The organism is Emergencia sp. JLR.KK010 (genome assembly GCF_037018265.1).
Lineage (GTDB): Bacteria > Bacillota > Clostridia > Peptostreptococcales > Anaerovoracaceae > Senimuribacter > Senimuribacter intestinalis.
This window is the reverse complement of the sequence record NZ_CP143550.1, coordinates 1,208,418-1,319,292: the sequence shown is the minus strand read 5'-3', so window position 1 is coordinate 1,319,292 and position 110,875 is coordinate 1,208,418. Positions and strand designations below refer to the sequence as shown.

133 protein-coding genes and 1 riboswitch (2 of these 134 only partly in view) are annotated in these 110,875 nt (G+C 44.5%); of the genes, 26 read left to right on the top strand and 107 right to left on the bottom strand.

What is annotated here, in order from left to right; all coding sequences use genetic code 11:
• Positions 1–206: the beginning of a PucR family transcriptional regulator gene (locus V1225_RS06315; protein WP_161908659.1), read on the bottom strand. 1,300 nt of this gene lie to the left of the window's left edge; only the first 206 of its 1,506 coding nucleotides appear in the window; it begins with the start codon at positions 204–206; the stop codon falls past the left edge of the window.
• Positions 207–386: 180 nt separating this feature from the next.
• Here V1225_RS06315 and V1225_RS06310 point away from each other — a divergent pair, with 180 nt between their 5' ends.
• Genes V1225_RS06310 through V1225_RS06300 form a run of 3 tightly spaced genes read left to right on the top strand, consistent with a single transcriptional unit; the run spans position 387 to position 4,035 of the window.
• Positions 387–1,655, top strand: a complete 1,269-nt coding sequence (locus V1225_RS06310) for a cytosine permease (RefSeq protein WP_251630305.1) — start codon at positions 387–389, stop codon at positions 1,653–1,655.
• Positions 1,656–1,659: 4 nt separating this feature from the next.
• Positions 1,660–2,754, top strand: a complete 1,095-nt coding sequence (locus V1225_RS06305) for a DUF917 domain-containing protein (RefSeq protein ID WP_161908657.1) — start codon at positions 1,660–1,662, stop codon at positions 2,752–2,754.
• Positions 2,755–2,775: 21 nt separating this feature from the next.
• Positions 2,776–4,035: a Sapep family Mn(2+)-dependent dipeptidase gene (locus V1225_RS06300; protein WP_338547948.1), complete on the top strand. Its 1,260-nt coding sequence runs from the start codon at positions 2,776–2,778 to the stop codon at positions 4,033–4,035.
• A gap of 72 nt (positions 4,036–4,107) precedes the next feature.
• Here the strand turns inward: V1225_RS06300 and arcC are convergent, their stop codons facing one another.
• Genes arcC through nhaC form a run of 3 tightly spaced genes read right to left on the bottom strand, consistent with a single transcriptional unit; the run spans position 4,108 to position 7,356 of the window.
• The gene (gene arcC, locus V1225_RS06295) at positions 4,108–5,052 is read right to left on the bottom strand and encodes a carbamate kinase (protein ID WP_338547946.1); all 945 of its coding nucleotides are present in this window, start codon (positions 5,050–5,052) and stop codon (positions 4,108–4,110) included.
• A 34-nt stretch (positions 5,053–5,086) separates the two neighbouring features.
• Positions 5,087–5,905: a histidinol-phosphatase HisJ family protein gene (locus tag V1225_RS06290; RefSeq protein WP_338547944.1), complete on the bottom strand. Its 819-nt coding sequence runs from the start codon at positions 5,903–5,905 to the stop codon at positions 5,087–5,089.
• Positions 5,902–7,356 carry a Na+/H+ antiporter NhaC gene (gene nhaC, locus V1225_RS06285; RefSeq protein WP_338547942.1) on the bottom strand — a complete coding sequence of 485 codons (1,455 nt, stop codon included), beginning with the start codon at positions 7,354–7,356 and terminating at the stop codon, positions 5,902–5,904. The genes V1225_RS06290 and nhaC overlap by 4 nt, the downstream gene beginning before the upstream one ends.
• A gap of 386 nt (positions 7,357–7,742) precedes the next feature.
• On the opposite strand from nhaC, the gene V1225_RS06280 reads away from it, so the two are divergent.
• The 3 genes from V1225_RS06280 (at position 7,743) to V1225_RS06270 (ending at position 10,336) form a co-directional block, all read left to right on the top strand.
• A complete protein-coding gene (locus V1225_RS06280) occupies positions 7,743–8,735 on the top strand; it encodes an inorganic phosphate transporter (protein ID WP_338547940.1) in 993 nt (330 codons plus the stop codon).
• Positions 8,736–8,754: 19 nt separating this feature from the next.
• The gene (locus V1225_RS06275; RefSeq protein ID WP_338547938.1) at positions 8,755–9,381 is read left to right on the top strand and encodes a DUF47 family protein; all 627 of its coding nucleotides are present in this window, start codon (positions 8,755–8,757) and stop codon (positions 9,379–9,381) included.
• 262 nt (positions 9,382–9,643) lie between these two features.
• Entirely contained in the window at positions 9,644–10,336 is a 693-nt protein-coding gene (locus tag V1225_RS06270; protein WP_338547936.1) for a helix-turn-helix transcriptional regulator, read from the top strand.
• Between the two features lie 140 nt (positions 10,337–10,476).
• On the opposite strand, the gene V1225_RS06265 is transcribed toward V1225_RS06270, so the two are convergent.
• From V1225_RS06265 to V1225_RS06225, 9 genes are all read right to left on the bottom strand, one after another.
• On the bottom strand, positions 10,477–11,673 hold the full coding sequence (locus V1225_RS06265) for a glycine C-acetyltransferase (protein WP_338547934.1): 1,197 nt from the start codon (positions 11,671–11,673) through the stop codon (positions 10,477–10,479).
• 2 nt (positions 11,674–11,675) lie between these two features.
• Complete coding sequence (gene tdh / locus V1225_RS06260; protein ID WP_338547932.1) at positions 11,676–12,725, bottom strand: L-threonine 3-dehydrogenase; 1,050 nt, start codon at positions 12,723–12,725, stop codon at positions 11,676–11,678.
• Between the two features lie 235 nt (positions 12,726–12,960).
• The gene (locus tag V1225_RS06255) at positions 12,961–13,083 is read right to left on the bottom strand and encodes a type II toxin-antitoxin system mRNA interferase toxin, RelE/StbE family (protein ID WP_338547930.1); all 123 of its coding nucleotides are present in this window, start codon (positions 13,081–13,083) and stop codon (positions 12,961–12,963) included.
• A gap of 24 nt (positions 13,084–13,107) precedes the next feature.
• Positions 13,108–13,707: a flavodoxin domain-containing protein gene (locus V1225_RS06250; protein ID WP_338547928.1), complete on the bottom strand. Its 600-nt coding sequence runs from the start codon at positions 13,705–13,707 to the stop codon at positions 13,108–13,110.
• Between the two features lie 13 nt (positions 13,708–13,720).
• Positions 13,721–14,683, bottom strand: a complete 963-nt coding sequence (gene pfkA / locus V1225_RS06245; protein WP_338547925.1) for a 6-phosphofructokinase — start codon at positions 14,681–14,683, stop codon at positions 13,721–13,723.
• The gene (locus V1225_RS06240; RefSeq protein WP_161908640.1) at positions 14,680–18,234 is read right to left on the bottom strand and encodes a DNA polymerase III subunit alpha; all 3,555 of its coding nucleotides are present in this window, start codon (positions 18,232–18,234) and stop codon (positions 14,680–14,682) included. The genes pfkA and V1225_RS06240 overlap by 4 nt, the downstream gene beginning before the upstream one ends.
• A gap of 113 nt (positions 18,235–18,347) precedes the next feature.
• Positions 18,348–19,793: a PLP-dependent aminotransferase family protein gene (locus V1225_RS06235; RefSeq protein ID WP_338547922.1), complete on the bottom strand. Its 1,446-nt coding sequence runs from the start codon at positions 19,791–19,793 to the stop codon at positions 18,348–18,350.
• A gap of 273 nt (positions 19,794–20,066) precedes the next feature.
• The gene (locus V1225_RS06230; protein ID WP_160202926.1) at positions 20,067–21,032 is read right to left on the bottom strand and encodes a Fic family protein; all 966 of its coding nucleotides are present in this window, start codon (positions 21,030–21,032) and stop codon (positions 20,067–20,069) included.
• Positions 21,033–21,167: 135 nt separating this feature from the next.
• Positions 21,168–22,091: a DMT family transporter gene (locus tag V1225_RS06225; protein ID WP_160202925.1), complete on the bottom strand. Its 924-nt coding sequence runs from the start codon at positions 22,089–22,091 to the stop codon at positions 21,168–21,170.
• Between the two features lie 184 nt (positions 22,092–22,275).
• Here V1225_RS06225 and V1225_RS06220 point away from each other — a divergent pair, with 184 nt between their 5' ends.
• Entirely contained in the window at positions 22,276–22,887 is a 612-nt protein-coding gene (locus tag V1225_RS06220) for a LysE family transporter (protein WP_160202924.1), read from the top strand.
• A 733-nt stretch (positions 22,888–23,620) separates the two neighbouring features.
• The gene (locus V1225_RS06215; RefSeq protein ID WP_161908636.1) at positions 23,621–24,784 is read left to right on the top strand and encodes a cyclopropane-fatty-acyl-phospholipid synthase family protein; all 1,164 of its coding nucleotides are present in this window, start codon (positions 23,621–23,623) and stop codon (positions 24,782–24,784) included.
• Positions 24,785–24,880: 96 nt separating this feature from the next.
• On the opposite strand, the gene V1225_RS06210 is transcribed toward V1225_RS06215, so the two are convergent.
• The 3 genes from V1225_RS06210 to V1225_RS06200 form a co-directional block, all read right to left on the bottom strand.
• Positions 24,881–27,841 (bottom strand): DUF4430 domain-containing protein, encoded by a 2,961-nt coding sequence (locus V1225_RS06210; RefSeq protein ID WP_338547918.1) that lies wholly within the window; start codon positions 27,839–27,841, stop codon positions 24,881–24,883.
• 103 nt (positions 27,842–27,944) lie between these two features.
• Positions 27,945–28,147: riboswitch (cobalamin riboswitch) on the bottom strand.
• A gap of 396 nt (positions 28,148–28,543) precedes the next feature.
• The gene (locus V1225_RS06205; RefSeq protein ID WP_251632575.1) at positions 28,544–28,870 is read right to left on the bottom strand and encodes a hypothetical protein; all 327 of its coding nucleotides are present in this window, start codon (positions 28,868–28,870) and stop codon (positions 28,544–28,546) included.
• The gene (locus V1225_RS06200) at positions 28,867–30,180 is read right to left on the bottom strand and encodes an IS30 family transposase (RefSeq protein WP_338546425.1); all 1,314 of its coding nucleotides are present in this window, start codon (positions 30,178–30,180) and stop codon (positions 28,867–28,869) included. The genes V1225_RS06205 and V1225_RS06200 overlap by 4 nt, the downstream gene beginning before the upstream one ends.
• 235 nt (positions 30,181–30,415) lie before the next feature.
• Between V1225_RS06200 and V1225_RS06195 the strand changes: the two genes are divergently transcribed.
• A complete protein-coding gene (locus V1225_RS06195) occupies positions 30,416–30,901 on the top strand; it encodes an RNA polymerase sigma factor (RefSeq protein WP_338547916.1) in 486 nt (161 codons plus the stop codon).
• Positions 30,898–32,058, top strand: a complete 1,161-nt coding sequence (locus V1225_RS06190; RefSeq protein ID WP_338547915.1) for an anti sigma factor C-terminal domain-containing protein — start codon at positions 30,898–30,900, stop codon at positions 32,056–32,058. The genes V1225_RS06195 and V1225_RS06190 overlap by 4 nt, the downstream gene beginning before the upstream one ends.
• A gap of 47 nt (positions 32,059–32,105) precedes the next feature.
• Here V1225_RS06190 and V1225_RS06185 read toward each other — a convergent pair whose 3' ends face one another.
• Positions 32,106–32,435: a helix-turn-helix domain-containing protein gene (locus tag V1225_RS06185; RefSeq protein WP_338547914.1), complete on the bottom strand. Its 330-nt coding sequence runs from the start codon at positions 32,433–32,435 to the stop codon at positions 32,106–32,108.
• Positions 32,436–32,553: 118 nt separating this feature from the next.
• Here V1225_RS06185 and V1225_RS06180 point away from each other — a divergent pair, with 118 nt between their 5' ends.
• The gene (locus V1225_RS06180; protein WP_338547913.1) at positions 32,554–33,123 is read left to right on the top strand and encodes a flavin reductase; all 570 of its coding nucleotides are present in this window, start codon (positions 32,554–32,556) and stop codon (positions 33,121–33,123) included.
• A gap of 515 nt (positions 33,124–33,638) precedes the next feature.
• On the opposite strand, the gene V1225_RS06175 is transcribed toward V1225_RS06180, so the two are convergent.
• Positions 33,639–34,070 (bottom strand): aminopeptidase, encoded by a 432-nt coding sequence (locus tag V1225_RS06175; RefSeq protein WP_338548162.1) that lies wholly within the window; start codon positions 34,068–34,070, stop codon positions 33,639–33,641.
• Between the two features lie 30 nt (positions 34,071–34,100).
• Positions 34,101–34,487: an HI0074 family nucleotidyltransferase substrate-binding subunit gene (locus tag V1225_RS06170; RefSeq protein ID WP_161908976.1), complete on the bottom strand. Its 387-nt coding sequence runs from the start codon at positions 34,485–34,487 to the stop codon at positions 34,101–34,103.
• 83 nt (positions 34,488–34,570) lie between these two features.
• Between V1225_RS06170 and V1225_RS06165 the strand changes: the two genes are divergently transcribed.
• Entirely contained in the window at positions 34,571–34,909 is a 339-nt protein-coding gene (locus V1225_RS06165; protein WP_251616295.1) for a hypothetical protein, read from the top strand.
• 14 nt (positions 34,910–34,923) lie between these two features.
• On the opposite strand, the gene V1225_RS06160 is transcribed toward V1225_RS06165, so the two are convergent.
• Positions 34,924–36,222 carry an MATE family efflux transporter gene (locus V1225_RS06160; protein ID WP_338547910.1) on the bottom strand — a complete coding sequence of 433 codons (1,299 nt, stop codon included), beginning with the start codon at positions 36,220–36,222 and terminating at the stop codon, positions 34,924–34,926.
• Positions 36,223–36,401: 179 nt separating this feature from the next.
• On the opposite strand from V1225_RS06160, the gene V1225_RS06155 reads away from it, so the two are divergent.
• Positions 36,402–36,974: a TetR/AcrR family transcriptional regulator gene (locus tag V1225_RS06155; RefSeq protein ID WP_160202494.1), complete on the top strand. Its 573-nt coding sequence runs from the start codon at positions 36,402–36,404 to the stop codon at positions 36,972–36,974.
• Between the two features lie 118 nt (positions 36,975–37,092).
• Here the strand turns inward: V1225_RS06155 and V1225_RS06150 are convergent, their stop codons facing one another.
• The 14 genes from V1225_RS06150 to gltX form a co-directional block, all read right to left on the bottom strand.
• The gene (locus V1225_RS06150) at positions 37,093–37,536 is read right to left on the bottom strand and encodes a MarR family transcriptional regulator (protein WP_160202493.1); all 444 of its coding nucleotides are present in this window, start codon (positions 37,534–37,536) and stop codon (positions 37,093–37,095) included.
• A 78-nt stretch (positions 37,537–37,614) separates the two neighbouring features.
• On the bottom strand, positions 37,615–38,043 hold the full coding sequence (gene fabZ / locus V1225_RS06145) for a 3-hydroxyacyl-ACP dehydratase FabZ (RefSeq protein ID WP_338547907.1): 429 nt from the start codon (positions 38,041–38,043) through the stop codon (positions 37,615–37,617).
• The gene (gene fabF, locus V1225_RS06140; RefSeq protein WP_338547905.1) at positions 38,043–39,278 is read right to left on the bottom strand and encodes a beta-ketoacyl-ACP synthase II; all 1,236 of its coding nucleotides are present in this window, start codon (positions 39,276–39,278) and stop codon (positions 38,043–38,045) included. Before fabF ends, fabZ begins: the two co-directional genes overlap by 1 nt.
• Positions 39,279–39,291: 13 nt before the next feature.
• Complete coding sequence (gene fabG / locus V1225_RS06135) at positions 39,292–40,026, bottom strand: 3-oxoacyl-[acyl-carrier-protein] reductase (protein WP_350339728.1); 735 nt, start codon at positions 40,024–40,026, stop codon at positions 39,292–39,294.
• A 2-nt stretch (positions 40,027–40,028) separates the two neighbouring features.
• Positions 40,029–40,970 (bottom strand): ACP S-malonyltransferase, encoded by a 942-nt coding sequence (gene fabD, locus V1225_RS06130; protein WP_338547903.1) that lies wholly within the window; start codon positions 40,968–40,970, stop codon positions 40,029–40,031.
• Positions 40,967–41,998: a nitronate monooxygenase family protein gene (locus tag V1225_RS06125; protein ID WP_338547900.1), complete on the bottom strand. Its 1,032-nt coding sequence runs from the start codon at positions 41,996–41,998 to the stop codon at positions 40,967–40,969. The genes fabD and V1225_RS06125 overlap by 4 nt, the downstream gene beginning before the upstream one ends.
• Positions 41,982–42,893, bottom strand: coding sequence for a nitronate monooxygenase (locus V1225_RS06120; protein ID WP_338547898.1), 912 nt, complete (start codon positions 42,891–42,893; stop codon positions 41,982–41,984). The genes V1225_RS06125 and V1225_RS06120 overlap by 17 nt, the downstream gene beginning before the upstream one ends.
• 3 nt (positions 42,894–42,896) lie before the next feature.
• Entirely contained in the window at positions 42,897–43,832 is a 936-nt protein-coding gene (locus tag V1225_RS06115) for a beta-ketoacyl-ACP synthase 3 (protein WP_338547896.1), read from the bottom strand.
• Positions 43,814–44,632, bottom strand: a complete 819-nt coding sequence (locus V1225_RS06110) for an acetyl-CoA carboxylase carboxyltransferase subunit alpha (RefSeq protein ID WP_251616278.1) — start codon at positions 44,630–44,632, stop codon at positions 43,814–43,816. The genes V1225_RS06115 and V1225_RS06110 overlap by 19 nt, the downstream gene beginning before the upstream one ends.
• The gene (gene accD, locus V1225_RS06105) at positions 44,629–45,468 is read right to left on the bottom strand and encodes an acetyl-CoA carboxylase, carboxyltransferase subunit beta (RefSeq protein WP_338547893.1); all 840 of its coding nucleotides are present in this window, start codon (positions 45,466–45,468) and stop codon (positions 44,629–44,631) included. Before accD ends, V1225_RS06110 begins: the two co-directional genes overlap by 4 nt.
• Positions 45,455–46,843, bottom strand: coding sequence for an acetyl-CoA carboxylase biotin carboxylase subunit (gene accC, locus V1225_RS06100; RefSeq protein WP_338547891.1), 1,389 nt, complete (start codon positions 46,841–46,843; stop codon positions 45,455–45,457). The genes accD and accC overlap by 14 nt, the downstream gene beginning before the upstream one ends.
• On the bottom strand, positions 46,837–47,277 hold the full coding sequence (locus V1225_RS06095) for a biotin/lipoyl-containing protein (protein ID WP_338547889.1): 441 nt from the start codon (positions 47,275–47,277) through the stop codon (positions 46,837–46,839). Before V1225_RS06095 ends, accC begins: the two co-directional genes overlap by 7 nt.
• 2 nt (positions 47,278–47,279) lie before the next feature.
• The gene (gene acpP, locus V1225_RS06090; RefSeq protein ID WP_160202481.1) at positions 47,280–47,510 is read right to left on the bottom strand and encodes an acyl carrier protein; all 231 of its coding nucleotides are present in this window, start codon (positions 47,508–47,510) and stop codon (positions 47,280–47,282) included.
• Positions 47,511–47,767: 257 nt separating this feature from the next.
• Positions 47,768–49,423: a glutamate--tRNA ligase gene (gene gltX, locus V1225_RS06085; RefSeq protein ID WP_338547887.1), complete on the bottom strand. Its 1,656-nt coding sequence runs from the start codon at positions 49,421–49,423 to the stop codon at positions 47,768–47,770.
• A gap of 154 nt (positions 49,424–49,577) precedes the next feature.
• Between gltX and V1225_RS06080 the strand changes: the two genes are divergently transcribed.
• Entirely contained in the window at positions 49,578–50,996 is a 1,419-nt protein-coding gene (locus tag V1225_RS06080) for a spore germination protein (RefSeq protein WP_160202479.1), read from the top strand.
• A gap of 38 nt (positions 50,997–51,034) precedes the next feature.
• On the opposite strand, the gene V1225_RS06075 is transcribed toward V1225_RS06080, so the two are convergent.
• On the bottom strand, positions 51,035–51,460 hold the full coding sequence (locus tag V1225_RS06075; protein WP_160202478.1) for a PLDc N-terminal domain-containing protein: 426 nt from the start codon (positions 51,458–51,460) through the stop codon (positions 51,035–51,037).
• Positions 51,461–52,064: 604 nt separating this feature from the next.
• On the opposite strand from V1225_RS06075, the gene V1225_RS06070 reads away from it, so the two are divergent.
• Positions 52,065–52,256, top strand: coding sequence for a helix-turn-helix transcriptional regulator (locus V1225_RS06070; RefSeq protein WP_160202477.1), 192 nt, complete (start codon positions 52,065–52,067; stop codon positions 52,254–52,256).
• Positions 52,257–52,278: 22 nt separating this feature from the next.
• Here the strand turns inward: V1225_RS06070 and V1225_RS06065 are convergent, their stop codons facing one another.
• From V1225_RS06065 to V1225_RS05850, 44 genes are all read right to left on the bottom strand, one after another.
• Positions 52,279–52,590 carry a type II toxin-antitoxin system RelE/ParE family toxin gene (locus tag V1225_RS06065; protein ID WP_338547884.1) on the bottom strand — a complete coding sequence of 104 codons (312 nt, stop codon included), beginning with the start codon at positions 52,588–52,590 and terminating at the stop codon, positions 52,279–52,281.
• Positions 52,580–52,840, bottom strand: a complete 261-nt coding sequence (locus V1225_RS06060; protein WP_338547882.1) for a type II toxin-antitoxin system Phd/YefM family antitoxin — start codon at positions 52,838–52,840, stop codon at positions 52,580–52,582. The genes V1225_RS06065 and V1225_RS06060 overlap by 11 nt, the downstream gene beginning before the upstream one ends.
• 68 nt (positions 52,841–52,908) lie before the next feature.
• On the bottom strand, positions 52,909–53,481 hold the full coding sequence (locus V1225_RS06055; protein ID WP_338547880.1) for an N-acetylmuramoyl-L-alanine amidase: 573 nt from the start codon (positions 53,479–53,481) through the stop codon (positions 52,909–52,911).
• A gap of 338 nt (positions 53,482–53,819) precedes the next feature.
• The gene (locus tag V1225_RS06050) at positions 53,820–54,014 is read right to left on the bottom strand and encodes a holin (RefSeq protein ID WP_338547878.1); all 195 of its coding nucleotides are present in this window, start codon (positions 54,012–54,014) and stop codon (positions 53,820–53,822) included.
• An 11-nt stretch (positions 54,015–54,025) separates the two neighbouring features.
• On the bottom strand, positions 54,026–54,298 hold the full coding sequence (locus tag V1225_RS06045) for a hypothetical protein (RefSeq protein WP_338547876.1): 273 nt from the start codon (positions 54,296–54,298) through the stop codon (positions 54,026–54,028).
• Positions 54,299–54,308: 10 nt separating this feature from the next.
• A complete protein-coding gene (locus V1225_RS06040) occupies positions 54,309–54,719 on the bottom strand; it encodes a carbohydrate-binding protein (protein ID WP_338547874.1) in 411 nt (136 codons plus the stop codon).
• Positions 54,709–55,065: a hypothetical protein gene (locus tag V1225_RS06035; RefSeq protein ID WP_338547872.1), complete on the bottom strand. Its 357-nt coding sequence runs from the start codon at positions 55,063–55,065 to the stop codon at positions 54,709–54,711. The genes V1225_RS06040 and V1225_RS06035 overlap by 11 nt, the downstream gene beginning before the upstream one ends.
• A gap of 12 nt (positions 55,066–55,077) precedes the next feature.
• Complete coding sequence (locus V1225_RS06030) at positions 55,078–56,352, bottom strand: hypothetical protein (RefSeq protein ID WP_338547870.1); 1,275 nt, start codon at positions 56,350–56,352, stop codon at positions 55,078–55,080.
• Between the two features lie 2 nt (positions 56,353–56,354).
• Entirely contained in the window at positions 56,355–57,425 is a 1,071-nt protein-coding gene (locus tag V1225_RS06025) for a hypothetical protein (protein ID WP_338547868.1), read from the bottom strand.
• On the bottom strand, positions 57,425–57,982 hold the full coding sequence (locus tag V1225_RS06020; protein ID WP_338547866.1) for a putative phage tail protein: 558 nt from the start codon (positions 57,980–57,982) through the stop codon (positions 57,425–57,427). Before V1225_RS06020 ends, V1225_RS06025 begins: the two co-directional genes overlap by 1 nt.
• Positions 57,975–59,036, bottom strand: a complete 1,062-nt coding sequence (locus tag V1225_RS06015) for a baseplate J/gp47 family protein (protein ID WP_338547864.1) — start codon at positions 59,034–59,036, stop codon at positions 57,975–57,977. The genes V1225_RS06020 and V1225_RS06015 overlap by 8 nt, the downstream gene beginning before the upstream one ends.
• On the bottom strand, positions 59,029–59,451 hold the full coding sequence (locus tag V1225_RS06010; protein ID WP_160202464.1) for a DUF2634 domain-containing protein: 423 nt from the start codon (positions 59,449–59,451) through the stop codon (positions 59,029–59,031). The genes V1225_RS06015 and V1225_RS06010 overlap by 8 nt, the downstream gene beginning before the upstream one ends.
• On the bottom strand, positions 59,452–59,760 hold the full coding sequence (locus V1225_RS06005) for a DUF2577 domain-containing protein (protein WP_160202463.1): 309 nt from the start codon (positions 59,758–59,760) through the stop codon (positions 59,452–59,454).
• A 1-nt stretch (position 59,761) separates the two neighbouring features.
• The gene (locus tag V1225_RS06000) at positions 59,762–61,282 is read right to left on the bottom strand and encodes a CHAP domain-containing protein (RefSeq protein WP_160202462.1); all 1,521 of its coding nucleotides are present in this window, start codon (positions 61,280–61,282) and stop codon (positions 59,762–59,764) included.
• A 4-nt stretch (positions 61,283–61,286) separates the two neighbouring features.
• Positions 61,287–62,000: a LysM peptidoglycan-binding domain-containing protein gene (locus V1225_RS05995; RefSeq protein ID WP_251616233.1), complete on the bottom strand. Its 714-nt coding sequence runs from the start codon at positions 61,998–62,000 to the stop codon at positions 61,287–61,289.
• Positions 62,001–63,902, bottom strand: a complete 1,902-nt coding sequence (locus V1225_RS05990; protein WP_338547859.1) for a hypothetical protein — start codon at positions 63,900–63,902, stop codon at positions 62,001–62,003. It abuts the gene before it with no gap.
• A 230-nt stretch (positions 63,903–64,132) separates the two neighbouring features.
• Positions 64,133–64,564 carry a phage portal protein gene (locus V1225_RS05985; protein ID WP_338547857.1) on the bottom strand — a complete coding sequence of 144 codons (432 nt, stop codon included), beginning with the start codon at positions 64,562–64,564 and terminating at the stop codon, positions 64,133–64,135.
• A 15-nt stretch (positions 64,565–64,579) separates the two neighbouring features.
• Positions 64,580–65,056 (bottom strand): phage tail tube protein, encoded by a 477-nt coding sequence (locus V1225_RS05980; protein ID WP_338547855.1) that lies wholly within the window; start codon positions 65,054–65,056, stop codon positions 64,580–64,582.
• Positions 65,057–65,070: 14 nt separating this feature from the next.
• Entirely contained in the window at positions 65,071–66,378 is a 1,308-nt protein-coding gene (locus V1225_RS05975; protein WP_338547853.1) for a phage tail sheath family protein, read from the bottom strand.
• A complete protein-coding gene (locus V1225_RS05970; RefSeq protein ID WP_338547851.1) occupies positions 66,379–66,561 on the bottom strand; it encodes a hypothetical protein in 183 nt (60 codons plus the stop codon).
• A 4-nt stretch (positions 66,562–66,565) separates the two neighbouring features.
• Entirely contained in the window at positions 66,566–66,991 is a 426-nt protein-coding gene (locus V1225_RS05965) for a DUF6838 family protein (RefSeq protein WP_338547849.1), read from the bottom strand.
• Positions 66,988–67,422 carry an HK97 gp10 family phage protein gene (locus V1225_RS05960; protein ID WP_338547847.1) on the bottom strand — a complete coding sequence of 145 codons (435 nt, stop codon included), beginning with the start codon at positions 67,420–67,422 and terminating at the stop codon, positions 66,988–66,990. The genes V1225_RS05965 and V1225_RS05960 overlap by 4 nt, the downstream gene beginning before the upstream one ends.
• Entirely contained in the window at positions 67,422–67,796 is a 375-nt protein-coding gene (locus V1225_RS05955; protein WP_338547845.1) for a hypothetical protein, read from the bottom strand. The genes V1225_RS05960 and V1225_RS05955 overlap by 1 nt, the downstream gene beginning before the upstream one ends.
• Positions 67,772–68,167: a hypothetical protein gene (locus tag V1225_RS05950; RefSeq protein WP_338547843.1), complete on the bottom strand. Its 396-nt coding sequence runs from the start codon at positions 68,165–68,167 to the stop codon at positions 67,772–67,774. Before V1225_RS05950 ends, V1225_RS05955 begins: the two co-directional genes overlap by 25 nt.
• Positions 68,124–68,555, bottom strand: coding sequence for a hypothetical protein (locus V1225_RS05945; RefSeq protein ID WP_338547841.1), 432 nt, complete (start codon positions 68,553–68,555; stop codon positions 68,124–68,126). The genes V1225_RS05950 and V1225_RS05945 overlap by 44 nt, the downstream gene beginning before the upstream one ends.
• A 10-nt stretch (positions 68,556–68,565) precedes the next feature.
• A complete protein-coding gene (locus V1225_RS05940; RefSeq protein WP_338547839.1) occupies positions 68,566–69,444 on the bottom strand; it encodes a N4-gp56 family major capsid protein in 879 nt (292 codons plus the stop codon).
• 17 nt (positions 69,445–69,461) lie between these two features.
• Positions 69,462–70,064, bottom strand: a complete 603-nt coding sequence (locus V1225_RS05935; RefSeq protein ID WP_338547837.1) for a phage scaffolding protein — start codon at positions 70,062–70,064, stop codon at positions 69,462–69,464.
• Between the two features lie 152 nt (positions 70,065–70,216).
• Positions 70,217–70,561, bottom strand: a complete 345-nt coding sequence (locus V1225_RS05930; protein WP_251616216.1) for a YjcQ family protein — start codon at positions 70,559–70,561, stop codon at positions 70,217–70,219.
• Positions 70,548–70,772, bottom strand: a complete 225-nt coding sequence (locus tag V1225_RS05925) for a hypothetical protein (protein ID WP_338547835.1) — start codon at positions 70,770–70,772, stop codon at positions 70,548–70,550. Before V1225_RS05925 ends, V1225_RS05930 begins: the two co-directional genes overlap by 14 nt.
• On the bottom strand, positions 70,769–72,394 hold the full coding sequence (locus tag V1225_RS05920; RefSeq protein ID WP_338547833.1) for a minor capsid protein: 1,626 nt from the start codon (positions 72,392–72,394) through the stop codon (positions 70,769–70,771). Before V1225_RS05920 ends, V1225_RS05925 begins: the two co-directional genes overlap by 4 nt.
• A complete protein-coding gene (locus V1225_RS05915) occupies positions 72,384–73,838 on the bottom strand; it encodes a phage portal protein (protein ID WP_338547830.1) in 1,455 nt (484 codons plus the stop codon). The genes V1225_RS05920 and V1225_RS05915 overlap by 11 nt, the downstream gene beginning before the upstream one ends.
• A gap of 13 nt (positions 73,839–73,851) precedes the next feature.
• Positions 73,852–75,090 (bottom strand): PBSX family phage terminase large subunit, encoded by a 1,239-nt coding sequence (locus V1225_RS05910; RefSeq protein WP_338547828.1) that lies wholly within the window; start codon positions 75,088–75,090, stop codon positions 73,852–73,854.
• Positions 75,080–75,565: a terminase small subunit gene (locus tag V1225_RS05905; protein WP_338547826.1), complete on the bottom strand. Its 486-nt coding sequence runs from the start codon at positions 75,563–75,565 to the stop codon at positions 75,080–75,082. Before V1225_RS05905 ends, V1225_RS05910 begins: the two co-directional genes overlap by 11 nt.
• A 78-nt stretch (positions 75,566–75,643) precedes the next feature.
• Positions 75,644–76,462, bottom strand: a complete 819-nt coding sequence (locus V1225_RS05900) for a DUF4062 domain-containing protein (protein ID WP_338547824.1) — start codon at positions 76,460–76,462, stop codon at positions 75,644–75,646.
• 198 nt (positions 76,463–76,660) lie between these two features.
• Positions 76,661–77,107 carry a DUF1492 domain-containing protein gene (locus V1225_RS05895; protein WP_338547822.1) on the bottom strand — a complete coding sequence of 149 codons (447 nt, stop codon included), beginning with the start codon at positions 77,105–77,107 and terminating at the stop codon, positions 76,661–76,663.
• A gap of 84 nt (positions 77,108–77,191) precedes the next feature.
• On the bottom strand, positions 77,192–77,962 hold the full coding sequence (locus tag V1225_RS05890; RefSeq protein WP_338547821.1) for a hypothetical protein: 771 nt from the start codon (positions 77,960–77,962) through the stop codon (positions 77,192–77,194).
• 160 nt (positions 77,963–78,122) lie between these two features.
• Entirely contained in the window at positions 78,123–78,344 is a 222-nt protein-coding gene (locus V1225_RS05885) for a hypothetical protein (RefSeq protein ID WP_338547819.1), read from the bottom strand.
• A gap of 11 nt (positions 78,345–78,355) precedes the next feature.
• A complete protein-coding gene (locus V1225_RS05880; RefSeq protein ID WP_338547817.1) occupies positions 78,356–78,622 on the bottom strand; it encodes a hypothetical protein in 267 nt (88 codons plus the stop codon).
• A gap of 14 nt (positions 78,623–78,636) precedes the next feature.
• On the bottom strand, positions 78,637–79,080 hold the full coding sequence (locus V1225_RS05875; protein WP_338547815.1) for a single-stranded DNA-binding protein: 444 nt from the start codon (positions 79,078–79,080) through the stop codon (positions 78,637–78,639).
• A complete protein-coding gene (locus V1225_RS05870) occupies positions 79,077–79,268 on the bottom strand; it encodes a hypothetical protein (protein WP_338547813.1) in 192 nt (63 codons plus the stop codon). Before V1225_RS05870 ends, V1225_RS05875 begins: the two co-directional genes overlap by 4 nt.
• A gap of 2 nt (positions 79,269–79,270) precedes the next feature.
• Positions 79,271–79,447, bottom strand: coding sequence for a hypothetical protein (locus V1225_RS05865; RefSeq protein WP_338547811.1), 177 nt, complete (start codon positions 79,445–79,447; stop codon positions 79,271–79,273).
• The gene (locus V1225_RS05860; protein WP_338547809.1) at positions 79,444–79,722 is read right to left on the bottom strand and encodes a hypothetical protein; all 279 of its coding nucleotides are present in this window, start codon (positions 79,720–79,722) and stop codon (positions 79,444–79,446) included. The genes V1225_RS05865 and V1225_RS05860 overlap by 4 nt, the downstream gene beginning before the upstream one ends.
• A gap of 15 nt (positions 79,723–79,737) precedes the next feature.
• Positions 79,738–80,718 carry a DUF3102 domain-containing protein gene (locus tag V1225_RS05855; RefSeq protein WP_338547807.1) on the bottom strand — a complete coding sequence of 327 codons (981 nt, stop codon included), beginning with the start codon at positions 80,716–80,718 and terminating at the stop codon, positions 79,738–79,740.
• 26 nt (positions 80,719–80,744) lie between these two features.
• Positions 80,745–80,996, bottom strand: a complete 252-nt coding sequence (locus tag V1225_RS05850; protein WP_338547805.1) for a hypothetical protein — start codon at positions 80,994–80,996, stop codon at positions 80,745–80,747.
• 100 nt (positions 80,997–81,096) lie between these two features.
• Between V1225_RS05850 and V1225_RS05845 the strand changes: the two genes are divergently transcribed.
• Positions 81,097–81,330: a helix-turn-helix transcriptional regulator gene (locus tag V1225_RS05845; RefSeq protein WP_338547803.1), complete on the top strand. Its 234-nt coding sequence runs from the start codon at positions 81,097–81,099 to the stop codon at positions 81,328–81,330.
• Here V1225_RS05845 and V1225_RS14740 read toward each other — a convergent pair.
• The 11 genes from V1225_RS14740 to V1225_RS05795 form a co-directional block, all read right to left on the bottom strand.
• Positions 81,263–81,484, bottom strand: a complete 222-nt coding sequence (locus tag V1225_RS14740) for a helix-turn-helix transcriptional regulator (RefSeq protein ID WP_350339727.1) — start codon at positions 81,482–81,484, stop codon at positions 81,263–81,265. The two genes, V1225_RS05845 and V1225_RS14740, sit on opposite strands and share 68 nt — an antisense overlap.
• 4 nt (positions 81,485–81,488) lie before the next feature.
• Entirely contained in the window at positions 81,489–83,081 is a 1,593-nt protein-coding gene (locus V1225_RS05840; protein WP_338547801.1) for a PcfJ domain-containing protein, read from the bottom strand.
• 9 nt (positions 83,082–83,090) lie between these two features.
• A complete protein-coding gene (locus V1225_RS05835; protein WP_338547799.1) occupies positions 83,091–83,405 on the bottom strand; it encodes a Cas9 inhibitor AcrIIA9 family protein in 315 nt (104 codons plus the stop codon).
• A complete protein-coding gene (locus tag V1225_RS05830) occupies positions 83,386–83,727 on the bottom strand; it encodes a hypothetical protein (RefSeq protein WP_338547797.1) in 342 nt (113 codons plus the stop codon). Before V1225_RS05830 ends, V1225_RS05835 begins: the two co-directional genes overlap by 20 nt.
• A gap of 207 nt (positions 83,728–83,934) precedes the next feature.
• Positions 83,935–84,066, bottom strand: a complete 132-nt coding sequence (locus V1225_RS05825) for a hypothetical protein (protein ID WP_338547412.1) — start codon at positions 84,064–84,066, stop codon at positions 83,935–83,937.
• Positions 84,032–84,391 (bottom strand): hypothetical protein, encoded by a 360-nt coding sequence (locus tag V1225_RS05820; RefSeq protein ID WP_338547795.1) that lies wholly within the window; start codon positions 84,389–84,391, stop codon positions 84,032–84,034. The genes V1225_RS05825 and V1225_RS05820 overlap by 35 nt, the downstream gene beginning before the upstream one ends.
• Positions 84,388–84,780 carry a hypothetical protein gene (locus tag V1225_RS05815; protein ID WP_338547793.1) on the bottom strand — a complete coding sequence of 131 codons (393 nt, stop codon included), beginning with the start codon at positions 84,778–84,780 and terminating at the stop codon, positions 84,388–84,390. The genes V1225_RS05820 and V1225_RS05815 overlap by 4 nt, the downstream gene beginning before the upstream one ends.
• On the bottom strand, positions 84,777–85,142 hold the full coding sequence (locus V1225_RS05810; RefSeq protein ID WP_338547791.1) for a hypothetical protein: 366 nt from the start codon (positions 85,140–85,142) through the stop codon (positions 84,777–84,779). Before V1225_RS05810 ends, V1225_RS05815 begins: the two co-directional genes overlap by 4 nt.
• A complete protein-coding gene (locus V1225_RS05805) occupies positions 85,142–85,393 on the bottom strand; it encodes a hypothetical protein (RefSeq protein ID WP_338547789.1) in 252 nt (83 codons plus the stop codon). Before V1225_RS05805 ends, V1225_RS05810 begins: the two co-directional genes overlap by 1 nt.
• A gap of 75 nt (positions 85,394–85,468) precedes the next feature.
• Positions 85,469–85,648, bottom strand: coding sequence for a hypothetical protein (locus tag V1225_RS05800; protein WP_338547787.1), 180 nt, complete (start codon positions 85,646–85,648; stop codon positions 85,469–85,471).
• A 412-nt stretch (positions 85,649–86,060) separates the two neighbouring features.
• A complete protein-coding gene (locus V1225_RS05795; protein ID WP_251616169.1) occupies positions 86,061–86,267 on the bottom strand; it encodes a helix-turn-helix transcriptional regulator in 207 nt (68 codons plus the stop codon).
• A 93-nt stretch (positions 86,268–86,360) separates the two neighbouring features.
• Here V1225_RS05795 and V1225_RS05790 point away from each other — a divergent pair, with 93 nt between their 5' ends.
• Positions 86,361–87,065 carry a hypothetical protein gene (locus tag V1225_RS05790; protein WP_251616167.1) on the top strand — a complete coding sequence of 235 codons (705 nt, stop codon included), beginning with the start codon at positions 86,361–86,363 and terminating at the stop codon, positions 87,063–87,065.
• A gap of 1 nt (position 87,066) precedes the next feature.
• Here the strand turns inward: V1225_RS05790 and V1225_RS05785 are convergent, their stop codons facing one another.
• The 3 genes from V1225_RS05785 to V1225_RS05775 form a co-directional block, all read right to left on the bottom strand.
• Complete coding sequence (locus V1225_RS05785; protein WP_251616165.1) at positions 87,067–87,246, bottom strand: hypothetical protein; 180 nt, start codon at positions 87,244–87,246, stop codon at positions 87,067–87,069.
• 109 nt (positions 87,247–87,355) lie between these two features.
• A complete protein-coding gene (locus V1225_RS05780; protein WP_338547783.1) occupies positions 87,356–87,526 on the bottom strand; it encodes a hypothetical protein in 171 nt (56 codons plus the stop codon).
• Between the two features lie 16 nt (positions 87,527–87,542).
• Positions 87,543–87,743, bottom strand: coding sequence for a hypothetical protein (locus V1225_RS05775; protein WP_160202432.1), 201 nt, complete (start codon positions 87,741–87,743; stop codon positions 87,543–87,545).
• A 147-nt stretch (positions 87,744–87,890) separates the two neighbouring features.
• On the opposite strand from V1225_RS05775, the gene V1225_RS05770 reads away from it, so the two are divergent.
• Entirely contained in the window at positions 87,891–88,256 is a 366-nt protein-coding gene (locus tag V1225_RS05770; protein ID WP_338547781.1) for a hypothetical protein, read from the top strand.
• On the opposite strand, the gene V1225_RS05765 is transcribed toward V1225_RS05770, so the two are convergent.
• On the bottom strand, positions 88,246–88,398 hold the full coding sequence (locus tag V1225_RS05765; protein ID WP_160202430.1) for a hypothetical protein: 153 nt from the start codon (positions 88,396–88,398) through the stop codon (positions 88,246–88,248). The two genes, V1225_RS05770 and V1225_RS05765, sit on opposite strands and share 11 nt — an antisense overlap.
• A gap of 115 nt (positions 88,399–88,513) precedes the next feature.
• Here V1225_RS05765 and V1225_RS05760 point away from each other — a divergent pair, with 115 nt between their 5' ends.
• A complete protein-coding gene (locus V1225_RS05760; protein ID WP_160202429.1) occupies positions 88,514–88,732 on the top strand; it encodes a hypothetical protein in 219 nt (72 codons plus the stop codon).
• Positions 88,733–88,962: 230 nt separating this feature from the next.
• Here the strand turns inward: V1225_RS05760 and V1225_RS05755 are convergent, their stop codons facing one another.
• Positions 88,963–89,154, bottom strand: coding sequence for a helix-turn-helix domain-containing protein (locus V1225_RS05755; RefSeq protein ID WP_338547427.1), 192 nt, complete (start codon positions 89,152–89,154; stop codon positions 88,963–88,965).
• A gap of 138 nt (positions 89,155–89,292) precedes the next feature.
• Here V1225_RS05755 and V1225_RS05750 point away from each other — a divergent pair, with 138 nt between their 5' ends.
• From V1225_RS05750 to V1225_RS05720, 7 genes are all read left to right on the top strand, one after another.
• Positions 89,293–89,832 (top strand): helix-turn-helix transcriptional regulator, encoded by a 540-nt coding sequence (locus V1225_RS05750; RefSeq protein WP_338547778.1) that lies wholly within the window; start codon positions 89,293–89,295, stop codon positions 89,830–89,832.
• A gap of 345 nt (positions 89,833–90,177) precedes the next feature.
• Entirely contained in the window at positions 90,178–91,011 is an 834-nt protein-coding gene (locus tag V1225_RS05745) for a hypothetical protein (RefSeq protein WP_338547776.1), read from the top strand.
• Between the two features lie 400 nt (positions 91,012–91,411).
• Positions 91,412–92,452 (top strand): virulence RhuM family protein, encoded by a 1,041-nt coding sequence (locus V1225_RS05740; RefSeq protein WP_338547774.1) that lies wholly within the window; start codon positions 91,412–91,414, stop codon positions 92,450–92,452.
• A gap of 99 nt (positions 92,453–92,551) precedes the next feature.
• Positions 92,552–94,084 (top strand): recombinase family protein, encoded by a 1,533-nt coding sequence (locus V1225_RS05735; protein ID WP_338547772.1) that lies wholly within the window; start codon positions 92,552–92,554, stop codon positions 94,082–94,084.
• A gap of 37 nt (positions 94,085–94,121) precedes the next feature.
• Positions 94,122–94,493, top strand: coding sequence for a cell wall hydrolase (locus V1225_RS05730; RefSeq protein WP_160202423.1), 372 nt, complete (start codon positions 94,122–94,124; stop codon positions 94,491–94,493).
• Positions 94,494–94,554: 61 nt separating this feature from the next.
• The gene (locus V1225_RS05725) at positions 94,555–95,289 is read left to right on the top strand and encodes a hypothetical protein (protein WP_251632438.1); all 735 of its coding nucleotides are present in this window, start codon (positions 94,555–94,557) and stop codon (positions 95,287–95,289) included.
• 206 nt (positions 95,290–95,495) lie between these two features.
• Positions 95,496–96,725, top strand: coding sequence for a hypothetical protein (locus V1225_RS05720; RefSeq protein WP_251616151.1), 1,230 nt, complete (start codon positions 95,496–95,498; stop codon positions 96,723–96,725).
• 262 nt (positions 96,726–96,987) lie between these two features.
• Here V1225_RS05720 and V1225_RS05715 read toward each other — a convergent pair whose 3' ends face one another.
• From V1225_RS05715 to V1225_RS05660, 12 genes are all read right to left on the bottom strand, one after another.
• The gene (locus V1225_RS05715; protein WP_160202420.1) at positions 96,988–97,557 is read right to left on the bottom strand and encodes a TIGR01440 family protein; all 570 of its coding nucleotides are present in this window, start codon (positions 97,555–97,557) and stop codon (positions 96,988–96,990) included.
• Between the two features lie 47 nt (positions 97,558–97,604).
• Entirely contained in the window at positions 97,605–98,855 is a 1,251-nt protein-coding gene (locus V1225_RS05710; RefSeq protein WP_160202419.1) for an adenosylhomocysteinase, read from the bottom strand.
• Between the two features lie 27 nt (positions 98,856–98,882).
• Positions 98,883–99,392, bottom strand: coding sequence for a GerMN domain-containing protein (locus V1225_RS05705; RefSeq protein WP_160202418.1), 510 nt, complete (start codon positions 99,390–99,392; stop codon positions 98,883–98,885).
• Between the two features lie 11 nt (positions 99,393–99,403).
• The gene (gene glmS / locus V1225_RS05700; protein ID WP_338547768.1) at positions 99,404–101,233 is read right to left on the bottom strand and encodes a glutamine--fructose-6-phosphate transaminase (isomerizing); all 1,830 of its coding nucleotides are present in this window, start codon (positions 101,231–101,233) and stop codon (positions 99,404–99,406) included.
• 35 nt (positions 101,234–101,268) lie between these two features.
• Complete coding sequence (glmM, locus tag V1225_RS05695) at positions 101,269–102,621, bottom strand: phosphoglucosamine mutase (protein ID WP_251632439.1); 1,353 nt, start codon at positions 102,619–102,621, stop codon at positions 101,269–101,271.
• A gap of 9 nt (positions 102,622–102,630) precedes the next feature.
• The gene (locus V1225_RS05690) at positions 102,631–103,836 is read right to left on the bottom strand and encodes a CdaR family protein (protein WP_338547766.1); all 1,206 of its coding nucleotides are present in this window, start codon (positions 103,834–103,836) and stop codon (positions 102,631–102,633) included.
• Positions 103,826–104,671, bottom strand: a complete 846-nt coding sequence (gene cdaA, locus V1225_RS05685) for a diadenylate cyclase CdaA (RefSeq protein WP_160202414.1) — start codon at positions 104,669–104,671, stop codon at positions 103,826–103,828. Before cdaA ends, V1225_RS05690 begins: the two co-directional genes overlap by 11 nt.
• A gap of 158 nt (positions 104,672–104,829) precedes the next feature.
• Positions 104,830–105,357, bottom strand: a complete 528-nt coding sequence (gene raiA / locus V1225_RS05680; protein WP_160202413.1) for a ribosome-associated translation inhibitor RaiA — start codon at positions 105,355–105,357, stop codon at positions 104,830–104,832.
• Between the two features lie 766 nt (positions 105,358–106,123).
• A complete protein-coding gene (locus V1225_RS05675; RefSeq protein ID WP_160203010.1) occupies positions 106,124–106,849 on the bottom strand; it encodes a ComF family protein in 726 nt (241 codons plus the stop codon).
• A complete protein-coding gene (locus V1225_RS05670; protein ID WP_160203009.1) occupies positions 106,846–109,065 on the bottom strand; it encodes an ATP-dependent RecD-like DNA helicase in 2,220 nt (739 codons plus the stop codon). Before V1225_RS05670 ends, V1225_RS05675 begins: the two co-directional genes overlap by 4 nt.
• Positions 109,065–110,354 (bottom strand): hypothetical protein, encoded by a 1,290-nt coding sequence (locus V1225_RS05665; RefSeq protein ID WP_338547763.1) that lies wholly within the window; start codon positions 110,352–110,354, stop codon positions 109,065–109,067. Before V1225_RS05665 ends, V1225_RS05670 begins: the two co-directional genes overlap by 1 nt.
• Positions 110,351–110,875 carry the 3' portion of an HD domain-containing protein gene (locus V1225_RS05660; RefSeq protein WP_160203007.1) on the bottom strand. It continues 453 nt past the right edge of the window, so the window shows 525 of its 978 coding nt (coding positions 454–978); its start codon lies off the right edge, out of view; it ends in the stop codon at positions 110,351–110,353. The genes V1225_RS05665 and V1225_RS05660 overlap by 4 nt, the downstream gene beginning before the upstream one ends.

The window sequence follows — 110,875 nt, the reverse complement described above, 5'->3', positions numbered from 1 at the left end:
AGCCTACACTGCGCCTCTACATCCTTTCGCACACTGTAAAATGCTGTAATACACAAATCATTAGGTACAAAAATCTCATCATTTCTATCATCGAATTCTAATACGGACACCGTATTAACGATGGCGTCAAGCCCCTTCTCTCCCGCCGCCACCTTTCCGAGTCGAAGAGAAGGCAATGTAAGGCATTCTCTGACTGTTAAATACATCTCACTCTCCTGTTGACTTTCCTGTACACTTTCTGCTTATCCTTATATTATATCTTCTGGCTATCTATCCGGATTGAGCAATTGCCCAAAAAATTCGTATAATCTTTGGCATATTTACATTTCAGAAAATTCCTCCTTTTGCTAAAATGTCGAAAAAGGCAACCTGAAAGGAGGTTATTTATGAGTAACAACAAAGAAGTAAACGCACTTGCGCCTATTTCCAAAGATCAAAGAGAAAGCTGGGTTTCCCTTGCCCTTGTGCAGGCCGGTATCTGTGTCTGTGTACCCGCATTTCTCATGGGCGCGCTCCTCGTCGAAGAAATGAATTTTTGGCCGGCAATCTGGGCAGGTACCGCGGGTGCCGTCCTCGTTGTAGCGGCAATGATTATCATCGGTTTTATCGGCTGTGATCTCGGACTGGCAACCTGTACCATTACAGAATCCACTTTTGGCAAAAAAGGTTCCAGGTACATCGCCAGTACTATCTTTATGATTAACCTAATCGGCTGGTTCGGTATCAACAACGGGGAGTGCGCCATGTCTTTTACCAACTTCATGAGCGAATGCTACGGAATTCATTTCCCCTATACCGCATCCTGTATTCTCTGGGGCATCGTCATGACCGTTACCGCCGTCTTCGGCATCAAAGCGGTAGAAAAGCTGGACTATGTGTCTATCCCGGTGCTTCTGATTGTCATGATTGTCGGCACAGCCATGGCTGTCAACCTCAACGGTTTGCAAACTGTAAACACACCCATTGAACCGACGATGACATTTATGGAAGGCGTCATTTTATCTTTTGATTTCTTTGCGGTCGGCATTATTACCAGTTCCGATTTCACCAGATTTCAAAAATCAAGAAAGGATACAGTCTTATCCGTTACCATCGGCGTATTCCCGTTAACCATCATCACCCTTGTCATCGGCGCTATGCTGACCAAAATCGCGAACGAATATGATATCAGCATGGTCTTGATTAAAGTTGGCATTCCGCTGCTGGGCGTCATTTCCCTGATTCTTTCCACCTGGACAACTAACTCGACCAACGCCTACACCGGCGCGCTCAACGCAGTAAAAACGTTCAATGTTCCCGACAACAGACGGCGCGAGGTTACACTGGCAGTAGGCTTTGTGGGCACACTGCTGGGAGTTACCGGCATTGTCGATAATCTGTCCACTTTCATAGGTTTTCTTGCCTATCTTGTTTGCCCGATTGGCGGCATCATGCTGGCAGATTATTTTATTCTTGGAAAAGGAAAGTCAGAAAACTGGCGTTCCAGAGACGGATTCTGCATCTCAGCCATCATTGCCTGGGCGGTATCAGCCGTCCTGTCGTACATCATTAAAATTGATTTTTCGTCAATTCTGTTCGCGGCAGTCATCTTTATCGTCATCGAACGATACATACCGGCACTGGCGAGGGATAAACAAAAAGTAGAAAAGGAGTAAAAACATGAAAACATTAACAAAACAGGAAGTATTCGATATGATATACGGCTGCACCATTCTCGGTACTGGCGGTGGCGGAAGCCTTCTTCGCGGACTGGAAATGCTGGAAAAGGATTTTGCCGAAGGAAAAGAGCTAAACATGATTTCGCTGGATGAGCTGCCTGACGACGGCATGATCGCGACCCCTTATGGCTGCGGCGCGCCGATTAAGGAAGGTGAAGGTCTGGACCCGAAATTTGACAGACTTCCAAGACTCGATGATTCTCCGGCTGTACTGGCTTTCAGAACGCTGGAAGAATACCTGGGTGAAAAATGCTGCGCCGTTTCCTCTACGGAGCTAGGCGGCGAAAACACTGCCGAAGCGCTGCACATCGCCTGTCAGCTTGGTCTTCCTATCGTAGACAGCGACCCTACCGGGAGATCTGTACCGGATCTGCAGCACACCACTTACTACGTACACGACCTTCCAATTTATCCTCTTGCACTGGCGACAAATTTCGGCGAAACCATGATCATCAAAAACGTCATCGATGATTTCCGTGCCGAAGACATCGTCAGAGCGGTCGTCGTGGCAAGCGGCAACGAGCTGGGCGGCGTAGACCATCCGATGCGCTGTGAAGTCTACAAGAAAAGCGTCATTCCTGATGCGCTTACCTATGCTATGAATATCGGCAAAACACTGCGCGAAACCAAATCCGCGGGCGGAGATGTGGCTGCCGCTCTTGCAGACAGCTTCGATGGAAAAATACTTTTCAAAGGCACAATCGGGGAAACGCCTTGGGAGAGCCGGGACGGATTCAACTTCGGCAACATCCATATCAACGGAATTGGAAGCTTCCAGGGTGAAACCTATCGCATCTGGATTAAAAACGAAAATATCGTGTCATACAGAAATGAGGCTGTCGACGTCAGCGTCCCTGACCTGATCTGCATGGTGGATAAAAATGGAGAGCCTGTTACGAACCCTAACTGGGTCAAGGATATGGAGGTTACCGTATTCGCCCTTCCTGCGCCGGAAATCTGGAAGACGCCAAAGGGTCTTGAAGTCTTCGGTCCGAGAAGCTTCAACTTCGATTTCGATTATAAGCCATTTAAATAAACGGGAAAGGAGTTTGTCTCCATGCTGAAAAGTTTATTGGAATTAGTTGAAATACCCAGTATTACAGGAGCAGCGCCGGTGCAGGATCCGGATTACGGCTTTCTTCCTTACGGAAAGCCTGTATTCTCCGCGCTGCAGTATGTACTCAAGCTCTGCGATACATTGGGTTTTGAAACGAAAAACTGCGATAACAGAATCGGCTGGGCACAGATCGGAGAAGGGGATTCTCTCATCGGAATCCTCGTTCATCTGGACGTTGTTCCACCAGGGAGCGGCTGGGAAACCACTCCCTTTTCCGCCGTAGTCAAAGATGGGAAACTGTACGGACGCGGCGTCATTGACGATAAGGGACCTGCAATCGCTGCGATTTACGCCATGAAAGATTTGCTGGATACAGGCGTCAAACTGAATAAGCGAATCCGCATTATCTTCGGCTGTCAGGAGGAATCCGGCAGCTGGGAAGATATCGCGTATTACAAAGCGCATGAGGATATCCCTGACTGCGGATTCACACCGGATGCGGATTTTCCTGTAATTTATGCCGAAAAACGCATTTTGGAGGTGCAGCTCCGCTATCCCAAAGCCGCGGCAAAAATCGCGCATATTGAGGGCGGAACGGCAGTCAACACAGTCCCTGATACGGCTTCACTGACACTTTGCACCGGAGAAAAGGTATCCGGCGTCGGGGTTTCCGCCCATGGCAGCGTGCCCGAAGACGGAAAAAGCGCCATTGCCGACATGCTGGAAAAAATCAAAGATATCGATCCATTCGCGTCATTTTATATGGAGAAAATCGGTTTTACGGTTTTTGGAGAGAACCTGGGCTGCTGCTTCTGTGATGAAGAAAGCGGAACGCTAACATGCAGCGCCGGTCTGATATCTGGCGACGGAGAAGATATCATCATCGACTTGGATATCCGCTGTCCCGTTTCTTTCACCTCCCGGCAGGTTATGGACGGCATCACCGCCCAAATCGCGCCTTACGGCGCGAAAGCAACGCTGCGGTTTGAAAAGCCTCCGGTCTGCCTCAAAAAAGATAGTCCTGTTCTAAGGCAGCTTTTATCCGCCTACCAGTCGGTTACCGGTGATTATAGCAGTAAGCCTATCGCAATGGGCGGCGGCACTTATGCCCGCGCCATGGAAAATATCGCGGCCTTTGGTCCGCTGCTTCCTGGGCGACCGATTACAGAGCATAGCTGCTGCGAATATGTTGTACTGGAAGATCTTACTGTGATGCGCCGTATCTATAAACTGGCGCTCCAAAAGCTTCTATATATATGAAGTGCTTTCTTATGGCAAAACCCCTCGTGTGATTAATTTCACACGAGGGGTTTTCGTCACTATATCTTATCTTTATGCAAAGGTGATTACTGTTCCAGTTTTTCCTTCCAAGGCTTCGATGGCTTTGTCAAGAGATGTGATAATCGCCTTCTTGTTCGGATATGCTCTCACGAACTTCATCGCAGCTTCCACCTTCGGCAGCATGCTGCCCGGTGCGAACTGCCCTTCCTCGATGTACTTCACTGCATCTTCCAGTTTCAGGTTATCCAGGTTCTTCTGATCCGGCTTGTTGAAGTTGATCGCAACCTTCTCTACCTCGGTCAGAATCATCAAAACGTCTGCTTCTACCTGTTCCGCCAAAAGCTCCGCCGCAAAGTCTTTATCGATAACAGCCGCAACGCCTTCCATGGAACCGTCAGCGTTTTCTACCACAGGAATGCCGCCGCCTCCGCAGGAAATCACGATAGATGAATCCCACAGTCTTCTTACCGCGTCAATTTCTACGATCTTTCTAGGCAGCGGTGATGCTACCACGCGTCTCCATCCTCTGCCTGCGTCTTCCTTCATTGTATAGCCTTTTTCTGCTTCCAATGCCTTTGCTTCAGTTTCCTGATAGAAAGGTCCGATCGGCTTCGTCGGATTCTGGAACGCTTTATCGCTCTTTTCTACGATCATCTGGGTCGCTACGGTCAGAACCGGAATGTTTCTTCCCTTCTTGCTCAGCGCATACTTCAATGCCTGCTGCAGGTGATATCCGATATAACCCTGGGACATCGCGCCGCATACGTCGAACGGCATAGCCGGCGTGACGTCCTTTGCTGTTTCCGACGCTAAGAGAATTCTTCCTACCTGCGGTCCGTTTCCGTGTACTAATCCGATTTCATAGCCTTTGCAGCTGATGTCTGCTATATATTCGCATGTCTTTTTTACTACTGCGAGCTGTGCCTGCGCAGTCGCTTCACTTTTTCCTGACTGCAGCGCGTTTCCGCCTAAGGCGATTACTATTTTTTCTGCCATACTCAAATCTCCTTTTCATATTTTATAAAATTTCTTATAGTGGGTAAAAAACAGGCTTTCTGTTTTTATACACCGCGAAATAGCGCAGTCCGCACGCTTTCACCAACTCCTCTGTTTGCCGAAAACAGGAGCCGAGACAGTCCGGCGTATGGGCGTCTGAGCCAAAGGTGATAATTTCTCCGCCAAGCGCCGCGTACCTTCTTATGATTTCTTCCTTCGGATTTGTCAGTCCGAGCCTTTTCATTCTTGAGGTGTTTACCTCAATGCCTCTTCCTGACGCAATCAATTCTTTCAGGATTGCGTCAAGCTCATCGGCATATTTTCCATAGGAAAACGTCTCAATGGCGCCGGGTGCGTACCGGAAGATAAAATCCAGATGGCCTGCCACATCGAAATTGTATATGTTTTTAATGTTCTCGTATTCCTCGCGGAAATACAGCTTGCAGATTTCCTCCGTGCTCTTTCCCTCGTAGGTACGCAAATCATCGGCGCCTCTTCTCCTAAAGTTATGGGTAGAACCAATGACAAAGTCAAAGGGAAACCACTCCGCATATTGATTTAGCTTTTCCACGATATGGGGCTGCAGGCCCAGCTCAACACCTGCCAGCACTTCTATTCTGTCCGTGTACGTCTCCTTTAAGGCAGCAAGCTCCGCTAAGTAACGTTTCGTTTCGTCCGTATCGCCGATGAGAAAGGAATAATTGTCCGGCGGAAAAACAGGCTGGTCATAGTCCTGATGATCGGTTATGCAGATATGTCGCATCCCCAGCTGTATCGCCTTTTCAATCTGCGCCTTTACCGGCGTAGAAGAATCACTACTCCAGCAAGTATGTACGTGCATATCACTAATCATGCGTTCTGCTCCTCTGTTTCCAGCGGTTTCATACAAATTCCCGTAATGCTGTAAACATACGCCAGTACCCAGACACTATAGCTCATAAAGCAATAAGGGAAATACTGTGCGATCGATACGCCCAGAACAGAAGGATAATAGATTCCTGAAGCCGACCACGGAATAAAGCCAGCCATTCCGGTACAGAAGTCCTCCATGGTTCTTGACAGGTTCAACGTAGAAAGCCCCATCTCCTTATACTTTTCCGCATACATTTCTCCTGTTAAAAGCAGCGCTAACGTGGAGCTTCCACCTATGGCGACTAACAATACGCATGAAATCGAAGTAACAAGAATCAGGCTGAATCTCGTCTTTACAGACAAGAGCAGTTTTCCAAGCAGCGCTTCGATTGCACCAATTTGTTCCATAATCGCTGCAAAATACAGGCATATATATACTGTAATAAAGCTTTTCATCATGGACGCAAGACCGCCTCGATTGAGCAGTTTCATCGCGTCATCGCCAGCGTCCGCCGCAATAAATCCATCTCTTGCGCCTTCTGCCATTTCCAGATTAAATCCATTATACAGCGTAGAAACACCATCTTCCAAGCTGAAACCCTGATAGAATACACCGATTAAAACAGCCACTACTGCCGACAACATCATGATGACTGTAGATGGCTTCTTGGTAATACATCCATAAATCAAAATCACCATCGGTATCAGAACAATGACATTCCAGTGATATACCGCATCCAGAGATTCCAGCAGCTTCATCGTATTTTCAGGAAGTCCCGCATCGGCTGCATGGTTTCTTACACCCATTACGCCATAAATAATCAGGCCGATTGCCGCCGCAGGAACAACCGTCTTACTCATATGTTTAATATGATCGAAGATATCGTTCTTCGTTGCCAGCGCCGCTAAAATAGTCGTATCGGAAAGCGGAGATAACTTATCTCCAAAAATAGCACCTGTATAGCAGGCAGCAGCCACAGCAGCAATATTCGTTTCAGGCATCGCCATCGCGATACTCATCATCGTAATGCCGGCTGTCGCCGCTGATCCCCAGGATGTTCCTGTACAGATAGAAAAAATTGCACATAAAATAAAAGCCGATACTAAAATCCACTTTGCGCTGACAAGCTGCACGCCGTAATAAATGAACATAGGAATGGTGCCCGAAAACATCCACGCTCCCAGCAGAAATCCTACTGCAATCAGTACCGAATTGGCAGGCGCCGCCGCCTTCACCTTCTCAGCGGAGAATTCCTCCAGGTCCTTCCATGTATAGCCGCACCTCCATCCGATCCATACCACATAGCACATCGCGATACCCATCAAAGCCGGCGCTGATAAATCTGCTAAAGAGCCGAAGAAAAAAATTCCCATCAGAACAAACACTGCGCTGATTGCCTCAAGCAGCGTCGCTTTTCTTTTCTCGCGCCGTTTCTTTTCTTTGTTTTTCATGATACTCTTCCTTTCTGTTTCAATATCCTGAAACATTTCTTTACCCCTGAAAACACGCTTCATCTCAACTCCATTCTCCTTCAAATGCAGCGAGTTGTTTTACATTTTTACCACCATCCTTGGTTTTTTTATTATGTAGGAAATATCAAGAAAGTCTACCTTTGCGTAGAATCGGCGTTGCTGACTTTCTTACAATTATTATAGAATATCGGCATAGTATTTAATTTGGTACATATCTAAAAAAGTTCAAAATTGTTCGTTAATATTCTAACGCTGTTATATTTCTTATTTTTTTCCGCCAAATTTGTAAAAACTCTACATTTATCATAGCTTTCAGTTTTGTATAATAAAGGATAACCATCTTTGAACTAGCAAGGAGTACAGAAATGTTTTACTATATGATTATCATCGGTCTGGCTTTTGGCTATATGAACGGCATGCACGACGGCGGAACAGTCGTGGCTACTACCATTTCCTCCCGCCTTCTTACGCCCACTAAGGCAGTCTGCGTTGCAGGCATCGCCAATTTTCTGGGTGCCATTGCCCTAGGCACGGCTGTAGCCTATACAATTTCAGAAAATATCATTGATATACGCCCTATCCTTTCCGGTTCCAAATCTCTTTGCTACGCCTTTGTAGCCGCAGCCTTCACCGGCAGCATGATTTGGAATGTATTGACCTGGGTGCTCAAACTTCCTTCCAGTGCTTCCCACTCCATGATTGGCGCGATGATCGGCAGCGGAATCTGTGCCTACGGTCTACCTTACATACAGTGGAATTCTATTATGCTTAAGGTCATCGCCGCCATGCTGCTGTCTCCTGTTCTGGGATTTGCGGCAGGCTACCTATTTCTGCGCCTGCTCAGCAGGCTTCTTCGAAACGGCACGATTGTCTGGAATCATCGGATTCAGCTTCTGCACAAGGGCAGCAGTTTCTTTCTTGCCTTCTGCTACGGCAGCAACGATGCCCAAAAGGTGATGGGACTTATCGCCATTGGAATCGCCGCTTTCCATCATACCGATGTGGTAATTTCTCTTTGGCTCATTGTTTCCGCCTCCTGCGCCCTGGCCATAGGCACCATGACAGGTGGATACAATATGATTAAAACGGTAGGCATGGATATCTGCAAAATTGACATGCAGAATTCCTTTTCCTCGCAGCTGTCTACAATTTTCGTCGTTATGCTTGCCAATGTCACAGGACTTCCCATCAGCGCGACACAGGTCGTAACCTCCTCCGTCATGGGGGTAGGCGCAAGCAACACGCCAAAGTCAGTCAACTGGACGATCACAAAGAAAATCCTGCTAGCCTGGCTAATCACCATCCCGGTTTCCGCCCTCATCGGAGGCCTCGTCTGCTGGCTTTTTCAACTTATATAACAACGAAAGGAGAAACATCATGGCTAAAAAAAGTTTTTTTAAAAAAGCAGAGCAGCCCAACTTCTATTACATGCTTTCCCGTCAATGTGAAATCACATCCAGAAGTATCTCTCTGCTCCTAAAATATATCGATATACGGGAAGAAGAACTGGCGGAACAGATTGAGCACTGCGAAAAGGACGCCGATAAAGTGCGCCGGAGTCTCATCGATTATGTTGAAAATTCCTTCATTACACCCATCGATCGTCATGACATTTTTGCTCTGTCCCGTTCTATCGACGACATCACAGACAAAATCAAAGATTTAAAGGATTTCCTAGTCTTTTTCCAGTATCGACCAACGGACAAAAATCTGGAAATCATTCAGTTAATCGACGCATCTATCTACAGTCTGACCTGCGCCATGAACGAATGGGCCCATGAGCGCATTGAACACTTTTGGGAGGATTTAGTAAAAGCGAAGAAAAACGAAAACCAGGTAAAACGGCTGTACTGGGAAGGCATCGCAGACCTGGAATTTCAGGAAATCACCCTGAAGGACGTAATTATGCAGCGAGAATTCGCCAAAGACTTAAATAAGCTGGCCAACAAGATTGGAAAGACAGCTGACCGAATCAGCGATATTAAAATAAAGTCCATTAAATAGCTTCCTTAAAATAAATATTTACAGATGGAATGCAAAAAACGTGTTCGCAGTACACTTTCTTCAAAATCGTACAATCTGAACACGTTTTTTCATTTGTTGTTTAGTATATTTTATTTCACATCAGTGCGACGATAAAACGCCTACACCTAAACTTCCCTCAAGATTGCTGTGATAAAGCTTCTTTCATTTGTTTTATATTGTAATTTCTGCTACATCGTGCTATTCTGTTCTTAGATACTTACAACTTGATGGAGGAACCGCTTTGAACGATCGTCTGAAAGAAACCGGAAAACAAATCCGCACTTACCGGCTGGCGCTGGGGCTTTCCCTGCAGGAATTTGCCGCGAAAATCCACAAGAGTAAAGCCTCTGTTTCCAAATATGAAAATGGTCTGATTTCCATCGACCTGGCAACCTTTTATGAAATTTCCGATGTTCTGGGCATTTCTCCCGCGAAACTGATGGCATCGCCTTCCTTTTCCGAAAAGGGTGCAGAACCAGGAAGCCGAGCAGTCCGGCAGTATCTCTATTCCTACGCCCGCAAAGGCAGTAAAATTACAAAAAGCGTCCTTGACCATTATGCAGGCGAAGCCGGCAGCGTTGATGTAACCTTCTTTTACGATGTCCCCGCCTTTGACCAACTGGAAAAGTGCCGTGGACTTTACGAAGGTTCCATGTCCAAAGAAGGACCGATTTTAAACTACCAATTTGTCAACCGCAGAAACAGCACAGAGCACACCTTCCTCTGCTGCATGGAAAGTCTGGACAATAACGGACACAGCATGGGGCTTCTTTCCAGTATTTCTTACACCACGATGACGCCCAACGCAATCAAAGTAGTTTTGTCGGATACCCAGCTTGCAGAAACCGAAGATCTGCGGGAGTTGCTTCTCTTTAACAAAGAGGATATCCAGCGGCTTAGACGGGATAACATGCTAACCGTGGAACGGCAGTAGACAATCTCTGAATTCAAGCACAAGTGCAGATTTTTTAATATAACCCCTTTTTTACTCTATTTGTTTTACCAATCGAGGCAAACACATAAAAATCTGGCGAATTACTGAACAACATCAACCATGCTTTCATATCCTTTTCTTTATCTCCCAATCTCCACTCTCGTCTTTTTAAACGCTTCCACAATAAAGTCGATATCCTCTTTCGTATGACCGGCGCTGAGCTGGGTTCTGATTCTCGCCTTTCCTTTCGGCACGACAGGGTAAGAAAATGCCACTACATAGACACCCTGCTCTACCATTTTCTTCGCGTATTCCACCGCCAGCTTTTCATCGTAAAGCATCACCGGCACACACGGGTGCACGCCTTCAATCACGTCAAAGCCTTCTTCTGCCAGGCTGCCCCGGTAGTACGCCGTAATTTCTTCTAAATGATCGCGAAGGGCGGTGCTTTCAGAAAGCATCTGCAAAACCTCCAGACTCGCGCCCGCAATGGACGGCGCAAGGGTATTGGAAAACAGATACGGTCTGCTTCTCTGCCGCAGCAGCTCCACAATTTCTTTCCGCGCGCAGGTATAGCCACCGGAAGCGCCGCCGAGGGCTTTTCCCAGCGTACCGGTCAAAATATCGATTCGCCCCTGCACGCCGCAGTATTCCGGTGTGCCGCGCCCTGTCTTTCCCACAAATCCCGCGGCATGGCTGTCATCCACCATGACCAGCGCGTTATATCGATCCGCCAAATCACAGATGCCGGAAAGATTTGCGATGATGCCATCCATGGAAAAAACACCGTCTGTAGCAATCAGCTTGATTCTGGCGCCAGCAGCATCCGCTTCCTGCAAACGCTTCTCAAGATCTTCCATATCGTTATTCTTGTAGCGGAAGCGCTTTGCTTTGCACAGGCGAATGCCGTCGATAATCGAGGCGTGATTCAGTTCGTCGCTGATGACCGCATCTGCTTCCGTTAAAATCGTCTCAAAAAGTCCGCCGTTGGCATCAAAGCAGGACGCATACAAAATCGTGTCCTCCATGCTGAAGAACTCGGCAAGCTTCGCTTCCAGGGTTTTATGAATGTCCTGGGTACCGCAGATAAAACGTACCGAAGACATGCCATAGCCCTTTTGATCCAGTGTCTTCTTTGCCGCCTCCGAAAGCCGCGCGCTGTCAGACAGTCCCAGATAGTTGTTGGCGCACATGTTGATAACACTGCGTCCGTCTGCCAGTGTCACGTGAGGTCCCTGCATAGAGGTGATTTCAAGCTCGTTCTTATAAAGGCTTGCCGCCTTGATTTCTTCGATTTCTTTTGTATAATATGCCAGTAAAGCTTCTTTTCTTTCCATGGCTATTCTCCCTTCGTCCAATCTAAAATGACCTTGCCGGCATTGCCGGAAATCATCGCTTCAAACCCTTTTTCGTAGTCCGCCGCATCAAAGCAATGGGTAATCATGTCGGAAATATCCAGTCCTGACTGCAGCAGTACTGTCATCTTATACCAGGTATCCCAAACCTTTCTGCCGTAAATCCCTCTGAGATTGAGTCCGTTAAAAATGACCGTCTCCAAATCCACCGGCGTATGTTTTCCCTGCAGCCCAAGTAGCGCAAGCTTTCCGCCATGCTTCATAGATTTTATCATGGTGTCAAGCCCCGCCGGACTCCCTGACATTTCCATACCGATGTCAAAGCCTTCCCGCATACCAAGGTTTTCCATGACGCCCTGCAAGTTTTCACAAGACAGATTTACTGTTCTGTCAGCACCCATCTTTTTCGCCAGCTGCAGGCGATACGGATTGAAATCGGTCACCACCACATGACGCGCACCGGAAAATCTGGCGACAGCCGCCGCCATGCAGCCGATGGGTCCTGCGCCTGCGATGAGAACATCCTCACCCAATGTATCATAGGAAAGCGCCGTATGCACCGCATTTCCAAATGGATCAAAAATTGCGTACAGTTCTTCCGGAATATCTTTGCTGCATCTCCATACATTCTCCTTCGGAATGACCAGATATTCCGCAAACGCGCCGTTTCGATTGACGCCCACGCCTTTGGCGTCCTTGCAGTTTTCTTTATGCCCTTCCAGACAATTTCTGCAAACGCCGCAGGTAATATGTCCCTCGCCGGAGACGATATCCCCTGCCGCAAAATCCTTCACGCCGCTACCTACTTCCACGATTTCTCCAACATATTCGTGTCCGGCAATAAGACCCAGGGGAATCGTATCCTGTGCCCACTGATTCCACTGATAAATGTGTACGTCCGTACCGCAAATCGCAGTCTTATGGATTTTAATTTTAACATCGCCTTCGCCTACTTCCGGCACCGGCACCCGCTTTCTCGTAAGTCCGGGAGCAGCTTGCTCCTTGACTAGCGCCCACATGGTATCGGTTTTCATTTTACACCTCTCTTGTCATTTGATAGGAAAATCATACCACCGAGATGATTCGTCATGCAAACGGCAGCGCGTTTCATTTGGAGAAATACTCTTAACTTTCGTTTCATTTAAAGAAATATCTGGCGAAGAATTTGTGTTTCTTTCCTGTTTTCTCCACAAAAAAATCCCCAAAATCAAAACTTTGGGGATTTAAATGAAACTGTAATAAATACGATACAATCGCTCTTTCTTTTTCCTAGAACAAATCACTGTATGAGCCGGTTCGAATGAGGCTTAACTCTAATGCATCCTGCATCACTTTATAAACTAACAGCCAGTCCGGTTCAATGCGCAAAGTGAAATTACATTTCTGTGCCATCATTCCACCTTCGGAAAGATAGTCTTATAACTGTATCCACGTCGTAAGCGCAGCTACCAGCGTCCGATCTGTATAATCCGCACCGGAATCGATTGCCGCAAGCAGTTTCTGCTCCGCCTGCGTCTGCTCAGAAACCTTCTTTCCTGCCAGCATCTTCCTGACCATACCCATCATCATCTTGTCAGTGCCACTGACTTTGGCAGGGTCATAAGCCCCCGGAAAGAACCAGCATGGCAAGCTGCTGATTGCTGTTTCGGCATCAGACAGCTTTCGCTGCCTGCCGGCAGTTTGACGAACCAGCATCTTAAACGATGACTCCACCTTAAAAAAGTTCAGCTCACGCAGCTCCTGCTGCTGCCCTTCCTCCATCACATTAAGCCCGACCACAAAGATACCCGCTTTTTTTCCGGCAATCTTTGGATACCACTTCTTAAAACGGTCGATGCCGACAATTCTGCCTGCGTGGACGGCGCCGCCAAAGACAACCGTCTCATACTGCCTTAGCATCTGTGCACTGCATTCCTCCGCTTTCAGCAAATCTCCGCCGGTTTCCTCACAGATCCACCGGGCATACTGTTCTGTCGTTCCATATTTCCCTGCGTAAATTACTGCAATGTTACTCATCCTAAATTCTCCGTCATTTGCTTAAAATACCGATTAAATCATACATTTCTCTGTCAATTTCCCGCTTCTGCTCCAGCGCTTCCTGTAAATCATAGGAGACAATTTCGCCGTTCACCGTGCCGATGGCTTTACTGCCTGCGTCCGCACGTAAAAGTTCCACTGCTTTGGCACCGGTCATGGTCGCCAGCATTCGGTCACGAAGCGTCGGGCTGCCGCCTCTCTGCAAATAAGAAAGCACGACCGGTCTTGTCTCTCTGCCGGTTCGCTCCTCAATGGTCGCTGTCAAAGCCGCCGTCGAAATTTCTACGCCTTCGGCTTTGATAATAATACTGTGCTGCTTGCCGCGGTTTGCACCGATGAGGATTTTTCGGCACAATTCGTTGATATCCATATCAATTTCCGGAATCAAAACCGCCTCCGCACCGCCGGCAAGCCCTGCGTACAAAGCGATATCGCCACAGTGCCTACCCATCACTTCGATTACAGTCGTTCGCTCATGGGAAGAAGAGGTGTCGCGAATCTTGGAAATCCCCTCCAGCACCGTGCTGACCGCCGTATCAAATCCGATGGTAAAATCTGTATATCCAAGATCGTTGTCGATGGTGCCAGGAAGTCCCATCACCCTGATGCCACGCCGGTTAAGGTCACATCCACCGCGCAGCGATCCATCGCCGCCGATGACAACCAGACCTTCAATACCAAAAGTTTCCAGTACGTTCACCGCATGAGCCTGCCCCTCCTCAGTACGAAATCGTTTACTCCTGGCAGTCTTCAAAATTGTACCGCCGCGGTGAAGAATGTCACCTACAGAATTCCTATCAAGTTGACAAATTTCGCCATCTAACAGTCCTTCATAGCCGCGTTTAATTCCATATACTTCCATACCTGCTTCGATGCCGCAGCGCACCACCGCGCGAATGGCCGCGTTCATGCCCGGAGAATCTCCGCCACTGGTTAACACACCGATTCGTTTCATGTTCTCACTCTCCCTTTAATGTTCGGTCTTCCGACCATTTCTGCCACCGTATCAAACAGCGCAATAGACGGATAAACACCGCCGCCAGCGCCGGTTCTCACGATTTTTCCATTTTGCAGATAAATCAGCACCGGCGTGTTTCCAGGATATTCCTTAAAAATCTCCTGCAGTCTCCCAAGGATTTCCTGCTCATCTGCCTCCTGCGGAATCCGTACCTTGACAGTTTCCGCGCCTGTCCCGGCACCCTGGGTTCTGCCACCTTGCGCGTTTCTGCCTCTTTCCGGCGCCGCCTGTTCGTGTTGCAGATGCTGCTCCACATCATGAATGCCTACGACAGAATCAGCAAGTAGCTTCGGCATCTCATCTTCCTTAAAATTCAGTTTACCTTTCACGACTACGACGTTATCCTCCAGAATCGCTGCGCTGCACCGTTCGTATACATTCGGAAATACTACGACCTCTACTTCGCCGAAAAGATCCTCCAGATTGACAAATGCCATCATCTTGTTGTTCTTTGTAATTTGATTTTTCTTGCCGGCAATCATACCAGCTAGCGTTACGGTCATGCCGTCCTGAATGCGGCTATCGTGATGCCCCTCTTCAGAAGCCGCTGCCAGTTCCTCACTGGTCACGCTTGCATACTTCTGTATTTTATCCGCGTATTCGTTCAGTGGATGGTCGGTAATATATACGCCCAGCATTTCTTTTTCCATGGCAAGGAGAATATCCTTGCTGAAATTATTCACATCAGGCAGCGTCCCCGACGTATCGCCGCTGTTCATCTCTTCACTGCTGATGGCAAAGAGAGAAAGCTGACCGGCGATATTCTTCTTAGCACTGTTCTGCGCTGATTCGACTAGTCCCTCGTAGACTGCTAGGTGCGCCGCCCGGTTTTGGTTCAGGCAGTCAAGGGCGCCCGCCTTAATCAGACTCTCTACCGCTTTCTTGTTGACTTCGCTGATTTCCACGTTATTGATAAACTGGAAAATATCCTGCGGTCGTCCTTTTTCTTCTCTCGCCTTGATGATAGCGTCGATGGCACCTTCACCAACGTTCTTGACACCCAAAAGCCCAAAGCGAATCTTTCCATCTACCACGGAAAACTTTTTCTGACTTTCATTGATGCAAGGCGGCAGTACCTCGATACCCATTTCCTTACAGTTTCTAATATATTTGGCAATGGACTTGGCATCTCCCATGACACTGGTCATCAGCGCTGCCATAAATTCCACCGGATAGTATTTCTTTAAATATCCCGTCTCGTAAGCTACTACCGCATATACCGCTGCGTGAGATTTGTTGAACGCATACTGGGCAAAAGTTTCCATGTCCGAAAAGATAGACTCCGCTGCTGCTTCACTGATACCGTGACGCACACAACCTTCAATCTCAATATTGCCGTTTTCATCCGTCTTCCCATGAATGAAGTACTCTTTTTCCTGCAGCATCACATCTTTCTTCTTTTTGCTCATGGCACGGCGCACGATGTCAGAGCGACCAAAGCTATAGCCTGCAAGCTCCCGCACAATCTGCATAACCTGCTCCTGATAAACAAGGCAGCCATAAGTTACATCCAGAATCGGAGCAAGCTGCGGCGTCACATATTTGATATGATCCGGATTCTTCTTATTTTCAATGTACTTTGGAATAGAATCCATTGGTCCCGGACGGTATAGAGAAATACCCGCTACTACATCTTCAAAACAAGAAGGTCTCAGGTTTTTCATAAACTGCGTCATGCCGCCACTTTCCAGCTGAAATACGCCTAAAGTATTGCCGCTTGCGATCATATCGTAGACGGCTTTGTCATCGTAGCCCATTTTGGCAAAGTCGATGGTCACGCCATAATTTTTCTCAATAAGTTCTAATGCGTCCCGAATGACGGTCAGGTTCCGAAGACCCAGAAAGTCCATTTTCAAAAGTCCCAGTTCCTCAATGGTTGTCATATTGAACTGGGTAGCAACACCTTTATCGGACATATAAAGCGGCACGTATTCGTCCAAAGGCAGCTTTGAAATTACAACGCCTGCCGCATGGGTTGACGCATGGCGCGGCATGCCCTCAATAGCGCGAGACATGTCGATCACCTTTGCAATCCGGGCGTCGCTTTCATACATGGCTTTCAGCTCCGGATTCATGGAAAGCGCCTTATCGATAGTCATTTTCAAATCAAAAGGAATCGCCTTAGCGACTCTATCTGCTTCCGCATAACTGAGATTCAACGCTCTTCCCACATCCCTGACCGCAGCTTTTGCTTTCATGGTTCCAAAGGTGATAATCTGCGAAACGTTTTCTTTTCCATATTTCTTGATTACATAATCAATAACTTCTCCGCGGCGTTCGATGCAGAAGTCGATATCGATATCGGGCATACTGACACGCTCTGGGTTCAGAAAACGCTCGAAAATCAAGCTGTACCTAATGGGATCAAGGTCGGTAATTCTAAGAGTGTACGCAACCAGACTTCCTGCAGCGGAGCCTCTTCCCGGTCCTACCATAATGCCGTTTCTCTTGGCAAAATCGATGAAGTCCCATACAATCAAAAAGTATTCCACATAGCCCATGTCCTCGATGACGCCAAGTTCATAATCGAGTCTCTCCTGAAGCTTTGGCGTAATTTCATCATAGCGCTCTTCCAGTCCCTTCTGGCAAAGTTCCCGCAAATACTGCTGGTTGGTCTTGCCAGCAGGCGGAATAAATTCCGGCAGATGATAATCTCCAAAAACAAATTCTACGTTGCATTCCATGGCGATTTTATGTGTATTTTCAATAGCCTCCGGAGCATAAGCGAAGATTTTCCTCATCTCATCTTCGCTCTTTAAGTAGAACTGATCGTTAGGAAAGCGCATGCGCTTTTCATCGTCAATGGTAGTTGCTGTCTGAATGGCCAGCAGCACATCATGAGCCTCCGCATCTTCCTGCTTTACGTAATGTACATCGTTGGTTGCAACCAGTGGAATATCCAACTCTTTGGACAGCTTAACAAGCTGCGGGTTAATCATAGCCTCTTCATCAAGTCCCTGATCCTGCAATTCCAAATAGAAGTTTCCGTGACCAAAAATCTCATCCAGCGCCTGCGCTTCTGCCTTTGCTCCCTCGTAGTCCCTGTTTAAAAGACAGCTCTGCACCTTCCCTGCAAGGCAGGCAGACAATGCGATAATACCTTCGCTGTGAGCGCGCAGTACATCCTTATCGATTCTCGGTTTATAGTAGTATCCTTCGGTAAAGCCTTTAGATACGATTTTAATCAGGTTCTTGTAGCCATCGTTGGTCTTTGCCAAAAGAACCAGATGTCCCTGATACTTGTCCTTATCAGCATCTTTGTCATACATGGTCCTTGCCGCCGTATAGACCTCACAGCCGATCACCGGTTTAATGCCCTGTTTTTTGCACTCTTTGTAAAAATCGATGACGCCGAACATGACGCCATGGTCGGTGATAGCAAGGGAATCCATGCCCAGTTCTTTAGCACGGGCTACTACGTCGGTAATTCTCGCCGCACCGTCCAGCAGGCTGTATTCTGTATGAACATGTAAATGTGTAAATGCCATGTGTGTTACCTCTCCACTATGTATGCTGACTCACTTTCTTTTAGGAGTCTGTCAAAATCGCTTTCGTATGTTCTATGCAGTTACTTTTCCTTTATCCGCTAAAATTTCTGCATCTACTTCTTCTGATGTTTCTCTATGATTTCTGCCAGAACTGTCAACGCTCGTGCCAAGTCAGCCGGATCTGCATAAGCATAGGAAAGCCTGATGGCGTGATTTTCTGCGTAGTCGTACACATTGCCGGGATTCAGCAAAATACCAGCCTTCAAAGCCTCTGTAAAAATTTTGTCCATTGGCAGCCGCTTATCGAAACGAAGCCAAATATAAAATCCGCCTTTTGGTTTGTTCCATGTAGCTAAGTCTTTAAAATATTTATCCAGCGTTGCCAGCGCATTATCTCTGCGCGCCCGAAGTTCCCTGCGAAGTTGTTCCAAATAGATATCGTAATCGCCGCTTGTGATTAATTCCGTCATCATCCACTGTGAAACAGAACTAGCGCCGTAATCGGTCTGCATTTTTACATCGCCCAGTCTATAAACCACCGCCTCGGGTCCGACAACCCATCCGATTCTAAGTCCTGGCGCCATGGTCTTTGAAATCGTTCCCATGTAAATGACAGAGCCGGTTTTATCTCTGGATTTGAGAGAAGCTGGCGGCTTTTCGTCCAGCCACAGCTGACCGTATGCGTCATCCTCCAAAATCGGCATAGGCTGTTTCTGGCAAAATGCCATAACCTCTTTTCGACGCTTTTCGCTCATGACCGTGCCTGTCGGATTGTGGAATGTAGGAATCGTATAAAGGAGCGACTCATTAGAAGCATCCTTGATATTCCAGTACTGCAGTCCTTCCTCATCCAGCGGTACACCATGAAGGTTCATCCCTGCCGACTGAAAAATCTGCAGAGACTTCAAATAAGACGGCGCTTCTGTATAAACGTCGCTTCCCCGCTTCAGCATACACACAGAAACCAGCTGCAGAGCCTGCAGGGAGCCGCTTGCAATCATAATATTAGATGCTTTAGCATCGATTCCCTGACTTTCTTTTAGCCATGCAGAAAGCGCCTGTCCCAGCTCTGGAAGACCTAAAGTACCTAAATAGCCCAGATTAGGAATCCGCTCCGGCATTCTGCGAAAAATCTTGCTAATCAGCTTGCCCGGATACAGCTCTGGCGATAATTCGCCTGTGCCGATACGAATATATCCTGGTTCAAATTCCATCTTGTTGATGGTCTGAATGGTAGATAGATTGGCGCCAAAAGGTCCGCTTGCAATGTATTTGTTCCAGTCCGGAGGCTGGCTCATACGCAGAGACCAAGTGTTGCTGGCAACTCTCGTGCCGCCTCCGAAATCACTTTCTAAAATGCCATAAGAAATCAGTTCTTCCATAGCACTGACAATAGTGCTTCTGTTAACTTCAAAAGCCTTTGCCATAGCTCTTTGGCTGGGCAAACGACTGCCGATTACCCAGTCCCCCGCAGCTATTTTATCACTGATATATTTCACAATTTGTCTGTAAATCGGCGTTTTATTCTGTTTGTCAGGTTTCCAGTCCAGTGTAATCATTTGGTTGGTTTCTTTCCTTTTCTTTGGTCGACAACAAAGATGATACTCTATGCTATTATTTTACCATACCTGATCAAAAAATAAAATAATATTGGAGGATTACTATGCCACTTTTCTTACGAGGATTCAACAGCAGATGATTGTGTAATTGCATAAAAAAGAGCGAGTCCCTCTGGCTATCGGAAGACCCGCTCTTTTTTAGTATATTTCATGCACTATCTTATAGGCTTTCTGCAGAAAATCCGCATATTTATTACGACATTTATTACGACATCAGCGCACAATCCAGCTACCATTTTTGTTGGAACCACTACGTGTAATACTACCTTCATCCTTTAGCTTCTTCAAAATGCGCTGCGCTTGCCGTTCAGAAATGTTAAGCTGCTCAGCCAATCCTTTTGCTGAATATTTTCCCCTCTGTTGCAGAAGCTTAAGCATCTGTCTTTCTATTGTAGCTCTGTCATCTACCAATCTTTTCCCTTCTGCTAAATCCAGTAACAAATCACGAATGACTTCTAAGATATAGCAAACAAAGATTGTAGATTCTCCGCTGACATTTGCATCATTTAACGCTTTATAATAAGCTTCCTGCTTTTCATGTATCATCATTTCGATGGGCAACCATAAAAAGAAGTCTTTCCACTTTGCTAATATCAAAGTATGCCACAGGCGTCCAGTTCTCCCATTCCCATCAGCAAAGGGATGAATAAATTCAAACTCATAATGGAAGATGCACGATTTTATTAAAGGATGCAACGCTGAATTTCTTAGCCAGCTGAATAGCTCGTCAATTAATTCAGGCACGTATTGAGGTGGCGTACCTGCATGAATTAGTGCAGTGCCTGCGTACACACCAACTCCTTTGCTTCGAAAGCGCCCCGCTTCCCCCACTAAATCAGCCATCATAATTTTATGCGCTTTGAGCAAATCTTCTATGGAATACGGATTCAATTCCGTCAGCAAATCGTATGCCTCATATGCATTCTTTACTTCGCGAATGTCCTTCGGAGGTCCCAGTACTCGTTTGCCTGCAATGATATCGCTTACTTGCTCAATCGTCAGTGTATTCTGTTCTATTGCCAGCGATGAATAGATTGAAAGAATTCGGTTTTCTCTGCGAAGCTTTGGATTTCTCGATAATCCATTCGCAGTGGAAATTTGTCCCGCTAAGTCGCCAATCTGAATCACTAAATTGGTAATTTCTTCTGTCATCGTGAACGGCGGTTCATAATAATCCATCAATATTTTCACCTCCCAGCATATCATTTCTCCTATAGTATTCCCACTACCCGTAGATATAAAAATTATATCTTGACCTATCTACCGAATCAATGAAATGATTTTGTGTTTCAGACTGCTTCTATGCACATTTTTCTATATACTTTTATTTTGGGACGGAATCTGCGCAATCACCACTGCCGCAAAGATAACAGCACATCCTATCCCCTCTATGATAGTAAGGTGCTCTTTCAGTATCAGCACTCCAAATATTACAGAAAATACTGCCTCCAAACTCAAAATCAGTGATGCAACCGCCGGCTCCGTATCTTTTTGACCCAGAACCTGTCCGGTATATCCGACACCAGTAGAAATCACACCGCAGTACAGGATCGGAAGCCAGCAATCCAAAATGTCTGAAAGCACCGGCGTTTCAAAAATCAGCATACAGGCGATTCCTATGACACCGCTTGTAAGAAACTGCACACATGAAAGTCTGATTCCATCGCACTTCGGCGAAAAACAATCTACTGCCAAAATGTGAACAGAAAACGCAACTACACATAGCAGGATATACAGTTCTCCTGTACTGAGTCGAAATCCCTCTCTCTTTCCTGCCATAGTAAGCAGGTAAAAGCCAAATGCCCCTAACAATATACTGACCCATATCAGCGTTCTTACATGCTTGCCAAGAAAAAGCCCAAGCAGCGGAACGATTACTATGTACAGAGAGGTGATAAAACCAGTCTTCCCAGCACTTGTTTCAAAATAGAACCCAAACTGCTGCAGTGATGTTGCCAAGCATAAAAAACATCCGCAGCATATGCCTCCAATCAGCAGGTTTTTCTTGTCTTCTTTCTCATCTCGCTTCACTTCCCTGGAGCTTCCTGCACTCTTGTCTTTTCCTGCTACCTTAAGTAAATAAATTACCGGTATTAGCGCCAGACCTCCAATAAACATGCGAATTCCATTATATGTAAACGGTTGTAATACTGCTCCCGCTTTCTGTGCTACAAGTCCGCCGCCCCAAATGACTGCTGTCATAAGCAGTACTAAATTGCTTTTAAAGCTATTTTTCATGTCCTCATCCTTTCCTGTTTTTAATCATTATAACACCGCCAGTTTTTTCTGAAACAACCATGTTAGAAAAATAAGACCAACCAAACAGAAACTTGGTTGGTCTCTTTTTTCCCGTCTTGGTGGGTTACAAAGGCAGTTTTCTGTGGTATGATTTTATTGATATTAACTTAGAAGGAGTTTTTTTATGCCACTTTTTTTACAAGGATTTACCATCGGACTTGCCTATGTAGCACCCATTGGTCTACAGAATCTCTTTGTTATCAACACTGCACTGACACAAAAAAAGAGCCGTGTCTATCTGACTGCTCTGATTGTCACGTTTTTTGATGTTACGCTGGCATTAGCCTGCTTTTTCGGCATCGGCGCCATTATGTCAGCTTTTGAGTGGTTGCAGATGATTGTCCTCGGCGCAGGCAGTCTAATTGTCATGTGGATTGGAATCGGTCTTCTACGAGCAAAGGACAGTATGGATACCTCCACCAAAGTCGATATTCCGATTTTGAAGGTGATTTCCAGCGCATGCGTTGTTACCTGGTTCAATCCCCAGGCAATCATCGACGGCACCATGCTACTCGGCGCATTTCGAACTACCCTGCCGAAAGAGCATGTAGCGGAGTTTATTCTGGGTGTCAATTTATCATCCTTTGTGTGGTTTTTCGGCATCTCTACAATCTTAGCTCTGTTCAGCGCCAAATTCAACGACAAAGTGCTTCGCATTATCAATATCATCTGCGGCGCAATCATCGTATTCTACGGTGCAAAACTATTCATCAATTTTGTGCAGATGGTTGTGTAATTACATTAAAAGAGCGAGTCCCTCTAGTTACCAGACGACTCGCTCTTTTTATTGCATTTTAGGAGAATTAGTCATTGCGCCTATGTTTGTTAATTCCTGTAATACTGCTGGGTAAATCTTTACTAACGCCTATAAGAGGAATTGATATTTTCTCTCCTCATATAATTCCCAGCACGATACCCACATAATCCACAATCAGCCCTAATACTTCCATCTTAGTTCCTCCAATCCAATGTGCTTCATTTCGGTATCTTACTACTTATTCATAGTTTACCATTTTTCGACGCAACATTCAATTTTATCTTACCTACAGACGCAGCAAAAGAGCGATTTAACCTAAATTGCCATTTTTTTAAAAAAGTGTATAAAAGATTCGCCTTGCCATTTTATATGCCTTGCAATTTATGCAAGATGTGGAATAGTTTTATAAAATTCTTACAAAAAACGCAAGATTTCAGTAATATAGCAAGAATAAATCCTCGCAAGAACAACTGCTAATTAAATCGTCTCAAATATGTTTATACATTTTTTTAGCATTTTTTGATTTTCGGTTAAGAATCCCACCTCCTTCTTATACACTTTTTTCTAAAAACACCTGTTTTAAGTTAAATCATTGCGGCGATAGCGACCTTGCCGTGCCCCCTGCAAACCACCTGCTATTTTCTAAAATATGTTATAATCCCTAAAACCAGGTGGAATACTGTTATAAGCGAAACACATCAGGAGGTATAAAATGCTGAAAGAAAATGTTATGATACAGTTTTTAAAGAAGTTTGATGCTTGTCCTTTCACCATAAAAATGGGAAAAAAAGAGTATCAGATTGGAGATGGGATTCCTGCCTTTGCTGTTAAATTCCATAAAATGATTCCATTAGGCGATCTGTCCACCAGTACTTCTTTGGCACTAGGTGAAGCATACATGGACGGCAATCTGGAAGTTGAGGGCAGTCTTTATGAAGCGCTTGATCTTTTCCTTGGACAAATCGGAAAGTTTTCCACCGATCACAACGCACTGAAAAAGCTAATCTTCCCATCCAGATCAAAAAAGAATCAGGAAAAAGAGGTCAAAAGTCATTACGATATCGGCAATGATTTTTATAAATTATGGCTTGACGAAACGATGAGTTATTCCTGCGGCTATTTTCGATGCGCTAACGACAGTCTCTATCAGGCACAGGTCAACAAAGTCGATTACATTCTGGAAAAACTATGCCTGAAGGAAGGCATGCGACTTCTGGATATCGGCTGCGGCTGGGGATTTCTTTTGATCAGGGCGGCAAAGAAATACGGTGTACGCGGCATGGGGATTACACTCAGTCAGGAACAGTATGACGAATTTAAGCGGCGAATTGAGGCAGAAGGACTTTCGGACCTGCTGGATGTCAGACTGATGGACTATCGGGATCTTGAGAAGTCCAATCTGCAGTTTGACCGCATTGTCAGCGTCGGTATGGTAGAACACGTGGGACGCGGTAATTATCAACAGTTTATCGATTGTGCCGCACATGTGCTGAAACCAGGCGGATTATTTCTGCTTCACTTTATCAGTGCGCTGAAAGAATTTCCTGGCGATCCGTGGATAAAAAAATACATCTTTCCCGGCGGTGTCGTGCCAAGTCTCCGAGAAATGCTGACCTGTATGGCGGAAGATGATTTTCATACACTGGATATAGAAAATCTGCGCAATCACTACAACCGCACTCTGTTATGCTGGGAAAAGAATTTTCGCGACCATATAGAAGAAGTTCAGAAGATGTTCGGAGAACGGTTCGTCCGCATGTGGGAGATGTATCTGTCCTCCTGTGCAGCCACATTTCACAACGGAATCACTGATCTTCACCAGATTCTTATGTCTAAAGGCGTAAACAACGATCTGCCTATGGTAAGATGGTATTAGAAAAGAGCCAGGTCTGTCTCAAAATCAACTTTGCCTTAAATGGTGCATACGCAAAGAGGATGTCTCATTTTATTTGAGACATCCTCTTCATCTCAGCTATTTCTTTGTCCAAAGTCTGTTTGCGTATCTGCACTGTTTCAGCGCTGTCTTTGCAATCAGCTTCCCATCTTTATCATAGACTCTGAGCTGGACTTTGTAGTAGTACATCTGCCCTTTCTTTCCGGTAGTATTGGTATAAGTTTTTGCTTTCTTTGTTAACGCTGCCTTATAGCCGGACGCTTTCTTTGTAGAACGGTAATATCTGTATTTTACAGTATAGCCCATCTCTTCCAGTTCTTTAACAGCTGTCTCCGTAGCCTTATCTGCTTTTACAGTGACTTTCACATTCTTCTTGCTGGTTCTTTCTGAGCGAGCGGTTAGTTTCATCGCACCAACCTTTCCCTTTACTGCTTCAGGGCCTGGAGAAAGCGGCGTGTTCGGATCGTCAATATCCGTTCCCGGCTCATCATCTGCAGGCGGCTCAATCCATCCTGCGGAAGCCCTTTCCTTTGTATAGTCATCTGTATAATGGAATAGGATTACATCGCCGTCTTTGATGACCTGCTCTGCAACACCGTTTTTTACATATACACCATTAACCGTATACATCCAGCCAGAGTTCGGTCCGTTGTCAAACTCGGCAAGACCGTTGATGGCACTGATGTAGTTGCCGGTGCTGTTGGAAAATCCCATTCCCTTGACACTCAAGGCTTTTTCAATCACATCCAGAACCTTTGCGTCCTTATCCACAGTCACTTCCATAGCAGAAATCCATTCCCGGTCGATTGTACCCTTTTTATAAGTATGTGAAACGCCGTCCTCGCCGTGCTTCTCATCACCGAGCAGAGTAAAGGTGACTTTTATCTTGTTATCCTCAGGCGCAGAAATTTGCTGTTCAGCTACAGTAATCTGCTGTTCCACAGTCTTTTCCTGATAAGAAATTGTCACACCGGTTACATCTTTTGTAAGAGGTGCAGCTTCATAAGTATAGTCTGTAATTTCTTCTTTCTTTCCACTGTTATATACTGCACTTACAACCATACCAGACGGGTTAAAATATTCTCCTGCGATATACGCCGTCTTTGAAGGCGCTTTTGTAATTTCAATCTTTGTCACTTCCAAAGGTGTTACAGTTACCGGTACTTCTGCGATTTTTCCTCCCAGGCTGACCATTACTTTCTGTGTATCCTTCTCCATAACAGAAGGCGTCACGCTGTAACCGCCTGTTACAGTTCTCTCTGTGCCGTCTGCATAAGTGACTTTCAGACTCATACCTTCCCCATCAAAGGACTCGCCCTCAAAGTATGCTGTTTTTTTCGGCTGCGTAACCACTTCAACGACTTCGATGTCGCCGGCAGCGTCAGCTTTTTCGACCTGCAAGGTAATATCCGGCAAAATTCCAAAATATGCTGTCTGACTGACTGCGGTAAAGTTTGGAGAAGCGCCTACTTCATAGGTAATTTCTCTGTGTGCGCCGTAGCTGCTTCCAAATCCAAAAGTGAAAAGACCCCCTTGGGATACAGTCAGTGTGTCTTTTGTATAATCCGCCGGAATAGCTGCTGCATCGCCCTTTTTCAGGCTATAGTTAGTGCTGCCAAAGAACATAGTCTTTGTAATGCTAACCTGATTTTCCATAGTCTGCGCTTTGGCATTAGCTGCAAAATTGTACTGTGCTGCGGTTCCTCCAACGGTTTTACCTTCCATTCCTTCTACCGTCTGATAGATTACCGCTGCTGACATATTATAAATTCCCGCTAGCTTATTGACAGGATGATACAATGTATCGAAACTGATTGCAAACTGGTCGCCTGCCACTAACGCCTTGCCCGGCGTAGTCTTGTTGGTAACCGCTGCTTTGACACCTTTCGCAGAAACCACCTGATAATCGCAGGCAGTTCCGTCGCTGACCTTCACAATATTTCTGCCTTCGACCAACTTTACAGTATAACTGCCGTCTGCATTTCTTTCAGCTGGCACAAACCCACCATAGTTCAGCTTTCCGCCAGCATAATTAGGATTTGCCACCTCTACAGAAGCAACTTCACCTGTCGGTGTAAATGTATAGCTTCCATGGGCATCATCATAAACTGTTTTTTCCCCGGCAGCATCAGTCATCTCTGTCAGATAGTAAATGATATCCAGCTCCGCATCCAAGTCATCCCCTGCGAGTTTTCCATTGCTGACGGTTGCGTTCGTCTCGGTATTTACCTTAGCGTTGACACTGACCGTACTATCAGATGATCCTACAGATACTACAAACACACCTGTATTTTCCGGCCAGATTGCACCAAAGAACGGACCGCCAACCGCAGAAATATTATTAAAAGCGTCATAGGTTACAAGTACCACTGCAGTACCTTCCTTCTGCGCAGTCACTTTTCCACTTTCTGATACGGATACCACATCACTTGGTGTTCCGTCAAAGTTGACAGCCTCATAGTGATAGTCCGGCTCAATAAAGTAATTATTTGTAAGGGTGTCTACTGCCTCCCAGTTTCTCAGAGATACGATCTGGTATTCGTCGTTTTTCTTCAACTTCAGATAGCCTGCGGGATTGATGTTCAGATAAATGTCTGCCATGTTGTAATTCTTATTTGAAGTTGAAGCTTTATCGACGGTTTTAGCGTTTTTTCCTTCCGGCTTCAAATCGCTTTCAGAAACATTTAAGATATACGGATCTTTGGACGCTGCCGGTGACTTGAATTTTCCGGTATAAGTCACATAGCCTTTCCCACTGATTCTGAAATTGTAATCCTTGTTTGCCGGCAGATTATAGGATACCGTCTTCAGCCCTTCCTCAGCCGGCACTTCACCAATAGTCTCCTGCTCTATAAACGGCTTGAAGTGTTTTTCCTTCGTGCCGACAAATACTTTTGCATCCGCCGGCACAGTAATCTGTACATTTCCTGTCTGCACATCTGCTTCCGCAGCAAATGCCATAGACGGCATCATGCAAAGTACCATGACGATACTTAGAAGAATGGCAGAAAATTTCTTTACTGTTTCGTTTTTCTTCATGTGTTCTTCCTTTCTACATTTCTGCCCACAAAAAAACTGCAGGCTCTTTGCCTACAGTCCGCATTTACTGTATCTAAACTCTGGATTCTTACGGTTACCTCGCCGCGGGATCCTCATCTCATGCAGGTCTCCTGGCTCATGGATTATCGTTTTTCTTTCCCTTCCCAGGTCTCCCCAGTGGGTGGCTCTTCACCAGTGGTAAAAACAATCCAATTACAGTGGCGGGTCCGCGCAAGGCTCTCACTTGCTTCCCTCTTAGCTCCCCTGTGGTACGCACAAGGAAGAACACAAAATGGTTTCTTTATATTTTGTTTTTAATTATAATCTGGAGAGACTTTGGATTTCCTTTTCGCAAAGCTAACTCCTATTTCATTATATCCTTGTGATTATTTTTTTGCAATACAATATTTTCAAATATATACTATACATAAATGGCAATAGGTCAAAACGAGACAATTTGGTCAATTGCCAAGGTGAATTCCAGTTTGCCTAAGTAAATGTCAGGTACGCAAGAGTGGAGGATGTAAAAAGCTATGGAAAGTAGTGAAATTGATGCCAGAATAGGGTAAAATAGTGTTAATGCAGGGAAATTCGGGCATAACAAAAAGCCGTCAGCATTCATATTTTTATTTTTGCCAGAGTGAATTCTGCCGGCTGATGGTCTTGTGAAACTAGCGATATATCCCGGTAATCCATTAAAAATTAAAGTTCTAGCAGTTCATCGTGTTTTACGTAGCATTTGCGTTCTTCGCACCATAAAGGCTGGGTGTCTGGTCCTTTCCAGCTGTCCCATGGACCGGCGGAATAGCCGTATTCCAGACGGTAGGCTTGCAGATAATTTAACTGCCAGCCGTCGCTGTCCAGATACTCCCATGGATTGGATTCAATCTCATGACCAGAGCGAACCCAGTTGCGAAGCATGTAACGTTCGCTGCGTGTCATGGGAACAACATCTTCCATTTCATGGAGTGCACAAAGGTTGAACTGATAGTCGATGGATTGTTTATCGTAAATGGTTCGTCTTTTCACAGGGATGCACCTCCTTTTCTAAAGATGGAAGACTTCAGGGTAACTTCTTTGGAAGGAATTCTGCGGCAGCCGAGAAGGTGAAGGGTTTCGGCACCGAAAAAGAATGCAAACATTTCGTGAGGGCATTTGTTGCTTAGGCTTTCCCTGCAGTAAGAATTAATATGATGCATCATGAGTGAAATATCCTCTTGGCAAAGGTGGTCGAAAGAAGTACCTTTCGGCAGGAAATAGCGGATAAACTCGTGATTGCGCTCAATGGATCCTTTCTGCCATGAAGCCTGCGGATCGCAGTAATAGACTGCGGTACGCTTTTTACCGGAAGGATCTTTTTCAATGGCTAGAGGATTGGAAAATTCACTGCCGTTATCGGTAAGGATTAGCGGAAAGAGGTGGCGAAACCGTTCTGATCCCAAAAGGTCATACAGTTTTTTAAAGACATCTGTGACGGATCTGGAATCATTGTAGTCACGCAGAAAGGCCAGCATGAATTCTGCTTTGACAAAATGAATGGTTAGAAGGACTTTGCCGCCTTTCTTTCCTTCAACGGAATCCATTTGGACAACAGGATAGTTTGGATGCTCTTCCATAAATTTTTTAAAATCCTCAAAGGTTCTGCCTTCGCGGCATTTACGGTCGACTTTGAAAGTCTTTTTCTTTTTCCGCGATTTGAAACGGACTTTCCTTGGAAGGTCAAGATTCTTTGCGGAAATCAGTCCGGCATCAATGATTCGGTAAAGGGAGCGTTCGCTAATCATCAGGGAATCGGTATTGGTTACACAGATATGATGAAGGGATTGTCCCTGACGGATTAGCGGAGAGACAATGCGGTCGAAATGCTGCAGCTCTTCTTCGGAAAAGGTAAAGCCTTTGCGGGATTCAGTCAGTTTGCTGCGGTATTCTTTGTCAGCTTGCTTGGCACGGTAAAAATGTTTTTCTAAAGTGCAGTGGGGTCTTGTTTTACAGCCATTACACACGTAGGGTGGCTTGTCCAGTTTTGGGCAGCTGTAAGCTTCAAAATCAGGACAGAAACGACTGCACATACCGCAACTCCTACAGAAGCGGTAATTTCTTCCTGCGTTGCAGGGAAAACACAGTCCGCCGACAAGACAGACATTACGTTTGGTGCAGGCATTGTACTTTTTGCGGAATCCGCCAATACGTTCAACCGACAGATGCGAACGGACTTCCTTTGAGATTGTGGAAGGATCCTTGTCAAGGGCGGATGCGATGGCTTTAAATGATGTACTATTGGAAAGCTGGGTTTCGATGACCATGCGGTCAGACAGTGTAAGATGTTTTTGATTTGTCATGATTGTTACCTCCATTGACCGGGATATGTCTTAAGGTAAATATATCATAAAAATGTGAGAAAAGCAGTTTGTCAGAGTAAATTCTATGTAAGTCTTTGCCATTTGAAATTCCAGTGATACGCAGAATTTATTTTGGCAAATAATAAAGGCTGTAAATTCTTGTTGCATTTCCACTGCACAATTGTTATATATGTAAATAGAACAAAATACTGCCGAAAGGAGGTGCGCAAATGTCATGGACAGCAAGGTGCTGGAGCAGCTTTACCGCAAATACGAGAGAGAGCTATACCTGTATATTTATTCCATCTGTAAAGACAAGCATGCGACGGAAGATCTGCTGCAGGAAACTTTTTTAAAAGCCATTCTGGCTCTGCCAGACGGTCATACCAATATGCGTGCCTGGCTTTACCTGGTAGCAAGAAACCTGACCTATAATGCAATAAAAAAAGCAGGAAGGTATGAGAACATGACAACTGACCCTGCAGCGAAAAAAAGCGCAGAGCCGCTGGAAATCATTTTGCAACAGGAACAGTACCAGCTGCTCTATAAAAACCTGCAGCGGCTTTCCGCAAGATCGAGGGAAATTTTAATCATGCAGTACTTCGGCCAGCTATCCCACAAGGAAATAGGCACTGTACTGGCAATGACTCCGTCAGCTGTGCGCATGGCAGCTGTACGAGCCAGAAAAGAACTGAAAACCCATATGGAGGAAGAAAAATGAGATATCGTGAACTACTCGAATTATATAAAAAAGGCGAATTAGCAGAACAAGAGGCGGAAAAAGTTCGCACCGATATTGAACGTCAGGAGGCCATCACCGACTACCTTTTAGAAGTCGATGAAGTCTTTGATCTCAGCCTGTCAGAGGATTTTTTGAAAGAAAGAACATTGTCCGACTCTGAGGATTTTGTAAAGGTCATCAATCGTTCTATTAGAAAAGCCTTCCGAAAGCTGGGCGTAATCATACTGGTGATGGCGCTGATTATGATACTCTTCATCCAGTTCGCTCTGCCACAGATTGTATCCCTGTTTTATTACGATCCAGGAAAAATCATCGGTGAGGAAGAATACAGAACTACCAAGCAGATAGAATTGGATATGGCAATTTACACCAGTCTGATGCTGCCCGGCTATTACCGCAATGTAGTCAACGTGACCGATCGGGGATATGGTAACTACGACATCAATATCCCACAAAGTATCTCCTACAACGGACGTTTCTCTGACATCTCTGGAAAAATCGAAAAAGGGCGCCTAACCCTTTATAACAATAATGTTCTACGCAGACCACATATGAATATCTTCGGCTGGAGCGAAATTCTTTCTGAAACCAGAGATTCCTATGTGACAGATCAACCACTTTCAGAACTGACAGATCCTGTCGATTATCTTACCGTCTCCATGAACCCAGCAGACAAATACGTCGTCTTTGTCACGCTGAATCGGCAAATGCCTTACGAAGACTTCATTGCGTGGACAAAGAAGGAAGAAATTCCGGGTCTTCTATGGTGTGCGCCGTGCACGCGTGCCTCCGGCTATCCACAAAATCTAGGTTTTTATTACGATTTCCTATATGGTACAGATATGGGTTGGGACAGAGACGCCTATCCGAACCTGTTCTTCGACACGGACAAAGGCATAAATAAAGAAAGCACCATGCTGTCTCACTTTACCAGTCAACTTCGTTACCTTGCATCTAGAGAAGAGTTCTGTAAAATGTTAGAAATATATCCAGAAGAACTGTCTGCAGCTGCCGACTATGTTGAAGAAAACGGTCTCAGAATCTACGGCTTCGTCACGTTGGTAAACAAAGAGCAGGCAGAACAAATTGAAAAGTCAAATGAGGTCTTTCAAATCAGCGCGGAAGAGCTGATTTAAGCCATATAAAAACGCTTTGGGCAGCTCTTCACCCGAAGCGTTTTTCTTTATCTATTCTCTTCTCCCCAAACACACAGTGCGTCTAAAACCTCCATCAAAGATTTTCCTCTGTCGCTTAAGCTGTACTCAACTTTCGGCGGAATCTGCGGATACTCTGTTCTGACAATCAGTCGATCACATTCCAGCTCTTTCAGATTAGTGCTGAGGGTTTTGTCCGAAATATGTTTCAGATATCGCTTCAGCTCATTAAATCTCACAATCTCAAATTCCATCAGGCAATAAAGAATGACCATCTTGTGCTTGCCGGAAATAAGCGACAGAGTATAACTAAATCCTGTATCTTCAAAATTTGCTTTTTCAATATAATTTTTTATCATTTTGTACTTTCCTTTACGCTAGTACCTTTCAAGAAAGACAGTACTTGTATTTTTTAAATTAATCAATATAATTATATATACAGGCGCAAATCCTGTCAATTCAAAAAATGAGGTGATGATGATGAGACGAAAACTGAATATAACAGAAGGCATTTTCCCAATGCCGGTTTTAATGGTAGCTGCTTACAATGAAGATGGCAGTGTCAATGTCATGAATGCTGCCTGGGGTACTATGCAGGAGCGCGGAAATGTAGCGCTTGTCCTGTCAGAAGGTCATAAGACAGTAAAAGATATCAAAGCCAGAGGCGCTTTTACTGTCAGCATCGCCGATGCAGAACATGTTGTAGAAGCTGACTATTTCGGCGTTGTATCCGGCAACAACACTGCTGATAAGTTTAAAAACAGCGGACTTACTGCAAGCAAAGCTGAGACAGTAGATGCGCCTGTTATCAACGAATTTCCACTCTGTCTGGAATGTGAGTTCATCGAATATCAGAACAACGAATATGGCTGCGGCGTAATTGGCAAAGTCGTAAATGTCACCGCCGATGAAAAAGTCCTCGTGGACGGTAAGATCGATATGTCTTTGGTAAACGCTATCGCTTTCGACCCTTATACCCACGGTTATTACAAAGTAACCGAGAGAGTCGGCGAGGCTTTCAAAGACGGACTTGCACTTAAAAAATAACCCCCTTCCTCGAAGCTTTGCTTCGGGTGGATCCCCGGAAGCCTGTTTGTTCTTGGCAATAAGAAACTACTTAAACGGAGCTGCCTGCATGAACAGAAAATCATTATTAGTACGCAGCTCCATTTTGATTCATGAAAAAGTAGCTGGAGAAAGTATTTTCCAGTAATCGTTTCGTCTTCGCAGGCTATCCCTGAAATTATTAAAGTTATACAGATTCATCAATTTGAAGATCTTTTGCACAACTTTGTCTCCCATCCATATCTTAAAGTTGTGCAAATTAAATCAATTCCGTAACTGCTGCAAAACTTTACCTCTGAAGAGACGCTTAAAGTTTTGCAAACCAATCTTATTCAGGGTCAACCGCACAACTTCATATCGAATCAACACTCGAAAGTTGTGCAAAGTAATTCTGATTTGCGGTTACCTGCACAACTTCGTCAGCCCAGAAAGCCTAAAAGTTGTGCGAATCAAGCTGATTTAGCGTGATCTGCACAACTTCAATCCATCTTACAAATTTAACATGAAAAAGGGTGGCTGTGCCCTATCAGTTCACCCGGATTCAGCGCCAGCAGTTCCTCTACCACAAACAATCCGTCCTTTCGAACCAGTCTATCATCAAACCAGATTTCTCCGCCGCCGTACTCCGGTCTTTGAATCAGCACCAAATCCCAATGCACGGAAGAACGATTTCCGTTATCTGCATCCTCATATGCCATTCCCGGCGTTAAGTGAATACTGCCGCAGATTTTTTCGTCAAAGAGAATGTCCTTCATCGGCTCCAGAATAAACGGATTTACGCCGATAGCAAACTCGCCGAAATATCGTGCGCCTTCATCACTGTCCAAATACTCGTTAATGCGCGCCGTATCATTAGCCTGTGCATCGACAATACGTCCATTTTCAATTTCAAAACGAACATTTTCGTAGAAAAAATTCCGATTGGGCAGAAATTCATCTTTCCCTCGGAGTCTGCATTTTTAAATCCATTTTTGCATTTGTTCTTTTAAATCTCGGAACATACTACAGTAAACATTTTTTGTTTTATCAATAATATCCAAAGCTACCGCTTCATTGTACGCATGGGATACATTATTCTTGGCTGACAGTGCACTGAGCCAAACTTCCTCATCAGTGACTAATCCTGCCTTATATGCAACCTTGACAACCTGCTTAGGCGATCCGCTGCGGCAATCTTCAAAGCCCTGATTGGTAAGAATCTCTTTCATTGCTTTCCATGCTAATTCAAAGCAAATCTCGTAAAGCTTTATCGAGCCAACCACCACCAAACTATTGTAAGGCGGCTCATAAAGAAAAACGTCCTGCAAATTCTCTAATGCCTTGCAAAAATTCTCATACTTTTTCATATATGGCTCTGCCCTCCCTCATAATAACATTGCACAGTTTCTCTGAAAGCACATCATTTAAGAATATTTTATACTGATTTCCTATGAAAGACAGTTTCACCCCTATCGGACTGCTACTTCTTGATATTATAGATACTACCCCTTCTCTCTTTCACGATTTAGTATTTAAGAGCAGAAAGCATGATAAGTATCTGAATTTGCTGTACACCTACATACGAAGTGACCGTGCAAAAGGACGCCTGCGGGAATCCTTTGACGATGACATAATCACCTATTTGTATTCCTCACTGGAATATATCGCGTATCAGTATCGCCAGAATAAAGGCTTAGATGAATCCGCCGAAAGAGAAATTTTTAAAAAAATGGCTGAAGTATTTTTCTTTGGCTTGTATAAAGACGGCATTGAAGACGAAATCCGTTAAGTAAATACTCCAATTTATATGCGAATCTCCTGCCATTTGCCGCAGCGAAATCTTATAAACAGCAGCAGGCCCCGCACCACCAAATCCGCCGCATATGCAAGCCATACGCCGGAAAGACCCATGTCAAAAGACACTGCCAGCACATAGCCAAGACCGATGCGCAGTATCCAGATGCCAAAAAAGGTAGCATACATAGGGAATTTTGTATCTCCTGCCCCCTGCAATGCCCCGGTCAGCACCTGAACTAAAGCCGCAAAAGGCTGAAACCATGCGATAATTCTAAGCACATCTGTTACCATCTCTTGTACTGCCTGTGTTTTCGTAAAATGCAAAGCCAGCTGCGGCGCAAACAAGTAGAACATTGCACCTATAACCACCATAGTGCATGCGGACATCCAGTACGTTACCCTGACCTGTTCCTTTGCCCTGTCGATATTCTTTTCCCCCAAAGAAACACCTGTGATCGTGCAGATAGCAAGACCAAATCCCATCGCAGGAATATACGCGTAACTTTCAATCGTGCCCGCTATATTGTGCGCCACATAAGAAACCGTTCCAATAGACAGAATCATACCATTGTAAACCAGCTGTCCTACGCGCATGATAAGCTTCTCCAGCCCCGCCGGAACACCGATTTTCAGTAAAACACCAAATTCCCCGCAACACAGCTTCAAAGGATACTGCCAAAGCCTGTACTGTTTCTTTTTCCACAGGCACAGAAACAGTATAATCATCCCTGCGCCCCTTGCTATCGTAGTCGCAAGTCCCAGTCCAAAGATTCCCAGACCTGCCTTGATAAATAGAACATCTAACAAAATATTGATAAGATTAGATGCGCCAGTTACATACATGGGCGTTTTCGTATCCTGCATCGCACGCAGACAACTGGATAAAATCTGCTGCAGACAAAGAAGCACGCCTGGCACAGCCACAATGAGAAAATACGGCATTGCGCAATCCAGCACTACCCCCTCTGCGCCGGTAAGTTTTAGAATCTCTTTGCCAAAAACAAGACAAACACCGCCTGTACTAATGCCCAAAACCAGCCCTGTACAAAGAGCATGCACGATGGCAGAAGCCACTTTCTCAAATTCCTTTTCCCCGTAGCGCCGCGCAATCATTGCCGTGCTGCCGATACTGACGGCTGTAAAAAAAGAAATGAAAATATTCATAATCAAGTTTGTCACACTGATACCCGCAATGGCAGCATCCGCCAGCTTTCCTGCAAAAAACGCATCTACCGTGCCAAGAAGCGTCTGTAGGATATTTTCAAGGATAATGGGAAGCGCCAGGTAAAAAATACTGCGTTTCATTGACAAGCCTGCCTCCTTCTGTTAACATATTTTTTGTAAGTTACAGAACAATTTGTTTTATAATTTTATTATATTCTTGCCTAAGCTAAACGCAAGCATCAAACCTGCCAAGTTGTACCGTATCGAACAGTTGTCTGAAATTGTACGGTACCACAAGTTTCAGAGAGGAAATCCTAGCCATGGACAGAAGACAACAAAAAACCAGAGCCGCTATTTTCGATGCTCTGGCACAACTTCTAACAGAAAAACAATTTCATCAGATCACAGTACAGGAAATTATTGACAAAGCCAATGTAGGTCGCAGCACCTTTTACGCGCACTTTGAGACCAAAGACCATCTCCTAAAAGAGCTTTGCACAGATTTGTTTTCTCACGTATTTTCTGACCACCTGGCATCTGAGAAAACCCATGACTTTTCCGCATCTTCAGGCAGCGCCGCAGAACTTGTCACCCATCTCCTATACCATCTGCGCGACGACAAGCGCAATATCATGGGTATTCTCTCCTGCGAAAGCGGCGAGTTATTTCTCCGCTATTTCAGAGAATATCTGTACCGTTTTTTCGAGGAAACACTGCTCCCGGAGCTTGAAACAAAGAAAGAAACCCTGCGGCAAATGCCGCAAGGTTTGCTGATTCATCATCTTTCCTGCAGTTTTATCGGTATGGTACAGTGGTGGCTTCGCCAAGGTCTTGTACAAACGCCAGAAGAAATAGCCTTCTGGTTTCTGGCTGTACTGCCTGCAAGGTTCTGACAATTTAACAATCATAGCCACCATTTCTGTTCTCTCTTTCGTGCAGTCCGCCCCTTCAGTGGATTTTGGAAAGAAAAATGGGCGGATTTAAGACCGCCCACTCTAAAATATCTCAATATTATTCCTGTATCTTCACTTCCGGCATCAGTTCATCATCAATGATTCCCAGAATATCCTCCAGTTCCGCAACCTGCTCCGGTGAAAAACGCTGCCGAATGCGTTTCATCACCGTACCGATATAATCATATGTCACACCGTAGGTCTGCATATACTTGTCGGTGACTTCCAGATAGTACTCCCGCTTATCCTGCTCACTTCTCACTTTGTTGACATAGCCCTTTTTCACCAGGCTGCCTACCTTGTAAGCGGCATTGGGTGGCGACAGCTGGGCAAAAGACGCAAACTCGTTGATGGTCGGTCTTCCCATGGCGTAAATCAGTTCCACACACAGCACCTCCATGGCAGAAAGCGCATCCTCCACCTTAATGTCCTGATTGAACACCTTGGAATAGAGGCTCATCTTAAATTTAGTATAGATATCAGAAAAATTTTTCTCAAGCATCTCGCATTCATTCCTTCTTATGGCTATGCTGATATTTTAACAAATTCTTTGCATAAATGCAATGTTTATCTCCTTGCTTTACTGCGTAATCACAAAGGACAGCTCGCCCTGCGCTGCGATTTCTCCATCTACTTTTGCAACGGCCTTACCATAACCGATGGGTCCTCGCCGTTCTGTCAACTCACAGTAAAGTGTAAGCACATCTCCCGGAACCACCTGTCTTTTGAACCGGCAATTCTTAATACCTCCAAATACTACCAGTTTTCCCCGATTTTCCGCTTCTGACAAAATTGCTACTGCGCCGGTCTGTGCCAGTGCTTCCATAATCAAAACCCCCGGCATGATCGGTCTTCCCGGAAAATGTCCCTGAAAAAACGGCTCGTTTGCAGTCACACATTTCACTGCTTCAGCCCATTTTCCCTGCTCCATGTCGGTAACCCGATCGATGAGCAAAAATGGATATCTGTGAGGCAGTATTTCCTGAATTTGTCTGATGTCCAGTTCCATTATTTTATCCTCCGAAACAGAATTGATCCATTGTGTCCGCCAAAACCCAAAGAGTTGGACATAGCATAGTCACCCGCCATATCATTTCCAATATTCGCTACGATGTCCAGATCACATGCTTCATCAGGCACCTGATAGCCGACAGTCGGCGGTGCAAATTGATCTCGAAGTGCCGATACTGTCAAAATCGCTTCCACTGCACCAGATGCACCCAGCAGGTGACCTGTCATGGATTTCGTAGAGGACATCTTTACCTTGTACGCTGCATCACCAAAGGCAGATTTTACCGCAAGAGTCTCACATTTGTCGTTCATCGGTGTTGATGTGCCATGGGCATTAATATATACTACCTGCTCCGGCGTAATACCTCCATCTGCCATAGCTGCTTTCATGCAAGCTGCAGCGCCGCTGCCGTCTTCCAAAGGTGCTGTCATATGATGGGCGTCACAGCTTACGCCATAACCTGCAATCTCGCAAAGAATTTCTGCACCCCTTGCTACTGCATGCTCATACTCTTCCAAAAGAAGAACGCCAGCACCCTCTCCCATGACAAAACCATCTCTTTCTTTATCAAAAGGAATGGAAGCGCGCTTCGGATTACAGGATTCCGACAGCGCTTTCATCGAAGTAAAGCCGCCGATTCCCAGTTCACTAATACAGCTTTCACTGCCTCCAGTCAGGAAAACTTCAGCATATCCGTCTCGAATCTGCCTGAATGCCTCTCCAATCGCATTAGTTGCAGACGCACAAGCTGTTACAACGCAAGTACAGCTTCCTGTAAATCCATGTTCGATGGCGACTATTCCTGCCGCCATATTGGTAATTGCCATAGGCACAAAGAGAGGCGATACCTTGTCGAAGCCCCGCTTCATCCCTTTGTAGTGCTCCTCTTCAATAGTAGGAAGCCCCCCGATACCGCTGGAGATATTGACCCCGCAGCGAGATGGATCTTCCAGCTTCATATCCAATCCTGCCTGCTTCATGGCTGCCCTTGCAGCAACCAGCGCCAACTGCGTAAACCTTGCAGTGCGTCTTGCTGCCATCTTATCCATGTGATCGGTAATATCAAATCCCTTTAATTCCCCTGCTACCTTTACCTTGTGATTTTCGGTATCAAAGCCTTTGATAAAGTCTATGCCACATGTGCCTTTTCTAGCATTTGCCCACATTTCCTCTACTGTATTTCCGATGGGAGATACGGCTCCCATTCCAGTGATTACAACTCTTCTCTTCATGGTCTCTCCTTTATTAATACATGCCGCCATCTACTGCCAGCACTTGTCCGGTCACATAAGCAGCCTGTTCTGATGCGAAAAAGGCTGCTGCCTGCGCCACATCTTCCGGTTTTCCCATACGCCCTGCCGGAATTGCAGCGGCTGCCGATGCAATCGCTGCCTCCGTCATGGCCTTCGTCATATCTGTTTCAATAAATCCCGGCGCGATAGCATTCACGGTAATATTCCTGCTCGCCACTTCCTTGGCAAAAGATTTTGTCATAGAGACAACGCCGCCTTTACTTGCCGCATAGTTGACCTGACCGGCATTGCCTAAAAGCCCTACTACACTGGACAGATTCACAATGCGCCCATAACGCTGTTTCATCATCTGGCGGCTCACCGCTTTCATCATCAGAAAGCTGCCTCTAAGATTGGTTCTGATCACTGCGTCAAAATCTTCCTCGCTCATGCGCATGAGCAGATTGTCTCTGGTAATCCCAGCGTTATTCACTAAAATATCCACACTTCCAAAGGTCTTCATAGCAGTTTCTGCAATTCTCTCACAAGCTGCCCATTCTGCAACATCCCCCTGAACAAGATCTGCCTGCACACCTAAATTTCTGCAGATTTCGGCAGTTTCCTCGGCTGCGCTGCTGTTTCCGGCATAATTGATAAGCAGGTTTGCACCCCTCTTTGCAAATTCTACGCAAATGGCTCTTCCAATGCCACGGCTCCCGCCGGTTACAATGGCTGTTCTATCTTTCATGATTATGCTGCGCCTCCCTTCAATTCTGTAACCACTTTCTGCAGATCCTCAAAAGTTTCAATATTCATGGTCCTGATTCCCCGATCCGTCTTCTTTACAAAGCCGGACAGTGCTTTGCCAGGTCCGATTTCCAGAATCGTGTCAACGCCAGCTTTTACCATGGCTTTAATAGAATCTTCAAAATATACGCTGTGAGAAACCTGTTTCACCAGCAGCTCGCCGATGGTCTCACTGGGTCTTTTCTCCCGTCCAACTGCATTAAAAAGTACAGGAAACTGCATTTCTCCAAAGGCCGTTTCTGCAAAAATTTCTTTGAGTACAAGCCCTGCCGGTTCCATAAATGCAGTATGAAAAGGTCCGCTGACAGGAAGCGCCACACATCTTTTGGCACCCTCTGCTGCTGCCAGCTCCGCAACCGCTTCAACAGCCGCTTTCTCTCCTGCAATGACAATCTGTCCAGGGCAGTTGTAATTGGCAATCTGCACGCTGCCTTTGACCGAGGCCTTCTCGCAGCACTGTTCAAGAGGCTCTCTGTCAAGACCCAACACCGCTTTCATAGCACAGTCCACACCTTCTGCCGCCTTCGCCATGGCATTCGCCCGCTTTGTCACAAGGGCAACAGCCGTCCTCGCGTCAAAGACGCCTGCGCTGTGCAGTGCCGAGTATTCGCCTAGCGAAAGCCCTGCCGCCATAACCGGTTTTATGCCGATCTCCTCCAGCGCAGGCAGTAGTTCTGCCAGCACGCCCGCAGCAAAAGCAACCATGACAGGCTGGGTATTTCTCGTATCTGAAAGCTGCGCCAAAGGTCCTTCAAAAGCAATTTCCCTTTGCTCTTTTGGCAGAATATCGAAAATCTCGTGAAATTTCTCCGACTTTTCGTAAAAATCTTTGCCCATGCCTACAGATTGACTTCCCTGACCTGCAAATAAAATTCCTAACTTCATATCTGACTCCATTCCGCTGCCAACTCTTCCATCAGCGCTTTTACCGTAGTCATCTCATTGATTCTGCCTACGTTGTCGCCACAGAAAAACAGCCCTTCTTCATAATTTCCATAGTAACCCTTTATCAAAGCCTGATTGATGCAATAAGGCGTTTTTGCCGGATCACAACTGTGAATACATCTGATGCACTGCTTTGGCGCAAACCGCTCTCCTGCTGCAACTCGCTTCATCAGCGGCGTTTTAAGACCTCTCCCCGGCATGCCTACCGGACTTTGCAAAATCATCACATCTTCTGCATTTGCGCGTACAATTACATCTTTAAAGCCTCTGCTGGCATCGCATTCTTCGGTTGCGATAAAACGAGTAGCGATCTGCACTCCTGATGCACCCTGCGACTTCACTTCCTGCATATCAGTACGGTCAAAGACGCTGCCAGCTGCAAAGACCGGAATGTCTCCAGCCTCCCGGACCACTTCACAAATCAGCTGCGGCAGCGGTTTTGCACTGCCAGCTGCTTCCTCTCTGGTAAATCCCAGATGGCCTCCTGCTCGGCTTCCCTCTACCACAATAAAATCTGCTTTGCGATTATGCCGCTTTTGCCACATAGACAGAATCGTTTTTGCTGCACGACCGCCGGAAACGATAGGCGCAATCATCACATCAAATCCCTTTGTCAGTTCGGGAAGGGACAAAGGAAGCCCCGCTCCGCTGATTACCGCATCAATTCCGCTTTTACATGCAGTCTTTACTAGGTCTGCAAATCCAGTAGTTGCTACCATAGCATTAACTGCGATGATACCTTTTCCTTTTGCAATCTGCCGAGCTTTTGCTATCTCCGCCTGCAGAGCCCTTCTGTTAGCTTTTTTCGGATTTTTCCAGAAATCAGCTTCACGAAAGCCAATATTCACGGTGGAAATGACGCCCATGCCGCCGCAGGCTGCAACCGCTCCAGCAAGTCCTCCCATGGAGATACCAACGCCCATACCGCCTTGAATAATCGGTACTGCCAATCTATCTAATGTTTTCATATTCTTTTACCATTTCTTCAAAAATTTGACGCAGCGGACGAATCTCTTTTACCATACCGCTGACCTGACCTGCCATCAATGAACCGTTTTTTACATCGCCCTCCAGCACTGCTTTACGCAGGGATCCCAGTGTAAATTTCTCCAGTTCCATCTTGTCTGCACCGCTCTGTTCCATCTTCAGATACTCTCTAGTCATAGGATTTTTCAGACAGCGCACCGGCGCACCTGCACTGCGTCCAGTAACGATAGTTGCATTATCGCCAGCCTTGACAATGGCTTCTTTATAGTTCTGATGAATGGGACACTCGCAGCTTGCCAGAAGACATGTGCCGACCTGCACGCCACAGGCTCCCAAAGTAAATGCTGCTGCCATCTGCCTGCCGCCTGCAATGCCGCCTGCTGCAATGACCGGCACATCCACATTGTCACAAACCTGCGGCACCAGTGCCATAGTGGTCAGTTCTCCAATGTGACCACCGCTCTCGCATCCCTCTGCAATGACGCCGAAAACACCGATAGATGCCAACCTCTTTGCCAGCGCAACCGATGATACAACAGGAAAAACTTTAATTCCGGAAGTTTTCCATTCTTCCACATATTTTCCAGGGTTCCCCGCTCCCGTCGTCACCACAGAAATACATTCTTCAGTGACAATTTTCGCCATTTTATCCGCCTCCGGATTCATCAGCATGATGTTGACACCAAAAGGTCTGTCAGTCATTTTTTTGCAAATTCTAATCTGCTCTCTAAGATTTTCAGCCGTCATGCCGCCGGCACCGATAATCCCAAGCGCGCCGGCATTAGAGACCGCAGCTGCAAATCCGCCGCTTGCAATATTAGCCATGCCGCCCTGGAAGATTGGAAATTCTATATTTAAAAGTTCATTAATTTTCATAGATTATTTTACCTCACTTGTGATATACATGCCGCCGTAGGAAAGCCCCGCGCCAAAGCCAGTACAAAGAAGAGTGGTGTCATTTTTTAGAAGCCCCTGCTCTGCCATTTCACACAGCGCAATAGGAATGCTGGCAGCCGAGGTGTTTCCATAGTGGTACAAATTCTTAAAGAATTTTTTCTTCTCGCCGCCGATACGCCTTGCCGCCGCATCAATGATACGTTCATTTGCCTGATGACAGACGAAGTAATCAATATCATCCTTACTTAAATCGATTTTCTTCAGCACTTCGCTGATACACACCGGTACTTTGCTTACCGCAAAACGATATACCTCCTGACCGCCCATTTCAATAAAGCTGCCCCGAAGGCAGTGAAGCACCTGCCTATTAGGTTCACAGCCACCATAAAATGCAAAGCCTGCGTCTTCATGCCATTTCATCACAGCAGCACCTGCTCCGTCACCAAACAGAACACAAGTTGCCCTATCCTCCATATCCATAAAGGAAGAAATCTTTTCACTGCCGATAATTAAGGCATACCTGTCTTTCTGATTTGCAAGCAGCCCGTTTGCCAAATGGCATCCATAGATAAAACCAGCACAAGCCCCATTTATATCCAAGGCGAAAACTTCTTGAGAAAGTCCCAGTCTTCCGCAAACATCGCAGGCTGTCGCCGGTGTATGGTCGTCGGGTGTAAAGGTGCAGACAATACATATGGCGATTTTTTCTTTCGGAATCCCCGCATGATGGAGCGCCATCTGTGCAGCTTCAAAAGCCATGTCTGTATTGGTCTTCTTTACGGCAAAATACCGACTGCGTATGCCGGACTTTTCCCTGATCCAGTCATCGCTGGTGTCTACTGTCTCTGCTAAGGTTTCGTTAGTAACCGTAAGATCGCCAGCTGCACGCCCCAGTCCGATTATTTTAATTCCTGCCATAATAGATCCTCCGCCTTCTTCGTAGGTTTCCCTATCTTTCTAATCTGCTTATATCGTTCTTTTATTAGATTTTCTCCGCCGATTTTTTCAAGAGCTGCAAGAGAAGATTCGATTTCTCTTGCCACGCGCAGGAAAACATCCCCCTTTTCAGGAATCACACAGTCACAAATGCCCAGACTTTGCAAATCTTCTGCAGTCAGTTTCATCACTTCCGCTGCTTCTTCCCAGCGTTTAGCATCTTTCCATAAAATGCTTGCAAAGCCTTCCGGTGACAGAATAGAGAAAATGCTGTTTTCCAGCATTACGATCCTGTCTGAAACACTGAGGGCAAGGGCACCGCCGCTTCCTCCTTCACCGATAAAAATGGCAACCGTCGGGACTTTAAGGCGAGACATCACTGCGATAGACTGCGCAATCGCCTCTCCCTGACCGCCTGCTTCTGCTTCGATACCTGGATAAGCCCCCGGCGTATCTATGAAGGTGATAACAGGTCTTCTGAATTTTTCCGCCTGTTTCATCAGACGAATGGCTTTTCTATATCCTTCCGGATTCGGCATGCCAAACCGGTACACCATGTTCTCCTGTAAATCTCTGCCCTTCTGATGACCGATCACCGTGACAGGGCGACCGCGAAACAATGCAAGACCGCCTAAGATGCTGACGTCTTCTCCATGGTTTCTATCCCCCGCCAAAGGGAAAAAATCATCGAAAATCGCTTCGATATAATCCCGACATGTAGGTCTATCCTGCGCTCTTGCCAGTTTCACCCGCTCCGCTGCAGATATCTTTTTTATGTTCATCGTTTTCCCCTCCTGTCGTGAACCTGCAGCAAAAATGCCAGAGTCTGCCGCAAATCTGTTCTCGGCACGACTTGATCCACAAATCCATGTTCCAAAAGATACTCCGCCGACTGAAACCCCTCCGGCAATTCCTGCCCGATGGTCTGCTCAATAACTCTTGGTCCCGCAAATCCAATCAGCGCACCGGGTTCAGCTAAAATAACATCGCCAAGACTTGCAAAACTTGCGGTCACACCGCCTGTAGTCGGATGGGTCAGCACAGAAATAAACAAATTCCCTTCTTCGCCGTGTCTTGCCACTGCCGCCGCAGTCTTTGCCATCTGAAAAAGAGATAAAATTCCTTCCTGCATTCTGGCACCTCCTGAGGCTGCAAAAATAATCAGCGGCAGTCTATTCTTTGCAGCATATTCACATGCTCTGGTGATTTTCTCACCTACAGCAGTTCCCATACTTGCCATCATAAAGCGACTGTCCATGGCGCACACGACTACCTTATAACCACTAATCTTCCCAGTGCCCGTCAGAACTGCTTCTTTCATTCCTGTCTTTTGTTGCTGATTCAAAAGCTTTTCTTCATATCCCGGAAAGTCCAGTGGGTTTTTTCCTTTCATACTGCCACAAATTTCCCGAAAAGATTTTGGATCCAGCACCGTCCGCAGTCTGTACTTGGCCGAAATGCGAAAGTGATATCCGCAGCATGGACAAACGTACAGATTTTCTAGCAGTACATCCTTTGTATGCTTCGCCTGGCAGTCAGGGCATGAAATGACTTTGTCGCCATCTTTCATCTCACGCAGCGCCGCCAGTAAATCTCGTTTCTGTTTAAATGGATTCATTTCTGCCTCCTGCCGCCTCATAAATTGAGAGAAGTTCCTTGAGATGTGCCTCAATATAACCGGTATCATATCCGCCCCGCAGAAAATCCTGCTGATACATCAGCAGGTGCTGTACCGGCAAAGTAGTCTGTACTCCGTTGATAACAGTTTCCTCCAAAGCCCTTCGCATGCGGCGCACCGCTTCCAGACGGCTTTCGCCCTTTGCGATAATCTTTGCCACCATGGAATCATAGTACGGACTGATCTCACAGCCGTTATATAAAGCGCTGTCCACTCTGATTCCTGCACCTGCTGGAAAATGAATAAAGTCTATCTTTCCTGGACATGGCGCAAAATTTTCAAAAACTTTCTCCGCAGTAATTCTGCACTCGATGGCATGACCGCTCATGGTAATATCCTTCTGCTCAAAGCTCAGCGGAAGACCGCTGGCAATTCGCAGCTGTTCCTTCACTATATTGACGCCAGTCACCATTTCCGTCACCGGATGTTCTACCTGGATTCTCGTATTCATTTCGATAAAGTAAAAATGTTCATCTTTATCTACGATAAATTCCACGGTGCCTGCATTTTCATAGCTGCAGATTTTTGCGGCTTTAACGGCGGCCTCACCCATCTGACAGCGTAGCTGTTCTGAAAGCCCCCAAGCAGGCGCTTCCTCTAACAGTTTCTGATTTCTCCGCTGAATGGAGCAATCTCGTTCACCCAGATGAACTACGTTTCCACGGCTGTCTGCCAAGATCTGAAATTCAATATGCCTTGGATTTTCTATGAGCTTTTCCACGTACATTTCACCGTTTCCAAAGCAGCTTTCTGCTTCTTGTGAAGCTGTTTGAAATCCCTTACGAACTTCTTCCGCATTGAAGGCTTTGCGCATGCCGCGACCGCCTCCCCCTGCTGAAGCCTTGAGAAGAACCGGGTAGCCGATGCGTTCTGCTTCTGTCACAGCTTCTTCTTCACTTGTTACGGCGCCATCTGAACCCGGAACCACTGGAACACCCGCCTCTATCATCATACGTCTTGCGGCTGCTTTATTTCCCATCGCATCAATCACCTGCGAGGAAGGTCCGATAAATTTCAGACCTGCTGCCTCACAGCTTCTTGCAAAGTCACTGCTCTCTGACAGAAAGCCAAAACCGGGATGGACAGCATCACAGCCTGTAGCTTTTGCCGCCTCGATCAAATTCGCTATGTGCAGATAGCTTTCGCTAGCTCTAGGGCCTCCAATACACACTGCTCTAGTTGCAATGATTCGATGCAAAGCCTGACTGTCAGCTGTAGAATAAACAGATACCGCCTCTATGGAAGAATCCAGACACTCTCTGATAATCCTTACAGCAATTTCCCCCCGATTCGCAATCAAAACTCTCTTTAGCATGGCTCAACCTCAAACAAAACCTGATCAAATTCAACCAATTCCCCATTGACGCCCCCTGCGCTGCGGATGATACCATCCACTGGCGACTTCAGTTCGTTCATCATTTTCATGGCTTCTACCACGCAGAGAACCTGACCCTGTTTCACCTGCTGTCCTACTGTCACAAAGGGAGGCTTCCCAGGTTCTGGCGCAGCATAGTAGATACCGACAATCGGCGATTTAACTTCTATGAAGTTTGAGGACTGAGGTTCCTTCTGTGCTGGCTGCAAAGATTGCATCGCTGGCACACGCAGATCTTTGTCAATCTGCTGCAGCTGCTGAGGCTGCCCGCTTTTTTCCATACGTAGATGAAAACCGTCAGCCTCTACTTCCAGCACTGTCAGAGATGAAGTTTCAAATCGCTCAATCAGATTGTAAATTTTCCTTTCTTCCATGGTTATGCCTGATACTTTTCAATGGCTGCTACGATGTCACTAACCAGCTTCATATTGCCCAGTTCCTCATCAGGAATCTTGATGCCGTACTTCTCTTCAATCGCCATCACCAGTTCCACTGCATCCAGAGAATCGATATTCAAGTCATCTGCCAGACTTGCTTCCGGGGCAATCTTATCCTCGTCACATCCTAACGTATCAACCATAATTTCTTTCACTTCTTCAAATTTCATTTTTATGTACTCCTTCTCGTTTTCTAATTCAAATTTTTTAATTAAAATAATTTATTTAAAATATTTTAATTAAAATTCTTTAACTAGAATAGCACTGCCGGAAGGATTTGTCAATAGACGAAAAAAATTTTCACAGGAATTACAAAAACCATAGAAAAACTCCGCAATTCTTCCCTGAATTACGGAGTTTTGATTCTATTCATATTAAGTTTTTATTTCGTCAAAGCCGTCATCTCATAGCTTGCACAAAGCATCGCTTATTTGTAATTTGCAATTCTTGCTCTGGTTCTCTCTTCTCCTAGGATCTGCTGAATTTCCCAGACATCCGGAGACTGCGCTCTTCCCATCAGTGCGATTCGGATAACCGTACTGACATGCCCTACGTGCCCTTTATACTCTTCCGGATGTTTTTTAAAGTCTTTCGGTTTTGCAGCATAGCCCATTTCCGCTGCCATGGTTCTAATCTTGTCAAACCACTGACTCTGATCATCCGCGTGATTATAGTTTTCCAGATATCCCGCCAGAATTGCCGTAATATCCTCTGCCGGCACCTCTGCTGGCATTTCATCTTCGATTTTGAACATATCGTCAAAAAAGTAACTGATAAATTCTACAATTTGCTGTGCATAGATTAGATCTTTTCTCGGCTTGTTGTCATTTCTTCCCAGATCCAGGATTCTTTCCAGATACTCCCTATCTTCAAAGATATGTAAAATTTCCGGTTTGAACTCCTGCGCCCAGTCTTTTAGAAACTCATACAGTTCACATGCAGGAATGCGAAGAAGCACGTCTTTGCTGATGTCATTTAGTTTGTTCAAGTCAAAGAGTGCGCCGGAATTGCTCATCTTTTCTGTCGTAAATGCAAACTCATCGATATCCGCTTCCGGATGTTCCATTCTCCATTCCTCAAAATTAGAGTTGAGAATCGTCAGCAGATATTCTCTGACTGCTGCAGGGTGATAACCCTGATTTCTATAGTAATCTAGCGAAAGTTCAGGATCCTTTCTCTTGGAAAGCTTTCTCTTGTTGCCCTCTTCATCTAATTTCATCAGCTGCGCCGTATGGCAATAAACAGGCGGCTCCCATCCCAGCTTTTCAAAGAGTTCCACATGAATCGGCAGCGACGGCAGCCATTCTGCACCGCGCACCACATGAGTCGTACGCATCAGATGATCGTCTACAACATGTGCAAAATGATAGGTCGGAATCCCAGTCGCCTTTAAAATGACTACGTCCTGGAAATTCTCCGGCATTTCAAGAGTGCCTCTGATGGCATCCTCTACTTTGATCTTTCTCACATTCTCATCAGTCGCTTCAGGGTTTCCGCCGGAACGCAATCTAATGACATAGGACTTTCCTGCAGCCAAATTCGCCTCGATTTCCTCTATGGAGAGTCCTCTATTCTTTGCGTAAATACCGTAAATTCCCGGATTGGCTTTAGAAGCTTCCTGCCCTGCCCTGATCTCTGTGATTTCTTCTTCTGTGAGGAAGCACGGATATGCCTTACCCTCTGCCACCAGTTTCTTCGCAAAGCACTGGTAAATCTCCCCACGCTGGCTCTGCGTATAGCAGCCATAATCGCCGCTCTCACCGTCAAGACCTGCACCTTCGTCAAAGTTGATGTCAAAGAAACGCAGGGAATTGATAATAGTCTCTACCGCCCCTTCCACATAACGCTTATCATCGGTATCCTCAATTCGCAGGTAAAACACGCCGCCGCTCTGGTGAGCAAGGCGCTCGTCCACAAAGGCGCCGTAAAGATTTCCAAGATGAATAAAGCCTGTCGGGCTAGGACCCAATCTGGTTACTTTTGCACCTTCCGGCAAATTTCTCTTCGGATACTGGGCTTCTATTTCTTCTGTTGTCTTCTTAATATGCGGAAACAAAAGATCCGCTAATTTATAATAATCCACTACAAAAATCCTCCATTTTGGTTTTTCTAACAATAGCACATAATCCATATTATTATATACTTTCCGACGTATGAATTTCAAGGTTTTTGACAAAATAATTATACGCTCATTTTATTGCTTGTTCTCTTGGAACTTTAAATTATTAGGAGGTTTTATGAGTGAAAATAAATATCAGTATTTTCTGGAGCATTTTACCGGACAGCTGCCCCTTGGCGAAGCCTTTGATCTAGTTGAGCGCCAGATTGTAATCGGAGGAAGGCACGGCAGACTATACTTTGTCGATGGGCTCTCCGACAGTGAAAAACTGCAGCTTCTCTTTAATTTTTTACTGGCTGTTCCAGAAGACCGCATGCAGAAAGTAGAGAATACAGAACAATTCGTCGCAGAACTTTTCCCGTTTATCAACAGTTCGATTGAAACCGACATCGACGCAGCAGTGAAGTTTCTCTATTCCGGTCTTTCTCCCATTATTTTAGACGGATTCGATAAAATTATCGTCGCAGATACAAGAAGATATCCGCAGAGAGGTGTTGAAGAGCCGGAAAAGGAGAAAACCTTGCGCGGTCCCAAGGACGGTTTTACAGAAAACTTCATGGATAACCTGGGCCTCATCCGCCGTCGTATTCGTGACAATAGGCTGATTTTCGAGAAATACACAGTAGGTGAAAAATCTCGTACTGACGTAGCGGTCTGCTATATGAAAGGGGCTGCCGATACCGACCTGGTGCAGCGAGTTGAAAAAGGGCTTTCAGAAATCGTAGTTGACAGTGTTTCCATTGGAGATCAGACTATCGTCGAACAACTGATCACAAATTTAACTGGCGGCAAGCGCAGATGGCGACTCAATCCATTTCCTAAGGTGCGCTACACCCAAAGACCTGATATTATTTCCGCCCATCTGACAGAAGGAAAAATTGCTCTTGTCATCGACAATTCACCGACGGTAGTTCTGATTCCTGTGGGAATTTTTGACTTTACGCAAGATGTAGATGACTACTATTTTCCTTTGATTACAGGAAATTATCTGCGCATTCTACGAATTTTCAACATGCTGGTCATTTTGCTGCTGACGCCTATTTATCTGCTCATCGTTGAAGGAGATATTCCGCCGCCGGGTGATATGGACTTTATCACGCCAAAGGATCCTTATGCGCTTTCGGTATTCTGGCAATTTATCCTGCTGGAACTTGCCATCGACGGTCTGCGACTTGCCTCTCTCAATACGCCGGAGTCTCTAGGCATGTCACTTTCTGTCATCGGTGCCCTGATTCTTGGAGAGTTTTCCGTGGATTCCGGCTGGTTTATCCCACAAACAATTTTAATGATGGCAGTGGTATCCCTGGCATCCTTTACCCAGCCAAGTATCGAGCTGTCTTACGGTGTAAAATTTATTCGCCTGCTTATGCTCATCGGCGCCATGCTCTTTGGAGTTGCCGGTCTCATTGGTGCCCTCCTACTGGGTATGTTACAAGTTGCCATTACAAAAACTCTCAGCGGCCATTCTTATCTCTATCCGCTGATTCCTTTCAAGTGGAGCGCTCTCAAAAAACTAATATTCAGGACGGCAAAGTAGCCGCCCTGAATATTTTTTCTTAAAATATTTAAATGAAATTAAAAACCGTAGCCAAAATCGTTGTGATAATGATAGCCGGTACTATACCCTGTAATATAATTAATTACACTTACAACCATACCGATAATGCAAATCGCAAAGATAACCAGTCCGATGATAATCAGGGCTTTTGCCCAAGTCGGCATACCTTTCTGTGCCTGCGGATATTCCTGGCTTCCCTGTTCATAGCGATACTGCCCTGCACTGCCCGCTTCATAAATACGGTACTCTGGCTTTAGCGGATAGTCTCTGCGAATAATCAAATATACAATCACACCGATAAAGCTCGGCACCAGAGCTGCAACAAGTGCCCACAGCCACGGTGAACAATCCACTCTCTTATTGGCATCGCGATAAACTAAAACTGCCAGAAGAATAGGAACCCCTAATGCAAAGATTAAAATCAGCGGAATTATTAAAATCATAAATATGCTTCCAATAATCATATCTTTATCTCCCTTCAAAAAGTCTTTCGACAAATTTCTGCTTATAGTATACCACATTTTATCCTTAGTGCATATGTTATTATTGAAACTTTTAACCCCGAGGTGAACCCATGGCTTATAACACACGAGAGCTTTTCGCCCGCCTGATTCAGTGCGAGGCAGGGGGCGAAGGGGAAGATGGTATATGCGCACGAAATTACCGCCAAAAGAAAATGGAGATTTTATACAAGAAATTTGCATTTTTCCATTGACAAATCCACGCATTGCGTGTATAATATAATTAAAGATAAGGAAAGGAGGAAAGCACATGAATGGGTAAACATGATAAGAAAAAAGACCCGCGATTACATAGTATAGCCGACAACATAATCGCAGGTCTGGTATCAGGACTGGTGCTCCTGCTGGTAGATAAATACCTGCTGTGAGCACCGGGGCGAAAGCCCCCGTCTGACTATATTTTACCCTTAAAATTTTCGTGTGTCAACAGCTATGGGAATCGTAGGATATATTGGCATTGCAGTCATTGTCTGCACAATCATTTACGGTGTTGTTGAACTATGTAAGTATTACAAGGAGAAAAAAGATGGAAAGTAAGATTAAAGAGGCTCGTAAAGCTGCCGGATTAACGCAGAAACAAGTCTATGAGATTTTGGGCATTCCCGCGCGCACGCAGCAGGACTGGGAAGCAGGGAAGCGTACTCCTGCTCCATGGCTTGAAGAGATGGTTATCCGTGAATATCAGCGAATTGCAAAAAATGAAAAGAGCCAGGGTTAATGCCCTGGCTAAAATTTTGTAGTCAAACTAAATCTCCATAGTTTTGTCTGCAATAGAAAAGCCGAAGAATATAAACAGTTTTCTCCTTTTCCCCTACTCTGTAAATCAGAATATAGTTTTTGATTACAGCTTTGCGATATCCTAGCACACGAAGTCGTGAATCACAACACTGCTCATACATCAAAGGCATGCCCTCAAGATTAGTATAGCATTTTTCAACCTCATCGGCAAATGCTGCAGCGGCTGAAGGATTTGCGAGGGAATTTGCAATATATCCCAAAATCCCATCTAAGTCCTGCACCGCCTGCTCTGTTTCAACTACCTTATAACCCATAATTTCCTCTTAAATCGTTTAATGCGGTACGTGCCTCTACAAGCTTTCCTTCGCTAACTTCCGCTTCGGCTTCTGCTAATTTTGCATAAATTTCCTGCATCCATAGTTTTTCTTCATAAGCTTTCATACTCATGATAACCATATCGCCATATCCGTTTTTTGTGATATAAACCGGTTCCATGGATTCATTGCACATTTGAGAGATTGCTGCGGTATCTTTCAGATCCCTTATTGGAATTATTCTTGGCATAGAATCAGCTCCTTTCATGGCATAATTATATCATAATTGTGTCGCAAAGACAAGAACCGTAAATTGCTCTATTTATACTTCTCCCAGTACTTAATCAGCGCTCTTGCCGTCGCCTTGCCGTAAGCCTCTAGCTCTTTCTTCGTGTCAAAGCCTTTCCGGTCGGTCTTGTCATCAATAAAGCCGTATTCCACCAGCACCGGCACGCCGATGCCCTTGAGGAAGTACAGGTCATTGGTGTACTTAACGCCTCTAGTGTTCTGACCTTCCTTTTTCAATTCCGCGATAATCAGATCAGCTAGCACCTTGCCGAGGCGACTCTTTGTCACGGTGCCCTTCCATACCCAGACTTCGTCACCATCGCCGCCACCGGCATTAAAATGTCCGTCAACGGACACTACTCTGTAGCCTTTCGCTTTGTACCTCGCCATGTCAGCAACGTGCGCCGCAAGTGACATGCCGCTACCGTCCTTTTCCGGGTATGCAACCTTGTATGTACGCCCCTTGTGCGCCAGCAATTCCTTTCTGCATGCTGCCATCACGGTTCTCGCCATATCTGCTTCCACAAACTTTCCGCTGACGGCACCGGGGTCGCTGCCGCCGTGCCCTGCAGATAAATAGAATAAAATTGGTTTCTTTGCCATAATACACCTCCAAAATAAAAAGCCCTGCGCACGGCAGGGCAAATTGACTATTGCATAATCTTTTCATTCGTGGTATATTGGAGTCAAGAGGAAAGCCAAGCGGCCGACCCTCTAAGTAGAATTTGAATTATGTTTCAAATAACCGCCTATTGGATTGCAGCCTGGGCGGTTATTTATTTTCGGTGGTTATCCCATCTGACAATCCCAATAATCATCAATACGATGACGAGGATTTCGTAGTCAGACATTTGGTTCCCCTTTCCGAAGGTCAACCGCTTTTATGGCTTACTCTTGACTATATGTATTATACCACGCCTTGTTCCTGCGGACAAGGTTCTTTATTTTTCGTCAACTTCCGGCAGTCCTGCCACGCTGGTAAGCATGGACAGTACACCAGCAAGAATAGCCGCTGATACTGTTACCTGCCAGCTCACATCTTCCAGTACTACGCTTGTCCCAATCATAGCGATAGCTGCCTGCGCCATTGTCTTAATTGCTCTGATTCCTGCCGCTTTAAGCCATGTCTTACTCATTTTCATACCTCCTACTTTCCTTTATGTTCTAAATATGCAATCTCTGCCTTATTCTCATCAACTCGCTTGAAAACAGTTTTCACATCCCGTTCCAATACCGCAGTCCTTTCAATGAGATTGTTATGCTTGTCTTGCTTTTCTTCGAGACGCTGGATGTCTTTTCTTACCTCGCTCAGGGCTGCGTCAACCTTAATGTCCTGCGCTCTTTGCTGTTTACTGGACACTATCAGCTGGACAACAATCAATCCTGCTGCGGTAATCGCCGCTGTCATAATTTCTGTCATATGTATTCCTTTACTTCGCTACTTCTCGCCACAAACTTTCTGTTCCTGTAGCACCCGGTTCCCAAACATTGTTATCGGTCAGTGACTCCCATGTTTTGCCGTTATGTACCACCTTATCGCCCTTGCTGTATGGGTTCGTACTGTCCGGCTGTTCCCAATCCGGGATTACGTCCGGGTTTGGTATCAGCACCTTTGCCCAAAGACTAGGTGCATCTACTGGTGTCCATGATTCTTGTGTGTCGTGCTCCTGCAGGCACCTATATAAGACGCCATCGTAACTAAGCCTGTCCCCAGCCGTTACGTGAATATCTGGGTGCCACTCCGGGTACCAGTCGATGTGCTGCAGCGCCACCTCGTTGGTAGCTGTTGGCAGCGTCTGCTTTATCAAATTAGCAAGTTTCATCTGTTTTTCAGTCAGCATTGCTTAGCACCTCCTGTTGTATTTCATCCACAACGTCATTTTTGATTCTCTCAAGTAAATCATTTGGAATGTCATATAGATTTGATTCTGGCACAGTAACTGTATAGTCCTCAAATATAATATTACCGTCAATCACCTTAACCATCTTTGTTTCAAAATTGTGTTCAATCTCTTCGCTTTCTTCTGTCCACTCAATTACACCCGTATCCGTGAGAGACCTGCCGCGGAGCATCACTTGTGTTTCAAAATCTTTTTGAGCAGAAGGCATCTCATTCACATTTCTCATCATGTAGTAAAATAAAATCTCTTCTGTCTTTAAATCATAGTACAATCTTCGCAAAAACATATTGTTCCTCCTTTAAGCGTAGCATTCTATAAGTTTATTTCCAGGGTTTGCAGGCATAACCATCTCTGATTCTCCTCTACCTACAACTACATAGTTCACTCCTGATAAGTCTGTAGTGTACGTGTATGTGTTTGTTACATAACTGCCAGAACTGTAAATATATCCAGTTATTACTAGCAAGTTGTTTAAAGCTATTTTGGAATCGTAATATCCAGGGTTTGTAAGATTGACTTGCGAAACTACATTATTTGTTACTATATTAAATACTACAAGCTGACTTGCAAACCACACAACTAAATGTTCGTTATAAATATACATCGCCGTTGCATTTATTGAATTTAATACAGCAGTATTCCCCTCGCTTAACAAAGCCTGATATGTTACTATCCACTTATCGCTGTCTGATTTCTCAAGCTTGTATAAAACTGATCCAGAAGAATCAGCTGCTACGCAGTATATACATCCGTCATGATATACTGTACTTGAATACCCTCGTCTATATATATCGCCAGCGTTGCCCGAAATAGGAAAAATACTATATGCTTTACCGCTATCTAACTCCACAAGCACTATTCTGGAAGAATATGAACTGGATTTGTTATATCTCTCAGTGTATACCAGAACACTCTTATCAGGATTATTCTGAAGCGTATAAGTGTATCCGGTACTCCCAAATGCAAATCCACTTAAAATCTTTTTACCTGTTGTTGCATTTACCTGGTTGTTATTTACACTGAGCTCTAGCCAATTCAGAGTCGTACTTTGAGGCACATATAATCTGGCTACTCCGTCTCTTACGTGAACAAAATTCTTTAACTTGATATCAAATACTGTTTTTATTGTTCCAGAAGCATACTTAAATATTGTATTGTTGTCATATACAAATAAAGACCACTGTAGATAGTTACTATAGTCAAATCCAATAGCACAGAATTTTTCTGGTTCCACCTGGAATACTCCGTACACGTCCATCACGCCAGAGTATCCAGACTCAGATTGTAGCACTGTACCGTCCGGAGATACGACTACTACAACTCCTGTTGCATACGACGTACTATGCACAATAGCTACACCACCATCATCAAGGACACACATACCTGGTTCATAGCCTCCAAGAGACACGCTTCCAGCAGTTCCGTATTGTCTTGTTACTATAGGGTCTTCTACACTGGGTATAACATATGCAGCGGTTTTTAATTTCTCTTTAATCATCTTTTTAACCGCTACACCGTTACTTATTGTAAATCTGCCTCCTCCACCGCCACCTATAATTTTCGCCTTTCCCATAATCAAACTCCTGTAAATCTTACGTTAATATCAATATCCGGTATTTCCAGCGCCTTAGCAATCACATATCCGTCAAATGTTTCACACTCCATAATCAGTCCAAATGCCGCCCGCTCGTCTTCTGCCAGTGCTGCGGACGTGATGACTAAATCAAGTACCGGGTTGTACGCCATCTTCATTTCAGTGACGGTTACCTGATTAGTAAACCAGCCCTCTGCGTTCGCCTCAGTGCTCCAGCCAGCCGCCGGGATTGTCGCTGTCAGAATTTGTACTGCTCTGTCAAAAGCCTGCGACGGTGTGCCGCTGGTCAGTCCGTAACGGGCAGCGGTGGCATCGTCAATTTTGCTGCTGCTCTCGATTTCGTCCGGCAGGTTGTCCAAGGTACTTTTGTAAGCATCGGTAAAATCATTCTTTGACAACCCTTTACCTGATACTTTGTCCACCTTTTTGTTAAGCTCGGCACTGGTGTCCGCCGGCAGGTTTGAGACTTTGGATTTTTCAGTCGTGGTATAGTCGTTAGTTGATAAGCCCTTGCCGGCAACTTTATCGACTTTATCATCGAGCATGGTGCCCAGTACCTCCAATCGGACATACAAGGCATCCGCCTGTGATAATGTCAGCTTCCCGGCTTCGTTTACCGCAACTTCGATAGATGATGCTTTGCTAACCTTTACGGCGATATTCCAGTCAATGGAATATCCTGCGGATTCCGCAGCTCCCGGCACGCTTTCACCGCTGATAATATCCGTCTGGGCGATGATATACAGCACTTCTCCGCCGTCTGGGTCCTCTGCATAAATGCCTACCTGATATAAGGTGTACCCTTCCGCAAGTCCGGCATTGGAAAGCATTACTGGAATCGTTGCTGTATTCTCCTCCGATAAATACACAGGTCTTAACTCAAGTGTCTGTTTTGGATCTGAAACCGCTGTCTGTTTAACAAGTTGGGTCGGATTCACCTTTCCCGCACCGCTCCTTGCTGACACAAGCCGCAGCGGTTTTTCCTGTGTCAATAGTTTCTGTTCCAGTGCCAGACCCTGTTCCGTTTTCGTTACATTATTCCACGATGCCATTATATAGCCACCTCCATAGTATAAGTTTTTGATGTAGACACCGCACAAGCATAATAACTACCAGCAATGCCAGTATGTCTATCAAATAAAGAGGAATCATACGTAAGATTGCAAGGTTTAACACGCTCCACATAATCATCTACAGCACGAAGCAGTCCTTTTGCATCCCTGTCTGTTGTTTCCGCTGCAACCCTTACTCTCACCTGCAGAAAATATTCCTCAGGAATCAGCATTATGTCAAAACCATCTTCTCCACAAAGCGCTGTAAGAGTTCTCCTCAGTGTTCGTATTGTAAACGGTCTTTGTTCAGCCATTTTACTCAGAATCGTGTCACGCCGTTCTTTTAAGGACCTATATCCTCTGTGATGGATTTTCAAAATGCCTTCCCATCGCCTGCAGCCCTCTTCATCGAGCGTCTCGATGAACTGGTTCTGCCAAATCGACTCCAGCGTTTTCCAAAGCCGCTCCGCCTGCACCTGTTCTTTGTCCGTTAAAAATTTCATTTCCCGGAACTCTCGTAAAAACTCCGGAAGATATTCAATCAATTTTCTATCCATCGAGTTCCCCCACAATCGGTACTTCGGTATCCGCCATCACATAGTTACCTGATCCGCCGGCAATTGATACCCCCGTCACATCATCAACACCGGGAATGTCCAGCAGAATGCTTTCAATGCGTCCCTGCCGTACTACAAGCCCATCTGTATCCTCCCAAGTCTCACGCAAAGACTTCAAATATGTCTCCACGCTGTCCACGAAAGAATCTTTAATGTCTTCCCAGCTATAGCCATCGGTATAGATAATCTGACAGCTGATAGGAAGCGCGACTTCTGTAGCTGACTCTACAGTAACCACATGTCCGATGGGAGCGATTCCTACGCCGCTGCCGTCTTTTGTAGGGTCGATAGCCTCTTGTACTGCCTCGACTACTTTTGCAGGCGCTGCGCGGTAATCTGTGCCCAGAATGACCAGCTTTACGGTACCACCACCATTCCAAACCGGATATACTTTTACCCCGAAGACGTTGTCCATTTCTCCGACCTTCTCTCGGTATTCAGCTTTGTTGCCGCCGAAAGCCACCTCATCAAAAGAATCGTAGTATCGTTCCCTCAGGTGCTCCACGTCTTCGTCATCGGTACCGGCAGTGATAATGCCAACAATCCCGATTGATTCCAAGCCCGAAACGTCTTCCAAAGGAATCACGTCGTCTACGGTGTTGTTTCCTTCACTCCCTGCTTCTTTACAGGTTAATGCAAAAAATCCATTCCCCAAATTCTCCGTAACCGTGTAGTTCAGTTCTCCAATGCTGAATTCTGTATCTATTGGAATATCAATATTTTCCGGTTCTGCCTGCGCCTTTAACACCGCAGGAATCCCCAGTCTGACAAAGATACCGCGTTCTGCGGCTCTTTTAATCAAATAATAATAGCTGGCAGTGTCCGCAAAAGTCTCTGACAGTAAGATATCCATGTCAACGTACATCTGCGCGTTTTCCAGCGCCATAGGCGCCACCGCATCATAGATTACAGAGCCTTGCCGGGTATCGATGGTTTCGTCCACCGTGTCCAGCATTTCTTCCATCAAAGATTCATAGGTCTTCTCCTCAAACATCGATTTCCACCTCCTCTACTTCAATTTCTTCACCGTCTACGCAGGTCACTGTTAGCGACAAATATAACTTTCCTCTCTGCAGCTTTTCCTCCGTAAAGGTCACTGACTCAAATCTATCGTCGGCGAGTATGCCCTCTCTGATACTGTCCCTTACTTCAGACTGCACCAGCGGCGGTTGCTCACCGATTAAATCCACCAAAGCGCAGCCGTAGTTTTCATCGTAAATCAGATACTCTTCCGCTTCTGTCATGATGATTTTCTTGATGGCCTGCTTTCTTGCTGTCATCTCATCGACAAGTCCAGCAATTCGCAGGTTCTCAAAATCCAGCTGATAGGTCTTATCGGGAATCACGCCCTCTTCAAAATCGTTTTCCTGTTCTTCGTCCAGTTCGTATGCATCAGGATTTGGAATCATTTATACCACCACCTTATCAATCACCAAGTAGCGCTGACCGCCTGCCTGACGAATCATCACTGCAGTGTCGCCCTTCTTTAGGGCATTGTGTATCGTCACCTTCGACTTGCCTACACTTCCGGGAAGCGTAATCTCTGTCTCGTAGTCTGAAACATTTCTTCCCAAAATCAAAAAATCCTCAGACAGCGTCAGCTTCTGAGAAACTTTTATCTTTAATGGTTTTACCGAAATCACAGTTCCGGTAATAATATCACAAGGCTTTCCTGCAGCCACAGCCTCCGCTGCTATCTGCTTAATTAGTTGTGTCATGTTAGTAGCTGCTATCGAAATCACCTCCACTTAGTTCTAAGTCCATGGTATGCTGGCCAGCAGAAAACTCATGGGTCACTTTGTCCACCAGAAGATAGTTAGACACCTTCACATCGTAAATCGTCATTAGCACCGGAAGTAGACACCCTGCACGCACCCTCGTCGAGCCGAAAGCACCAGATATCTTAAGCGTCCGCGCGACTTTGTTGTACATCTTCAGGAGAACTTTTCCCTTTAGTTTTGCTACCTTTGGATCATCAATCTTCTCAAAGTACTGCAAAAGTCCCCACTTGTTGATTGATTTGGAGGACTTGCTGACATATAGGTCTAGGCTGCCGGTTTCTTCATTTTCATAGGCAAGTTTAATCTGGTTATACACGCCGTCATCGATGGAACGGCTGTAGTTATAATCCTGGCCAGTTTCGCTGTCGATAAGGACGTTGACTTTCCACGGCTCCCTGAGCCTGAGCTTTCCAAACTCATCATACAATGTATAGATTTTTCCCGTACTCATCAGCGTCTCGTCCAGGCTGTTTCCCACAATGTCAAAGAGGGTCATGTTGTCATCGATTCGGCTGAACGCCATTTTCGTATTGGCAAGGGTTCCTGCCTGCAAACCAAAATCCTTTGCAATCATTCTGATGAGCTGCGTCGTCGTTTTTTTCTTGTACATGTATGTATCTTTGTTCTTGAAGTACCGCAGCTGGTCGTACACCGTCACATCAAGGCTGCCGTCCTTTTGCGGTTTCAACGTAAAGATAAAGCCAAAAAAGAAATTGGTGCTACCTACTTTCAGCGTAACTGAGTCACCATTGTAAATCTTCCGCTTGCTGTCTTGGATTGTAGTGAATGTCAGTTTCCCAGGGGCATTTTTGCGCTCCCAGGTGACCTTCATGCCGTCTTTTACCGGAAGCTCGTAGTATTTGTCGTTATGCTTAACAATCAGCTGTATTTTGACCGTATGCACCTTTACTGAGGATATTTCATACTCCTTAACCTCCTGGCTGACCTTCTTGTCCAGCTTCTCCTGCTGCGCCAGCACTTGTTTCAGGTATTTTAATTCCTCAGCTGAATCCTTTTTCTTACCGTCTTTTTTCGTACCAGAAGAAGTGATATGCTCATGCACGAGTCCAAATCCTGTTACGTAAGAATTGCTCAAAGCATACTGCCGGCGCGCCACACTGTTTGTGGTATTCCCCTCAATAGTGTGCAGCGTCTGACCACTGACTTTCTCTACAATGCCTACATGGTTGCCGCCGCCGAAGAAGACGATATCATTTCGCTTTGGAGTATAAGAACCGCGCCCTTTGTACCTGCCCTTGTTCTTGAACCAGGTCATACCGGTTGGCACATAGGCAAACTTCGGCACAACAGAGGTCTTAACTCCGGCTTGATTCGCACACCAGCTGACAAACATGGCGCACCACGGTCCTTGTGTCCCATACCATTTGCCGTATTTGGTGTTACTCTCTGAGGCTTTATACCCAAGCTCGCCCTTTGCCACATCAATTAAGTCAGACATAACATCACCCCTTTGGTATGGTCAGCTTTGTTCCCGGAAAAATCCAGTGCCCTGTGGCGCTGGAAGCATAGCCGTGTTTCTTAGCTGTCTTTTCAATGGTAGATTTATTGGCGTTGTAAATGGTCTTCCACTTACTGCCGCTGCCTAAAAACTTCTTGGCAATCGCCCAAAGGGTATCCCCGGACTTCACCGTGTAGCTGCTACCCTTATTTTTCTTTGAGCTGCTTTTCTTTGACTCTTTCTTTGTCACTTTTGATTTTGACGATTTTTTATCTTTCTTCACTTTGATTGTCGTCACACCGTATTCCCGGTACTCCTTCAGCTCAATGGAGACTTTCACATCAAAGCCCTCCTTTGCGTCCTCTGTGACAGTGTAGCTTTCAAGCGTCACATCTAGGGACGTATCAAAGAGACTATTTCCTTGCGGATCCGTCCTAAGCAATTTGAATTTGAATGGTTTTTTCTTTGCCTTTAGCTTTTCGAATTGCTCTAGAAAATAGGACGGAGCTCTAAAAGTCCCGTCCTTGTACAGCGCAAAGGGGTACGCTTGGTTCGGCAGCAGTACCTCAAAGCTGATATCTGTTAGCTTATTGGGCTTAATCTGATTGACCTCAGCCTCGTTGATTAGGCTGATGGTCTGATTACCGCCTTTTACTTTTATCTGCACCTTTTCCGGCGTCACCGGCATGAGTATCTTATTGAGATAAAGATAATACATTTAGTGCACCCCCTCTGCAGTTGAAATCATTTCCTCCTCCAGCTTACCCTTCAGTTTAGCTACGATGCCGTCGATATCGTCATCAGAATTGATATTGTTGTTGTTTGTCATGTCGATTTTGATTTCTGTTGCTGTGTAGCGGTTAATTGCTTTCTCTGAGGCAAAATCACGGATGTATTTGAGGTTTGCATTGGTGATATCGAGAGCATCGGCAATCTTCTTCGTGTTATCGGATGTCGAGCTCAAATCTGACAGTGCCTGATCCGATAATGCCTGGTCATTTCCAGAGGATACATCTTTTTCATTTTTCGCTTGCTGATAGGCATTTTTTGCAGCCTTAACAGATTCATCAAATTCAGCCTTGTATCCTTCAAGTTTTGCATCTCGATCTGCCTTCGATGCTGCCAGCTGTTTCTTATAGTTATCAAGCTCTCCCTTTCGCGCCTGCTTAGCCGCCTCATTTTCTGCGGCAGCTGTCGTAGCAAAAGTCACATGTTCTATCGCCTCAATGTTGACGCCTGGAATCTTGTTAAGAACGCTAATGAAGTCATTGATGATATCAATAGCGCCGTTTATCATCGCCTGCAGTATTGATAGAACCCCAACTTTCATATCCCCCATGAAGTTTGCGATAGCGGTACCCGCACTATGCCATGCACCTTTCAGCGCATCGATTAGATTCATCACAGCATAGACTCCTGTGAAAAAACCAAGTTTCACCGCATTCATTCCGACAAGTAGATACGCCTTACAAATTTCCCACGCATTTTTTAATCCGCCAACAGACTGAATCCAATCGTACATCAGCCCAACCAAAATGCCGATGCTTAGCGCCAGCCATATCACCGGATTGGCCAGAAATGATGCGGTTAACGCCTGTGTTGCAGCAACCGACAGCCATACTGCTGCGGTGTGAATCGCCCAGGCCCCCGCCAATACCGCCACGCCGGCTGCGACACCGACGATTACAGCACTGATTGTATCCGCATTCTCGGTCAGAAAGGCAATAATATCATTGAGTCCTGACGCTACACTTGTAAGTATCGGAATCAGATTTTCCGCAAGAACTCCGGTAAACTCCAGCCAGCTTTCAGAGAGCAACCTTGTTTGATTCGCCCAGCTATCAGAGGTTCTTGCAAAGTCTCCTTGTGCATCAGCGGTGGTGCTCATCAGATAGTTATACCTCAGCATAACCTGCTCCGCCTGAGACATTTCATTGTAGGATTTCTCAATACCCTGTGAAAGTGCATAAGCTTCCAGATTGGCTACTGACATATTAATGCCAAGCTGCTTCAGCGGTTCGGTCTCGCCCGAAACACCAGAACGTATTTTTTCAAAAGCAGTTTCCAGATCCAGATTGTAGAACGATGCCATATCTCCGGCAAGTCCCACCATATCCTGCGACATCTCAACAATCGCATCGCTCGCCATGCCCGAAGATTTAAGCATTGCACCAATTGTTCCTGCGTACCGTTTTGCGCTCACCTCATTCATGCCATAGGCTTCCAAACATTCCCTTGACCATGAGTTTATGGACTGCGCTGAATTACCAAAAGTAACGTCTACGACATTCTGAACTTCTGCCAGATCCGAAGCATAATCAATGCCCACTTTTATTTGTTCGAAGGCCTTTCGCGCAAGCGCAGCAAGACCTATTGCCTTCGCCATCCTGCTAAATGCATCAGAGGATTTTTCCGTACGAGATTCGAGTTCCTCTAAGGAATCACCCATTCTTAATAATACACTACGTGCTTCGTTAATTCTCTCCACGTTGATTGCATTCCCCGTTGCGGTATTCATCGACTCACAGCTATCCAGAACAATACTCATTGCGCGATTCATGGCGCGTAAGGGACCTGACATATTATCCACAAGCGTAAGCTGTGTCTTAATATTCGCCATCGTTTGCCCTCCGTTCTAATGCACTGCCGGTAACGAGGACCCTTCTCTTTACCGCTTGCATTATTTTTTACTCTTTGCCGCCTCTTTCTTTTCTTGATCAACTTTAATATCAATCGCAGCCATGATATATGCCTGCTCATAAGGCGTCATAGAAAGAAATACATTGGGCGGCCAATGAAATTTATGGAGACAGTAGTAAGCATAGCTTGACTCTGGGTCGTCTCCGTGTATTAGTTTTTTGCTTCTTCAATCATTTCATCAGTGGACTGAAAGCCGTTTGCCTGTAAGACCTTGGTTGAATAATCTTCAAATTCAGCAGGCGTTAGCATAGTTGTAATAAGCTGTTCTGCACCCATCACGCCATAGCTTTTCTGCAGCTCTGCATCGTTTAAATTTGGGAAAACAGTGCATCGTACAGCTACCTTTGCAAGGTACGCATTGGCATCAAAATCCTGTGTAAACTGCCCTTTCTTTCCGGGTACCTGAATCATGTGCATACAGGATTTTCTAAGCGCAACATTTTCTGCCGCTGTGATGCAGCAAATTTCCCAAGGTACACTTTTATTCGTCTCCGGATCCACAAAGCGGTTTGACGCTACATAGGTTACGTTATCAACTTTCTTCGCATTCTGTGAAAGAAATGCGGTCAATGTCTTTGTCATAAATCTAAATCTCCTTTACTGCTGCATTCCATTTAGCATGCTAAACGTTTCCGGTAATTCCCAATCGTCGAAAGTACCTTCGATATCTTCGTCCAAATTGTCGGCATTTGCATCAAACTTCGCAAGAATGCCGCCTTTGAGAAGACAGCCTTTTAAAATTACTGTCTGTCTGCCAACAGAAGATGTTAAATCTTCGTTGGATATCTGAATATCAAACGGCTCCATGCGACCGGTTCTCTTGTACTCAAGAAGTACCTGCCTCATGATTGACTGATTATAGTGTGCGGTGCCCTTCCAGGTTCCCGTCCAGCCCGCAGGTTTGTTTCCTTTACCAGTTTTTCCAAGGATTGGAACGGTTGCCACGTTTATGTCCATATTAGATTCAAAAGAATATATCTGCATGAAGCAGTACCTATTTCCTCCCATCATGATATACGCCGAAGCCTGGGAGCCCGAAACCGAGTCGAGAGCATTCATAATTGCTTGATCCATGTTCTATTCCTCCTTTACGCAACAATTACGCTCATGTAGAGCTGTGTCATCGCATTGACGATGTTCAGATTTCTTACGGTGCAAACTACGGATTTCTTTGTGTTCCCCTGTTCCACTGTCACTGTTTCCGGGTCAAAATCTTCTATTGCTCCGATTGCTTCCAGTGCCTGATGCAGCTTACATACATCATTCCATAGGGAAATACGGCCAGCTGCATCGTTGGCTACTGTACCCAGGTACCTTGTGTTGAAAGTAACAGCCATATCATTTGCAATCTGGTCAATCACTCTAATAGTCTGATTGTCTGCAAACAGCTCGTTTTTCTCATCAATAAAAGTTACATAAGAATTGATGTCCTGCAATACTCGAATCTCCGAGCCTACGCGATGGAACGTAAATTCTCCACTGCGGATTGCTTTCACAAGTTGTGCCTGTGTATAATCGCAAGCGATGGTAAATTCTCCATCATACTTCTTGTTGGTATTAGACGCATTGACTGCACAGCCTGCAGATGCCCCAGTTGCCCAGTACACTGCAGATTCTTCCGGCCAATCTGCATCCGTTGTCGCGTTCTTTACGTTGATAACGCCTTCAAAGTCTGCCGGCGCATTATGCATAACCAGCTGGAACTTCACGCCTATTTCATCGCGCATGCGCTTCACGTAGTTACCACAGAGGTCTTTCATTTTCTCATCACCGGTGACAATTCCCATCACATTAAAGCTGTAGCTTTCAGCCTTATCCAAATAGGTCTGGTAGGAATCACCCGTTACCTCACCATTTGTTCCTCCGGTTAAAGATGTGCCTGCAGTTTCCTCCAAAGTTGCGTCCTTTTTCCAAGTGAAAAATTCATCGTCTTTCAGTTCAGCTGCCGTGGCAACGGTCTGCGTACTCAGCTTTGATGTTCCTAAATATCCGGATACATCAAACTTACCAGTTTCATCAACGCTGTTTGCAATGATGACTCTCAGGTCATTTCCACGCACGCCGCTACACTTTGCGGTCGCAAATTTACACGTAGCCTTTTCGCCGCTGTTGAGCCTGTAAGCATACAGAACCTTTGCATAGGCGAACAGATCACGCAAACCTTTCATCTTCTCGTGGGTGTAATCATAACCGAAGATGGAAAGAGATCTGTTCTGAAAATCTTCCGCAGTCACTTCAAATATTTCTCCATCGGGTCCCCAGTCTAGTTCCAGCGGCATACTTGCATAGCCTCTTTCACTCAACCTTGCATCGGCGCTGCCGGTTGAAATAAAGTTGATATATGCGCCGGGCAAAACCTTGTCCTGCGTTGTCCAAACTCCTCCGCCAAATGCCATTTACTTCACCTTCCTTTTTAAAAATTCTGCAAGCCTTGCCTGTGCCTCGTCGACAGAGATTTTCTCCCCATCGCAAATTAAAGCAGCCAAGGCATCTTTCCTGTTATCAAAATAGCCGGAAGCAAGCAGGGCTTCTTTTGTAAAAGTCTCCTGCGGCTCCGGCATTTTCTTCTTTGTTGTCATACGCTTATCCTTTCAGGGTTGTTTCAGTTCCCTCAAATTCTTCCATCTTCAGCTCGTCAGTTGTCCTGTAGCTGAAGAAGTTATAGTTTACTGTAAAGGTCAGCACCTCGTCAGAAATATCAGCGTTCATTTCTGTTCCGCGCATTAAATCGCTGTCAACGGTAATCATCTCCAAGCATGCGAAGAGACGCTCCGCCACATTTGTACATTCTGCGCGCGGCTCATCCGCCGCAGTCAAATACTGGATTGCAAACTGATTTTCGTGATAGTACCGCCTACCTCGGAACACTCTCGTGTTCGGACTTATACAGAACACAAAAAAACAAGGCTCTTTCATGCCCTGCATCACGCTTTCTGTATAAAGGGTGTATTCGTCTCCAAATTCTTCGCTGAGTGTGGCTAAAATTCCATCTATAATCTTTTTTATCATTTTAGCCTCTCCTCCATCAGCTGCTTGATTTTCTTTTCAAGAATAGCAGGACCGTCACGCTGAATCTCATCTACAGAAATAGTCATCATCAAATGCCCCGGTACCCAGCCACCGTTTACGGTTCTGTGCCCATATTCCACATAGCTGGCATACTCGACAGGATTCTTAATCTCTATCAGGCAAGCACTAGGGCTATGATAGATTTTATACTTTCCATCCTGAGACCAGCCTTTTTTAAGAGTGCCGCCCTTCTTTCCGGATTTTTTTGAATACACACCCACAGGCGTTCTTTTTATGACCTTCCTGATAAGGCGCTGGGCAAGTTCCTTTGCGCAAATATCCATAATCTCGGACATATTATCCGTCATAGCCTGCAAGCTATCTGCAAAGGCTTGCAGTTCCGAAAAATCACATCCTCCGCTTCGTCCCATTATGTCCATCCCTCCCACAAATCCAGTGCAACCTCCTGATGGGTCGCATACACCGCCGGCTGTCCGCTGCGACAGTAGTCCTGCGTCAAACCGTTTTGGGTGACTGTAATCTTACTGCCAGGCATGACATCAATTTCCGGCGCCAAAAACAGCTTGATAACCTGCTGTCTGCTGGTGCCGGTTTCCATCTTCTCTGCCGCCGGTGCGCTACTATAGGAAAGCCTGCACGGCTCATCTTCCAGCAAGATAATCTCACGATGTCCCGTTGCTTTGTTTGGTTTCATGTAGGGCTCGTAAATTGTAATGGTGCAGGTGCCTTCGTAGAGCAGCTCGATGGCTTTTCTTCTCTTTACCAGCGCAATCTTCTGAAGCATAGCAGCTCATCCTTTCCTGTCTCGCTGAGTCGTTTTAGCAGTATTTGAAACTTTGCATCGTCTGACAATGCGTTATCAAATGAAATGCTGACATCGCCTTCACTGACAGATGCCAGCGCTTCACCGAGATCCAGTGATTCCAAATTCAGCAGCCCAAAGCTATATTTTGTTTCGAGAAAGTCACTGCAGACCCAATCAATATGCACATATTCAAGTTCCTGCGGAACTTCTGGCTGATTGCATTCATTTCTAATGGTCTGTGCCACTTTTTCAATTCCAAATGCAAGAGCAAGAGAATCCTCTTCAGTGACTTCGTATCCAAAAGTCTTAAGCCTTTCCTTTACCTTTTCCAGTAGGTCCACTCTTATCACCGGCTTTCTTATCTTCCTCCGGCACCGGTGCGTCTTCTGGCTCTGCCTGTTTCTCAGGTGCCTTTGCCGCATCAAAATCGGACGACACAGAGGCATTCTCCCCATCATCAGACTTATCTTCCTCCGGCACCGGTGCGTCTTCTGGCTCTGCCTGTTTCTCAGGTGCCTTTGCCGCATCAAAATCGGACGACACAGAGGCATTCTCCCCATCATCAGACTTATCTTCCTCCGGCACCGGTGCGTCTTCTGGAGAAACTACATTCTGAGCATTGTTAGCCTCTTGAGAACTATCATCCGCAGCCTCGTCAGGGGTTACATCCAAATCCATTGGTTTTTCAAGCTCGGAAGTTCTCGTTAAACGATCCTGTTTATGTCTTCTCAATAGCATTCTTCATCACCTACGCTTTAAACTTCGCCAAAACAACCTTAGAATCATTGGATAAGACCGCAGTGTAATGTTCATCCGCAGAAATTACAGTGGTCTTTGCGAGAATATCTCTGTCATCTTCCATCATTACATCCCTCTTCATGTAAATTGTTAATGCTGGAGCTTCTTCTGCAACCCCATCTGCAGTAGGGTCTTCATTAGGGTCTTTAGCGTCTACTACTACAATCGGGTTTTTATAAACGCCATCTTCACCTAGTACAATTTTCTTAGATGGAACAACCTGACAGCCTGCAATGGATCCGATTGTTCCCGTCATAATAACATCCATCGGATATTTGTTTCTGTCCTTGAAGTTATCATCAAGTCTCAGTGTAGTTACCTGTTTCGGATTTACAAAAATAATTTTATTAGTCGGTGTATCCGATTCATCTTCAAATAAGTCAACCGCCTTTACAACGCCATCATAGCTGATTGCTGCTGCTGAGCCGTCATAAATCAGGCTTGCACTTGCTAATGCATCGTAGCAATCATTATCTACCTTTGCTGCGATAGCTTTTGTCAGCTGACTGGTTGCTTCTCCTACCGGATCACCATATCCGGAAAGTACTGCCTCGTCCGTAAGTTCTACTGCTTTTCCTGCTTTCTTTACAGTCGCCTGTGTAGTGCTGGTAGTCAACACGGTTGTGCCCATTGCCACGCCTTCCGCTACGTCCTCTGCATCACCAATGTACGCATATTTCGGTACTGTGATGGTATTTCCCGGCTGACCTTTCAGTGTGTTATCAATTCCCGCAATCGGTGAGAATTTGATTTTCTTCGGCAGCTTCGCAGAAACCATCGCTGCCATAACCTCTGGATTGATTAAGTTCGTCAATTTTGTCTGAGCCATAATATTTCCTCTCTTTCTTATTCTCCCGCTGTCCCTGCGAGAGCATCATAGGTTTCTTTGTCGGTATTGTAGAGATTCAGTCTTTCTTTGTAAGACATCTTATCAAACTCCTTCTTTGTGATTGGTGTTGGTTTACCATCACCCGGTTCTCCCGGAATAGCCCCTCTAATGTTGGGCTTGCTTTTCTTCTCCTCTTCAAAGAGGAATTTGCTGTCATCAGCACTTCTTAAAGTCTTAATCTGAGCATCTAGTCCTTTGATTGTACCGTCATCAAGAAGCTCCGCTTTATCCAAGTCCTTTAGTAACGCCTTAACTGCAGTTAGGTTCTTCGCTTTCGCTCCCGTTAAGGCTTTTTCAATCGCAGCATCTACTTTGATTGCCTGATTATCCTTCTGTAACTGCTCAATGGTTTTCTTTAGATCCTCAGCACTTCCTACGGACTTTTTCAGCTCATTCAGCTGCTTATCACGATCAGAAACGGTATTCTTTAAGTCATCACGCTCTTTCGTAATCTTTTCCAGCTCTCCTTTTGCCGCCTCGATGTCTTTTCCATTTTCTTCCATGATTTTGTCAATCACGTCTTTCTCCAAGCCTAAATCTTCCAAATACTTTCTCTTCATTTCTTTTTTTCCTCCTACGTTTTTTACGGGTTCACTTCCCTCGGCTGGACACTTTTACGCCTTATCCAGGGCAATATAATTTCAATTCCCGCCTAAAAGACGACAATATAAAAGGACCACCGCTTTGGTAGTCCTTAGATAACATATTCGAGTTACATTCCTGGAATAATCTCTTTTAAATCCTTCAGAAATGCTTTTGCTTTCTGCATTGTGCTGTTCTCCTGTAAATACGCAATTCCTTTCGGGGTAATGGCAAGCTGCTCTGTCAGTTTTATCCCTTTTATGTTTTGACCTAAAATCGGTATCAGTACAACGCCTTCGATAAATCCCTCTTCATAGAGATGTCTCAAAATATATTGCCAGTAGTCCTTCTTCACAGGAAAGTCATCTGTATCATAGCACAGATATTCTAAACTTGCCAGCTGCCCCTCTTTTAAGCAGCCGTACAGGTAAATCAAAATTCTGTAAGATATAACGAAATAATCATCTTTTGCCATTATTTTCCCCCTCATATCCCGTAGGGTCAGCCATCATGCCAACCATTTCAAGATAACCTAATGCTGGAAATGGCGCTTCCTCTCCCTTTTGTGCTGCATCTCGATTTACACTGCGCATTTCTTCAAAGAGTAATTGCCACTCCTGGCATGAAACATTTTCTTTCGTAAATGTCTCTTCAATTCTATTTATTAAATTTTCAACAGTCGTCATGCTTTCGTCTCCAATATACTTAAAATTTCCGAAAAATGTTGATATGTTTGAATATCACCAGATACTCCTATTATATCAAATGCCATATCTTCTAACAAGACCAATCGATCATAAACAGGCGTTTCAAAAAGCATTTTCGCAAAGTCTTTTTCTCCCATATTGAAGATATGTCGGATTTCCTGCAGACCATCTATCCACTCTTGATAGGCGGAGCTCTTAATTTGTATTCCGTTTTCCTTGCTAATAACCTGTGCCATCAACTCTACTGTTGCCTCTTCTATTACCCTATTCTTTCTGTAGACCAGTGAATCATAATAGCTGATAGAGCGCGCATGTAACAATTCATGAAGTATAACATGTGGACTTGATTTTCGAGAAAGTTCAATGTCGCAGTTCCATAATTTTCGAGCAGCGAATTCATCATCACATCTTACTATATTTCCGCTCCACTTACTTCCCCTTCCGACATACTTATCTATCAGATCATTTGCTGACTTCGCAAGCTCTTTTGCCTCATCAAGCGTATAGTCTGCTTCACCTGATAGCAGGCTTGTTTTAAAGTCCACTGGGGTATTTATGTTCACAAGCGATTCTCTCCACTCCGGATACGTCATATCCGCCGGTACCTGATAAGTCTTTCCATCTTCGCCCCTCGCTGCTCTCATCTCGCCTACGGTAAACTCATCGTCAAAATACGGGCAAGTGGTTGACCTGCACGAAACATGAAAGGGCTGCGCTGTAACTCCGGGTTCATACTGACTCATCGGGAAGTGTTTGCCGTTAAGCTGTTGACAAATCTCCGATGTATGAGAATCCAGCGTCGCTACAATCTCATACTCTTCCACACCCAGCTCGTTAAATGCGTCTTTCTGCGCTGCAGCACTAAAAAAGGCCTGCTCTGTCATTACGAGCCGGCCAGCTTGCACTTTTGCATTCTTGAAGCGCTTATCCACGTATTTACTTAAATTCTTGATAGCCTCATCAGGACCTTTGCCCAAGATGCATGCCCGGGTCAGTTCGCTGTGCAAATCTACTACCATCTGATTCTTCGCCTGCCAAATCCGGTCCGAGAAATTCCTTCCGTCTGCCGCCCAAGGCTTAGAAATCAGTTTTGACAGTTTTTTCTCGTCGATTGACGAGATACTCCACCCTACGCCAAAACCTCGCTGTAGCTCAAAGGCAGACCGATAATATCCCTCTTCATAGACCTTCCTTGCCATATCGTCCACATCGTCAAGGTAATTTCCAAAAGCTTTCTCCGCAGACTGCTGCACCTTTATCTTTAGCGCCTCTAATCTGCTTATGTGAAACTTTGCAGAAGCATTCTCAAGCTGCTTTACCCATTGCTGATTGATAGCGTTTTCTTTGCCATACTTTATGTATTCCTCAACAGTCCACTTGAATTCCTCCAGTTGTCCAGCGTCAAGCAGCTTTCTAGCATTTTTCATGCTAATTTCGTTGTTCTTGGCTATGCGATAAATCCATGTTTCAATATCAGCGTTGATTTCCCTGAGGGCTTTGTCAAAATACGGTTGCACACCTCTATAGGTTTCTTCACCGTATTCTCCGAGTGCCTCTTCAAGGATTTCGAATCGTTTCTGCCAGTAAGCACTATTCTTCACCACCATCACCACCAGGTTCATTTATGCTGCCAAAAGCGCCTGCATATTGCTCCATCTGCTTTTGCTGCTCTTTTTCCAGCAGTTCAAGCTCTTTCTGCGGATCTGATACCCACGGGTGATTTGCAACCAAGGTTTCTTTCGACAAAATACCCTCGCTGCCGCTAATGTTTTGAATCGTCGTAGACTCATCCATCGGCATATCTGTATTGAATACGATTTCTACATTTTCACCCTCGAAGTCTCCTTGTCCGGTATTTGCCAAATGGAGATTTATAAAATAAAGTAGTTCTTCCATTGCTGCCTGAAACTCTGTTTCCACGTCCGCTGCATCCAAATCGATGTCGTTATACATACTCTGTATATTCATCTGGTTCGGAGTGCCGGACATTCGCTCGTCCTTCGCATCGAAGCCCATGCAGTTTTCTATAATCGCTTTCTTGAAAATCTCAATTATCGCCTTGTAGTTCTCTGCGTTGACCTCTATCTGCAATGTTCTAACATCGCCTTCTTTTCCTTCCACGGTTCTGACTTTAACAGCGCCATAGGTTGCCAAATTCTGGCGAAACTCTCCCAGGTTTTCGCCGTCATAATTGACCAGCACAAGGATCGTGTTCCGCATATCCTCCTGCATATTATCCTGGAAGTTTGACAAAATCGTATTTAATCCGTCCTGCAAAGATTTGCAGTTTGCAATCAGCGGCAGTTCCTCGTCATTATACCGGAAAGGAATAAACGGTATTTTTTCCCAGTTGTAAGTCTCATCCTCGATTGCAAAGTAATTCTCGTGATACGGGGCGCAGGATACCATTTGTCCGCTGTGATACTCAAAATAGTCAATACCATTTCTCGTATAATACTCCACTTTCGTTATCTTCTCTTCTTTCCGACCGTCAAAGGCGTTTACTTCATAAACTCTGATGACGTACTCAAGCTGCGTATGATCAACATCGGACCACCCTGGAATAATCTCAAAAGGTCTAAACCTCTTCAAACACAATTCTCCGGATTCTGTATAGTGCAGGTAAATCCACCCTATGCCACAGTTTAATGCATCTTTCGTCACACTCTTTAACTGCTTAAAAAACTGCTTATTGAAGAACTGCATTAACAAGTCTACATAACTATCATTTTCGCACTGCACAGAAAATGGCTTTCCAACAAGATAGTTGGTCTTCTGTTTTACCATCTTTTTGTACTGATTGTCTATCTGCTTTGCATTCGGTAAGTTCTCAATAATCTCCAGCTTACCACCTACTCCTACTGCAGTCCTCTTCTTGTTCAGGATATCGTGCAGGCCCTCATAATAGTTCACGCCATCTAACATCATTTTAAATTTTTTACTCTGACGGAAAATCCTGATTTCGTGGGCTAAAAAAGCCGAGGTTGTTACATTGCTCCCGGCTCCCTCTGTCACAATCCTGTTTATAATATCTCTGAATATCAAAATAACACCTCACTTAATCGAAGCTGAATGTATTCGGCAGCAGTAAATCACTGATGCCGTATCGCATACTATCCATTCCGTGTGAAAATTCATGATCCGGTTTGTTGGTCAGTTTTCCGTTCTTATCCTTTTCCCAGCAATAGTTTTGAATTTCACTGTAAAACCTCGCACATCTTGGATGTATCACTATCTCATAGTTTTGAATCAGCTGTATTCCATGATTCACGCTGTCTTTCCCTTTCCTAGAAGGAATCGCATGGATTCCCTCTTCATTGAGCTCTGCAATGGACTTCGGCTCTGCGCTGTCGCAGATAATCCGCTGCCCGCCGTATCCCATATCTTTAATCTGCTGTGCAATCACTCTGTTTGTCACACCGGTCTGATACCATTCGTCGAAAATATAAATCCTCATCGCCGTGTTGTCTACCAATTCACAGACAAAGGCGTTCGGGTCAGTAAATCCAAAGTCCAAATTAAAAGCCGCTTTAATCCCCGGAACTTTCTTTATCTCTTCTAAGTCAAAATCCTCAATCCGGAATCTGTCATAAATAAGACCTTCTGCAATACCCCAATCCCCTGCACCTTCAATTCGGTAACGCCGAGGATTCTTTTCTTTCATGCTGCGAAATATATCCCTATCAGCCTCATCAAGCCACTCGTTACATTCCCACGTTGTCGTCTTTGTGAAAGTGTTCTGATCCGGTTCATCGAAGAAGCGTTTCTTCAGCCACGAAGTCGCAGACCAGGGATTGAAGGTCATTGTAATCTGCTTGAAATATCCTTCTGGCAATTCGCCACGGATAGACATATCCAGCTTATTGAAATCATCTTCGTTGGTCAGCTCGTATGCCTCTTCAATCCATACCCAGCAAAGAACTCCCGTTGGTACCGATATAGACGTAATCTTCATGCCGTCGTCTAAACCACGAAACAGTATCTTTTGTCCTGTAGGGATATACTTAATCTCCATCGGTGAAACAGTGCAATCAAAAAAACTATCAACTCCTAATTTGTTGATAGCCCATTTTAAATCACTGAATACGCTGTCACGCAGCGTCGTTTGGTATCGTCTCACGCATAAAGCATTCGCCTGCGGATACTGCATGATGGATTTAATCATCCATAGTGCTGTCGTCTTTGATTTTTTGGAACCTCGGGACCCTTTGCAAATGCGATACCTCTTTTTCGTATTCCAAAAGTCGCCATATCCGGCGCCGATTAGGTCCAGCATACTGACATCTTTACGCATCATCTGGTACGTCGTCCTTTATAATAATCGGGATTGCACCTGACAAATCAATCTTATCTTTAAACATTCCCATGTGTCTTCCTAAAAGTTCCAGGGCTTTCAGCTTATCTGCGATCTTGACCTCCCGTTCTACGCCATCATCGAATCGTTTCACTTTTATGGACTGTATCGCTGCGGTATCTTCCGCTGCAGCCATCGGCTTTACGGTCGCTGTCTCTGGATCAATCAAGTCGGTCGGATTTATAAAAGCTATCTTGGCCAGTTCTCTGATGACCCGATCTGCATTTACTCCCGTTCTTCTTGATCTTTCTGCCATAGCTTTATTTATACGCGAGGCAATGTCAGGTTTTGTTAAGTTTTCTGATCCAATTTCTTTTGCGCTGGTCGGTGAATATCCTGCTCGGATTGCTGCTTGTGTAGCATTTAAATCTATCAAGTACTCTTCTACAAAGAGTTTCTGTTTTTTCGTAAGCCCCATCAGTCTGCCTCCTTTCATGGTATAAAAAGACCCCGGGCCCGAAGGACACCGGAGTATATTCGCATAGTCTATAACAAATTATTCGTCAAGCCAATTATATTTCGATTTAATCACTCTTGATGTATTCTTAAATCTATTCATTATTTCTACATCCACTTTCGTATTACACTTTAAGCAACGATAGCTTCTTTTTGCCCCGACTATAATTTCATTTACCGTAAATAGTTTTTCATCAACTTCCCAACAACGAACACAATAGGGGCCTTCCCTGCGTCCATCTTCGTAACACTTGTATACTGCAGCACGCTTCTTATCATAACATACTTGAAAATCCTTCTCAGTAATTTGAGTTCTTTGCTCGGCAATACCTCTTACCCAACCTTCTCTTGGGCATTCCTTGATTGCAGCATCTAAACTTTGAGAGAGTTTAAACTTTAATTCATCTGGATTACTCCAAAATGCAACCAGTCTTCCATCTTTTGCTTTTGTATAAAAGTTCTCTAGCTTCTTCTTTTTTTCTATATCTGTTTCCATTTTTTCTTGTGAAAGGCTGGAGGGATTCTGATGCAGCAAAACAATAATAGGAATTTTCTTTGATACAGCATAATCATATTCTTTTTCTGTATAGCTAATCCCATCATCATCAACTGATCCATACCGTCCTGCGAGAATGAGGACATAATAATCACTCTCATCAATCACACTTTTTATATAGTTGAATTGCTTCATATCTACGGCTGGAAACATTTCCATTCCAGAAGGGAAACATTTTTTTGTTAAAACTGCATCCATTACACATCTTCGTTCAACCTGTAAATCACTATAGGTTGAACTAATAAATACTTGATACCGCTTTTCCATCATTTTGCCATCTATATTAGTTTCATTATTTGACATATGCCAACTTCTCCTTTTTCTTTTGATTATACATCCTTCGACATATTTTGCCAACAACAAAAGTGCCGCCATAAGCAGCGCTCTCGTGTCAGCAAATGTAAAAAATAAGGAGACCCATAGCAAAGAGGCTATACCAGACATTGTGAAATAAGGAGTTGCCTCCAATCTTTTTTTGAAATCTCATTGTCTCTTTGCAGTTTATACTATATCACTTTTGGAATATAAACTTCTATCAACTCTTAAAATTTTTTCGACCTCTAAAAGTGCTCTCCCATGAAGCTTGCAAGCCCACTGATACGAATAATTCAGCGCCACCGCAATTTTTTCCCAGGTCTGATTCTCTATATACCGCATATGTAAAATCTTTCGGTAGTCAGAAGTCTTTACGCCCTTGATTACTTCTTCAATCTCCCACAGCTTATGAAACGCCTGCGTGCGCTGCTCCATAATTTCTCGTTCCGCATCGGCAATCTTTACGGCCAGCTCCGCCATGCGGTCTTTTCGTCCTGAAGATTGCACACGCTCCCCATCTGTGCTGACAGTAATGCCCATGGCCAAATTCTCAAGTTCCTGCTTTTGCGATTCAAAATTTCTGATATCTACCAACGTTTCCTGATACTGTTTTAAAAACTGTTTCGCCTCCATACTACCTCCTATAAGTTTACCATTTCAGCGGATAATCCGCCGAGGAATACTTTTCACTCTCTCCTCTTCACCAAGGCACTCCAATTACGAGGTTTTAAAACTATCCTTGTATTTTCGCATCTTGATGAGAAACCGCAGCTGTCCTGCTCCCTCTTTATTTTCTCTTTCGATGATGCACTCTGTAAAAAACCAACCCGGATATAGTTTCTCGAAAATCATTCTATCCTCCGGGCAGCGTTCCATATCCTCTAACTTTTTCTTCGTCAGTTCGCGCCGGTTATCTTTAACGACAGCTTCAACTTTTTTCAGATTCGTGGATCCGCCCCAGGCTCTTTCGCCGCCAGCCTGTCTTGCCATATAAAGGCTTTTTCCCTCTACACCGTATTCGTTGTATTGAAGGCGGTCGGTATTCGCCCTCCCTTTTCCCCATGCCTTCTCTGCGACATCGCGGTCCATGCTATTGATAATCATATGTACATGGTATCTAACCTTGTTTCCGTTATTGTCCATGTTGGATATGACGTAAATGTATTTCAAAGGCTCGGTAATGCCTAATCTCTTCCTCGCCCGTTTTAGTCTGCTCACATAATTCTTGATATCTTTCATGACCTCTTCTCTGGTTGTCGGTATATTTTCCTTGTCGTAGGTCAAATCTATATATAAATCTTCTTGCGTAAAATTTAGGTGTACCTTTCTGACAAAGTTCCTTTGGGATTTTTTATCATTTAATTTTTTCTGCGCAGGTGTGCTCTCCTGAATCTTGGTTTTCCGTTTGAACTTTTTGCATCTATCTGAAACTCTAAAAATTTCTATCTCACAAAAACTTCCAGTTTCATACACTTTCTGTCTGATCATTTTCTTCTCCTTATTTAACGCCTCAGTTGTTACTATCCATTACAAGGTCGATATGCTCTACACACGAGCTCATCTTCTTTCCATTATTGACCTATAGGTATGCCTGGGACTGCTTTTAGGGCTTGTCCCAGGCTTGTTTCTTCTTATATATAATGTAGGTTTAAATCAATTCTTCGTTTAGAATGACTTTTAACTTTTCAACTTCTTCCCTAGTCAGACCGGCTCTTCTCTTGGGTGTTCCGTCCGGGGCAAAGGTTCTCACTTCGTAGACCGGCGCTTTGCCGAACCATTCTGCTTTGATGAAATGCTTTACATTGCCTTTCTGGTCTTCTCCGACTACGCCGTAGTCTTCAATGATTTTTACATTGATTTTCTTTTCCATCTGATTTCTCCTTACTTCATATATATTTGGATATTTAGTTCCGTTTTAGCTTCTTCTTTTAAGCGGGACAAAATGGTCTCAACGTTATGCAATAGGTGCATTACTTTCGCCATGCTTTCTTCCGCCGCTTTAATCTGGTGCGGGCTTATGCTTCCGCGTGCCGCGCTTAAGGTCAGCTTCTGCAGTTCCTCATGCACTTGGCTGGTGCTATATTTAAGGCGTTCTGCTTGGTCATATAGCTGCGCTGCGCAGATCATGATTTTTTCTTGGCTGTTCATATGGTCCTCCTTCGTTAAAACGGTACATCATCTTCTATCGGCTCAAATCCACTCGGTATTTCCGGCCGTATCTCTGCCATACTGGTTTGTCTTGTCTTTTCACCCTGAGGCTCTTGGCTCTGCACATTTCTCCGCGGTCTGTCGCCCCACTCTAAAAATTCTACTCTGTCTGCTACAACATCTGTTGTGTAAACAGTGACGCCGTCTTTGTTCTGATAGCTTCCGGTCTGGATTCTACCCTGAACGCCGACTAATCTGCCCTTTGCCAGATACTTTTCACAGTTCTCTGCCTGCTTGCCGAAAACGGTTACACGTGGAAAATCTGTCTGTTTCTCTCCGCCGGCTCTTACAGGTCTGTCAATGGCAACATTGAATGTTGCAACTGCCATCTGTGTGCTTGCGGTATATCTGACTTCCGGGTCACGGGTAAGTCTTCCGATTAGAACTACACTATTCATCTGCCGTCTCCTTTCAGTGCGCAGTTTGTGCAAGCCTTTAATATGCCCGGCATTTTTCGCATTAAGATTCGAGCTTGTCCTGATTCCCAGCAAGGCGCGCCGCATATAGGGCACACCGCCGGTTTCCAGTCATTATGCCTTGGTGACGGTACGTTTTCTTTCAACGGCAGCATCAAAATGTTATTCATTCTCATTCTCCTTTTAATCCAAAAGATTTTCTGATAGACTCTATTACGGCCATTGTTGCTTTTTCTACGTTTGAATAATGCGGTCTTAATTTACACTCGCTGCTGTAACCATCGCATTTCAGCCCAAGTGCGTAAGCATTTCTACAAATTCCACCTTCTGATGCCATACATTTATTCATTTTTCTTCTCCTTTCTTTAAGTAAAATGGGCAATGGTGATAATTTATGCAGTTCCTTTCTTCCCGAATCTCCAATAGCACGTTTGGAAAAGTATTTCTATCAAATCTCGCAGATTCCATGCCGTCCTCTATCGGACATCCTCCGTTTTCTAAGAATTCGGGAAATCCATCGTCTTCCCGCTCCTTGTGGAATCTACACCCGTTGTCACAATAGTTCTGCCTGAATACTTCATATTCAGTTCCGTTACTGAATGGCTTTGCTCTTAGATAATACATTGCTCATTCTCCCTCTTAAACCCTCTCTATCATCTGTGTCATAATCTGCTTTAGGGCGCATCGCATTTTTTCTGCCTGCTCGGTGTTCTCGCTTTCCATGCTTTCGATCGACTCCACACAGCTGCCAAATGCTTTCTGCAGCTGGTCTGCATATGCTTTAAAGGTCGCCACTTCGGTATTGGAATTGTTGGCCAGTTTTCGAGTCAAACGGTCAATTTCCTCGGCGGCCTGTTGGTTGCTTTCCTGCAGCAGGCGCAGGTCTTCGCTGACCTTTGCCTTTGCGTCCTCTTCCGCTTTTGCCCGTGCCTCGGATGCCGCCTTTTCTTTTTCCGCATCTACGGATTCTTTCAGCTTCTTGGATTTCTCCTTTTCCTTGGCCAGCTTGTCCTGCATTTTCTGCAGTTCTGCTTCCTTTTCGGCAAGGACTGCAGGGTCCGCCGCCGGCTGGCTGGCAAGCTCGGCTTTCAGGCGGTCGATTTCCGCTCTAAGGTCTGCCTGCGCCTGCGCTCCGTTTTCCGTGACTGCTTCCAGTTCCGTCTCGATACCTTGTTTCTCCTCTTTTAAACGCTTGATTTCATCCTTCAATTCTTTTACAGTCATGTCAGGCACTCCGGGATTCTCCATGACCTTTTCAACCACCTCTTCCGGCGCAGATAAAAGTGCCCAAACCTTTGAAATTCCAATATCCGCAAATATGTGCGGATTTGCAAATACTCCACATTTCCCATCTCTTTCTTTTGCCAACTTCATCATATTTTCAGCTTTTCTTTTGCTGAACTTTAGGTTTTCACTACACCATTCTTCCCACCCACCATGTCCGATTCTTTTTTTGATGATAATCAAATTTTTACCTGCTTCTGCCGCCAACTCAATCCCCATCTTTCCCAGTAGTTCCATCTGACTCCAATAGAGATTGGCTCCGTTTTTTAATTCTTCTGTTGTCAAGTTTTCCAAGTCTGCGATTTCTTTGTATTCTACATCAATAATTTGTTCCATATCTTCTCCTCTCTGCCTATATGGCATCATTTTGCAAGTCCAAGCATTTCCAGTGCGTACTGGTAGCCTTGCTTGAATCCTCTTCTTTCATATTCAAATCCCACTGCGGTTATTGCGTCATCGATTTCAAAGAATAGCTTGTGATTTATTCTTTGCACTGGCTCTAAGAGCAAATAACACTCGTTGCAAGCAGCCTTTGTTTCTTCGTTCTCCTCCAGCTCTTCAAAGTAATCTCCATAGAAATAATCGTCCAATCTCTTTTCTAATTTCTCGTTCATGATTAACCTCCCGTTTTAGTGCTCATTTTGAGCACTATCTTTTTTAACGATTATAGTGTACAATTTGAGCACTGTCAAGAATATTTTTTGGAGGTCTTTTATGTTTGGCAAGCGTCTTAACTATATTCGCAAGAAAAGAGGTGTCACCGCTCTTGAAATGTCTGAGTACTTATCTATGGGGTTACGAGCCTATCGAAATTACGAAAGCGAAGATAGATTTCCCCCATTTCCTGTTTTGATAAGGATTGCAGATAAGTTGGACGTTTCTATCGACTGGCTCCTTGGCCGGGATGAGTGGCTTCATTCTCACGGAGTTTTCGTTGATGAATATTAAACAAATCCTCAAGCTTATCCCAGTACTCTATTCCACCGAGCCGCTCTCCGCTTTCCAGTGCTTTGTAATATCGCTCATGAATGCCCAAGTGCTCGGCGACTTGCGCTTGTGTCAGCCCTGCATCTTGCCGGGCTTTTTTCAATATTGCTCTCATAGTTTTACGCTGCTGGTGCAGCTGCTCCTTTCTGCTTTCTTTTCACAACTTCCTCTAGCCAACGCTCGGCAAAGGCATCCACTTCGATTCCTGCGTCGCGGTTGCCTTTTCCTCTGCATTGCGCTATTTCGCCGTCTCTAAATTCCAGCGTTACAAAGGACTCGTCCGGTGCTTCGCACTTTCTGATTACGAAAATGCTGGTTTTCCCATTGGCCGCCCTCTCTGTGTAGCTGGCAACGCAGTTATTGTTATTTGCGCCTTCTTCCAAAAACTCTGCTGCGCTCCTGAGTGGTCTGATTAGATAAGTACCGTCGGACCAGCTCAGTTTTTCGAGTTTTTCAACCTGTTTCGCGAGTTTTTCATTTTTTGCCCGTACTTCTTCCTCGTATTCTTTTTTCTTCTTTTCTCTCAGCTGCGCAGAGGCTCGTTCATGGGCCGCGGTGAAGTCTTTTGCATAAAGGTAATAATCTGTTTCAGGGTACTTAAGTTCTCTTATCTGCCCAATGTAGTCTTTATATCCACCTAATACAAGTCCTCTGCTGTACCCATAAATGCCGTGACCGCAGTACGGTCTATTGTCTTGATATAGCTTTTCTAAGTACCTTGCGGTTTTTAGCGGATCCATACCTTTCAAGCTTACGCCCCACTGCGTCGTTGTCACAAAAGGACCGATATCGTCGAAGAAGGCAAAAAAGTCTTCCATGTCTTTTTTCCGGATTTTCTTATGATACTTCTTGATGTGCTTGTAGGCTGCAATGTGATCGACGTCAAACAGCTTCCACTGTCTCAGCTTGTCTATGTCCTGACTGGTAATGCCAAGCACGCCGGGCAAATCATTTCTGCGCCAGTTCGGTCGCAGAAACGTACTTGCGCCGTAGATTAAGCCGCTTTCTATCTCGCCCAACCCCGCTTTTTTCAGGTATTCCAGCTGCGGGTGCTTTGCATTCACTGCCAGGCGCTTTACCAAAACATTGATGTCCGGTCTGCTGTCCTGCTCTATTTCTATTCCTGCGTACCGCAGAAAGCTTTCCCTGACCGCTCTTGCCATACTCTCGTGTATATGGGGCCTCATTCTCGTGGTCTCTGCGCAAATGTGCACATTGTTACATTTGAACCAGCTTTTTCCCCATTTTGTATAGGCGGTTTGCTCACTCTTTGCAATCTTGACCGTCTCTGCTGTATAAATTCTCCCCTTCAATTCTTTCAAATCAGCAAAGCTACTCTGCTCGTATTCGTAACAGGCGTAAAGGACGTTGATGTATAGGGAATCAGTCTTTACATTTCCTACTGCCACTGCATTGTCTATGAATACATTTCTTGTGTGCGGGTTCGCTTTTCCTTCATGACCGCACAGCGGACAGGTTATGAATTCGTCCGCTGTGAATCTCTCCATTACATGCACCGTCCTTGCCTTTGGGATGGATTTTCCCGGATTCACATAATCAAAGTACTCTCCGCAGGAAATGCAAAAGGCCCGCTTTTTAAACCGGTCATAAATAATCGGGTGGCGGATAGAGGTATGTGCATACTTCTCAATTCCCTTTGGCAGCACAATGTTCCAAGGGTTTTTCTTCATTTTCAAAACTTCGTATTTCATGGCCGCCTCCTACAGTAAATCTGTAATGTCGATTACGTTTTCGGCAATTTTTCTTAAATCCGTGCAGGTAATTCCGTAATAGTCTCTGATGATTTCAAAGCCTTCCTCATTCGGAATGTACGCACAGCCATTTTTCTGCCTACTCCTGGCCACTTCTTTCATCTTCTTAAAGCAGTCTTCCAGTTTCTTGTCGTCTTTTAGGATTTTCTCCGCAACTGCGTCATTGCAAATTGAGGTTAAATACTCTTCAAAAGGGATTAGGTATTCTTTCCCTTCGCATTCTGCCGTAATCTTGGCGATGGCGTCATCTGTTTTCTTGCTCATTTCTTCCTCCTAATTTCAGCATGTACATGACCTGCTGCAGTTCGCCGTAGGTCATGTGCTTTTCTTTTGCCAGCTGGTTCTTTTCTATCAGGGTGAGTTCGTTCCACATCTTGCAGGCGGTTTCTACTGCTACTTGGTAGTCCCATAGAAAGCGCTGGGCATTCTCAATGGGAATCCGGATCGCGCCGGTGGTCGTTACAACGGCAATCTCTCTCGGCGAAGCGGCATAGCATCTGCTCCTGCCGCTTTGTATGACTTCACAGCCGGCTTCTTTCGCACGCCGGCAAAATTCTTTCAGGTTGATTTTTTGATTCAAATTCATTGCTTTTCTCCTCATTTTGTGGTAAATTAGGAATAGGTATTGCAGTACCTACTCAACGGCTTGACTCGCTTTTGCGAGTCTTTTTCTTTTTCTCATGAAGCAGGTTTTGTTCCCGCATGGCCAGTGCCCACGTTTATAGCATTTTACGTGCAGCGGGCACGCTGGACATTCTCTGATTCTTTTCCATAGTCTTTTCATTGTCTCCTCCTATTCGCAGCCGGCGCCATAAAGGAGCAGCCACAAGGTAATGATTGGTGATGCGGTAATCAGCAATGTGCATACCGCATATATGTAGGCTGCTGCGTCATATTTCAGTGCCAGCTTTTTTAGTTTCTTCATCTCGTTTTCTCTCCCATTCTCGCTTCTGTCCATGAAGCCAGCTTGTTTCTCTTTCGATTTTTTCCGCGATCCAAGGCTTGTCGTTTTGGTAAAAATGCTTAATCTGGCGTTCCTTAACCGCAATCTGTCTGCTGAGTTTTTCGATTTCGCCGCGGTAATCCGGTTTCGGATTGTATATATGATACCTGCATGGGTACAGTATCGCGTTATGCTCGTAATATGTACATTCCATGCAGCACCTGGTACAGACCGGCTTTCCGCCAAATTGCGGACACTGCCGGGCTGCATGATAATCAAGATTTCCACATTTTGGACATGGTATCATTTTGGTGTCAACTCCTGTATGTAATTTCTGCCGATGAGCCGCATCCAGCTTTCCAAGGCATCTTCTTCGCTTGCTCCTTCGTCTATTAGGCGGTCAATGTATGCTCGCTCGTAGGTTTCACGCCACTTCTGGCTCTCTGCTTTTCCCCTCAAGGTGGATTTATGTATTTCATCATGCCTTTCGTTGCAAAGATCTACCTGGAATCCGTGGTCCCGACTAATTTCTCTTTTTGCACTTCCATAAAATACTTCGTGTCGTTCTGCGTAAGGTCTGCCGGTATAAAAGCAAATGCGCTCTGGTTTGTCTTTCCAGCCGTTGTACTTTTTCTTCTCTCTTACCGCACGGTCCATTTGTTCTACTGCATATAGGTAGTATTTTTCGTCTATCATGCTTCTGCTATCTCCTCTCTGGTCGCGGTTCGCTTAATCCTGTACTTTTCCCCTGCGTTCCAAATCGTTACTTTGGAACTCTCAAAATCAAAGACGGCTTTGTAGCAGTTACCGTTTACGATTTCAGCGCCTGCACGTTTAAGCAATTTAACCTGCTCGTCTGTCAGCTGAGATAGTGCCTTCTTTTCGTTTTTTCTCGAGATGAAATTGATGTTTGCCATCAGTCTTGCTTTGATTTCTTCCAATTTCGCACCGCCGCAGGAGCAGTCCTTGCTCACCTGCTCATCTGCCGCGTCTTGACTTTCTTCCATAATCAGCTTTGTTTCTCCGCAGTATTTGCATGTTCCCTGGTATGTATCCATCAGTAGACCTCCTTTATAATTTCTTTTAGTATGGCTCCATTGCTATATCCTGTTACCAGTACTCTCTTAGCGCCACCTGTTTCCCAGGCGATTCCAACATATTCGTCGTAAACTTCGCCGGCTTCGTCTTGCATATCAAACTTGTATATGAGGCTGTCTACCATGCTATTTTTATCCAGACTCAAAAGCGTTTCTATACCTGTAACAAAGCGAGACTTTTCTTCAATCATTTGTGCTGTTTCTACTTGCATATTTTCTCCTTTCGCAGCGCCGAAGCTTGTCCAATTTTCTTACGGCGCTGGCGGTGTGATTTTCTTGGCATAGCTTCAGTTCCTTTTTCTGTTGTTAATTTCTCTCTTCACTTCATCGGGCAGACTATCCCAGCACCGGCTCATTATCTCGCTAAGTGAATCAGATATCTTTAGCTCGTTAAAATATGTAACATCTCCCGAGTCGTGAACGACTTTATACTTGTATCCTTCTAAGTCTGAGACAGTTCTGACCATGGTTTCCCTCCTTTCTTTATCGTATGAGCAAAGAACTTTGTCCTATGCTTCAGAGTACTACCTTGCTCGTGTATTTATCGCAGACATTATCCTGACTCTACGATTGTGATACTAGACCACTTTGATGTCATATCTCGTTTAATACGACTTTTATCATATACAATGTTGCAATTGCTTTGGATTTTGTGATATAATCTCTAACGAATAAGCGTAACTCCTTATTCAGCAAATATACCAATGGCGGCGGAAAGTGTGTAAATATATTTCTGCCGCCAAAACCCTTTCAGGCTCATACGAAATCGACAACTTTAGGAAATCCACCACTCTCATCTCTTCCTTTTTGCGTCAATATGTACCTCATTTAATTCATACAGCTTTACGGTTTGTCCTATGCGCTTTACTTTTAATCCGGTCAACCTTCATCTCCAAGCTTAACTGTAATCCCCAATAACTTTAATGCCTTATCCATCATGTTAATTGATATCCCTCGTTCGCCCCTAAACCAGTAATGTACTAGTCTCGTTGAGCACCCAAGTTTTTTAGCAAAATCACACTTTGATATTTCTCTTTCTTTCAGGCAGGTTTCTATTTTTAATAAAATTTCCTTTTCTTTTTCCATATTCACTTGACCTCTCTTCCAAATCTCTTTATACTATATATAGTGAACATGATGTTCTAGCGTTCTATACTTAGTCATAAAGGAGAAAAAATAATGAATAACAGTTGCTTTGTAATCATGCCGATCGGTGATCAGACAATTAATGGTGCTACCGTCACGGCTGCAGATTTAAAGAAGAAATATGATTTTATCATCAAGGAAGCTGTTCAAAAAGCTGCTCCTGATTTATCTGTTATTCGCGCCGACGAAGAGTTAAATCCAAGCTCAATAAGCAATGATATCTTTCTTAAGTTAATGCATTCTACATATGTCATTGCTGATATAACCTACCCTAATCCGAATGTGTTTTATGAACTTGGAATCAGGCATGCTATAAGCCCTCGCACAATTTTAATTCGAGAAAAAAGTGCGCAAAGTATCCCTTTCGATATATCACATTTAAGATATATTGAATACACTCAAGATCCCGACGGGATGCACAATCTAGCGGAACAATTAAAGCTACGTTTCGATTTTTATGCAAAAAATCCCGATAAGCCTGATAATCAATTTCTTGAGTTGTGTTCTTTTACCAGCTTTACCCCATCCGTATACGAGCACTCAGCGCCAACAAACCAAGAAGCTCTTGGTGATCTTCTTATGCTCTTAATTAATAATCCAAATTTGTTTGCAACAATAACTGATGAATCATTATCTGAAGGAGAACAACAGTTAAAATTCATTCAAGAGCTAGGTAAAGATCCTGATGCTTCAAAGAAATTAATTTCGATATTGGTAAGTTCCGGAATGCTCAAATAGTTTATATGACTTGATTCCTTAACATTTTCAAAAGTTTAGAAATTCCCAACAGCACCTCTCCCTGCAGCATCATTTTCTGGATTTGAATGATGCTGTTATCCGTTTTAAGCCACAGAAGTACCTCTTTTCCTTCTTTTGTCTTCTCCAGCTCGGCTACCATATCAGTAATAATATCTTCCATAGCGTTTCACCTCCCTCCTCAAATTCTCTTTCGTTTTGCTTGTCCGATTCTCCGCTTTGTTTTATAATGGATACACAGACTATCGCCGGTATTTTCGTCGGAGGGGCTATTACCATTGGTGTACAATTATTAACAGGTTAATTGCCAGTAAAGAGACCGTTATCGTATTTCCAAGGGCTGACCAAGCAAATGTCCTTAAAGTCTTGGTAATTAAATGTACCTGCTTTTCTATGTGCATATTACTTTCTTTAAGCCGCCTGATTTCTTTCTCAAAATCCATTCCTTCGCCTCCCTTCTCAAATCTTCGATAGGTATTTGATTTCCGCATCAAATACAGTCTGTACAGCGTTCTCAAGCTTAGAATAACTCTCAGACAATATTGCGTTTTCTTCGGCATCTATATTTTTCTGATACGACTCTGCAAGTTCTCTTCTAAACTTTGAGAGTGTTTCAATTCTTTCCATTGCCTTGATTTTTATTGCCACGTTCCTGTTCACACGTTTTCGCCTCCCTCTTTAAAAATTCCTTTTTACCCTGCGTCTTTTGTTTTTGTAAAAACTTTTTCCGGTCCGCCTTTCTCCCTTATGCTTGTTCGCAATTTATAGCTATGATATAATTTCCTTATCAATACCAAGGAGATTATTATGGCATCCATCAAAGATCAGGAAAAACTTCTCAATTCTCTCATTCATCAGAACGACCTTGAAATATCTGATGAAACATTAGAATATCTTCGCAATCCTACTACGCCAGAAGGGGCAAAGCTGGATGCGCTTATCGACTTAATGTCTAATACGATGCGTTCCCTAGAGGAAACAAACAAGCGACTTGATGTCCAACATCAAGAACACATTGAGAATCAACAAAAAGCCGAAGTTTGGCATGAAGACGATTTAAAGCGCTACGAGAATGACTCTGCACGATTAAAATCCGAATCACGCAAATCTTGGCTTAATATCGTACTTGTAGCCGCAACTCTTGCTGCAACTATTTACACAATTATCCATTAAGCAATTTTGTGATGATTTCGTCTCCCACGTGTATCAAAAGCGCTATGCTAAGCACGTTAATGCAAATCCTTAGTAGGTGATTTGATTTCGTCAAGTCGTCTACTTTCATTTTGATTTGCCTGATTTCTTTCTCAATATCCATTCCTTCACCCCCTTCTCAAATTCTCTTTCATTTTACTTGTCCGATTCCCCGCCTTGTTTTATAATGGATACACAGACCATTGCCGTGGTCGAGTAGTTAAGAAAGGAGAATGCAAATGGCAAAATATGATTCTTTTGTTTATACAGGTCAATGCCCATATTTAAAGTCGCCTCAAAGTATTCGTGTCGAAACATCTGAGATTCATATCCTTGGTAATCTCAGCCCCGGCTACAAAAAGGTGGGATATTTCTGCGACTACTCAGAAGATTGTCCACACCTTGATGAATACGGCAGATGCCCTGTATTTATCTCGGCTCCCAACGAACCACGCTAAATTCTAAATCTGATGGTTTTGTATTGCCGACTTTTGAAATCCAATCTCCGCCGCAGTCTAACCAGTACTTGCAGTCTGAGCATGGTTCTCCAAAGTCGGCTATTTTTCTATCCATAGCTTGTCTATGAAAACTTTCTAAATGGTTCCACAGGCAGTACATAGATTTTTCCGGTATGTTCAATTTGCTTTCACCTTCCTCTTCAAACCAATTCGTTTACAACAGTAAACTTTTATATTAAAAAAACTTCACTAACCTCTTTTCCCACAGATTTAGCAAGCGCCGACAACGTGCTTAACTTCACATCGATTTTCTTTTGGGTTTCAAGAAATGAAATTGTCGTTCTTGCCACTCCTGACTTTTTAGCCAATTCATCTTGTGTCATACCCTGTTCTTCTCTGCACTTTTTCAAAATATTTTCCATTTCGTTTCCTCCTTTTGTCTTAGTTTACGACAGTAAACTAATTTTGTCAACTACTTTTTGTTTAATATCGTAAACTTTTTTCTTGACTTTATAAAATTCAATTTGTATAATGTAGTAAACAAATGAAAGGTGATATTTATGAAACTTGGTGAATTTATACATAACTATAGAGTAGAGAATAAGCTTACCATGCAAGATTTTGCTAATAGGTCGGGTTTGAGTAAAGGGTATATCTCTATGCTTGAAAAGAATCAGCACCCGCAAAGCCGCAGACAACTCACTCCATCATTAGAAACATATCAAAAGATTGCCATTGCTGCTAATCTTTCGCTCGATGAATTGATTTCTGTACTTGATGGAAATGAAATGGTTTCTCTATACAGTGATACCGCTTCCGAGAGCGGCGAATCTTACTCAATCACTTCTGATATTGTCGCTTTGCTACAAAGTGAATCCGTTGAAATCCAGCAGGACGCACTCGCACTCATGGAATGTTTTGTAAGCTGCGACACATATAGCAAAGGTAGGCTACTTGCATATGCACAGGGACTAAATCATAGTTCAATTGATAATGATTACGAAGAAATACGGCAGGAAGTAATAAAAGCACGGGAAGAGCGAAAACGCAAAGGTCGTGAACAATTAGAAGATTGTGCGCCCGTCAAAGAATCAGTTTAGCTTATTTTCGAATTAATTCCTCTGCAGATATGTAATTTCTGCAAATGAATTAAAAAATAATAAAAATTAATTTAGCCCCCTCTTCTCTTGCTGTGTTGTAAATAATGAGATCTTCTACTTTATCATAAACTGCCAATAAATAGGTGTGCTTTAAATCTTTATATTGCCTTTTCATAACTTGCCCTCTCTTTTTAGATTACGGGCACACGATTATAAGTATATGGGATTAAGATCTATTTTGATAGTACCCATTTTCGGAGGCTAGTTTTTAAAAGGTATTGTATGAATTAGATTGATGACAACAAATCTTTAAGTTACAAATCGGAAATTATGGAGGAAACATTTATGAAAATATTTAAGACTATACTATGTATTATTTTTAGCATCGAAGTACTACTAGCTATCACCCTGTTTCTCGTTAATCCTGATGTAATGTATGTAGTAATTGGAATAATTTTCGCTTTTCTTGCATTCTGGTCTTTCAAGAGCTCACGCAAACACAAGAAAAAAGGACATCAAAATAATAACGAAAGTCTTAATCTCGACAGCGCGATTAAAGACCTTTCAACTGAGATAGCCGGCAAGATTCAGTTCGCAACTCCTGAATTAACCGAGCAGCAGCAAAGGGATTATGAAGCAGTTAAAGAAGCGGAAAGAATGTCATCAAATCCAAAATTTCACCGTACGTTTGAAGAAGAGGAATTATCCTTTGATTTTGAGGAAAAATGGGGTAGCCAAATTCACTTCTTAGAATCTGAGATGCAAAAAAAGTACAGTGCAGCCGCTCAAGCACAAGATTACGACACTGCAATAGATTTAGCCAAAGAAGCTTTGACACTATACCAAACCCTTAAGACATTCTGCTATCAAAAAGGGAAAGGCGGTGAAATTTATTTTCAGGACATATGGGAATATATGCACAACTCAGATAGTGAAGTATTCTCTTATAAAGATACTATCGATAGGCGCATAGCATATTGGGAAGAAATGAGAACGCTTAAAGAAGAAACTTTATCATTAATCGCATCTAAACGCGGAGAACTTCTCCAAAAAGATATTTACAGCTTACTGCCCTCTCATAGCAAAAATAATATCCAGAAAATTATTCGTGAATTAGAATCCGATGGATTAATTCATCGAGAGAAAAAGGGTTCGACTTATCTACTTATTGCCAAGTAACTCAAATAGCGCTCCAAGGTAGATACACGATTATAAGTATATGGGATTAAGATCTGTTTTGATAGTACCCATTTTCGGAGGCTAGTTTTTAAAAGGTATTGTATGAATTAGATTGATGACAACAAATCTTTAAGTTACAAATCGGAAATCATGGAGGAAACATTTATGAAAATATTTAAGACTATACTATGTATTATTTTTAGCATCGAAGTACTACTAGCTATCACCATGTTTCTCGTTAATAATGAACAAAGAAAATCCTGATCAGCCCATAAACGAAGCTGGTCAACCGCTATAACAAAATCAAAACGCACCTACGGCAACCTGTAACAATTCTTGGAAAAGTTGTCGAGTTGAGGTCGAAATTTAAAAAAAGTATTATGAAAATTGGAGGAATATTATGGGCAATTTTTTCTTTTTTGATAATGAAAAAATGGATAAAAAGATAGAGCAAAGTAAGATTTTACTTTATGCAACAGACGAAAGCAATGTACACGTTTCTGTTGCCTTTTATGAAGAAACCTTTTGGCTTACTCAAAAAGCTATGGCAGAACTATTTTCAGTAGACATCTCAACAATTAATGAGCATTTAAAAAATATCTTTGCTAGTGATGAACTAGATCAAGATTCAACTATTGGGAATTTCCCAATAGTTCAAAAGGAAGGAAATAGAACGGTTCATCGCACTTTAGCATTCTACAATCTAGATGCAATTATAGCTGTTGGTTATCGTGTCAACTCAAAGGCCGCCACACAATTCAGAAAATGGGCAACATCAACCTTAAAAGAATATATCATCAAAGGGTTTGTTCTAAATGATGAAATGCTAAAAAATGGAAAACCATTTGGCAAGGATTACTTCGATGAGTTGTTGGAAAGAATTAAAGAAATTCGTGCCAGCGAGAGACGGTTTTATCAAAAAATCACTGATATCTATGCCCAGTGTAGCTGCGATTATGATCCTCACAGTGAGATAACCCGAACGTTTTTTAAGACAGTGCAAAATAAGTTGATTTTTGCTATTACAGGTGAAACCGCTCCTGAATTGATCAGTCATAGAGCAAACTCAGCAAAGGATCATATGGGGTTAACCACTTGGAAGAATTCGCCTGATGGGAAGATTTTGAAATCAGATGTTACAATATCTAAAAATTATTTATATACTGAGGAAGCTTCCGGACTTAATGATATCGTCAGCATGTACCTTGATTATGCAGAAAATCAAGCTAAGCGACAAAAACTAATGACAATGAAGGATTGGGTAGGTAAGCTTGACAGTTTTTTGGAATTTAATGAATATGATATTTTAACCAACGCCGGTAAAGTTTCCAGGAAGGTTGCCGATGATTTAGCGCATAAGGAATTTGAGAAATTTAGAATAAAACAAGATAAAGATTACATTTCAGATTTTGATCGTGCAACACAAAAACTACTCAAATAAGTCTTCCTTACCATTTGCAGGAAACGCTATTTGGCGTCTCTAAACTCATTATTTAGAAGCATTTTTATACGCCCCCTGCTGCAACAAAGGAGACCCCACATGAAACCAATGGAACTATGGAACACATACATGTACCTGCGCAAGTCCAGGAAAGACGAGCAGCACCTCGATGAACCCATCGAAGTGACTCTTGCCCGGCACCACGATACCCTGAACCGGCTGGCAAAGGCGAAAAGCCTGAACGTTGTCAAGGTCTATAAAGAAGTGCAGACCGGCGACAGCATCGCAGTAAGACCCATGATGCTGGAACTACTTGCCGACATCGAAGAAGGACTTGTCGATGCGGTTCTTGTCATGGACATCGACAGACTTGGTCGCGGTGACCTGCAGGATCAGGGCTACATACTGAATCTCTTCAAGAGGAAACATGTTCGCATCATCACGCCTGACAAAACCTATGACCTTTCCGATGAGACAGACGAAGACATGTTCGACTTCAAGGCATTTTTCGCCCGAAAAGAGCTTGTCACCATCAAGCGCCGTTTTGCCCGCGGAAAACAGGCAAGTCTCAACGCCGGCAATTATATTGGCACTAATGCCCCGTTCGGGTACCGCAAGGAAAACAAAACCCTTTGCATTGTGGAAGAGGAAGCCAAAATCATAAAGCTGATGTTTGACCTCTACGTAAACAAAGGCTACGGCGATACCCGTATCGCCCGGTACCTAAAAGACCACGGCATAAAAAACCATAATGGAGCAGACTGGCAGCGCACCACCATTCGCAGGATTCTCAACAACCCTATTTACATCGGAAAAGTCGCATGGAATAAGCGGGATTTCACCTATAAAGACGGGCGCCGCGTTGGCAGCACACTGAAATCCATCGAAGACTGGAATATTTACGAAGGTAAACACGAGGGCATCATCGATGAAGAAACATTCTGGAAGGCGCAGGACCTTGCCAAAGAGCGCATCGTACCGCACATCTATTCTCGGAACCTGAGCAATCCCCTTTCCTATCTTATCAAGTGCAGTGCCTGCGGTCGCACCATGAGTCAGCGCTCTTCCACCAAGAAAAAGCCTACCCTGCGTTGTTCTCAAAGCTGTGGAGGTGTAATGTCCACTTACATAGATATCGTCGAAGAGCGGCTCATTTCGCAGGTCAGAGACATACTCGAAGGTCTGCATTGGAAGTACCGCGACATTGACCCGGCAGCTGAACTGGAAGAAGAGATTGCCCTTACCTCGCAGGTCATCGAAAACGCCAGGAAAGAAATTAAAAAGCTGATGGAAAAGCGCCAGCGTCAGTATGACTTACTGGAAGAAGGAACTTACACCTCGGAAGATTTTCTGCAGCGTGGAAAAGTAATCGCTGCTGCCACGGAAAAAGAGTACGCCCTCATCAGCGAAGCAGAAGAGAAAATAAAGATACTGGAAGAGAAAAAACTACATTCCGAAAACACACTGCCGAGAATCACCTCCGCAATGGAATTTATCGACCACGTTTATGAAAATCTGGATCCGCAGCACAAAAATGAGTTTTTATGCGGTCTCATCGACTACGTTGTGTACGATAAGCCAAAAGGCTCTAATCCGCTAGATTTCAAGCTTGAGATACATCTCAAGTTATAAAAAATGCCTGTGGTGGTAAACTAGAGCGCATATAGGTATGCGCGCTGTCGCAACAGTGATTATGAATCGCGCTACAATAGATTACGGTGAGTTTGCCCGCGTTAGCAATGGCGGCGACATTCGCGCCATCATTTTACAGCAGGGGCAGTTTGTATGTCTGCGCGAGTCTATAGGCGGCACTTACAACAGGCAAAATATTTATAATATGACCCCGACACAAGAGCATTATGATATTGTAGACTGGGCAATGGGCGGCGGCAGGCTGCCCGGTGTGGATGGTTCTCTATTCTTTCACAACCCTTACAGCCCAACCTGTCCCACCTATTTCCCTACAAATGTGGGCGTGATTCATAACCGAATCGGTGATCACTGTTTTTATCTTCCAACTTCCTATTATGCCAATACTTAATGACAACCGAATCAAAAATCGACATTCCTATGTTATAAAAATTTAAAGCGAGGTAATTTATATGGCAACATTATGTAATGCAAAAAGCGGATGCGGTAACGTGTCCCTGCAGCCAAAACCAATAGATAACCATGATATCAATTTTGTTCCCGCACCAATTATTACTTACCCTCAAATGACAAATTGCACCAATCACCCATACACACCGCAGCAAATGCCCGGCACTTCAAATTCTCCTACCTTTCCTGGGATTGTCGCTTCAACCGTGCCAATGCCAGGTACACAAGCAGTAAATCAGAGTGGTGCAGAAACGCAGGCACCTTCCATTATTCCTGCTGCCGAAGGATCTTTCGAAACCATTCCAGGTCAGCCGGATCCTCCGGCGCTTTTCACAAATGCTAACGCAGATACTGGAAGAGTTACTTCGTCTTCCGCAACGGGCAGCACGCAAACACCAAGCAGCAGTAGTGTTCCTCCAAGTATTCTTCCTGAAGCCCCGCAGTTTCAAGTACCTAATAATCCCCTCCTTCCGCCAGGCTATCAGGAGACAATCGATTATGAAAATCTTCAGTACTTAAACGGTTTTCTCAGAACACAGATTGGAAAGTATATGCGTGTTGAGCAGCTGGTAGGTTCCAGCAACGTTGAAGACCGATACGGTTACCTTATCGGCGTCGGCGTCAACTACATTCTGCTGCAGGAAATCGGCACAGGTAACGTCAGTGCAATCGACTACTATAATATTAAATATGTCTATATTTATTACGCAACCCCTCAACTGCCTTATTTCAGATAAATAACTCTGTACCCCGCAGATGGAAAGTTCCAAAAGACTTTCCATCTGCTTTTTTCATTAAAATATGCGAGGATAAAACCAGCAGAATCTGTCTAATTTTCCTCAAACTTGTACATGAAATTTTTAGCAAGAATATTGCATTTTTCTTCCATAAGGGGTATAATTTTTATGAAAAAAATCAATTAAGAATATGAAAGGACACAATAATGAGAAAATCAAAATTAATCAGTCTCACTCTGGCACTGGCTTTGGTTTTATCCACAGTATTTGCCGGAACAGAGAGCGTATTTGCGGATACTGTAACGCTTCCTGAAGGAAACATTACATTACAGGGAGCTCCTTTCCAGGATGCCGCTAAGTTCAAAGCTGCAGACGACACAACAGAGTTAACTCCGGTTGTTGCACAGAATTTAAACACTGTTGCAGACAAAGACCTGAATATGTATACCACCACGGAATATACAAGTCAGGCAATTTATTATGCGGTAGAAATTCCAAAAGCAGGAAACTTTATCTTTGATATTTTATCTGTCGGCGATACTAATGTCTATCTGTACGAAGACCTTAATGACTCATATATCGACGCACGCCGCATTGCTGCTGCTGAGACAACAGACGACGTTCAGACTTTCTCCGTGCAGGTAAAGAAAGCTGGTACTTACTACTTAGTATTCGAGGCTGCTTACGGTAGTGCACAGAGCGCTTTCACTGTAACTTATGCACCAGCAAAAACAACCACCAGCAGCTCAACACTAAAATCCAACAAAGACTTCTATGCCTCCGTATCAGGAAGCGGTTATCGCTACTATAAAGTTACTACCGTAGGAAATAGAAAATTAACAATTTCTTTCCCTTGGGGCGATGGAACCAATTCAAAATATAAAGTGAAAATCATGGATTCCAAAAAGAAAAAGACCCTGAGTGGCGTTACAACTGTAAGCTCCTCTATCGATTATACTACTTTTGGCGCTGTTCCAAAGGGAACCTACTATGTAGCTGTTTCTACCGCTACTGATTCTTGCTACAGCATTAAGGTAAAACAGACAAAGGTGACCGAAAACAGCGGAAGCAGCAAATCAAAAGCAAAAAGCATTTCTAAAGGCGGAAAGAAAAAAGGTCTGGTTACCGCAACCCAGTCTAAGACTTCTGCTGACTGGTACAAGATTAAAGTCAACAGCAATCAGGCAGTAAACTTAGATGTTTATACAGAAACCGGCGGTTCTGGCGGAATCAAGATTACCGTTTACAGCGGTTCCAAGTCTATGGGATCTTCCGAGTTTTATAACGGAAGCAGTCCAGATTCCTATTCAGGCAGATTAGAGCTTTATACTACAATCAATGGCGTTCATATGGGATATCTGCAAAAAGGAACCTACTACATCAAGGTTACCAAATACGGTTCTGGTAATGGTTATTACGAAATTCAGTGGAAATAATCCTAAATTAAAAAACAGTATGCCAAAAGGGCTCCAAGTGGAGCCCTTTTCTAATAGGTAATGTTTAGTTTCCGCAGTTGCAGAAAATGATTACTAACAGTAAGAAGAAGAACAATAAGCTAGTATCGATTCCACCTTCGTTGTTGAATAATCCACAATTGTTTGACATAATATTTCACCTGCTTCTTTCATAGATTTTACTTTACAGTATGATGAAACCGGTGTATTTGTTCCTGTCTATGTCAAAGATTTTTTCTCTTTTCTATCGCTTCACATCGCCGCCAGACAGGATATCGTCATAAACAGCGCGGCTACCGCCGATAAATTTTGGACGGGTTCTAGCGCATACCACATGCGCCTCTCCGATTTTCTTTACAGAAATGCGAACTGGCACCGCCACACGCGCGAGCTGCATACCGATTAACGTATCTCCAATATCCATACCTGCGTCCGCTTTGATTTCCTCCACAGCTACAGGATTCTTTGCGTTTTCATAAACTGCCATAGCAAAGGAGCCGCCTGCATGGGTCTGTGGTACTACATTAGCAATCTCTGTACCGGGAAGAAGAGCTTCCCTCTCCACAATAACAGCACGATTCAGGTGTTCACAGCACTGTGCCGCCAGAAAGATTCCTCTTTCCGCCAGAATCGGATAAACGCCGTCATAGACCGCTTTCGCCGCATTGAAGTCCGAACCCTTCCCAATCCGCTCTCCCTTAATTTCACTAGAAGAGCAGCCAATAATAAAGATATCGCCTTTCTGCAGCTTTGCAGCTTCTAAAAGCTCCTTCACCGCACTTGCTGCCTGCTCTCTGATTTCTTCATAAGACATTTATATCACTTCCTTAAATGAATTTGCATGTTCACATGTCGCTTCTGTTATACATTCCAGCTGGCAAGATACTTTTCCTGCTCTTCTGTCAGTGTATCAATTTCAATATCCCAAGCTGCAAGCTTTCTTCTTGCAACAACATCGTCAATTTCAGTGCTGACATCGACAACACCTTTTCCCAGCTCACTGTAATGCTCCTTGATGTACATGGCAGAAAGGGCTTGCACTGCAAAACTCATATCCATGATTTCCGCAGGGTGTCCGTCAGCTGCCGCAATGTTGACCAGACGACCTTCCCCAATAACATTGACCCATTTTCCATTTGGGAGCCTGTATCCCATAATATTCTTACGGGTTTCCTTCTTCTCTAACGCTGCTGCTTCAAGGCCTTTCATATCTACTTCGCAGTCAAAATGACCTGCATTAGTCAAAATGGCTCTGTCTTTCATGGTGAGCATATGATCCACAGTAATCGTCTTGCAGCAGCCTGTCGCCGATACAAAGATATCGCCGTAAGGCGCAGCCTTTTCCATAGTCATCACGTCAAAACCATCCATCTTGGCTTCAATGGCTTTTACAGGATTTACTTCCGTAACGATCACCTTTGCGCCCAGAGCATTTGCGCGCATTGCAATGCCTCTACTGCACCAGCCGTAGCCGACTACTACCACAGTCTTTGCTGCTACAATCAGGTTGGTGTTTCTCATGATACTGTCCCAAACGGACTGTCCAGTACCGTAACGATTATCAAACAAATGCTTGCAGTCTGCGTCGTTTACTGCAACCATAGGGAATTTCAAAATACCTTCTTTTTCCATAGCCTTTAAGCGAATGACGCCGGTAGTCGTTTCCTCACAGCCGCCCCAGACTTCTTCTGCTAAATCAGGACGCTTTGTATGCAACATGCCGACTAAATCACCGCCATCATCGATGATAATGTTTGCCTTGTGTTCAAGGCACATTTCAATATGTTTGTCATATTCTTCCGGTGTTGCACCGTGGTATGCAAATACCTTCATGCCGCTGTCTGCAAGGGCTGCTGCCACGTCATCCTGCGTAGAAAGCACATTGCTGCCTGTTACAGACATTTCCGCGCCGCCTGCCGCCAAAACCTTGCAAAGGTATGCAGTCTTCGCCTCCAAATGCACAGAAAGAGAAATTTTGATTCCCTCAAAAGGCTTCGTTTTTGAAAACTCCTCTTCCATTCCGCGAAGAAGCGGCATATTGTTTCTGACCCATTCTATTTTCTGATGCCCTGAGGGCGCCAGTGAAATATCTCTGATATCGTAATTCTCCATGATTCTAATTCCTTTTCTTATATGTATTTATACTGCTTCCAGCGGCGAAGCAAAGCTGTACGCAATACAGACATGTCCCATCAGTGTTTCCGCCGGCTCTCCGTCCACAGTGAAGCGCACTCTGCTCACCTCTTCAAATGAGCCTGTCAAAGTGGCTACAATCTGTGCAATTAAAAGCCTTTCCTCCAGCTCCGTTCCAACCAGATTCCGACTGGAAAAATCAACAGTGACTTCGCCTTCTACTTCCTTAATGTAGTTTATCTTGTACTGATTCTTAAAAGCTGTACCCGCCTGCATATCTGCAGAAATTTTCTTTTCCTGCAGGCACTTCAGCGCTTTTCCGTAAAGCTCCGTTCTACCGCCGCTTGAAACTTCATCAGTCCGTTCCAGTAAGATTTCCTCTATGCTACCTGTTTGCAGCGCATTCATATTCAGCAGCACAACCTTTACTCTTACTTTGTTTCCAAATCCGGTACATGCCATAAATAATGAGATGATTGCAAGAATCACCAGTAATTTAAAATAAATATGCTTCATCGGTGATTCCTTTATTCTACAGTAACACTCTTTGCCAAATTTCTCGGCTTATCAATATCCTCACCTTTTTCCCTTGCCACATAGTAAGCAAACAGCTGTAGTGGAATCACAGACAGAAGCGGTGAAACTTCGTCAGCACAAGGTGGAATGTAAATAACTTCATTACTCTGCTTTTCAATCTGCGCCTTGCCCTCTTTTGCAATAGAAACCACATGTGCAAGCCGCGCTTTTACCTCTACAATGTTGGAAAACATCTTCTCAAAGAGCGCATCCTGTGTTGCCAATGCAATAACAATGGTCTCAGGCTCCATCAACGCAATCGTTCCATGTTTCAGCTCCCCTGCCGCAATAGCAAAGGAATTGATATATGAAATTTCTTTCAGCTTCAGAGATCCCTCATACGCTACCGCTGAATCCATACCTCTTCCAATAAAGAATACCTGCGTTCTATTATAAAGTACCTTGGCAAGCTTTTCTATCTCTGCAGATTTTTCGATAATCCGCTCCACCTTTTCCGGTGCTGCCATAAGTTCAGCCAGCATTGCCTGATAGTATTCTTCCGTAATAGTTCCCTTCAAGTCCCCCATATAAAGGGCAATGAGATACATGCAAACCATCTGGGTGGTGTATGCTTTAGTAGACGCCACTGCGATTTCCGGCCCTGCCCAAGTGTAGAATACATCGTCGGATTCTCTTGCTACCGAGCTTCCCACTACGTTAACTACGGATAAAATCCTGGCACCTTTGCTCTTGGCTTCACGCAGCGCTGCCAGCGTATCCAGAGTCTCTCCCGACTGGCTGATTGCAATAAACAAAGTATTCTCATCCACAAATGGATCTCTATATCTAAATTCCGATGCAACATCTACCTCTACCGGAATTCTTGCCATCTTCTCTATGGCGTACTTGCCCACAAGACCAGCATGATATGCTGTTCCACAGGCAACAATATAAATCTTGTTAAATTTCTTCAGGTCTTCCAGCGTCAAAGAAATACCGTCTAACTTCACTCTGCCGTTTTCATCAAGACGCCTGGTTAAAGTTTCCCTAATCGCTTTCGGCTGCTCATGAATTTCTTTTAGCATAAAGTGCTCATATCCATCTTTTTCAGCATCCTCAAGACTCCAAGTCACTTGCAGCACATCTCTCTTAACCGGCTTTCTGGCTTGATTCAAAATCTGAATCTGCTCCGGTGTGCAGATTACCATCTCGTTATTTTCAATCAGATATATTTTATTCAAATATTTTAACAGCGCCGGAATATCCGAAGCGATGAAGTTACAGCCTTTTCCCAGACCTGCAATCAGCGGCGCATCTTTTCTGTATGCCACGATTTTGCCCGGTTCATCCTTTGACATCGCTACGATGGCATAGGCACCCCTCATCAGCTTTACTGCCTCGAAGACGGCATCCTCCAGGGTTGTCTTCTTTAGAACGCCCAAAAGATGTGCAATAACTTCTGAATCCGTCTCAGTCCGAAAAGTAATGCCGTGCTCCTTGGTGAGCCACTCCTTTAATTCCACATAGTTTTCTACGATTCCATTATGCACAATGGCGATAGAACTATCGCCATTTATATGCGGATGTGCATTGGCGTCAGATGGAGCGCCATGGGTTGCCCACCTTGTATGTCCGATTCCCGTTGTTCCATAAAGGTTTTCACCGGCAATATCTTTTTCCAGATTAGCAATCTTGCCCTCTTTCTTTCTGACGATTAGTTCACCGCCACTGTGCAGGGCAATTCCCGCAGAGTCATATCCTCTATATTCTAACTTTTTAAGTCCATCAATGATAATATCCCTGGCGTTATCAGCCCCGACATATCCTACAATTCCACACATAAGTTATACCTCTCTTATCTCTCAATTCCTTTTTTCTAACTGAATTTCCTGCTAATTAAATCTGCCAGTTCTGTTGCCAGCTGATGAATCCTCTCTATATCACTGCCCTCAATCATCACGCGAACCAGCGGTTCTGTGCCGGATGGTCTGATGAGAACTCGACCACTTCCTTCCATCTCTTTTTCAATAGCAGAAATAGCCTGCTGCACCTCTTTATCGGTTAGATAGGCTTTTTTATTTTCATTGCTTACCCTCGCATTTTCAAGAACCTGTGGGAAAATTTCAATCTCAGCGGAAAGCTCCGAAGGCCTTTTTCCTGACGATGCTACTGCCCTTACAAACTGAAGGGAGGAAAGGGTTCCATCCCCCGTCGTGGTGTAATTCAGGAAAATAATATGACCGGACTGTTCTCCACCCAGAATGCAGCCAGTTTCCTGCATAGATTCCAGCACGTATCTATCACCTACACCAGTCACTTCTACCTCTGCACCCACAACATCCTTGATATATTTATGGAAGCCGATATTGCTCATTACCGTTGCAGTGACCTTATTCTCAGCAAGCTGACCTGCTTCCTTTAGCATTTTAGCACAAATGCAGATGGTCTTGTCTCCGTCAATGACCATACCCTTTTCGTCTACAACGATAAGTCTGTCTGCATCTCCATCATAAGCAAGACCAATATCAGCATGCTCTGATACCACTGCCTGCTGCAATTTTTCAGGATGAGTTGAGCCAATTTTATCGTTGATGTTAAGACCGTCAGGCTCGCACCCGATAGTAATTACCTCTGCACCTAGGGCACGATAAACTGCTGGTGCTGTTTTAAATGCTGCACCATTGGCACAATCCAACACCACTTTCATGCCTTCCAGTCTGATATCGATGGTTGACAGAAGAAACTTGCAATAAAGCTCCGCCGCATCATCATCTGCATCCAGACATCTTCCCAACTCATCACCAGTTTTATGGCTATTAGTGTCGATTCCTCTGATAATAATATCTTCTATTTTTTCTTCTATGGCATCGTCCAGCTTAAAACCCTCGCTGTTGAAAAATTTAATTCCGTTATATTCAAAAGGGTTATGCGAAGCAGAGATGACAATCCCAGCGTCCGCATGATAATATTTTACCAGATATGCAACTGCCGGCGTAGGAATTACGCCAACTTTAATCACATTTCCGCCGACAGCCAAAATACCAGCAGTCAAAGCATTTTCCAGCATATCACCGGAAATTCTTGTATCTTTACCGATTACAATAACTGGTCTTTTGCTTTCTTTGCGCAGAACATGAGCGCCTGCTTTTCCCAAATTAAACGCCAGCTCCGGCGTCAGTTCTGAATTGGCGATGCCTCTGACACCGTCTGTTCCAAATAATCTTCCCATAAATAGCCTCTATTCCTTTTGCTCAATTTCAACGTGTACTTTTTTCGGAGTCACTTCAATTTTAGTACAATCTTTTTGACATACGACTTCCAGACTCACCTGATGACTACCTTCTTGTTTATCCTTCAGTTCCACTTGCAGTATAATATCTTCCTTTTCTATAGCTGCAAGTTGTTCCTCTTTACCTGTCAGAACAACAACCAGACGATCAATTCCCGAAATTTCCGCCTGTAAATCCGCTGCCAAATTCTGCATATCAATTTCATCGCTGTTAAAAGTAAACGTCCTAGTGCTAAGGGCTTCCACCTTAATCTCTGCAATCATAGATTCTGCTGACCTTCCGGAAACCTGTACATCTGCAGGAAGTACTGGCACAATCTTCACCGTAGTATCCTCTGTAACATCGGTCAAATCAATAGCCTCAGCAGTAACAAATTCAATGGATTCAAGGACGCTGCTTTTTCCCTTAATAGTAATAGTCTTCGGAGCAGAAACGGATTTTTCCAATGTGCCGTCGGATAGATCCACAACTGGCACCTTTAGCGGTACGGTCTTCGCCATTCCAAGCTCCGCTGTCACCTGTACAGACCCTGCAGAAAGTTTGACTCTCTCTATCATTTCGCCTCTTTTATCTACAGGTTCCAATTTGCAGGCAATGGTCTTCAACCTATCTGTTACTTCTCCTTCTTTTACCAAGGCACTAGCATGATCTGCCTGTTCTACCAGTGACTGTGCACCAGTTACCGTAACCTTGCTGCGGCTCAATTCTACTGTAATCGGTTCCTGATCCGTACTGAAAACTCCCTCATACTGCGGCAGAATGTCAATTTCCTTTGAGACTTTGTTTTCAACTGTAACAGTGACTTTATTTAAACTTTTATCTTCAATTTCCACATTATCCGGCACTCTGATATTGACCCGTAACTGATTCTCACCTTTCGCTGCCTCCTCTAAGCTGACAGAAGCAGTAATATCACCAGGGCGCAGTCTGCTTACGTTGGCTCTGGTGCCCGTCACCGTCACGTTCAAAGTCTCAGCGCTGATGTCTAAAATTGCCAGCTCGTTTTCATCCAGCGATTCTTCCCCCAGAAACTGAATTGGGACATCCCTGTAAGTCTTGGTGTCGGTCGGGTTGGTTTCCCCAATAACATATGCCCAAATTCCAATCGCTATGAGCACAGAGAGGACGATATTGAACTTTTTGTTATCTAGCATCTTTCTTCCTCCCCAGTTTGCCTATAATCTTTTTCAGCTTGTCGCCGCGATCTCCTTCCTTGTTTAAATATAAATTTAAAAGAGTTTTTTCAACAGTCTTAGTATCTAAAAATCTCGTCAGCTTTCCATCCACTGCCATAGAAATAACGCCCGTTTCCTCACTCACAATGATGGAAATGGCATCAGAATGTTCGGTAATTCCAATACCAGCTCTATGTCTGGTTCCCAGACTTTTATTTAAATTTTTATTTTCTGTCAAAGGCAGAACACATCCTGCAGCATAAATCCTGTCTGCACGGATAATGACAGCTCCATCATGGAGCGGCGCACCCTCATAAAATATATTGCCCAAAAGCTGTGCAGAAATATCCGCATTGACTTCAGTTCCGGTCTCTGCGATATCTACAAGAGCTGTTTCTCTTTCCAAAATAATGAGCGCACCAGTCTTTGTCGCAGAAAAAGAGTTCACTGCCTTGACGAATTCGTCGGTAATATCCTTTGCCTTTTCTTTGTCCAACTGACCGAAAGGCGCTTTCACAATCTTACTTCTGCCTACATACTCAAGGCCCCTGCGCAATTCAGGCTGAAATACTACAACCAGAGCAATAATACCCATGGTCAGTGTCCCCCTTAAAATCCAATTAAGCGCATACAAGTCCAGCACATCTGAAAGGAAAAAAGCGGCAATTAATACAAGCAGTCCTTTCACCAGCTGCTGCGCTCTGGTATCTCTGATAAAACTAATGACTTTGTAGACGATAAAGGCCACGATGAGAATGTCCAAAATATCGTTAATTCCAATACTGGAAATGATGTTGTTGAAAAAATTTTCCATATGCCTTCCCCTTATATATAGCTTATATAATTCTACCGTATCTAACTAAAAAATTCAAGGGAATTGGCACAAAAACCATGGTAAACTCATGAAATCTTAACAAAGTTTTCTATTCAAAAAGGACCGCCCAAACGGACAGTCCTAAAACATTTCCTTTATTAGTAAGTTGTCTCCAGCACACCATAGTTTCCATCTTTTCTGATGTAGACCACATTGACGCTGTCTGTTTCCATATCAAGGAAGACGAAGAAATTATGCTGCAGCATTTCCATCTCCAAAATTGCTTCCTCCACTGACATCGGCGAGAGCTCAAACTTCTTGGTTTTCACAACCTTTACTTCTTCCACTTCTTCCGGAAGTTCTGGCAGACTCTCAAATCTTACGGATTTGTTGTCGTTATAACGCTTCTGCAGCTTGCCTTTAAATCTTGCCATCTGGCTGGACAGCTTATCTACAACCTTATCAATTGCCTCATAGATATCATCCGAAACGTCTTCGCTTCTGAATACTGCCCCTTTGGCGTTGATAGTTGCCTCTATCTTGTCCTTGCCTCTCTCCTGAGATAATACCACTTTTACAGTAATGTCATCGGAGAAATATTTCCCAAGCTTATCAAATTTCCTCTCCAGTGTGTCCTGTAAATGCTTGTAAGTGTTAAAATTCTTACCTGTGATGTTTACCTTCATGTGATGACCTCCTTAGCCACTCCTCTGAGTCCGGCCTTTCAGCAGAAACGCCGAAAGCAAAGGTGATTTTCTTTAAAACCATTATAACATACTTTTCTGAAAAATCATATATCTTTTTTGTGCCAAGTCCGACTTTTTTCCTGAAATTATTCCTATGTCGATGAGGCTACCTATGCAGCTGCCGCCGCTGTCCCTTTTTCTACGCTTCGCTATACTTTCCGCCCTTTGGGCGAAAAGTATAGAAAAACGGCAACGTTCGCTTTGCTCTCTCCTCCGTTCTCTTCGTTCACTTCGCTGTCCCTTTTTCTACGCTTCGCTATACTTTCCGCCCTTCGGGCGAAAAGCATAGAAAAACGGCAACGTTCGCTTTGCTCTCTCCTCCGTTCTCTTCGTTCACTTCGCTGTCCCTTTTTCTACGCTTCGCTATACTTTCCGCCCTTTGGGCGAAAAGTATAGAAAAACGGCAACGTTCGCTTTGCTCTCTCCTCCGTTCTCTTCGTTCACTTCGCTGTCCCTTTTTCTACGCTTCGCTATACTTTCCGCCCTTTGGGCGAAAAGTATAGAAAAACGGCATTGCAGTTGTCTGGCTGACCTGGTCTTTGCCCCCACACTCGCCTTGACCGGGATTTTCCCGAGGACTTACATCTAAGCTACGCCATGATCACTGCCGCCTTGCGGATCAGCTTACGTGGATCCCTTTGCCCGTAACTGGCTTGGATTTTCAACCACAGACCCAGACAACTGCAACGCCGTCTCTTCTTATTTTTTATTTTGCTGCAAATGCTAAAAAATACACGATTTCAGGCTGTGCGGAAAGCAGTGCCTCGTAGCAGGCATTCGCCGTACTTCCGGTCGTATAAAAATCATCAAGCAGCAGAATTTTCTTTTCCTTTAACAGTGTACCATATTTTTGGTTATATGCAAACTTTCCTTTTACATTTAATTGCCGCTCCGTAGGACTTAAGCCTCGCATAGGCTGGGTATTTCCAGTTCGCAAAAGAGCATCTTTCAGGCAAGGCTTTCCCAGCAGCCTCCCCAGGTGCTGCCCCATAAGCGCCGCATGATTAAAGCCCCTCTGCCGCTCCTTTTCGAAAAACATAGGAACCGGCACAATCATATCAAAGACAAGGCGTGCCAGATTCAGCCGATCCGCCATCATCTGCGCCAAATCCCGTGCAATGTACTTTTTCCCGTTATATTTTAGGGAGAAAATGAGCCTGCGTTCATAAAGACCATACTGGGTGCAGCGCAAAGACAAAAATGGAACCAATCCGCCAGCAACACCAGCTATGCCATCACCGCCTGCAAACTTAACTTTTTGCGGTGGCTGCCCATCCCATCTGATATGCGCCATGCAGTGGTCACATAAATGGTAAGTTCTGCTTTCATCAATGATATTGCCACAGCAGATACAGTAAAGTGCCGGTGGATACAGCAAATCCAGTCCTTTTGAGATCATTGCGCGGGCAGCGCCTGTTGCTGCATTTTTCAACCTATGCCCACCTCCAGCAACTCTTCTAATCTGTACCGAAGCCCGGAATAGCGCATTTTAATTCGGTTGTTGTCAATCATGGCATTCATCTTCTGTTCCCCGCCTACCAGCACGACTACCTGCTTGCCTCGAGTCACCGCCGTGTACAAAAGATTTCTAGTCGCCAACATCGGCGGAAACCAAGAGATAGGCATAACTACGATTGGAAATTCACTGCCCTGACTTTTGTGTACCGTAATGGCGTAAGCAAGTTCCAGTTCATCAAGCTGAGAAAATTCGTAGGTCACATACTTGTCCTCATCAAAGATGACTGTCATCTGATTGTATTCTTTGTCGATTTTTTCTATGAAACCCACATCGCCGTTAAAGACGCCTTGCCCCTCTGAAAAGTCTCGCCTCTTCTTCCAACCGATTTCGTAGTTGTTACGAATCTGCATAACTTTGTCGTTTTCGCGGAAAAGTTTATCGCCGAACTTCTTTTCTGTCAAATCTTCCCGCGGCGGATTCAAAGCCTCCTGCAGCACTTTATTCAACGCGATACAGCCAAGCGCGCCTTTTCGAACCGGCGTCAAAAGCTGAATATCCCGCACCGGCACAATGCCTTCATAATAAGCTGAAAGACGCTTTGTAATCAGCTGCACCAATAGATCCACAATCTGCTTTTCCGAAGCCCGCTCCATAAAGAAGAAATCCTTGTCCTTGCTGTTGACAAAAGGATATTCACCCTCGTTGATTCGATGGGCGTTTACTACAATCATACTTTCCTGCGCCTGACGAAAAATCTCTTTTAGCTTTACGGTATGGACGTACTCGCTTTCTATGATATCCCTAAGCACGTTGCCCGCGCCCACAGAAGGCAGCTGATCGTAGTCGCCTACCATAATTAGACGAGTACCCGGTTTAATCGCTTCAGTTAGCCCCTGCATTAAAAGCAGATCAATCATGGAAGCCTCGTCCACAATTACCACATCGTATTTCAACGGGTCTTCACTAGTTTTCCCAAAGCGCATAGTGTCCTCTTCCGAGGAGTAATAGTATTCCAAAAGACGGTGCACCGTAGAAGCATAGTGCCCGCTGGTTTCCGTAATTCTTTTTGCCGCCCTGCCAGTCGGCGCAGCGATTGCCACTTTAAACTGACTTTGCTCAAAGATATTGATCAGGGTATTGATAATAGTGGTCTTTCCTGTGCCGGGACCACCTGTAATGACTGAAATTCCGCTGGTCAAGGAACTTTTGACTGCACTGACTTGCTGAGCGGAAAGCTCAATTCCCGTCTGTCTCTGAGTCATGGAAATCATACTGTCGATGTCCACAGAAAGAGACTTAAGCCCCGCATTTTCAATAGCTGCCAAATTTCGACAAATCTTCTGTTCCGCCAAATAATAGACGTACAGATATACTACGGTCTGCCCTTTCAGTGTATCCAGCTGAATCTCCCCTTCAAAAGCCATATCCACCATATTCTCATAAACCAACTGTCTGGACACGTCAAGAAGCTGTCCAACCCTTTCACAAAGCTCTTCCTGCGGCATATAAGTGTTTCCTTCTCCCGCAAAATAGCTAAGTCCGTACTTAATTCCGCTCCTGATTCTGAAAGGGCTTTCCGGTTCAATACCCATCTTTGCAGCGATATTATCCGCTTTGTGAAAGCCAATTCCGTACACCTCTTCCACCAGCCTGTAAGGATTTTCGCTAATCAGTTCCACAGCGTCGGCACCGTAAACTTTGTAGAGTTTCAAGGCGTACTCTGCAGAAACACCATATTCCTGAAAAAACATGGACACCTCCGCAAATTCCCTGTGGGCTGCAAATGCCTCAGCAATTGCTTCGGCTTTTTTCGGTCCGATTCCGCTGACAAGGGTCAATCTGTGCGGCTCCCTCTCCATAATTTCAAAAGTATCCTCGCCGAACTTTGCCACAATAGCAGACGCCATCTTTGGACCGATTCCTCTGATAACCCCGGAAGCAAGAAAACCTTCAATACCTGCGATTCCAGTCGGCAGCACCTCTTCAAACTCAGAAAAAGCAAACTGCTCCCCATAAGTGGGATGCACCTTAAAGGTTCCCCGAAGCTTGTACCGGAAGCCCGGCGCACAAGAAGGAAGACTGCCGACCACAGTAAAGTATTCATCGTCAGTCTCCATGATGGCAATGGTATATCCGTTGTCCTCATTATGAAAAATAATTTCGGTGATAATCCCTTGCTTTTCTTCCATTATTTTACCCACTTAACGTATCTGGTCTTTGCCGCCAGTTTATTCTTCGAGTATTTCTTTGCATATTTCAACAGCACGTCTCTATGATTATTTGCAGGATTCTTATGTACCAGAGCAGCTACCTGCTCTAAAAGCTCCGCCGCTTTTTCTGCGGAATCGGTAATACCCGCCTCCATAATGTCATTGGCATCAATGACCAAATCCTCTACGAATACCGGTTCGTTGCCGGAAATGATCTTCTTCATCATGTAGTTTCTGGATTCAATTTTCAGGCTCGGCTGGTCGTAAACAATGCGCATAGCCTTAGATAGATTGTGCAGATAATTGTAACGTTCATTTCCATATTTAAACAGGAACTTTTTGAATTCCATGTCAGTGTTGAGAAAGTTAATATCAATAATACGTTCCACACCATCTTTCAAGTGTTCCTCCGTCTTCTTATCAAACTGCAATCTCTCAATGGCAGCCAGCGCCCGCTTCTTGGTAATCGCAGTATAGACAAGTCCCAGCCTTCTGGTTCTCACCGGCTTGGTTTTATCGATATTATCGCATACAGTCTTAAAAGCATTGGTGTCAGACATGGACATCCTGCCTGCCACATCTTCACCTAAAATTACTGCCATCAGGCCAGTTCCAGTCAGCATTTTCAGACCTTTTCCCGCATGATCCGATATCAGAAGATTTTCAAATTCCTCACGCACGGACGCTACATCGCCGCTGTCTGTCTGTGCAAGCAAAACTCGCCAGTGATTACCTATTGCTTCAAAGATGCTTTTGTGCAGGTCAAAATCCAGTTCCGCCGCAATTCTTACAGCCTCCAGCATATGAATCGGTTCTTTCTCAAAAACCTCCTCGCAGGATTCCACCGTCCGAATCAGCCTGGCTCGAATATCATCCCTGCCGCCATATGGGTCGACCAAAGTTCTTTCCGGATTATCCGCAATAGCGTTAACCGTAAACACCATCTCTTTCAGCGCCTCTTCAATGGTCCCCTCAAAGTTTCTGACATCAACAATACAGCCGTCGATGACAACAGGTTTGTCTTCATCCTTTGCCGGCACTTCATAGGTAAAATCCAGCCGTATTGACTGCTTCCCTTCGTCCAGTAGCTGACAGTCTGGAAAAATTCTCTGCAAATCAGCAAGGGTCGCCTTTGTCAGCAAATCCCAGTCGTACACCTTTTCGCCCATGATTTGACCGCGAACACATTCCCCCGCTGCGTAGGTTTCAAAACCCTCTTTTTCCAGTGTCTTCAGTGTCCTCAGCACATCCTTGTCGAATTTAATCACTTCTGCGTTCCTCCATCTTCTGTGGGTTTATAAATTCTGCGATTATCCAGCGTCCAAATTCTATCGGAAAATTCGCCCGGCGCAACACCTCTAAGCGCATCCTCCATATCAAACATTCTGGCATCTAAAATATCTAAATAGTGCAGCACCTCCGCTTCCGGAAACAGGGGCTTCTTTGGACTTCCAAACTCCGGTTCGTAGTGATGGGCTAAAATCATATGTTCCAGCATCAGTGTTTTCTCTTCGCTAAAGCCGAGATCTCGGCAGGTTCGATCCAAAAACTTTACACCCTGCACGATATGCCCTAGCATCTGTCCCTCAAAGGAATATCCCGGTGACACCCCGTACTCATTGGACAGAATCTCATTAAGTTTTTCAATATCATGAAGGATTACACCAGTTGCCACCAAATCTCTATTCAAATTGATATAGACCTCGCAGACGCGAAGCCCTGTCATCAGCATTCTCTTTACGTGATACAAAAGACCGCCGTACTCTGCGTGATGATTCTTGGACGCTGC

What these genes read in the sequence shown, in the direction of transcription:
- raiA (WP_160202413.1), bottom strand. Translation starts at nt 105,357, where the DNA reads ATGAAGGTAAACATCACAGGTAAGAATTTTAACACTTACAAGCATTTA.
- V1225_RS06240 (WP_161908640.1), bottom strand. Translation starts at nt 18,234, where the DNA reads ATGGCATTTACACATTTACATGTTCATACAGAATACAGCCTGCTGGAC.
- tdh (WP_338547932.1), bottom strand. Translation starts at nt 12,725, where the DNA reads ATGAAAACCGATACCATGTGGGCGCTAGTCAAGGAGCAAGCTGCTCCC.
- V1225_RS05955 (WP_338547845.1), bottom strand. Translation starts at nt 67,796, where the DNA reads ATGCTTCAGAAGATTGCGCTGGTAAAGAGAAGAAAAGCCATCGAGCTG.
- glmS (WP_338547768.1), bottom strand. Translation starts at nt 101,233, where the DNA reads ATGTGTGGAATTGTAGGATATGTCGGGGCTGATAACGCCAGGGATATT.
- accD (WP_338547893.1), bottom strand. Translation starts at nt 45,468, where the DNA reads ATGAATCCATTTAAACAGAAACGAGATTTACTGGCGGCGCTGCGTGAG.
- V1225_RS05755 (WP_338547427.1), bottom strand. Translation starts at nt 89,154, where the DNA reads ATGGAAAATATTTTGAAAAAGTGCAGAGAAGAACAGGGTATGACACAA.
- V1225_RS06025 (WP_338547868.1), bottom strand. Translation starts at nt 57,425, where the DNA reads ATGGCATCGTGGAATAATGTAACGAAAACGGAACAGGGTCTGGCACTG.
- V1225_RS05875 (WP_338547815.1), bottom strand. Translation starts at nt 79,080, where the DNA reads ATGAATAGTGTAGTTCTAATCGGAAGACTTACCCGTGACCCGGAAGTC.
- V1225_RS05825 (WP_338547412.1), bottom strand. Translation starts at nt 84,066, where the DNA reads ATGAAGAAACTAAAAAAGCTGGCACTGAAATATGACGCAGCAGCCTAC.
- V1225_RS05905 (WP_338547826.1), bottom strand. Translation starts at nt 75,565, where the DNA reads ATGGGGCTTACGAAAAAACAGAAACTCTTTGTAGAAGAGTACTTGATA.
- V1225_RS06300 (WP_338547948.1), top strand. Translation starts at nt 2,776, where the DNA reads ATGCTGAAAAGTTTATTGGAATTAGTTGAAATACCCAGTATTACAGGA.
- fabG (WP_350339728.1), bottom strand. Translation starts at nt 40,026, where the DNA reads ATGAAAGATAGAACAGCCATTGTAACCGGCGGGAGCCGTGGCATTGGA.
- V1225_RS06010 (WP_160202464.1), bottom strand. Translation starts at nt 59,451, where the DNA reads ATGATTCCAAATCCTGATGCATACGAACTGGACGAAGAACAGGAAAAC.
- V1225_RS05690 (WP_338547766.1), bottom strand. Translation starts at nt 103,836, where the DNA reads ATGCTAGATAACAAAAAGTTCAATATCGTCCTCTCTGTGCTCATAGCG.
- V1225_RS05720 (WP_251616151.1), top strand. Translation starts at nt 95,496, where the DNA reads ATGAGAAAATCAAAATTAATCAGTCTCACTCTGGCACTGGCTTTGGTT.
- V1225_RS06060 (WP_338547882.1), bottom strand. Translation starts at nt 52,840, where the DNA reads ATGCCAAGAATAATTCCAATAAGGGATCTGAAAGATACCGCAGCAATC.
- V1225_RS06065 (WP_338547884.1), bottom strand. Translation starts at nt 52,590, where the DNA reads ATGGGTTATAAGGTAGTTGAAACAGAGCAGGCGGTGCAGGACTTAGAT.
- pfkA (WP_338547925.1), bottom strand. Translation starts at nt 14,683, where the DNA reads ATGAAACGAATCGGTGTGTTAACCAGTGGCGGAGATTCTCCGGGCATG.
- V1225_RS06195 (WP_338547916.1), top strand. Translation starts at nt 30,416, where the DNA reads ATGGACAGCAAGGTGCTGGAGCAGCTTTACCGCAAATACGAGAGAGAG.
- V1225_RS05770 (WP_338547781.1), top strand. Translation starts at nt 87,891, where the DNA reads ATGGCATCCATCAAAGATCAGGAAAAACTTCTCAATTCTCTCATTCAT.
- V1225_RS05705 (WP_160202418.1), bottom strand. Translation starts at nt 99,392, where the DNA reads ATGAAGCATATTTATTTTAAATTACTGGTGATTCTTGCAATCATCTCA.
- V1225_RS06235 (WP_338547922.1), bottom strand. Translation starts at nt 19,793, where the DNA reads ATGATTACACTGGACTGGAAACCTGACAAACAGAATAAAACGCCGATT.
- V1225_RS06305 (WP_161908657.1), top strand. Translation starts at nt 1,660, where the DNA reads ATGAAAACATTAACAAAACAGGAAGTATTCGATATGATATACGGCTGC.
- arcC (WP_338547946.1), bottom strand. Translation starts at nt 5,052, where the DNA reads ATGGCAGAAAAAATAGTAATCGCCTTAGGCGGAAACGCGCTGCAGTCA.
- V1225_RS05985 (WP_338547857.1), bottom strand. Translation starts at nt 64,564, where the DNA reads ATGACAAAGACATTGACCGCATTTCTTTCACAGAATGCGAAGAAAGTT.
- V1225_RS06075 (WP_160202478.1), bottom strand. Translation starts at nt 51,460, where the DNA reads ATGATTTTAATAATTCCGCTGATTTTAATCTTTGCATTAGGGGTTCCT.
- V1225_RS06265 (WP_338547934.1), bottom strand. Translation starts at nt 11,673, where the DNA reads ATGGAAAGAAAAGAAGCTTTACTGGCATATTATACAAAAGAAATCGAA.
- V1225_RS05840 (WP_338547801.1), bottom strand. Translation starts at nt 83,081, where the DNA reads ATGAAATACGAAGTTTTGAAAATGAAGAAAAACCCTTGGAACATTGTG.
- V1225_RS05870 (WP_338547813.1), bottom strand. Translation starts at nt 79,268, where the DNA reads ATGAATAACATTTTGATGCTGCCGTTGAAAGAAAACGTACCGTCACCA.
- V1225_RS05970 (WP_338547851.1), bottom strand. Translation starts at nt 66,561, where the DNA reads ATGACAACAAAGAAGAAAATGCCGGAGCCGCAGGAGACTTTTACAAAA.
- V1225_RS06310 (WP_251630305.1), top strand. Translation starts at nt 387, where the DNA reads ATGAGTAACAACAAAGAAGTAAACGCACTTGCGCCTATTTCCAAAGAT.
- V1225_RS06000 (WP_160202462.1), bottom strand. Translation starts at nt 61,282, where the DNA reads ATGTCTGACTTAATTGATGTGGCAAAGGGCGAGCTTGGGTATAAAGCC.
- V1225_RS06180 (WP_338547913.1), top strand. Translation starts at nt 32,554, where the DNA reads ATGATGAGACGAAAACTGAATATAACAGAAGGCATTTTCCCAATGCCG.
- V1225_RS06225 (WP_160202925.1), bottom strand. Translation starts at nt 22,091, where the DNA reads ATGAAAAATAGCTTTAAAAGCAATTTAGTACTGCTTATGACAGCAGTC.
- V1225_RS06020 (WP_338547866.1), bottom strand. Translation starts at nt 57,982, where the DNA reads ATGGATAGAAAATTGATTGAATATCTTCCGGAGTTTTTACGAGAGTTC.
- V1225_RS05890 (WP_338547821.1), bottom strand. Translation starts at nt 77,962, where the DNA reads ATGATCAGACAGAAAGTGTATGAAACTGGAAGTTTTTGTGAGATAGAA.
- V1225_RS05990 (WP_338547859.1), bottom strand. Translation starts at nt 63,902, where the DNA reads ATGGCGAATATTAAGACACAGCTTACGCTTGTGGATAATATGTCAGGT.
- V1225_RS06155 (WP_160202494.1), top strand. Translation starts at nt 36,402, where the DNA reads ATGGACAGAAGACAACAAAAAACCAGAGCCGCTATTTTCGATGCTCTG.
- V1225_RS05925 (WP_338547835.1), bottom strand. Translation starts at nt 70,772, where the DNA reads ATGACGACTGTTGAAAATTTAATAAATAGAATTGAAGAGACATTTACG.
- V1225_RS05790 (WP_251616167.1), top strand. Translation starts at nt 86,361, where the DNA reads ATGAATAACAGTTGCTTTGTAATCATGCCGATCGGTGATCAGACAATT.
- V1225_RS05960 (WP_338547847.1), bottom strand. Translation starts at nt 67,422, where the DNA reads ATGGGACGAAGCGGAGGATGTGATTTTTCGGAACTGCAAGCCTTTGCA.
- glmM (WP_251632439.1), bottom strand. Translation starts at nt 102,621, where the DNA reads ATGGGAAGATTATTTGGAACAGACGGTGTCAGAGGCATCGCCAATTCA.
- V1225_RS05800 (WP_338547787.1), bottom strand. Translation starts at nt 85,648, where the DNA reads ATGGTCAGAACTGTCTCAGACTTAGAAGGATACAAGTATAAAGTCGTT.
- V1225_RS05865 (WP_338547811.1), bottom strand. Translation starts at nt 79,447, where the DNA reads ATGAATAAATGTATGGCATCAGAAGGTGGAATTTGTAGAAATGCTTAC.
- V1225_RS06030 (WP_338547870.1), bottom strand. Translation starts at nt 56,352, where the DNA reads ATGGGAAAGGCGAAAATTATAGGTGGCGGTGGAGGAGGCAGATTTACA.
- V1225_RS06125 (WP_338547900.1), bottom strand. Translation starts at nt 41,998, where the DNA reads ATGAAAACATTAGATAGATTGGCAGTACCGATTATTCAAGGCGGTATG.
- fabF (WP_338547905.1), bottom strand. Translation starts at nt 39,278, where the DNA reads ATGAAGAGAAGAGTTGTAATCACTGGAATGGGAGCCGTATCTCCCATC.
- V1225_RS06050 (WP_338547878.1), bottom strand. Translation starts at nt 54,014, where the DNA reads ATGAGTAAGACATGGCTTAAAGCGGCAGGAATCAGAGCAATTAAGACA.
- V1225_RS05935 (WP_338547837.1), bottom strand. Translation starts at nt 70,064, where the DNA reads ATGAAGAGAAAGTATTTGGAAGATTTAGGCTTGGAGAAAGACGTGATT.
- V1225_RS06185 (WP_338547914.1), bottom strand. Translation starts at nt 32,435, where the DNA reads ATGATAAAAAATTATATTGAAAAAGCAAATTTTGAAGATACAGGATTT.
- V1225_RS05805 (WP_338547789.1), bottom strand. Translation starts at nt 85,393, where the DNA reads ATGCAAGTAGAAACAGCACAAATGATTGAAGAAAAGTCTCGCTTTGTT.
- V1225_RS05730 (WP_160202423.1), top strand. Translation starts at nt 94,122, where the DNA reads ATGCGCGCTGTCGCAACAGTGATTATGAATCGCGCTACAATAGATTAC.
- V1225_RS05670 (WP_160203009.1), bottom strand. Translation starts at nt 109,065, where the DNA reads ATGGAAGAAAAGCAAGGGATTATCACCGAAATTATTTTTCATAATGAG.
- V1225_RS05760 (WP_160202429.1), top strand. Translation starts at nt 88,514, where the DNA reads ATGGCAAAATATGATTCTTTTGTTTATACAGGTCAATGCCCATATTTA.
- V1225_RS05725 (WP_251632438.1), top strand. Translation starts at nt 94,555, where the DNA reads ATGGCAACATTATGTAATGCAAAAAGCGGATGCGGTAACGTGTCCCTG.
- V1225_RS06215 (WP_161908636.1), top strand. Translation starts at nt 23,621, where the DNA reads ATGCTGAAAGAAAATGTTATGATACAGTTTTTAAAGAAGTTTGATGCT.
- V1225_RS14740 (WP_350339727.1), bottom strand. Translation starts at nt 81,484, where the DNA reads ATGAGAGCAATATTGAAAAAAGCCCGGCAAGATGCAGGGCTGACACAA.
- V1225_RS06230 (WP_160202926.1), bottom strand. Translation starts at nt 21,032, where the DNA reads ATGGATTATTATGAACCGCCGTTCACGATGACAGAAGAAATTACCAAT.
- V1225_RS06080 (WP_160202479.1), top strand. Translation starts at nt 49,578, where the DNA reads ATGAGTGAAAATAAATATCAGTATTTTCTGGAGCATTTTACCGGACAG.
- V1225_RS06040 (WP_338547874.1), bottom strand. Translation starts at nt 54,719, where the DNA reads ATGCTGACTGAAAAACAGATGAAACTTGCTAATTTGATAAAGCAGACG.
- acpP (WP_160202481.1), bottom strand. Translation starts at nt 47,510, where the DNA reads ATGAAATTTGAAGAAGTGAAAGAAATTATGGTTGATACGTTAGGATGT.
- V1225_RS06255 (WP_338547930.1), bottom strand. Translation starts at nt 13,083, where the DNA reads ATGGCACAGAAATGTAATTTCACTTTGCGCATTGAACCGGACTGGCTG.
- V1225_RS05945 (WP_338547841.1), bottom strand. Translation starts at nt 68,555, where the DNA reads ATGCTATTGAGAAGACATAAACAGGATCGTTTAACGAGAACTTCCGAG.
- V1225_RS06160 (WP_338547910.1), bottom strand. Translation starts at nt 36,222, where the DNA reads ATGAAACGCAGTATTTTTTACCTGGCGCTTCCCATTATCCTTGAAAAT.
- V1225_RS05795 (WP_251616169.1), bottom strand. Translation starts at nt 86,267, where the DNA reads ATGGAAAAAGAAAAGGAAATTTTATTAAAAATAGAAACCTGCCTGAAA.
- V1225_RS05975 (WP_338547853.1), bottom strand. Translation starts at nt 66,378, where the DNA reads ATGGCATTTGGCGGAGGAGTTTGGACAACGCAGGACAAGGTTTTGCCC.
- V1225_RS05830 (WP_338547797.1), bottom strand. Translation starts at nt 83,727, where the DNA reads ATGAATTTGAATCAAAAAATCAACCTGAAAGAATTTTGCCGGCGTGCG.
- V1225_RS05785 (WP_251616165.1), bottom strand. Translation starts at nt 87,246, where the DNA reads ATGGAAGATATTATTACTGATATGGTAGCCGAGCTGGAGAAGACAAAA.
- V1225_RS06210 (WP_338547918.1), bottom strand. Translation starts at nt 27,841, where the DNA reads ATGAAGAAAAACGAAACAGTAAAGAAATTTTCTGCCATTCTTCTAAGT.
- V1225_RS06070 (WP_160202477.1), top strand. Translation starts at nt 52,065, where the DNA reads ATGGAAAGTAAGATTAAAGAGGCTCGTAAAGCTGCCGGATTAACGCAG.
- V1225_RS05750 (WP_338547778.1), top strand. Translation starts at nt 89,293, where the DNA reads ATGAAACTTGGTGAATTTATACATAACTATAGAGTAGAGAATAAGCTT.
- V1225_RS05995 (WP_251616233.1), bottom strand. Translation starts at nt 62,000, where the DNA reads ATGTATTATCTTTATCTCAATAAGATACTCATGCCGGTGACGCCGGAA.
- V1225_RS05965 (WP_338547849.1), bottom strand. Translation starts at nt 66,991, where the DNA reads ATGATAAAAAAGATTATAGATGGAATTTTAGCCACACTCAGCGAAGAA.
- V1225_RS05815 (WP_338547793.1), bottom strand. Translation starts at nt 84,780, where the DNA reads ATGATAGACGAAAAATACTACCTATATGCAGTAGAACAAATGGACCGT.
- V1225_RS05735 (WP_338547772.1), top strand. Translation starts at nt 92,552, where the DNA reads ATGAAACCAATGGAACTATGGAACACATACATGTACCTGCGCAAGTCC.
- V1225_RS06220 (WP_160202924.1), top strand. Translation starts at nt 22,276, where the DNA reads ATGCCACTTTTTTTACAAGGATTTACCATCGGACTTGCCTATGTAGCA.
- V1225_RS06170 (WP_161908976.1), bottom strand. Translation starts at nt 34,487, where the DNA reads ATGAAAAAGTATGAGAATTTTTGCAAGGCATTAGAGAATTTGCAGGAC.
- V1225_RS05820 (WP_338547795.1), bottom strand. Translation starts at nt 84,391, where the DNA reads ATGATACCATGTCCAAAATGTGGAAATCTTGATTATCATGCAGCCCGG.
- fabZ (WP_338547907.1), bottom strand. Translation starts at nt 38,043, where the DNA reads ATGGAACTGGACATCAGACAAATTCAGGAAATACTGCCTCACAGATAT.
- cdaA (WP_160202414.1), bottom strand. Translation starts at nt 104,671, where the DNA reads ATGGAAAATTTTTTCAACAACATCATTTCCAGTATTGGAATTAACGAT.
- V1225_RS06015 (WP_338547864.1), bottom strand. Translation starts at nt 59,036, where the DNA reads ATGTTTGAGGAGAAGACCTATGAATCTTTGATGGAAGAAATGCTGGAC.
- V1225_RS06280 (WP_338547940.1), top strand. Translation starts at nt 7,743, where the DNA reads ATGTTTTACTATATGATTATCATCGGTCTGGCTTTTGGCTATATGAAC.
- V1225_RS05860 (WP_338547809.1), bottom strand. Translation starts at nt 79,722, where the DNA reads ATGTATTATCTAAGAGCAAAGCCATTCAGTAACGGAACTGAATATGAA.
- V1225_RS05900 (WP_338547824.1), bottom strand. Translation starts at nt 76,462, where the DNA reads ATGTCAAATAATGAAACTAATATAGATGGCAAAATGATGGAAAAGCGG.
- V1225_RS05910 (WP_338547828.1), bottom strand. Translation starts at nt 75,090, where the DNA reads ATGATGCGTAAAGATGTCAGTATGCTGGACCTAATCGGCGCCGGATAT.
- V1225_RS06200 (WP_338546425.1), bottom strand. Translation starts at nt 30,180, where the DNA reads ATGACAAATCAAAAACATCTTACACTGTCTGACCGCATGGTCATCGAA.
- V1225_RS06055 (WP_338547880.1), bottom strand. Translation starts at nt 53,481, where the DNA reads ATGGCAAAGAAACCAATTTTATTCTATTTATCTGCAGGGCACGGCGGC.
- V1225_RS05810 (WP_338547791.1), bottom strand. Translation starts at nt 85,142, where the DNA reads ATGGATACATACCAGGGAACATGCAAATACTGCGGAGAAACAAAGCTG.
- V1225_RS05845 (WP_338547803.1), top strand. Translation starts at nt 81,097, where the DNA reads ATGTTTGGCAAGCGTCTTAACTATATTCGCAAGAAAAGAGGTGTCACC.
- V1225_RS05930 (WP_251616216.1), bottom strand. Translation starts at nt 70,561, where the DNA reads ATGGCAAAAGATGATTATTTCGTTATATCTTACAGAATTTTGATTTAC.
- fabD (WP_338547903.1), bottom strand. Translation starts at nt 40,970, where the DNA reads ATGAAGTTAGGAATTTTATTTGCAGGTCAGGGAAGTCAATCTGTAGGC.
- V1225_RS05780 (WP_338547783.1), bottom strand. Translation starts at nt 87,526, where the DNA reads ATGGATTTTGAGAAAGAAATCAGGCGGCTTAAAGAAAGTAATATGCAC.
- V1225_RS05740 (WP_338547774.1), top strand. Translation starts at nt 91,412, where the DNA reads ATGGGCAATTTTTTCTTTTTTGATAATGAAAAAATGGATAAAAAGATA.
- V1225_RS06250 (WP_338547928.1), bottom strand. Translation starts at nt 13,707, where the DNA reads ATGAGTAACATTGCAGTAATTTACGCAGGGAAATATGGAACGACAGAA.
- V1225_RS05850 (WP_338547805.1), bottom strand. Translation starts at nt 80,996, where the DNA reads ATGAACGAGAAATTAGAAAAGAGATTGGACGATTATTTCTATGGAGAT.
- V1225_RS06165 (WP_251616295.1), top strand. Translation starts at nt 34,571, where the DNA reads ATGAAAGACAGTTTCACCCCTATCGGACTGCTACTTCTTGATATTATA.
- V1225_RS05745 (WP_338547776.1), top strand. Translation starts at nt 90,178, where the DNA reads ATGAAAATATTTAAGACTATACTATGTATTATTTTTAGCATCGAAGTA.
- V1225_RS06005 (WP_160202463.1), bottom strand. Translation starts at nt 59,760, where the DNA reads ATGACACAACTAATTAAGCAGATAGCAGCGGAGGCTGTGGCTGCAGGA.
- V1225_RS06275 (WP_338547938.1), top strand. Translation starts at nt 8,755, where the DNA reads ATGGCTAAAAAAAGTTTTTTTAAAAAAGCAGAGCAGCCCAACTTCTAT.
- V1225_RS05835 (WP_338547799.1), bottom strand. Translation starts at nt 83,405, where the DNA reads ATGAGCAAGAAAACAGATGACGCCATCGCCAAGATTACGGCAGAATGC.
- V1225_RS06150 (WP_160202493.1), bottom strand. Translation starts at nt 37,536, where the DNA reads ATGCTTGAGAAAAATTTTTCTGATATCTATACTAAATTTAAGATGAGC.
- V1225_RS05710 (WP_160202419.1), bottom strand. Translation starts at nt 98,855, where the DNA reads ATGGAGAATTACGATATCAGAGATATTTCACTGGCGCCCTCAGGGCAT.
- V1225_RS06290 (WP_338547944.1), bottom strand. Translation starts at nt 5,905, where the DNA reads ATGATTAGTGATATGCACGTACATACTTGCTGGAGTAGTGATTCTTCT.
- V1225_RS05855 (WP_338547807.1), bottom strand. Translation starts at nt 80,718, where the DNA reads ATGGAACAAATTATTGATGTAGAATACAAAGAAATCGCAGACTTGGAA.
- V1225_RS06095 (WP_338547889.1), bottom strand. Translation starts at nt 47,277, where the DNA reads ATGGAAGAAAGGAAAATTTACAATCTGATTGAGCGATTTGAAACTTCA.
- V1225_RS05880 (WP_338547817.1), bottom strand. Translation starts at nt 78,622, where the DNA reads ATGAACAGCCAAGAAAAAATCATGATCTGCGCAGCGCAGCTATATGAC.
- nhaC (WP_338547942.1), bottom strand. Translation starts at nt 7,356, where the DNA reads ATGAAAAACAAAGAAAAGAAACGGCGCGAGAAAAGAAAAGCGACGCTG.
- V1225_RS05885 (WP_338547819.1), bottom strand. Translation starts at nt 78,344, where the DNA reads ATGGAAAAGAAAATCAATGTAAAAATCATTGAAGACTACGGCGTAGTC.
- V1225_RS05940 (WP_338547839.1), bottom strand. Translation starts at nt 69,444, where the DNA reads ATGGCTCAGACAAAATTGACGAACTTAATCAATCCAGAGGTTATGGCA.
- V1225_RS05895 (WP_338547822.1), bottom strand. Translation starts at nt 77,107, where the DNA reads ATGGAGGCGAAACAGTTTTTAAAACAGTATCAGGAAACGTTGGTAGAT.
- V1225_RS05715 (WP_160202420.1), bottom strand. Translation starts at nt 97,557, where the DNA reads ATGTCTTATGAAGAAATCAGAGAGCAGGCAGCAAGTGCGGTGAAGGAG.
- V1225_RS06120 (WP_338547898.1), bottom strand. Translation starts at nt 42,893, where the DNA reads ATGAAAATTAATGAACTTTTAAATATAGAATTTCCAATCTTCCAGGGC.
- V1225_RS06045 (WP_338547876.1), bottom strand. Translation starts at nt 54,298, where the DNA reads ATGACAGAAATTATGACAGCGGCGATTACCGCAGCAGGATTGATTGTT.
- accC (WP_338547891.1), bottom strand. Translation starts at nt 46,843, where the DNA reads ATGCTAAAGAGAGTTTTGATTGCGAATCGGGGGGAAATTGCTGTAAGG.
- V1225_RS05980 (WP_338547855.1), bottom strand. Translation starts at nt 65,056, where the DNA reads ATGGATCAAGCAATTATGAATGCTCTCGACTCGGTTTCGGGCTCCCAG.
- V1225_RS06115 (WP_338547896.1), bottom strand. Translation starts at nt 43,832, where the DNA reads ATGGCAGGAATTAAAATAATCGGACTGGGGCGTGCAGCTGGCGATCTT.
- V1225_RS05765 (WP_160202430.1), bottom strand. Translation starts at nt 88,398, where the DNA reads ATGGATATTGAGAAAGAAATCAGGCAAATCAAAATGAAAGTAGACGAC.
- V1225_RS06110 (WP_251616278.1), bottom strand. Translation starts at nt 44,632, where the DNA reads ATGAACATAAAAAAGATATCTGCAGCGGAGCGGGTGAAACTGGCAAGA.
- V1225_RS06190 (WP_338547915.1), top strand. Translation starts at nt 30,898, where the DNA reads ATGAGATATCGTGAACTACTCGAATTATATAAAAAAGGCGAATTAGCA.
- V1225_RS06035 (WP_338547872.1), bottom strand. Translation starts at nt 55,065, where the DNA reads ATGTTTTTGCGAAGATTGTACTATGATTTAAAGACAGAAGAGATTTTA.